Annotated in this window: 117 protein-coding genes (2 of these 117 only partly in view); 79 read left to right on the top strand and 38 right to left on the bottom strand. The window is 57.2% G+C overall.

Features of this window, described 5'->3' with window-relative positions; all coding sequences use genetic code 11:
• The 9 genes from MCG44_RS01220 to MCG44_RS01260 form a co-directional block, all read left to right on the top strand.
• Positions 1-163: the 3' portion of a hypothetical protein gene (locus tag MCG44_RS01220; RefSeq protein WP_186852927.1), read on the top strand. 110 nt of this gene lie to the left of the window's left edge; only the last 163 of its 273 coding nucleotides appear in the window; the start codon falls outside the window, past its left edge; its stop codon occupies positions 161-163.
• A gap of 1 nt (position 164) precedes the next feature.
• On the top strand, positions 165-1,469 hold the full coding sequence (locus MCG44_RS01225) for an amidohydrolase (protein WP_240286389.1): 1,305 nt from the start codon (positions 165-167) through the stop codon (positions 1,467-1,469).
• A 72-nt stretch (positions 1,470-1,541) separates the two neighbouring features.
• Complete coding sequence (locus MCG44_RS01230) at positions 1,542-3,377, top strand: polysaccharide biosynthesis protein (RefSeq protein WP_240286391.1); 1,836 nt, start codon at positions 1,542-1,544, stop codon at positions 3,375-3,377.
• Positions 3,378-3,474: 97 nt separating this feature from the next.
• Complete coding sequence (gene mazG, locus MCG44_RS01235; RefSeq protein WP_240286393.1) at positions 3,475-4,275, top strand: nucleoside triphosphate pyrophosphohydrolase; 801 nt, start codon at positions 3,475-3,477, stop codon at positions 4,273-4,275.
• Between the two features lie 76 nt (positions 4,276-4,351).
• Positions 4,352-4,627, top strand: coding sequence for an HU family DNA-binding protein (locus tag MCG44_RS01240; RefSeq protein WP_147572462.1), 276 nt, complete (start codon positions 4,352-4,354; stop codon positions 4,625-4,627).
• A 64-nt stretch (positions 4,628-4,691) separates the two neighbouring features.
• Positions 4,692-4,934, top strand: coding sequence for an RNA-binding S4 domain-containing protein (locus MCG44_RS01245; protein WP_147572461.1), 243 nt, complete (start codon positions 4,692-4,694; stop codon positions 4,932-4,934).
• Positions 4,935-4,967: 33 nt separating this feature from the next.
• Complete coding sequence (locus MCG44_RS01250) at positions 4,968-6,005, top strand: FAD:protein FMN transferase (RefSeq protein ID WP_240286396.1); 1,038 nt, start codon at positions 4,968-4,970, stop codon at positions 6,003-6,005.
• On the top strand, positions 6,002-6,379 hold the full coding sequence (locus MCG44_RS01255; protein ID WP_240286397.1) for a NusG domain II-containing protein: 378 nt from the start codon (positions 6,002-6,004) through the stop codon (positions 6,377-6,379). Before MCG44_RS01250 ends, MCG44_RS01255 begins: the two co-directional genes overlap by 4 nt.
• Positions 6,360-6,872, top strand: a complete 513-nt coding sequence (locus MCG44_RS01260; protein WP_240286399.1) for a Gx transporter family protein — start codon at positions 6,360-6,362, stop codon at positions 6,870-6,872. The genes MCG44_RS01255 and MCG44_RS01260 overlap by 20 nt, the downstream gene beginning before the upstream one ends.
• Positions 6,873-6,911: 39 nt before the next feature.
• On the opposite strand, the gene MCG44_RS01265 is transcribed toward MCG44_RS01260, so the two are convergent.
• The 16 genes from MCG44_RS01265 to MCG44_RS01340 form a co-directional block, all read right to left on the bottom strand.
• Entirely contained in the window at positions 6,912-8,180 is a 1,269-nt protein-coding gene (locus tag MCG44_RS01265; protein WP_186852922.1) for a TRAP transporter large permease, read from the bottom strand.
• Complete coding sequence (locus tag MCG44_RS01270; protein ID WP_186852921.1) at positions 8,177-8,662, bottom strand: TRAP transporter small permease; 486 nt, start codon at positions 8,660-8,662, stop codon at positions 8,177-8,179. The genes MCG44_RS01265 and MCG44_RS01270 overlap by 4 nt, the downstream gene beginning before the upstream one ends.
• Positions 8,663-8,763: 101 nt before the next feature.
• On the bottom strand, positions 8,764-9,831 hold the full coding sequence (gene dctP / locus MCG44_RS01275; RefSeq protein WP_240286401.1) for a TRAP transporter substrate-binding protein DctP: 1,068 nt from the start codon (positions 9,829-9,831) through the stop codon (positions 8,764-8,766).
• A complete protein-coding gene (locus MCG44_RS01280) occupies positions 9,832-10,524 on the bottom strand; it encodes a DUF2848 family protein (protein WP_240286403.1) in 693 nt (230 codons plus the stop codon). It lies immediately after the preceding gene.
• Between the two features lie 23 nt (positions 10,525-10,547).
• Positions 10,548-11,336 carry a carbon-nitrogen family hydrolase gene (locus MCG44_RS01285; RefSeq protein ID WP_186852918.1) on the bottom strand — a complete coding sequence of 263 codons (789 nt, stop codon included), beginning with the start codon at positions 11,334-11,336 and terminating at the stop codon, positions 10,548-10,550.
• A 245-nt stretch (positions 11,337-11,581) separates the two neighbouring features.
• A complete protein-coding gene (locus MCG44_RS01290) occupies positions 11,582-12,232 on the bottom strand; it encodes a GntR family transcriptional regulator (protein ID WP_240286405.1) in 651 nt (216 codons plus the stop codon).
• A 242-nt stretch (positions 12,233-12,474) separates the two neighbouring features.
• A complete protein-coding gene (locus MCG44_RS01295; RefSeq protein WP_240286406.1) occupies positions 12,475-13,284 on the bottom strand; it encodes a helix-turn-helix domain-containing protein in 810 nt (269 codons plus the stop codon).
• 146 nt (positions 13,285-13,430) lie between these two features.
• Positions 13,431-15,293, bottom strand: coding sequence for a glycoside hydrolase family 13 protein (locus tag MCG44_RS01300; protein ID WP_240286408.1), 1,863 nt, complete (start codon positions 15,291-15,293; stop codon positions 13,431-13,433).
• Positions 15,294-15,405: 112 nt separating this feature from the next.
• A complete protein-coding gene (locus MCG44_RS01305) occupies positions 15,406-16,344 on the bottom strand; it encodes a uridine kinase (RefSeq protein ID WP_147572448.1) in 939 nt (312 codons plus the stop codon).
• A 45-nt stretch (positions 16,345-16,389) separates the two neighbouring features.
• Positions 16,390-17,847, bottom strand: coding sequence for a coproporphyrinogen dehydrogenase HemZ (hemZ, locus tag MCG44_RS01310; protein ID WP_240286409.1), 1,458 nt, complete (start codon positions 17,845-17,847; stop codon positions 16,390-16,392).
• A 12-nt stretch (positions 17,848-17,859) separates the two neighbouring features.
• Complete coding sequence (locus tag MCG44_RS01315; RefSeq protein ID WP_240286411.1) at positions 17,860-18,474, bottom strand: MBL fold metallo-hydrolase; 615 nt, start codon at positions 18,472-18,474, stop codon at positions 17,860-17,862.
• Between the two features lie 125 nt (positions 18,475-18,599).
• Positions 18,600-19,040: a D-aminoacyl-tRNA deacylase gene (gene dtd, locus MCG44_RS01320; RefSeq protein WP_240286413.1), complete on the bottom strand. Its 441-nt coding sequence runs from the start codon at positions 19,038-19,040 to the stop codon at positions 18,600-18,602.
• Positions 19,041-19,067: 27 nt separating this feature from the next.
• A complete protein-coding gene (locus MCG44_RS01325) occupies positions 19,068-19,277 on the bottom strand; it encodes a hypothetical protein (protein ID WP_240286415.1) in 210 nt (69 codons plus the stop codon).
• A 21-nt stretch (positions 19,278-19,298) separates the two neighbouring features.
• Positions 19,299-21,533, bottom strand: a complete 2,235-nt coding sequence (locus MCG44_RS01330) for a RelA/SpoT family protein (RefSeq protein ID WP_147572443.1) — start codon at positions 21,531-21,533, stop codon at positions 19,299-19,301.
• 41 nt (positions 21,534-21,574) lie between these two features.
• On the bottom strand, positions 21,575-23,638 hold the full coding sequence (gene recJ, locus MCG44_RS01335) for a single-stranded-DNA-specific exonuclease RecJ (protein ID WP_186852910.1): 2,064 nt from the start codon (positions 23,636-23,638) through the stop codon (positions 21,575-21,577).
• Between the two features lie 371 nt (positions 23,639-24,009).
• Positions 24,010-24,462 (bottom strand): hypothetical protein, encoded by a 453-nt coding sequence (locus MCG44_RS01340; protein ID WP_186852909.1) that lies wholly within the window; start codon positions 24,460-24,462, stop codon positions 24,010-24,012.
• Between the two features lie 291 nt (positions 24,463-24,753).
• On the opposite strand from MCG44_RS01340, the gene mnmG reads away from it, so the two are divergent.
• The 5 genes from mnmG (at position 24,754) to secG (ending at position 28,690) form a co-directional block, all read left to right on the top strand.
• Positions 24,754-26,631, top strand: a complete 1,878-nt coding sequence (gene mnmG, locus MCG44_RS01345) for a tRNA uridine-5-carboxymethylaminomethyl(34) synthesis enzyme MnmG (protein ID WP_240286417.1) — start codon at positions 24,754-24,756, stop codon at positions 26,629-26,631.
• A 16-nt stretch (positions 26,632-26,647) separates the two neighbouring features.
• Positions 26,648-26,893, top strand: a complete 246-nt coding sequence (locus MCG44_RS01350; protein ID WP_147572439.1) for a hypothetical protein — start codon at positions 26,648-26,650, stop codon at positions 26,891-26,893.
• Positions 26,890-27,786 carry an MBL fold metallo-hydrolase gene (locus tag MCG44_RS01355; RefSeq protein ID WP_240286419.1) on the top strand — a complete coding sequence of 299 codons (897 nt, stop codon included), beginning with the start codon at positions 26,890-26,892 and terminating at the stop codon, positions 27,784-27,786. Before MCG44_RS01350 ends, MCG44_RS01355 begins: the two co-directional genes overlap by 4 nt.
• Before the next feature lie 105 nt (positions 27,787-27,891).
• Entirely contained in the window at positions 27,892-28,269 is a 378-nt protein-coding gene (locus tag MCG44_RS01360) for a RidA family protein (protein ID WP_147572437.1), read from the top strand.
• A 187-nt stretch (positions 28,270-28,456) separates the two neighbouring features.
• On the top strand, positions 28,457-28,690 hold the full coding sequence (gene secG / locus MCG44_RS01365; protein WP_147572436.1) for a preprotein translocase subunit SecG: 234 nt from the start codon (positions 28,457-28,459) through the stop codon (positions 28,688-28,690).
• A 105-nt stretch (positions 28,691-28,795) separates the two neighbouring features.
• On the opposite strand, the gene typA is transcribed toward secG, so the two are convergent.
• Positions 28,796-30,625: a translational GTPase TypA gene (gene typA, locus MCG44_RS01370; RefSeq protein ID WP_147572435.1), complete on the bottom strand. Its 1,830-nt coding sequence runs from the start codon at positions 30,623-30,625 to the stop codon at positions 28,796-28,798.
• Positions 30,626-31,166: 541 nt separating this feature from the next.
• Between typA and MCG44_RS01375 the strand changes: the two genes are divergently transcribed.
• The gene (locus MCG44_RS01375; RefSeq protein ID WP_147572434.1) at positions 31,167-31,457 is read left to right on the top strand and encodes a hypothetical protein; all 291 of its coding nucleotides are present in this window, start codon (positions 31,167-31,169) and stop codon (positions 31,455-31,457) included.
• 314 nt (positions 31,458-31,771) lie between these two features.
• Positions 31,772-33,295, top strand: coding sequence for a peptidoglycan DD-metalloendopeptidase family protein (locus tag MCG44_RS01380; RefSeq protein ID WP_147572433.1), 1,524 nt, complete (start codon positions 31,772-31,774; stop codon positions 33,293-33,295).
• A 43-nt stretch (positions 33,296-33,338) separates the two neighbouring features.
• Here MCG44_RS01380 and rbr read toward each other — a convergent pair whose 3' ends face one another.
• Positions 33,339-33,941 (bottom strand): rubrerythrin, encoded by a 603-nt coding sequence (gene rbr, locus MCG44_RS01385; RefSeq protein WP_240286421.1) that lies wholly within the window; start codon positions 33,939-33,941, stop codon positions 33,339-33,341.
• 189 nt (positions 33,942-34,130) lie between these two features.
• Between rbr and MCG44_RS01390 the strand changes: the two genes are divergently transcribed.
• The 40 genes from MCG44_RS01390 (at position 34,131) to MCG44_RS01585 (ending at position 57,827) form a co-directional block, all read left to right on the top strand.
• The gene (locus MCG44_RS01390; protein WP_240286423.1) at positions 34,131-35,579 is read left to right on the top strand and encodes a nicotinate phosphoribosyltransferase; all 1,449 of its coding nucleotides are present in this window, start codon (positions 34,131-34,133) and stop codon (positions 35,577-35,579) included.
• Between the two features lie 160 nt (positions 35,580-35,739).
• Positions 35,740-36,090, top strand: a complete 351-nt coding sequence (locus tag MCG44_RS01395) for a PadR family transcriptional regulator (RefSeq protein ID WP_240286424.1) — start codon at positions 35,740-35,742, stop codon at positions 36,088-36,090.
• A gap of 11 nt (positions 36,091-36,101) precedes the next feature.
• Entirely contained in the window at positions 36,102-36,767 is a 666-nt protein-coding gene (locus MCG44_RS01400; protein ID WP_240286426.1) for a hypothetical protein, read from the top strand.
• Between the two features lie 4 nt (positions 36,768-36,771).
• Entirely contained in the window at positions 36,772-37,137 is a 366-nt protein-coding gene (locus MCG44_RS01405) for a permease prefix domain 1-containing protein (protein WP_240286428.1), read from the top strand.
• A gap of 14 nt (positions 37,138-37,151) precedes the next feature.
• A complete protein-coding gene (locus MCG44_RS01410) occupies positions 37,152-37,994 on the top strand; it encodes a permease prefix domain 1-containing protein (protein WP_240286430.1) in 843 nt (280 codons plus the stop codon).
• Positions 37,991-38,695 (top strand): hypothetical protein, encoded by a 705-nt coding sequence (locus MCG44_RS01415; protein ID WP_240286432.1) that lies wholly within the window; start codon positions 37,991-37,993, stop codon positions 38,693-38,695. The genes MCG44_RS01410 and MCG44_RS01415 overlap by 4 nt, the downstream gene beginning before the upstream one ends.
• 431 nt (positions 38,696-39,126) lie before the next feature.
• Positions 39,127-39,438 carry a 30S ribosomal protein S10 gene (rpsJ, locus tag MCG44_RS01420; protein WP_147572427.1) on the top strand — a complete coding sequence of 104 codons (312 nt, stop codon included), beginning with the start codon at positions 39,127-39,129 and terminating at the stop codon, positions 39,436-39,438.
• Positions 39,439-39,700: 262 nt separating this feature from the next.
• Positions 39,701-40,429 (top strand): 50S ribosomal protein L3, encoded by a 729-nt coding sequence (gene rplC / locus MCG44_RS01425; protein WP_186852899.1) that lies wholly within the window; start codon positions 39,701-39,703, stop codon positions 40,427-40,429.
• Between the two features lie 19 nt (positions 40,430-40,448).
• Positions 40,449-41,069 (top strand): 50S ribosomal protein L4, encoded by a 621-nt coding sequence (gene rplD, locus MCG44_RS01430; protein WP_186852898.1) that lies wholly within the window; start codon positions 40,449-40,451, stop codon positions 41,067-41,069.
• Entirely contained in the window at positions 41,069-41,368 is a 300-nt protein-coding gene (rplW, locus tag MCG44_RS01435) for a 50S ribosomal protein L23 (protein WP_147572424.1), read from the top strand. The genes rplD and rplW overlap by 1 nt, the downstream gene beginning before the upstream one ends.
• 15 nt (positions 41,369-41,383) lie before the next feature.
• Complete coding sequence (rplB, locus tag MCG44_RS01440) at positions 41,384-42,217, top strand: 50S ribosomal protein L2 (protein ID WP_147572423.1); 834 nt, start codon at positions 41,384-41,386, stop codon at positions 42,215-42,217.
• Positions 42,218-42,231: 14 nt separating this feature from the next.
• Complete coding sequence (rpsS, locus tag MCG44_RS01445; protein WP_147572422.1) at positions 42,232-42,504, top strand: 30S ribosomal protein S19; 273 nt, start codon at positions 42,232-42,234, stop codon at positions 42,502-42,504.
• A gap of 12 nt (positions 42,505-42,516) precedes the next feature.
• Entirely contained in the window at positions 42,517-42,849 is a 333-nt protein-coding gene (gene rplV, locus MCG44_RS01450) for a 50S ribosomal protein L22 (protein ID WP_147572421.1), read from the top strand.
• Between the two features lie 15 nt (positions 42,850-42,864).
• Positions 42,865-43,713, top strand: a complete 849-nt coding sequence (gene rpsC, locus MCG44_RS01455) for a 30S ribosomal protein S3 (RefSeq protein ID WP_147572420.1) — start codon at positions 42,865-42,867, stop codon at positions 43,711-43,713.
• Positions 43,713-44,144 (top strand): 50S ribosomal protein L16, encoded by a 432-nt coding sequence (rplP, locus tag MCG44_RS01460; RefSeq protein ID WP_147572419.1) that lies wholly within the window; start codon positions 43,713-43,715, stop codon positions 44,142-44,144. The genes rpsC and rplP overlap by 1 nt, the downstream gene beginning before the upstream one ends.
• Entirely contained in the window at positions 44,144-44,341 is a 198-nt protein-coding gene (rpmC, locus tag MCG44_RS01465) for a 50S ribosomal protein L29 (protein ID WP_147572418.1), read from the top strand. The genes rplP and rpmC overlap by 1 nt, the downstream gene beginning before the upstream one ends.
• Positions 44,342-44,356: 15 nt before the next feature.
• A complete protein-coding gene (gene rpsQ, locus MCG44_RS01470) occupies positions 44,357-44,617 on the top strand; it encodes a 30S ribosomal protein S17 (protein ID WP_023346506.1) in 261 nt (86 codons plus the stop codon).
• Between the two features lie 12 nt (positions 44,618-44,629).
• A complete protein-coding gene (gene rplN / locus MCG44_RS01475; protein ID WP_147572417.1) occupies positions 44,630-44,998 on the top strand; it encodes a 50S ribosomal protein L14 in 369 nt (122 codons plus the stop codon).
• 15 nt (positions 44,999-45,013) lie between these two features.
• Positions 45,014-45,331, top strand: a complete 318-nt coding sequence (gene rplX / locus MCG44_RS01480) for a 50S ribosomal protein L24 (protein WP_147572416.1) — start codon at positions 45,014-45,016, stop codon at positions 45,329-45,331.
• Between the two features lie 20 nt (positions 45,332-45,351).
• Positions 45,352-45,903: a 50S ribosomal protein L5 gene (rplE, locus tag MCG44_RS01485; protein ID WP_147572415.1), complete on the top strand. Its 552-nt coding sequence runs from the start codon at positions 45,352-45,354 to the stop codon at positions 45,901-45,903.
• A 15-nt stretch (positions 45,904-45,918) separates the two neighbouring features.
• Complete coding sequence (locus MCG44_RS01490; protein ID WP_147572414.1) at positions 45,919-46,104, top strand: type Z 30S ribosomal protein S14; 186 nt, start codon at positions 45,919-45,921, stop codon at positions 46,102-46,104.
• A 704-nt stretch (positions 46,105-46,808) separates the two neighbouring features.
• Positions 46,809-47,207, top strand: coding sequence for a 30S ribosomal protein S8 (rpsH, locus tag MCG44_RS01495; RefSeq protein ID WP_147572413.1), 399 nt, complete (start codon positions 46,809-46,811; stop codon positions 47,205-47,207).
• A gap of 14 nt (positions 47,208-47,221) precedes the next feature.
• A complete protein-coding gene (gene rplF, locus MCG44_RS01500) occupies positions 47,222-47,767 on the top strand; it encodes a 50S ribosomal protein L6 (protein WP_240286434.1) in 546 nt (181 codons plus the stop codon).
• Positions 47,768-47,784: 17 nt separating this feature from the next.
• Complete coding sequence (rplR, locus tag MCG44_RS01505; RefSeq protein WP_147572411.1) at positions 47,785-48,144, top strand: 50S ribosomal protein L18; 360 nt, start codon at positions 47,785-47,787, stop codon at positions 48,142-48,144.
• A gap of 18 nt (positions 48,145-48,162) precedes the next feature.
• Positions 48,163-48,663, top strand: coding sequence for a 30S ribosomal protein S5 (gene rpsE, locus MCG44_RS01510; protein WP_147572410.1), 501 nt, complete (start codon positions 48,163-48,165; stop codon positions 48,661-48,663).
• A gap of 14 nt (positions 48,664-48,677) precedes the next feature.
• A complete protein-coding gene (gene rpmD / locus MCG44_RS01515) occupies positions 48,678-48,860 on the top strand; it encodes a 50S ribosomal protein L30 (protein WP_050623215.1) in 183 nt (60 codons plus the stop codon).
• Between the two features lie 15 nt (positions 48,861-48,875).
• A complete protein-coding gene (rplO, locus tag MCG44_RS01520) occupies positions 48,876-49,316 on the top strand; it encodes a 50S ribosomal protein L15 (RefSeq protein WP_147572409.1) in 441 nt (146 codons plus the stop codon).
• 1 nt (position 49,317) lies between these two features.
• The gene (gene secY / locus MCG44_RS01525; protein WP_147572408.1) at positions 49,318-50,700 is read left to right on the top strand and encodes a preprotein translocase subunit SecY; all 1,383 of its coding nucleotides are present in this window, start codon (positions 49,318-49,320) and stop codon (positions 50,698-50,700) included.
• A 22-nt stretch (positions 50,701-50,722) separates the two neighbouring features.
• The gene (locus MCG44_RS01530; RefSeq protein WP_186852959.1) at positions 50,723-51,355 is read left to right on the top strand and encodes an adenylate kinase; all 633 of its coding nucleotides are present in this window, start codon (positions 50,723-50,725) and stop codon (positions 51,353-51,355) included.
• Between the two features lie 11 nt (positions 51,356-51,366).
• The gene (gene map / locus MCG44_RS01535) at positions 51,367-52,131 is read left to right on the top strand and encodes a type I methionyl aminopeptidase (RefSeq protein ID WP_147572407.1); all 765 of its coding nucleotides are present in this window, start codon (positions 51,367-51,369) and stop codon (positions 52,129-52,131) included.
• The gene (locus tag MCG44_RS01540; protein ID WP_147572406.1) at positions 52,124-52,423 is read left to right on the top strand and encodes a KOW domain-containing RNA-binding protein; all 300 of its coding nucleotides are present in this window, start codon (positions 52,124-52,126) and stop codon (positions 52,421-52,423) included. The genes map and MCG44_RS01540 overlap by 8 nt, the downstream gene beginning before the upstream one ends.
• A complete protein-coding gene (gene infA / locus MCG44_RS01545) occupies positions 52,410-52,628 on the top strand; it encodes a translation initiation factor IF-1 (protein ID WP_020989775.1) in 219 nt (72 codons plus the stop codon). Before MCG44_RS01540 ends, infA begins: the two co-directional genes overlap by 14 nt.
• Positions 52,629-52,875: 247 nt before the next feature.
• Positions 52,876-52,989 carry a 50S ribosomal protein L36 gene (gene rpmJ / locus MCG44_RS01550; protein WP_008982609.1) on the top strand — a complete coding sequence of 38 codons (114 nt, stop codon included), beginning with the start codon at positions 52,876-52,878 and terminating at the stop codon, positions 52,987-52,989.
• Between the two features lie 18 nt (positions 52,990-53,007).
• Entirely contained in the window at positions 53,008-53,376 is a 369-nt protein-coding gene (gene rpsM, locus MCG44_RS01555; protein WP_147572405.1) for a 30S ribosomal protein S13, read from the top strand.
• Positions 53,377-53,390: 14 nt separating this feature from the next.
• Positions 53,391-53,792: a 30S ribosomal protein S11 gene (gene rpsK / locus MCG44_RS01560; RefSeq protein ID WP_147572404.1), complete on the top strand. Its 402-nt coding sequence runs from the start codon at positions 53,391-53,393 to the stop codon at positions 53,790-53,792.
• A gap of 22 nt (positions 53,793-53,814) precedes the next feature.
• On the top strand, positions 53,815-54,417 hold the full coding sequence (gene rpsD, locus MCG44_RS01565; protein WP_147572403.1) for a 30S ribosomal protein S4: 603 nt from the start codon (positions 53,815-53,817) through the stop codon (positions 54,415-54,417).
• Positions 54,418-54,551: 134 nt separating this feature from the next.
• Complete coding sequence (locus MCG44_RS01570; RefSeq protein ID WP_147572402.1) at positions 54,552-55,502, top strand: DNA-directed RNA polymerase subunit alpha; 951 nt, start codon at positions 54,552-54,554, stop codon at positions 55,500-55,502.
• A gap of 189 nt (positions 55,503-55,691) precedes the next feature.
• Positions 55,692-56,036: a 50S ribosomal protein L17 gene (gene rplQ, locus MCG44_RS01575; RefSeq protein WP_147572401.1), complete on the top strand. Its 345-nt coding sequence runs from the start codon at positions 55,692-55,694 to the stop codon at positions 56,034-56,036.
• A 161-nt stretch (positions 56,037-56,197) separates the two neighbouring features.
• The gene (locus MCG44_RS01580) at positions 56,198-57,019 is read left to right on the top strand and encodes an amidohydrolase family protein (RefSeq protein ID WP_240286436.1); all 822 of its coding nucleotides are present in this window, start codon (positions 56,198-56,200) and stop codon (positions 57,017-57,019) included.
• Between the two features lie 301 nt (positions 57,020-57,320).
• Positions 57,321-57,827, top strand: a complete 507-nt coding sequence (locus MCG44_RS01585) for a hypothetical protein (RefSeq protein ID WP_186852896.1) — start codon at positions 57,321-57,323, stop codon at positions 57,825-57,827.
• Positions 57,828-57,908: 81 nt separating this feature from the next.
• On the opposite strand, the gene MCG44_RS01590 is transcribed toward MCG44_RS01585, so the two are convergent.
• On the bottom strand, positions 57,909-60,860 hold the full coding sequence (locus MCG44_RS01590; protein WP_240286438.1) for an S-layer homology domain-containing protein: 2,952 nt from the start codon (positions 60,858-60,860) through the stop codon (positions 57,909-57,911).
• Between the two features lie 427 nt (positions 60,861-61,287).
• Here MCG44_RS01590 and MCG44_RS01595 point away from each other — a divergent pair, with 427 nt between their 5' ends.
• The 4 genes from MCG44_RS01595 to MCG44_RS01610 are packed head-to-tail and all read left to right on the top strand — an operon-like array spanning position 61,288 to position 67,597.
• Positions 61,288-61,914 (top strand): TetR/AcrR family transcriptional regulator, encoded by a 627-nt coding sequence (locus tag MCG44_RS01595; protein ID WP_147572335.1) that lies wholly within the window; start codon positions 61,288-61,290, stop codon positions 61,912-61,914.
• Positions 61,911-63,287, top strand: coding sequence for a TolC family protein (locus tag MCG44_RS01600; RefSeq protein ID WP_240286439.1), 1,377 nt, complete (start codon positions 61,911-61,913; stop codon positions 63,285-63,287). Before MCG44_RS01595 ends, MCG44_RS01600 begins: the two co-directional genes overlap by 4 nt.
• An 11-nt stretch (positions 63,288-63,298) precedes the next feature.
• On the top strand, positions 63,299-64,468 hold the full coding sequence (locus tag MCG44_RS01605; protein ID WP_147572333.1) for an efflux RND transporter periplasmic adaptor subunit: 1,170 nt from the start codon (positions 63,299-63,301) through the stop codon (positions 64,466-64,468).
• 6 nt (positions 64,469-64,474) lie between these two features.
• Positions 64,475-67,597 carry an efflux RND transporter permease subunit gene (locus tag MCG44_RS01610; protein ID WP_186852893.1) on the top strand — a complete coding sequence of 1,041 codons (3,123 nt, stop codon included), beginning with the start codon at positions 64,475-64,477 and terminating at the stop codon, positions 67,595-67,597.
• A gap of 323 nt (positions 67,598-67,920) precedes the next feature.
• On the opposite strand, the gene MCG44_RS01615 is transcribed toward MCG44_RS01610, so the two are convergent.
• Positions 67,921-68,064: a hypothetical protein gene (locus MCG44_RS01615; RefSeq protein WP_240286442.1), complete on the bottom strand. Its 144-nt coding sequence runs from the start codon at positions 68,062-68,064 to the stop codon at positions 67,921-67,923.
• Positions 68,065-68,774: 710 nt separating this feature from the next.
• Positions 68,775-68,924 carry a hypothetical protein gene (locus MCG44_RS01620; RefSeq protein ID WP_240286444.1) on the bottom strand — a complete coding sequence of 50 codons (150 nt, stop codon included), beginning with the start codon at positions 68,922-68,924 and terminating at the stop codon, positions 68,775-68,777.
• A gap of 95 nt (positions 68,925-69,019) precedes the next feature.
• Here MCG44_RS01620 and MCG44_RS01625 point away from each other — a divergent pair, with 95 nt between their 5' ends.
• Complete coding sequence (locus MCG44_RS01625) at positions 69,020-69,220, top strand: hypothetical protein (protein WP_240286446.1); 201 nt, start codon at positions 69,020-69,022, stop codon at positions 69,218-69,220.
• Between the two features lie 163 nt (positions 69,221-69,383).
• Here the strand turns inward: MCG44_RS01625 and MCG44_RS01630 are convergent, their stop codons facing one another.
• On the bottom strand, positions 69,384-69,710 hold the full coding sequence (locus tag MCG44_RS01630; protein ID WP_240286449.1) for a hypothetical protein: 327 nt from the start codon (positions 69,708-69,710) through the stop codon (positions 69,384-69,386).
• 658 nt (positions 69,711-70,368) lie between these two features.
• On the opposite strand from MCG44_RS01630, the gene MCG44_RS01635 reads away from it, so the two are divergent.
• The 6 genes from MCG44_RS01635 (at position 70,369) to MCG44_RS01660 (ending at position 77,523) form a co-directional block, all read left to right on the top strand.
• Complete coding sequence (locus tag MCG44_RS01635; protein WP_240286451.1) at positions 70,369-70,824, top strand: YhcH/YjgK/YiaL family protein; 456 nt, start codon at positions 70,369-70,371, stop codon at positions 70,822-70,824.
• Positions 70,818-71,618, top strand: coding sequence for an IclR family transcriptional regulator (locus tag MCG44_RS01640; protein WP_263858366.1), 801 nt, complete (start codon positions 70,818-70,820; stop codon positions 71,616-71,618). Before MCG44_RS01635 ends, MCG44_RS01640 begins: the two co-directional genes overlap by 7 nt.
• A gap of 771 nt (positions 71,619-72,389) precedes the next feature.
• Positions 72,390-73,424, top strand: coding sequence for a TAXI family TRAP transporter solute-binding subunit (locus tag MCG44_RS01645; protein ID WP_240286455.1), 1,035 nt, complete (start codon positions 72,390-72,392; stop codon positions 73,422-73,424).
• A gap of 74 nt (positions 73,425-73,498) precedes the next feature.
• Entirely contained in the window at positions 73,499-75,430 is a 1,932-nt protein-coding gene (locus tag MCG44_RS01650; RefSeq protein ID WP_240286457.1) for a TRAP transporter permease, read from the top strand.
• The gene (locus tag MCG44_RS01655) at positions 75,420-76,580 is read left to right on the top strand and encodes a mandelate racemase/muconate lactonizing enzyme family protein (RefSeq protein WP_240286460.1); all 1,161 of its coding nucleotides are present in this window, start codon (positions 75,420-75,422) and stop codon (positions 76,578-76,580) included. The genes MCG44_RS01650 and MCG44_RS01655 overlap by 11 nt, the downstream gene beginning before the upstream one ends.
• 10 nt (positions 76,581-76,590) lie before the next feature.
• Positions 76,591-77,523 carry a dihydrodipicolinate synthase family protein gene (locus MCG44_RS01660; protein ID WP_240286462.1) on the top strand — a complete coding sequence of 311 codons (933 nt, stop codon included), beginning with the start codon at positions 76,591-76,593 and terminating at the stop codon, positions 77,521-77,523.
• A gap of 221 nt (positions 77,524-77,744) precedes the next feature.
• On the opposite strand, the gene MCG44_RS15075 is transcribed toward MCG44_RS01660, so the two are convergent.
• A complete protein-coding gene (locus MCG44_RS15075) occupies positions 77,745-77,876 on the bottom strand; it encodes a TnpV protein (protein WP_412531127.1) in 132 nt (43 codons plus the stop codon).
• Positions 77,873-78,070 (bottom strand): TnpV protein, encoded by a 198-nt coding sequence (locus tag MCG44_RS15080; protein WP_412531149.1) that lies wholly within the window; start codon positions 78,068-78,070, stop codon positions 77,873-77,875. Before MCG44_RS15080 ends, MCG44_RS15075 begins: the two co-directional genes overlap by 4 nt.
• A gap of 287 nt (positions 78,071-78,357) precedes the next feature.
• Here MCG44_RS15080 and MCG44_RS01665 point away from each other — a divergent pair, with 287 nt between their 5' ends.
• Positions 78,358-78,915, top strand: coding sequence for a hypothetical protein (locus tag MCG44_RS01665; RefSeq protein WP_186852892.1), 558 nt, complete (start codon positions 78,358-78,360; stop codon positions 78,913-78,915).
• A 91-nt stretch (positions 78,916-79,006) separates the two neighbouring features.
• On the opposite strand, the gene MCG44_RS01670 is transcribed toward MCG44_RS01665, so the two are convergent.
• Positions 79,007-82,198 (bottom strand): S-layer homology domain-containing protein, encoded by a 3,192-nt coding sequence (locus MCG44_RS01670; RefSeq protein WP_186852891.1) that lies wholly within the window; start codon positions 82,196-82,198, stop codon positions 79,007-79,009.
• 454 nt (positions 82,199-82,652) lie between these two features.
• Here MCG44_RS01670 and MCG44_RS01675 point away from each other — a divergent pair, with 454 nt between their 5' ends.
• Positions 82,653-84,248 (top strand): ABC-F family ATP-binding cassette domain-containing protein, encoded by a 1,596-nt coding sequence (locus MCG44_RS01675; protein WP_240286464.1) that lies wholly within the window; start codon positions 82,653-82,655, stop codon positions 84,246-84,248.
• Between the two features lie 59 nt (positions 84,249-84,307).
• On the opposite strand, the gene MCG44_RS01680 is transcribed toward MCG44_RS01675, so the two are convergent.
• Positions 84,308-85,003 carry a YjjG family noncanonical pyrimidine nucleotidase gene (locus MCG44_RS01680; RefSeq protein ID WP_147572377.1) on the bottom strand — a complete coding sequence of 232 codons (696 nt, stop codon included), beginning with the start codon at positions 85,001-85,003 and terminating at the stop codon, positions 84,308-84,310.
• A 348-nt stretch (positions 85,004-85,351) separates the two neighbouring features.
• Between MCG44_RS01680 and MCG44_RS01685 the strand changes: the two genes are divergently transcribed.
• The 5 genes from MCG44_RS01685 to MCG44_RS01705 all read left to right on the top strand — a co-directional run bounded on the left by MCG44_RS01685 (position 85,352) and on the right by MCG44_RS01705 (position 91,523).
• On the top strand, positions 85,352-87,043 hold the full coding sequence (locus tag MCG44_RS01685; protein ID WP_240286466.1) for a Na/Pi cotransporter family protein: 1,692 nt from the start codon (positions 85,352-85,354) through the stop codon (positions 87,041-87,043).
• Between the two features lie 81 nt (positions 87,044-87,124).
• Entirely contained in the window at positions 87,125-88,138 is a 1,014-nt protein-coding gene (locus tag MCG44_RS01690) for an alpha-hydroxy-acid oxidizing protein (RefSeq protein WP_147572379.1), read from the top strand.
• A 108-nt stretch (positions 88,139-88,246) separates the two neighbouring features.
• The gene (locus MCG44_RS01695; protein WP_240286467.1) at positions 88,247-88,753 is read left to right on the top strand and encodes an RNA polymerase sigma factor; all 507 of its coding nucleotides are present in this window, start codon (positions 88,247-88,249) and stop codon (positions 88,751-88,753) included.
• Complete coding sequence (locus MCG44_RS01700) at positions 88,750-90,216, top strand: hypothetical protein (protein ID WP_240286469.1); 1,467 nt, start codon at positions 88,750-88,752, stop codon at positions 90,214-90,216. Before MCG44_RS01695 ends, MCG44_RS01700 begins: the two co-directional genes overlap by 4 nt.
• Before the next feature lie 374 nt (positions 90,217-90,590).
• Positions 90,591-91,523 carry an LCP family protein gene (locus tag MCG44_RS01705; RefSeq protein WP_240286472.1) on the top strand — a complete coding sequence of 311 codons (933 nt, stop codon included), beginning with the start codon at positions 90,591-90,593 and terminating at the stop codon, positions 91,521-91,523.
• A gap of 41 nt (positions 91,524-91,564) precedes the next feature.
• Here the strand turns inward: MCG44_RS01705 and MCG44_RS01710 are convergent, their stop codons facing one another.
• From MCG44_RS01710 to MCG44_RS01740, 7 genes are all read right to left on the bottom strand, one after another.
• Positions 91,565-91,807, bottom strand: a complete 243-nt coding sequence (locus MCG44_RS01710; RefSeq protein WP_186852880.1) for a hypothetical protein — start codon at positions 91,805-91,807, stop codon at positions 91,565-91,567.
• Positions 91,808-91,860: 53 nt separating this feature from the next.
• On the bottom strand, positions 91,861-92,364 hold the full coding sequence (locus MCG44_RS01715) for an NUDIX hydrolase (RefSeq protein WP_240286474.1): 504 nt from the start codon (positions 92,362-92,364) through the stop codon (positions 91,861-91,863).
• 136 nt (positions 92,365-92,500) lie between these two features.
• Complete coding sequence (locus MCG44_RS01720) at positions 92,501-93,745, bottom strand: S1C family serine protease (protein ID WP_147572385.1); 1,245 nt, start codon at positions 93,743-93,745, stop codon at positions 92,501-92,503.
• 30 nt (positions 93,746-93,775) lie between these two features.
• A complete protein-coding gene (locus MCG44_RS01725) occupies positions 93,776-95,203 on the bottom strand; it encodes a sensor histidine kinase (RefSeq protein ID WP_147572386.1) in 1,428 nt (475 codons plus the stop codon).
• Positions 95,204-95,253: 50 nt separating this feature from the next.
• Complete coding sequence (locus MCG44_RS01730; protein ID WP_147572387.1) at positions 95,254-95,946, bottom strand: response regulator transcription factor; 693 nt, start codon at positions 95,944-95,946, stop codon at positions 95,254-95,256.
• Between the two features lie 105 nt (positions 95,947-96,051).
• Entirely contained in the window at positions 96,052-97,227 is a 1,176-nt protein-coding gene (locus MCG44_RS01735) for a cation diffusion facilitator family transporter (protein WP_240286476.1), read from the bottom strand.
• A 459-nt stretch (positions 97,228-97,686) separates the two neighbouring features.
• Entirely contained in the window at positions 97,687-98,601 is a 915-nt protein-coding gene (locus MCG44_RS01740; RefSeq protein WP_240286478.1) for a prephenate dehydrogenase, read from the bottom strand.
• 512 nt (positions 98,602-99,113) lie between these two features.
• Between MCG44_RS01740 and MCG44_RS01745 the strand changes: the two genes are divergently transcribed.
• On the top strand, positions 99,114-99,776 hold the full coding sequence (locus MCG44_RS01745) for a hypothetical protein (RefSeq protein WP_240286480.1): 663 nt from the start codon (positions 99,114-99,116) through the stop codon (positions 99,774-99,776).
• Here MCG44_RS01745 and MCG44_RS01750 read toward each other — a convergent pair whose 3' ends face one another.
• The 5 genes from MCG44_RS01750 to MCG44_RS01770 form a co-directional block, all read right to left on the bottom strand.
• A complete protein-coding gene (locus tag MCG44_RS01750; protein ID WP_240286482.1) occupies positions 99,777-103,157 on the bottom strand; it encodes an S-layer homology domain-containing protein in 3,381 nt (1,126 codons plus the stop codon).
• A 74-nt stretch (positions 103,158-103,231) separates the two neighbouring features.
• Positions 103,232-103,420, bottom strand: coding sequence for a hypothetical protein (locus MCG44_RS01755; protein WP_240286483.1), 189 nt, complete (start codon positions 103,418-103,420; stop codon positions 103,232-103,234).
• A gap of 13 nt (positions 103,421-103,433) precedes the next feature.
• Entirely contained in the window at positions 103,434-104,429 is a 996-nt protein-coding gene (locus MCG44_RS01760; protein ID WP_186852886.1) for a helix-turn-helix transcriptional regulator, read from the bottom strand.
• Between the two features lie 59 nt (positions 104,430-104,488).
• On the bottom strand, positions 104,489-104,821 hold the full coding sequence (locus MCG44_RS01765) for an arsenate reductase family protein (protein WP_240286485.1): 333 nt from the start codon (positions 104,819-104,821) through the stop codon (positions 104,489-104,491).
• Complete coding sequence (locus MCG44_RS01770; protein ID WP_240286487.1) at positions 104,818-105,036, bottom strand: DUF1653 domain-containing protein; 219 nt, start codon at positions 105,034-105,036, stop codon at positions 104,818-104,820. The genes MCG44_RS01765 and MCG44_RS01770 overlap by 4 nt, the downstream gene beginning before the upstream one ends.
• 128 nt (positions 105,037-105,164) lie before the next feature.
• Between MCG44_RS01770 and MCG44_RS01775 the strand changes: the two genes are divergently transcribed.
• From MCG44_RS01775 to MCG44_RS01790, 4 genes are all read left to right on the top strand, one after another.
• Positions 105,165-107,525 (top strand): sugar phosphate nucleotidyltransferase, encoded by a 2,361-nt coding sequence (locus MCG44_RS01775; RefSeq protein WP_240286489.1) that lies wholly within the window; start codon positions 105,165-105,167, stop codon positions 107,523-107,525.
• Positions 107,526-107,865: 340 nt separating this feature from the next.
• Entirely contained in the window at positions 107,866-109,524 is a 1,659-nt protein-coding gene (locus MCG44_RS01780) for a ribonuclease J (RefSeq protein WP_186852889.1), read from the top strand.
• A 187-nt stretch (positions 109,525-109,711) separates the two neighbouring features.
• Positions 109,712-110,422, top strand: coding sequence for a type II toxin-antitoxin system PemK/MazF family toxin (locus MCG44_RS01785; protein ID WP_186852890.1), 711 nt, complete (start codon positions 109,712-109,714; stop codon positions 110,420-110,422).
• Positions 110,423-110,970: 548 nt separating this feature from the next.
• On the top strand, positions 110,971-113,888 hold the 5' portion of the coding sequence (locus MCG44_RS01790; protein WP_240286490.1) for an S-layer homology domain-containing protein. Its footprint extends 55 nt past the window's final position; only the first 2,918 of its 2,973 coding nucleotides appear in the window; it begins with the start codon at positions 110,971-110,973; its stop codon lies off the right edge, out of view.

Here is a 113,888-nt window from a genome sequence, read left to right on the forward strand (position 1 = left end):
CAAGGATCTGACCAGCCCCACTATGTGGGAGGGGCTGTGCGGCGGCAGCAGCCGGGGCCGCACCGGCACCTTCGGTATGAACGACGGGGCCTGGGTGGAATATAAGCTCTATGTCCGCCGGAAGGATCTGGACTGGGCCAGAGCGATACTGAGAGGGATCTGATATGTCACTGTTGTTGGAACATGTCACCGCTGTGACCATGGACTCGGCCCAACCGGTCCTGAAAGACGCATTTGTAGCGGTGGAGGGCACAAAAATCGCCTCGGTGGGCACTGCCCGCCCCCAGGGGGAGTTTGACCGGGTCATTGACGGGACTGGCAAGGTGCTCATGCCCGGCCTGGTCAACGCCCACACTCATGTGGCCATGGCCCTCCTGCGGGGGTACGGAGGCGGACACGACCTGCACCACTGGCTGAACGACTATATCTTCCCGGCCGAGGACAAGCTGGATGCCCGATGCGTTGCCGCGGGCACCGCTCTGGGGCTGGCCGAGATGATTGCTGGCGGCACTACCTGTATCGCGGATATGTATATGTACACCGACGCCATCGCCAAAACTGTGCTGGAGGCGGGCATCTCCGCCAATCTGTCCTGTGGTGGAGTGTATTTTGGAAAACCAGAGGAGTTTGATCCTGCCCGCTGTGAGGACTGCATAAATGAAGAGATCCTGAGGGACTCCTGGCATGGCGCCGGTGAGGGGCAGATCCTAGTGGACGCATCCATTCACGCGGAGTATACCTCCTGTCCCCCACTGTGGGAGTGGACGGCTGACTTTGCCCGGAGGCATGGCTTAGGGATGCAGGTCCACATCTCTGAGACCCAGTCAGAGCATGAGAACTGCTGGAAGAAATATGGGAAAACCCCCGTCGCCCTCCTGGACCAATACGGAGTGTGGGAGCGGGGGGGTATCGCCGCCCACTGTGTCTGGGTGTCTGACCAGGATATGGACATCATGGCCCAGAAACACATCACCGCCGTCCACAACCCGGTCTCCAATTTGAAGCTGGCCTCCGGCGTGGCCCGAGTCCCCCAGATGCTAAAGGCCGGGGTCAACGTGGCCCTGGGGACCGACGGGGTGGCCTCCAACAACAGTCACGACCTGTTTGAGGAGATCAAGCTGGCCGCGATTCTCCACAAGGGAGTCGGCCTGGACCCGGAGGCGGTCACGGCCCAACAGGCCCTGGAGATGGCCACGGTCAATGGGGCCAGGGCCCTGGGCCGGGATACCGGAGTCATCGCCCCCGGCAAGACGGCCGACCTGATCCTGGTGGACTTTTCCGCCCCCAACCTGTTCCCCTGTCACGACGCGGTGGAAAACCTGGCCTTTTCTGCCCGAGGTTCCAACGTGGTCATGAATATGGCCAGGGGGAAGGTCATATATGAGAAGGGGGAATTTTTCACCCTGGACCTGGAGAAGATCCGGGCCGAGGTGGAGGGCTACGCCCTGCCCCGAATCTTTGGCATATGAAGCGATACCCACGGAGAGGTGGGAAAGCGGAGCTCTCTCCCCTCTCTGTGCCCAGCATAAAGGAGGCTGCCTATGTCCCAACGAGATACCGCCCCCCGCCGGATCAGCGGTCAGAAACAAAATACCTTTTTTGGCGGAGCGGCCATCCTGGCTGTGGGCATCCTGGTGGTCAAGCTCATCGGTATGTTCTACAAGATCCCCCTGGTCAATATCATTGGGGAGCAGGGGAACACCGACTTTACCAACGCCTATAATATCTATGCGGTCCTGCTGACCATCTCCACTGCCGGCCTGCCTGTGGCCGTGTCCAAGCTGGTCAGCGAGGCCAGTGCCCTGGGGCGCCACAATCAGATGCGCAAGACCTTTCGGGTATCGATGCTCCTGTTTTTGTCCCTGGGTCTGGTCTCCTTTTTAGTGATGTATTTCAAGGCCGATACGCTGGCCGCCATGATGAACGACACCAAGGCCGCCGCCGGCATCAAGGCGCTGGCTCCCGCCGTAGTGTGCGTGGGCTGTCTGGCCGCCTTCCGGGGGTATTCCCAGGGACACAGCGACATGGCCCCCACCTCCATCTCCCAGATCATTGAGGCCCTTTGCAAGCTGGTCATCGGCCTGTCCCTGGCCTACTGGCTGATTCAGGCGGGGCAGCCCGCCCATGTGGCCGCTGCCGGCGCTATTACCGGCGTGACGGTGGGTACTGTGGTGGCCCTGGCCTATATGCTGTTCAGCTACGGCTTTGGCCGGGCCCGTGAGCCCCGGCTGTCCCGAGATGTGCCAGACGGCGCGGGCAGTATTTTGAAGGATATCCTGCGCATCGCCATTCCAATCACCCTCAGCTCCTCTATGGTGGGCATCGTTACGGTCATCGACTCCTCGCTGGTCCAGGGGCAGCTTCAGCGGGCACTGGTGGAGGACCCCGCCAGTTGGGCGCTGTATGCCGACTTTGTGGACTTTGGCGCCCTGGAGAACGCACTGAACACATGGAAGGAAACTCTGGCTGCTGGGGCCGCCGCTAACATGGCCTCTTTGACCCAGCAGATGGCCCTGGAGGCCCCGCCGGCCGCTGCCCAAGCCCTGAGCGACGCGGTGCAGGATGTGAGCCGGACCCTCTACGGGAATTATGGCGGGGCGCTGAATATCTATAATTTGCCTACTTCCCTTATGGCTGCCATCACTGCCTCGGTCATCCCAGCCGTTTCTGGTGCGCTGGCCCGCCGGGACCGCCGGGGAAGCGCCAAGATCACTGGCTCCGCTCTACGCATCACCGCCCTTTTGGCTTTCCCAATGGGAGTGGGCCTGTTCGTCATGGGCCAGCCTATCATGCGGCTGCTTTTTACCAAGCTCAACCCGGATCTAGCTGGTCCCCTGCTGTCCACTCTGGGCCTGGCTACTGTCTTTGTGTGTATGATGCTGGTGTGCAACTCCATCCTCCAGGCCCATGGGTTTGTCAACCTGCCCGTGTTGGTCATGGTGCTGGGTGGGGTGCTGAAGATCGTGACCAACTATAACCTGGTGGTCCGGCCCGAAGTCGGTATCTTCGGCGCACCGGCGGGTAATATTCTGTGCTTCGGCCTATGCCTGGCGCTGGACTTGCTTATTATTTCCCGGGTCATCCCCAAGAGGCCCCGGTATCTGCCTATTTTTGTTAAACCGCTGGCAGCTTCCGCTTTGATGGGCGGAGCCGCATGGGTAGTCTACCGTGTGCTGGCCCGGTTGCTCAGTGCGGTCCCCGAGGGGGGGACGGAGGCGGTCCTCAGCAGGATGGGCAACGCTGTGGCCACCTTGGCGGCTATCGGAGTGGCTATGGTGGTCTATCTGGTGCTGGTGGTGGCCCTGCGGGCCATCTCACGGGAGGACCTGTCCCTGATGCCCAAGGGGGATAAGCTGGCCCGGTTGCTCCGGCTGTAAGCGCAAATTCCATAATGTGGCATTATTTCAAAGATTTTAGGTATTTTTCCTGAAAAACTTGAAAATATATAAAATGACTTGATAAGGAAGCGAAATTGTGGTAAATTTTCAGTGTATGGACCACTATTCCATGGAGGACCTTCTCCGCATCATGGAGCTGCTCCGCGCTCCGGAGGGGTGCCCCTGGGACAGAGAGCAGACCCACCAGTCCATCCGGCGCAATATGCTGGAGGAGGCCTATGAGGTGGCCGAAGCCATCGATAACCGGGACACAGCCAACCTGAAGGAAGAGCTGGGCGACGTGCTGCTTCAGGTGGTGTTTCATTCCCGCATGGCCCAGGAGGAGGGGCTGTTTACCTTTGACGATGTGGTGGACGGCATCTGCAAGAAGCTGGTATTCCGCCACCCCCATGTCTTTGGCACTGTAGAGGCCGGGGATGCGGACGGCGCTCTTACCGCCTGGGAGAAGCAGAAGCGGGAGGAGAAAGGACAGAAGACCGCCGCTGATTCTCTGGACGGTGTGGCCCGTTCTCTGCCAGCGCTGATGCGGGCGGAGAAAATTCAGGACAAGGCCAAAAAGGCGGGATTCGACTGGCCGGATATCAGTCCGGCGCTGGACAAGCTGTCCGAGGAGCTGGGAGAATTGAAGACGGCCGCGGCCCAGGGCTCCAACGTGGAGGAGGAGCTGGGCGATTTGCTGTTCGCTGCAGTCAAGGTCGGCCGGTTTCTGGGACTGGACAGCGAGCTGGCACTCCACGCGGCCTGTGAAAAATTTATCCGGCGCTTCCGCCGGACAGAAGAGCTGGCCGGGCAGCCGATGACCCAGATGGAGCTATCTGATTTGGAGCGGTTCTGGGCACAGGCAAAGCGGGATAGCGACTCCACTTCGATGACTTAACATCCCCCGGGATTTAAGTATAATCACGGCGGCGGCGCGCTGGCGCTGCCCAAATTCACAGGAGGAGAAAACCACCATGAACAAGACCGAACTTATTGCTGCTGTTGCTGAGAAGGCCGAGCTGTCCAAGAAGGACGCTGAGGCCGCCATTACTGCCACCATCGACGCCATTACTGACTCTTTGAAGAACGGTGAGAAGGTACAGCTGGTCGGCTTTGGATCTTTTGAGGTTAAGGCCCGCGCTGAACGTGTCGGCCGCAACCCTCTGACCAAGGAGACCATTCAGATCCCCGCCTCCAAGACCCCTGTTTTCAAGGCCGGCAAGGCTCTGAAGGATGCTGTGTCCAAGTAAGTTCCGTAAATAGAACGGGGACGCTGTATACAGCGTCCCCGTTTTCCGTAGAGGAGATCATTCTATGCGATTGGACAAATGGTTGAAGGTTTCCCGCCTCATCAAACGCCGCACCGTGGCTAATGAGGCCTGTGACAATGCCCGGGTGGTCGCCAACGGCCGTCCAGTGAAGGCCAGCTATGATGTAAAAGCAGGAGACATCCTGGAGCTCCGCTTTGGAGAGCGCGTTGTCAAGGTAGAGGTGCTGGTGGTGGCCGATAATGTTGGGAAAAGCGACGCGGCGGCTATGTATCGTGAGGTTCTGTAAAGCCTGAGCGGAGAAGGAAAAGGAGGGACCTCTGTGGTCAAAACGCGCATATGGACTGCCGCCCTGGTCCTGGGGCTGTTCCTCTCTCTGCCGGCAGGCTGCCAGGTGGAGGATGTCGGGGAGGAGAGCCGAATCTTTGCCATGGATACGGTCATGACCTTGACCTACTACGGGCAGGACCGAGAGAGCGGACGGGAGGCTCTAGAGGAGGGGGTGGCGGAGGTCTATGAGCTGGAGGACCTGCTGTCCGCCACCGCCCCAGACAGCGAGATATCTGCCCTTAATGAAGCGGGACAGGCGCACCTCTCCCCTGACACGGCCCAACTGCTCTCCGCCGCTCTGGAGCTGTGTGCCCTCACCGGGGGGGCGCTGGATATCACAGCCTACCCCGCGGTGGAGGCATGGGGTTTTACCACTGGGGAGTACCGAGTACCCAATCAGGCGGAGCTGGAGGAGTTGGGTGACCGTATCGACTATACGCGAGTGAGCCTGGACCAGGAGAGCGCCTCCCTGCCCGATGGGATGAAATTGGATCTGGGGGCTGTGGCCAAGGGATACACGGCTGACCGTCTAGCCAAGCTAGCCCAGGAGCGAGACATCACCTCCGCCCTGCTGGACCTGGGCCAGAGCACCATTTTGGCCCTGGGAGCCAAGCCCGATGGTTCTCCCTGGCGCATTGGAATCCAGGATCCCCAGGGAGAGGGCTATCTGGGCGTTCTGGAGCTGGAGGGGCAGGCCATGGGCACCTCCGGCGGCTATCAGCGGTACTTTGAGAGGGATGGAGTGCGTTACTGGCACATTATTGATCCGGCCACCGCTGCTCCAGCCCGAAGCGGCCTGCTCTCGGTCACAGTAGTATCCCCCTCCGGCCTTGCATGTGACGGCCTGTCCACCGCTCTGTTCGTTATGGGACTGGAGCGGGGGACACAATTTTGGCGGGATCACCCCGAACTGGAGTTTGAGGCCCTCTTTATTCTGGAGGACGGCTCTTTGGCCCTTACCTCTGGGCTAAAGGACAGTTTTACTCTGGCGCAGGGCTATGAGGACCGGGAGGTGGAGGTGCTGTCATGAATAAAAATACCAAGATCATCCTGGCCCTGCTTGGGGCAGCGGTAGCTGCCTCTGCCCTGGCGGTGTTCTTGAAGCAGGAACGCCCCGAGGCCCCTGTGGCTGTTATCACCCAGCATGGACAGGTGCTCCAAAAGATAGAGCTGGACAAGGTGTCCGCGCCCTACTCCTTTGTACTGTCTGACGGAGCGGGCGGCACAAATACGGTACAGGTGGAGCGGGGGCGTATCCGGATCAGTCAGGCCAACTGTCCCGACCAGGTTTGTGTGGACCAGGGCGCCATATCCGACGGTACGGTACCCATCGTCTGCCTGCCCCATCAGCTTATCATCGAGATTACAGGAGGGGGTGGCGGCCTTGACGCGGCCACCGGCTAGGGGGGCCCGCAGGCTTACTCTGCTGGCCCTATTTACCGCTATCGCCCTGACGATTTTTATGGTCGAGGCCCAGATCCCCGTGCCGCTTCCGATTCCAGGAGTGAAGCTGGGGCTGGCCAACATTGTCACCGTGTATGTGATGTTTGTCCTGGGGCCCGGTGATGCCCTGCTGGTGCTGTCCGCCAGAGTTTTCCTGGGCGCGGTGTTCTCCGGACAGATGAGTACATTGTTGTACAGCGCCGGAGGCGGACTGCTGTGCTGGCTGGCCCTATGCCTGCTGAGAAGGGTCCTCTCCAGAGACCAGATCTGGCTGTGCAGTCCTGTGGCTGCCATATTTCACAACCTGGGCCAGCTCCTGGTGGCAGCCGGAGTAATGAAGACCTGGGCGGTTTTGGCCTATCTCCCCTATCTGGTCATGGCCGGCGCGGCGGCCGGTCTGTTTACCGGCCTATGTGCCCAGGTGCTCATCCGACATTTGGAGAAAATACATTAAAAAACTCCCGACACAACGTGTCGGGAGTTTTTTATAAGGTTAACCCACTAGATTGGGCAGTAAGGTAACCGTACCAGGGATATAGGTAATGATGATCAGAACAATGAGCAACACACCCAGCATAGGCAGCAGGTCCTTCATCTGCTCCTTCAAGGAGACTCGGCCAATGGATCCAGCCACAAATAGGCACACACCCAGAGGAGGAGTACACATACCGATAGTCAGGTTTACCGCCATAACCAGGCCAAAGTGAATCAGGTCGATACCCATGGACTGAACCAGGGGCAGGAACAGGGGAGTAAAGATGACCAAGGCGCTGGTGGTGTCGATAAAGGTGCCGGCGATGAGCAATACGATGTTGATGACCAGCAGCAGAACATACTTGTTGCTAATGGTAGCGGACAGGAAGGAGCTAACCATCTGAGGTACCTGGGCCACAGTGATGATCCAAGTAAACAGAGATGCGCAGGCCACCACCAGCAACACCTGGCCGGTGGACTTAGCACAGTCAACGAACAGGCCAAAGAGATCCTTCAGCTTCAGCTCACGATAGACGAAGATGCCCAGGATGAGGGCGTAGGCGCAGGCAATGGCGCCGGACTCGGTGGCGGTAAAGACACCGGACAGGATACCGCCAATGATAATAATGGGCATAATCAGAGCCAGAATGGCATCCTTACCGGTGGAAAGAATCTCCTTCATAGAGGCGCGGGTCTCACGGCCGACATAGTGGCGCTTCTTGCCGATGAAATAGCTGAGGATCATCAGTCCAACGCCCATGATGATGCCGGGGATGAAGCCGCCGATAAACAGCTTGCCCACGCTGACGCCAGCCATGGTGCCATAGAGCAGCAAAGGGATAGAGGGGGGGATGATGGGGCCGATGGAGCCGCCGCAGGCAATTAGAGGAGCGGAAAAGGTGTTTTCATAACCCTTTTTCTCCATGATGGGCATCATAATTCCGCCGATTGCCGCGGTAGCCGCAATGGCGGAACCAGTAATGGCGGCGAAGAACATACAGGCTAAAATACTCACCAAGGCCAGGCCGCTGGGCAGGTGGCCAATCAGGGCATCGGCAAAGTCGACAATACGCTTGGAAATGCCGCCCTGTACCATCAGACCGCCAGCCAGGATGAACAGAGGAATAGCGATCAGTGCGGTGCTGTCAGCCCCGGTAAACAGGCGCTGGATGACTACGGTAAGGGGATAACCGCCGGCGACGATGCCACCCAGGGAAACCAGCCCCAGGGAAAAGCAGATAGGAATACCAATGAGGAAGAGAACAAAGAGCAACAGAATATAAATCATTTCTTTTCCTCCTCCTTATTAAAGTTACGGAACTGGCCGATAATATTCTTGATCATGTAGTACAACATCAGCACGGCAGCGCTGGGGATGCTTGCGTAATAAGCGGTCATGGGCAGGGGCAGATAAGAGGTGGTCTGGCGCATACCGCCGATTGCGAACTGATAGCCAATAACAATCAAAAAAACAAAGAAGCCGCACAGAACCAAGTTAATTATTATTTCCACTACCTTCTGGACCTTATTGGGCAGAGAGGTAAGGATTACGTCTACATTCAGATGGTTCTTGTCGCGGACACACCAGGCGGCGCCCCAAAATACTAGATAAGTAAAGGCAAGGCGGAGGATATCCTGGCTCCAGGGTAGGGGGGACTTCAAAACATAGCGGCAGAGGACCTGGGCAAAGGTAACGCCGAAGACGGCGATAGCGCTGACGCCCATGACCAGCCGTGCAAGGAAGTCGACGATTTGGTCAATTACTTTCATATTTTCTCCTTCCCTTAGTACAAAGGAACGTCCGGCGCAGGCAGAGCCTGCGCCGGACATCGTCTTGCAGGCCGATTCCCGAAATAAATCCGGGGAGAGGCTTACTTGTTGGCGTTGAACTCGGCGACCTTGGCCATGACAGCCTCCGTCAGAGAGGGATCGACCAGTTCAGCAACCTCAGGCAGCTTGTACATATCAGCGGTGGCATCCTTGAAGGACTGGATGTCAGGATCCTCGCACACGATGGTGCCGCCGTCCTTAATCTGCTGCAGGTACTCGGCCTCAACAGCGTCAACGGCCGCGCGCTGGGTATCTCTGGCATAGGCAGCAGCCTCGTCCACCCAGGCCTGCTGCTCAGGAGTCATGCCGTTGTACAGATCCAGATTCATAATGATGCTCTCGGCACCATAGGTGTGGCCGTCCATGCACATATACTTCTGGACCTCACCAAAAGCGGAGGTGGCGATAGAGGCAATGGGGTTTTCCTGACCGTCCACGGTGCCCTGCTGCAGAGCGGTGTACAGCTCATTAAAAGCGATGGGGGTGGCGATAAAGCCCAGCGCGTCGGCCAGAGCGAACCAGATGGTGGCCTCCTGAACACGGATGGACTGGCCCTTCAGATCAGCGGCGGACTTGATCTCCTTGCCGTTGGTAGTGAAGTGACGGAAGCCCAGCTCACAGAATGCCAGGTGCTTGATACCCTGCTCCTCGAACAGAGGGGCAAACTCGTCCTGCAGGAAGTTGTCCAGCACATAGTAGGCCTCTTCCTTGGTTTCAAACAGGTAGGGCATAGACAGGACCTGGGTTTCAGGCACCCAGTTGGGCAGAGTGCCGTCAGTGGTCACGACAGTCATCTCCAGAGAACCCATCTGCACGCCCTCAGCGGCCTCACGCTCGCTGCCCAGGGAGGAGTTGGGATACACCTCACCCTTGATCTGGCCGCCGGAGAGTTCCTCGATCTTCTCAGCAAAGGCGCGGGCGGCGATGGTGGACTGGTGATCTTCGTTACCAGTGGTGGCGATCTTCAGGGTGTAGGATTTGCCCTCAGAGTTGGTGTTGGTGGCGCCGCTGGAGGTGTTCCCGGCGGAGCTCCCGCCGTTTGTGCTGCCGCAGGCGGCCAGAGAAAGTGTCATGGCGGCGGCCAGAGCAAAACTCAGAATTCTTTTCATTTATCTTTCCTCCTCAGAAATAGCGATTACGTTGTAGTCAGAAGTAATCTTGCGGTTCAAAACTTCGTCCACCATTTCATAACGGAAATTGGTGCCGAAGGTAAACCCATTCAAAAGGGGCACGGTGCCAGAGAAGATGACCACGTTGTCAATGCCGCCTACACGCTCGTCCAGCTCCTTCAGGATGAGGTCGGGGGGTAGGATGTCGGCCAAAGTACCGTCTTGATAGGCGATCTCTTTGCCATCCACAGTCTGATAGGAGCGCAGCTTAATGCCATCCCAATGGTCCTTCATATCCTCATAGTCCCAGACCTGGACAGCAATGGGCTTGGCACAGGCCTGCTTGGACTTGGGAACGCTGGCGCTCTCCAGGGCACGGTCGGTGTGGTCACTGCCCACGCCAATGTAACGCTTGCCGTCTTTGATGATGATGACGTACTCCACCTCACCACAGGTCTTCTCGCCCACAAAGTGCAGGTCCTTCTCCTGAGTCAGGGTGTAGTTGCCACACTGAAAGATGGTGGGGATGCGCTTGGGGGCGGGAACACCCAACTGCTCCTCCAGCTCCTTGATGTGCTCCATGGTTTTTTCCATGTTGCGTCCGGCATAGCCGATGGCGAAGACACGCTCATAGTTCAGCTCGAGAGCCTCACTGCCATTTGCCTTCTCCAGAGTAAAATTGATTTTGCTCATGTCAATCCTCCGTATCTATGAAGTCAGTTGACTTGATAAAGACCGGGCTGGCGGTCCCTATACACATTGATGCTGCTGCGGATCCCCTTGATGATGTTCAAATCCATGTCGGTGGTCAGAATCATCTCATTGGGGCCGCAGCCGCCGACCAGTTCGCCCCAGGGGTCGTAGACGGCGGAGTAGCCGGCGTTCTTGGTTTCTCCAGCGGTGCCGCAGGAATTGGTGCAGGCTACAAAGCACTGGTTCTCGATGGCCCGTGCCTGGTTCAGCGCCTGCCAATGGAAGCGGCGCAGAGAGGGCCACTGGGCCACGACAAACAATACGTCGATTCCTTGGACGGTAATGGTACGGATTAGCTCCGGGAAGCGGACATCATAGCAGATAATTAAGCCGCAGGGGACGCCATCCAACTCAAACCGGACGGTATGGTCTCCGGACTGAAAGTATTCATGCTCGCCGGAGGGAGAAAACAGGTGCGTCTTATCGTACTCGGCGACGCAGGTTCCCTTGCGGTCAAAGACAAAGGCGGTGTTATAAATCTTGCCATCCCGGACATTCGACACAGAGCCGGCCACGATGTTTACGTTTAGCTCACTAGCCAGACGGGAGAAGGTCTCCTTCACACGGGCGCCGTCCTTGTCGCTGAGTTCTGCCAGGTTCTCCTTGGGGAAGAAACCTACGTTCCAGGTTTCCGGCAGGGTGATCACATCTGGGTGGCTCTGGGCCGCCTGACGGATCAGCTCTTCCGCGTGGGCGAAATTCTCGTCAGGAGAGGCGAACTTCATATCCATCTGGATCAGACTGACTTTCATATCTCATAACTCCTTTTTGAGAAACTTGAGAACAGTAATTTTGAATTTTGTATACCAAATTCAAAATTCCAACATAGATTTTATACGCAGGGCATTATTTTGTCAAGAATTACGCAGCCTTTCTTGCATGATTGTAGATTTTCACGAAAGAATATTTGTTTTTTTGTATAAAACTATCAACATACGAAGTAAAACACACGACAGGGGTTTGACCTGCCGTGTGTCTGCTGCCATATAAAAAAGATTCAGTCTATAGAGGTGTTATGCTGAACATTACAGTGAGTCTGCTCCATGTGGAGTTTCATGGCCCGGACTGCCTGGTCCGCGTTCCGGCAGCGCAGCGCCTCCAAAATTGCGGCATGTTCTCGAATGGTAGATTGGCGCCGAGGCGCGCCGGACAAAGCCTTGGTGGCGGTGACAAAAATCATATCGTTCAAGTTGCCTAACAGGTCGATTAGGGTATTGTTGCCACTAAGCTCATAGATGCTCTGGTGAAAGAGGCGGTCAAGTTGGGCGAAATCCAGATTGTTTGAGGAGTCCATAGCTGCGACCTGCTGCTGATAGGTCTGTTCAATAGCGGCGAAAGTTTCGTCAGTAATATTTTTGGCCGCGTCTTCCACGGCGGATAACTCCAGAGCTGTACGGACTTTCATTAAATCAGCCAGATATTTTCTACCAAAGCTGCGAATGACCGCCCCTTTGTAAGTTTCAATACTCACCCAGCCGTTGTGTTCCAGCATCTGAATCGCTTCACGGACAGGGGTGCGGCTGACCCCCATAGTCTCGGCCAGCTCTCGCTCGTTCAGTTCTTCTCCAGCCCGATACTTCCCGGAAAGGATATCCTCCTTAATGATCTCATATACTTTATATTTGTAAGGGAGTTGCTTTTCAATCAATGTTTTCATCCTCCAGAAGTAACGTCTTCCTCTTGACGGGCAAGGGTCGGTTCCGCATACTCTTGCCGTCACAGTAAAATATTATACTAGATGGAGGACCTTGTCAAGAAACCGATGCTTTCCTCTTTCCATAGGTACTTTTGTAGAGAATTGTAGTCTTTTATAGAAGCTCAGTAGGGCGGCAACGTGTCGTCTGGGCGGAGCACACTGCCGGCCCATCGTTGCCGACCAGGGAGCTGGGGTCATTGGAGCGCTAAGAGTTCCGGCTCCTCTTTGATCTCGGGAGGGTGCTGGCCGAAGGAGCTGCTGCCCGCCTCTATGATCCAGTCAATGCCCCGTCCGGTGGGCTCCAGCCGCAGCAGAGCGTGGGTCCCCTCCAGTTCCCCCTTGGAGTAGGTTAGGGAGATGACGGCGGCTTTATGATAGCGGAAGGGGAGGTCCTCCAGGACCAGAGTGGCCGTTTTGTTGCGGAAGGCGACAGGAAATTCCTCCTGGTGATAAGAGGGGGCAGGGATGACTGTGGTGTTCCCATCCTGGTAGGATGGCTGTTCCGGAAGGACTGTAAAGAGGGATACCTGGGTGTCATAGCCCCTAAGCCCGCCATTCTCCGTCAGGGAGAGCGCCAAGTCATAGGTCATGGTTTCGTAGTCAGGCCGGACGGCATACAACACCTGCTGAACGGGGGCAGACGGGGCTTGAGGTGGGTCCAGGATCATGAGGACCCGGTAGCGATAATAAAAATTGAAGCCCAGAGATACTGCCAAAACCACGGAAAGGAGGGCGCACAGGGCGGCCAGCAGGCGGGACCGCCTGCCATGAGACACCTGTTTTGCTTCCGACACCGGCTGTTCTGGCTCCTCTACCCCCAAAAGCTGGTTCAAAGAAACTCCAAAGAGCCTGGCCATGGCGATGAGTTTGTCCACCTCGGGGACCGCCCCGTCCATCTCCCAGCGGGAGATGGCCTGTCGGGAGACACCCAGCCTCTCCCCCAGGCCCTCTTGGGACAGGCCGTGCTGCTTTCGCAACGCCTGAATACGCTGGCCAAGGGTCATGTTCTCATCTCCCTGTTCAGAATATGGCAGGCTCGCAGGCCCCCACTTTTTTCTGTGAAAAACATAGCATAAAGGGACGAATGGGGTCTACCATCCGTCCCTGACAAGTTGTCAATCTGTGGTTGCCCCCTTGGGCCTCAAGGCTTTCAGCCTTCGTGGACCAGGAAGGCCGCGCCGGACAGAGGGGGGATAGTCAGGGTGGGCCCCTCCTCCCCGGGGTCCACATGGGCCCGGCCCAGCAGGGGCGTCAATTCCCTGGGAAAGCCCAGCTCCATGGCGGCGGGCCCATCCCCGGCGTTGCAGGCACACAGGATGGTCTCCCCTGCCGCCGACCGGGTGAAGGCCAGCAGAGGCCCCTGGCCGGCCACATACCGGATGTTCCCCCGTCGAAGGGCGGGGTGGTCCCGGCGCAGGGCGCCCAGAGCCCGAAACCAGTCCACTAGCTCCCGGTCCTCGCGGCCCCAGGGGTAGGTCTGGCGGTTGAAGGGGTCCTCAAAGCCTTCCATCCCTGCCTCGTCTCCGTAGTACACGGTAGGGGAGCCGGGAAAGCAGAACAGCAGAAGGGCCGCCGCCCGGAGCAGGTCCTTGCCCCGCCGCCTCTGTTTAGGGGACAAACGGAAGTGGGCCCGCCAGTCTCTGGACTGATCCCGGTACTCCCCTCCTGCCCCCAGCAGGGTGAGGATGCGGGGGGTGTCGTGGGTGCCCAGGGAGTTCATGGCGGAGTAGAAGGCGGAGGGGGGATAATTCTCCCGAATGGTCTCCATAGCCGATACGAAGTGCTCTCCCCCGCCGCCGCGGAAAAAGGCAAGGATCGCGTTGCGCAGGGGGTAGTTCATCAGCCCGTCACAGTGGCCGCCCAGAATGTGCTTGCGCCGCACTCCGTAAGCTACTTTGGTGGAGCCGTCCTCCCACACCTCGCCGATGACCAGGGCGTCGGGCTTCTCTGCCCGGGCGGCCTGGTGGATGCCCGCTACGAAGTCGTCGGGCAGCTCGTCGGCCACATCCAGCCGCCAGCCGTCCGCTCCGGCCCGGAGCCACCGGCGGACCACACTGTTCTCCCCGGCGAAGATAAAGTCCCGGTAGGAGGGACAGCTCTCGTTGACGGCGGGCAGGGAGTAAATGCCCCACCAGCTCTCGTACTTCTTGGGCCACTGGATGAAATTGAACCAGGGGCGGTAGGGGGAGTCCCAGCTCTGGCTGGCCCCCACGTCGGGATAGAAGCCGTCCCCGTTGAAGTAGCGGCTGACATAGCCGGTGTGGTTGAACACCCCGTCCAGCATCACCCGCATCCCCCGCCTGTGGGCCTCGTCGCACAGCCGGGAGAAGTCCTGATTGCTGCCCAGCATGGGGTCGATCTTGTCGTAGTCGGCGGTGCCGTAACGATGGTTCTCCGATGCCTCAAAGATGGGGTTAAAATAGAGGGTCTTCACTCCAAGGCCCTTCAGATAGTCCAGCTTTTCCATGACGCCCAGCAGGTCGCCGCCGAAAAAGTCCCGGTTCCGGATCTCTCCCCGCTGGTCAGGCCGCCACTCAGGCAGTTCCTCCCAATCCTGGTGGACCCAGCGTCCTCCTACCATCCCGGCGGGATCGGGGACACGGGAGCGGAGAAAGCGGTCCGGAAAAATCTGATAGGTCATCCCCTCCCCAAACCAGGAGGGGACCTCCTCCGCCTGATAGACGGTGAGTTGATAGGGGCCCAGTTCCTGGCGGCCTCCATCCAGCCGCTCCAGCAGGAAGGAGTACCACACCAGCCCCACATAGTCCCCAGTGTCCAGGCTGCCCTGAAACAGGTCCCGATCCAGCTCCAGACCGCTCCAGAGCATCGGGAGGGACTCGATCTGATCCCCACGACTTTCAAAGCGGGCGGAGAGGATGGCGCGGGAGAAGCCCTCCACCCTTCCAGGGCGGAGGGTGAACCGGACCTGTGTCCCGGAGGGGACCGCCCCGTAGGGCGTCTTGTACCGGGAGTCTCGGGAGTTATAGATAGGCTGGTCGGTCAAGTCGATCACTCCGGAAATAGGATAAAAGCTTTGCTGGAGCCCACTGCGGAAAGAGAAGTCAGGGCCGGGGGCTGGAGACTTTGCCCCTCCCCGCGCAAGACAGCGCCATGGATTTGATAGGTCAGTGATACTGGTAGCTCCCACCGCCGATGAACTCCCGCAGCAGGGAGTCCTTGGGCACCAAGGCCGGGTCAATGGCCTCGAAATGCTGAAAGGCGTCCACCAGCTGGAGCATCTCGTCATGGCGCTCGTTCTCTTGGGGGACAGAGCGGAGGATGGGGATGGCGTAATTTTTCATAACCGGCACTTCATAGGGGAGGGAGGAGTCAAAGATGATATCCGCCCGGCCCTTAAAGGGGGAGATATACAGCTTCTCTCCCCGGCGGACATTGGCCCACATCTCCAGAGTTTCGGCTACCCCGGTGCCCCGGAAGTTGTAGTCCCGGACCGCCCGGCGGGTCAGCCGCATCCAGGTGCCCTTGAAGCGGAGGACGGCCCCCTCGTTCACGTTGGACCGGGCGGAGATATAGAGCTTGGTGGCCTCTGGGTGGCGGCCGGCGATGTCGTCATTCAGGGCGTGGATGCCCTCAAAAATGGCAATCTCGTTCTTCTCCAGCCGAAGGGGGAGGCCCAGGGAGTCGTTGCGCATCTGGCGGGCAAACTCGAACTTGGGAATGAGGATCTCCTCTCCACGGGACAGGGCGGCAAAGTGCTCATCCAGCAGTTCCATGTCCAGGCACAGGGGGGACTCATAGTCGATGTCTCCCTCCGGGGTGCGGGGGGCGGTTTTTTTGTTCATGGTCTTGAAGTAGTTGTCCATGGCCACCGCGTGAGAGTTGACTCCGCGGCGCCGCAGCTCCTCGGCGATCTTCAGGGCAGTGGTGGTCTTGCCGGACCCGGAGGGCCCGGACAAAAGCACGATGGGGCTGTGCTCCAGATTGCCCAGGATCTTGTCTGCCGCCAAGGACACCCGTTGGGCGTAATTTTCGTCGCACTCGGTCAGGAAGGCGGTCACGTCAGTCTGAATGCGCCGGTTGATCTCCTGCAGTTGATAAGCCATTTGGAACTCCTTTCCCTTGGGCAGGCTGCCCAGTGGTATAGATGGTCAGCGGAAAAACGCCAGCATCTCCCTCTGCTGCTCCGCCAACTTTTCCCCGGCGGACAGGTAGTCCTGGGGATACTTCGGGTTGGACAGCCGGAGGAGCCGGCCGCTCTGGGGATCGATGAGCTTGGTAACGCCGCCCGCCCCCAGGGAGATGACAGTGTGGAGCTCCTCCATCATGACGATGTTGTACAAGCTCTCCGTGCCCGGCCTTGCCCAGCCCACATTCTCCAGAGAGCCGGACATGTACTTCTGCCGATAGAGGTAGTAGGGAAGATAGCCGCCGGACAGGGTCGTGCGGGAGTAGTCCAGCATTTGGGCCACCTCCTCCCCGCCGGGAAGGGCGCCTTTCCTCTGGATCAAAGTGGAGCCCTTCTTCAGGGCCAGGGTGTGGACGGTGATATTCTCCGGCCCCATGGCCAGCACCCCATCCAGAGAGCGGCGAAAGCCGCCCAGGGAGTCCAGAGGCAGGCCGGCGATCAGGTCCATGTTGATGCAGTCGAAGCCCACCTTGCGGGCCAGGTCGTAGGCAGTCTGAATATCCCCCGAGGAGTGCTTTCTGCCAATGGCCTCCAGCACATGGTCCTCTAGCGTCTGGGGGTTGATGGAGACGCGGCCGACACCGTGGGCCCGGAGCACCTCCAGCTTTTCCCGGTTGATCGTGTCCGGCCGGCCCGCCTCCACCGTAAGTTCGGTGCATCCCTCCAGAGGGAGGACCTGCTCACAGCGGGTCAGGACCCGGTCCAGCTGCCGGGCGCTTAGGGTAGTCGGGGTGCCGCCCCCCATGTAGAAGGAGCGGATGGTCCTGCCACTCTCCGTCAGTACACGGGCCGTCCCATCGATTTCTTTCAGCAGGGCGTCCACATAGGGCTCCACCAATGTTAATGTCCGGCCCACGTCGGCGGATACAAAGGAGCAGTAGGCGCACCGGGTGGGGCAAAAGGGGATGCCGAGGTACAGGGATACCTCCCCTTCCTTCAGCGACCGCTGGGCGGCGATGCTGGCCTGGGCGCAGTCCACCGCCAGGGCCGCCCGGTCGGGAGAGACATAGTATTCCTCCCTTAGCTCCTGCTTGGCCTGAAGGGGTGTGGCCCCGGACAGCAGGGCGCGGGTGGGCAGCTTCACCGGGCGGACACCAGTGAGCATCCCCCAGGGAGGCGTATGGCCGGTGAGCGCACGGGCGGCCAGAAAAAAGCACTTGCCGATGGCCCGGCGGCGGATGCCCTCCCGCTGGAACTCGTCGCCGACCAGGGGAACATCCAGGGAATAGGGCAGGGACTTGCCGCGGAAGCACAGCTCTACGGTGACATGGCAGCGGTCATCTTCCCGGAGGGTGACAACGGCCCAGCTGTCATCCCCAGGGCCGATGGGCTCATAGACGGGACGCTCGCCGGGAAAGAGATTGAGCATTCCCTGCTCTACAACATACCGCTCATCATGCCCGTTCAGAACCAATTTCATAAGATAGTCTCCTCATTGCCCCATGGCTTCCCGGAGGAAGGGGTTGTACTGCCGCTCCCGCTCCAGCGTGGAGGTCCGGTCATGGCCGGGGCAGACATGGAAGTCCCCTTCCAACTGGCCCAGGCGATTTAGAGAGGACATGATCTCCTCATAGCTGCCCCCCCGCAGGTCGGTGCGGCCGCAGGAGCCGCAGAACAGGGTGTCCCCGGTAAACAGCACATCCCCGACCTGGAGGGTGACGGAGCCCTTGGAGTGGCCTGGGGTGTGGAGGACCTGGATGGTGAGGGAGCCCAGAGTGAGGGTATCCCCCTCGTTGTAGTATTTCAAGTCCGCTACCTGCCCGGCCAGGGGAAAGAGCTGGCTTCCAGCCCCGTTGGCGTCCGCCTGGTGGATATAGACCTCCGCCTGGGGCAGGGCCCGGATCAGGTCGGGAACAGCGGTAGTGTGGTCGTAGTGGCCGTGTGTCAGGAGGATATACTCCACCTGTACCCCGTCCTCTTTTAGAACAGACAGGATGCGGTCCCCCTCGTCGCCGGGGTCGATAACGGCGGCCTTGTTGGTGGTTTCGTCCTCTAAAATATAACAGTTTGTGCCGATGGGACCGACCTGCATGACTTTGACTTTCATGAAAACACCCCTTTAGGCTGAATGTGGAGAGTTAAAAGTAGACAGTGGGGGGTGGCCGAAGGCGAACAGCCCGCCCAGCACGGCCGGATATGGTATCTCCGCGCTTCATACTTTTGGCTTTCCTCTTAGTGGTCTGTATCGTATAAAATGGTGACCGGCCCGTCGTTAACAGAGGCCACCTGCATATCCGCTCCAAATCGGCCGTGGGCCACCTGAAATCCCCTGGCCCGGCACTGGTCGATAAACCGCTCGTACAGTGGGACGGCAAGGTCAGGCTTGGCCGCCCCGCTAAAGCCGGGGCGGCGGCTCTTGGTGTCGGCGTACAGAGTAAATTGGGACACCACCAGCAGAGAGCCGCCAACCTGAGACAGATCCAGATTCATTTTGCCGTTTTCGTCCTCGAAAACCCGCAGGTTGCAGATCTTTTCTGCCAGCTTATCACAGACCGCCGGGGTGTCGCTGGGGCCCACCCCCAGCAGGATCAGGAAGCCCCGGTCAATGGTCCCCTCCACCGCTCCGCCGATGGTGACAGAGGCGGAGGAAACTCTTGTGACGACTGCGCGCATAATTTGACCTCGCTTTCTTAACAATGTTTACAGCAGTGCGAACAGCGAGCTGAACCCGCCCAATATGACAGCAAAGAACAGGGCGGCCCAAAAGGTATACAGGACGGACTTGTGGTCTTGGCCGTCTCCCGCCTCCTGGATAGCCCTAGAGATAGCGGCTACTAGACAAAAAACAAACAAAAAAGCCCATAAGATCCAGGTCCATGCGAAAAAGATTCCCAATACTTTAAACAACATATTGCTTCCTCCCTGTGGATGTCATTTCCCGGAAGATCGGGCCACATAATAGACCCCCTGGATGTTGTTCAGCTTGTTGATGACGGCGCTCAGTTCCGCCTTGTCCTTGACCTCCACCACGATGTTGACCGTGGCGTGTCCGTCCGGCTGGGAGCGGGCGGACAGGGCGGTCACCTTTACCTTGGCGGCGGACAGGGCCATGGCCACATCCAGTGTCAGGCCGTCCCGGTCCTTAGAGGCCAATTCCAACGCTGTTTTATAATTGGGAAGGTCGCTCTCCACCCAGGACACCTTGACCCAGCGGTCCGCTTCCTCTGGCCGGCGCTTGTCGGGGGAGGCGTTGGGACAGTCCGCCCGGTGGACGGACACGCCGTAGCCGCGGGTGATAAAGCCGATGACCGGGTCGCCTGGCACGGGGGTGCAGCACTTGGCAAATTTGACCAGACAGTTGCCCAGTCCCTCCACCACAATACCGGAGTCAGAGTGCTTGGGCTTGACCTGGCCTGCGGCGGGGGCTGCGCCGGTTCCGGGGACGATCACGCTCTCCTCCAGACTCTTGGAGGAGGCCGCCGCCTTCTCCGCCTGGAGCCGGCCCAGCCGAAGCAGCTCGTCCTTCACCCGCGCCACCGCCTTGACCGCAGTGGTGCCGCCATAGCCGATGGAGGCGTACAGCTCGTCCAGAGTGCCAAAGCGCACTTTGTGGAGGATGTGAGGCAGCACCTCCTCCCCAGTGATGGCGGACAGGGGGATCTTTACATGCTTTAGCTCTGCCTCGAAGGCAGCGCGGCCAGTGGCGATATTTTCTTCCCGCCGCTCCTTTTTGAACCACTGGCGGATCTTGTTCCGGGCCTCGTTGGATTTGCAGATTTTCAACCAGTCCCGGCTGGGGCCTTTGGCGGATTTGGAGGTCATGATCTCCACGATGTCGCCGTTTTTCAGAGGCGTTTCATAGGTGACCATCCGGCCGTTGACCCGGGCGCCCACCATGTGGTTGCCCACAGCGGAGTGGATGTTATAGGCGAAGTCAATGGGGGTGGCCCCGTTGGGCAGGTTGATGACATCGCCGTTGGGGGTAAAAACGAACACCTCGTCGGCGAACATATCCACCTTCAGGGTGCGGACGAACTCCTCAGCGTCGGTATCCTGCTGGCTCTCCAGCAGCTTGCGCACCCACTCAAAGTCCTTCTCTGTCCCCAGCTTTTGGTTGGCCATCCCCTGTTTGTACTTCCAGTGGGCGGCGATGCCGTACTCGGCGGTCTGGTGCATCTCCCAGGTGCGGATCTGTACCTCAAAGGGGATGCCCTCCCGGCCGATGACGGTGGTGTGGAGGGACTGGTACATATTGGGCTTGGGGGTGCCGATATAGTCCTTGAACCGCCCCAGCACCGGCTTGAACATATCGTGGATGCAGCCAAGCACATTGTAGCACTCCGGAATGTCGTCCACGATGACCCGGAAGGCGTACAGGTCGAAGATCTCGTCCAAGGTCTTATTCTGGGCGAACATCTTGCGGTAAATGGAGTAGATGTGCTTTACCCGGCCGTAGACGGTGCAGTGGATGCCGTCCTGGGCCAGCCGCTGCTGGATCTTATGCTGGATGGAGGTCATAAACTCCTCATGGGCGGAGGAGCGGCGGGCCAGCTCGTCCTCGATCTCCTTATAGCCAATGGGGTCCAGATAGCGCAGAGAAAGGTCCTCCAGCTCCCACTTCAGCTTCTGCATACCTAAGCGGTGGGCGATGGGAGCATAGATCTCCATGGTTTCCAAGGATTTTTCCCGCTGCTTTTTGGGGGACTGGTACTCCATGGTGCGCATATTGTGCAGCCGGTCACACACCTTGATGAGGATGACTCGGATATCACGGCTCATGGCCATGAGCATCTTGCGCAGATTTTCCATCTGCTCCTCTTCCTTGGTGACGAACTGCATCTTGGTCAGCTTGGTGACGCCCTCCACCAGCTCGGCCACAGAGGCGCCGAATTTTTTGGCGATCTCCTCATGAGTGGAGGCGGTGTCTTCGATGCAGTCGTGGAGCATAGCGGCGATGACGGAGTCCACGTCCAGCCCCAGGTCGGCGACGATCTCCGCCACAGCCAGGGGATGGATGATATAGGGCTCTCCGCTCTTGCGCAGTTGGCCCTTATGGGCAGCGTCGGCATAGGTGAAGGCGTCGAACAGCCGCTTGGTATCCAGATTTGGGGTATAGGAGGCCACCTTGTCCTCAAGGGCCTGATAACGGACCAGAATAGGGTCCATAAGATCACCTCGAAGTAGAGTAAAAGTTTGAGGAGCTCGCCTTATTCACGCAGGACATCCCGCAGCCGCCGCAGCAGCAGAGAGGCGTCCAGATCCACCTTCCCCTCCAGCCGGTTCAGGGTGATCTGAAGGCGGCCGGCGCTGCGGCCCAGCTGGATCAGGCCCCGCTCCTCCAACACCTCCAGACACAGGAGGGTCCGGGCAGGCACCTCGACCTGCCTTCCGGAGCGGGCCACCGCCCGGGAGATCCGGGGCAGGGTGTCCTCCAGTGGACCACTGGGGGAGCAATGCCGGTCCAGCCATTTCCACAGGCAGACAAATTCCTCCCGGCTGGGCAATAAGAACCGGGCCTCCTGGGGAGTCAGGGCCTCGTCCCGGCGATACTTGTCATAGATGGCCTGCTCCAGCTGTGCCCTGGAGGGGGCGGGGCGCAGGTCGATGATTTGGAGCTGCACGGAGCGACAGCCGCGAAACTCGTTGATCTGGGGATAAAAGGCCGCGTCCACCCGGCAGCCGGGGGACAGGCCCAGCTCCCCGCCGTCGGCGGAAAACCAGATGGCGTCCAATAGAATGCCACGGGACTCCAGTTTCAGCTTCAGGTGCCGGCCCCGGCCCACTTGAGCCATAGAGTGAATCTGCACTCCACTGAGGACCAGCACGGGCCGCGGGTTTCCAACCCCACAGGGCTCCAGCCGGTCCAGGGCGGATACCTCCTCCACGGTGAGCAGCTCCGGTGGCACTACCCCATCCGCCTCCAGAACAGAGGGCAGCTCGGTCCCCTGGGCTCGCTCCGCCACCGCCTGTGCTAGAGCCTGCGCCAGGGCGGGGATGCGCTCCTCCCGGACGGTAAAGCCGGCGGCCAGGGCGTGGCCCCCAAAGCTCTCCAGCAGAGGGGCGCACTCCTCCAGGAGTTCAAACAGATTGATTCCGCCCCAGGAGCGGCAGGAGCCCTTGCCCATCCCCTGGTCCAGGCAAATCATAAAGCAGGGTCTAGCATATTTTTCTGCTAGGCGGGAGGCCACGATGCCCACTACCCCTTGGTGCCAGGCCCGGCCAGCCAGCACGAGGGCCTCGGCCTGGGGAGCCTCCCCCAGCCGCTGGACGCACTGCTGGAAGATCTCGCCCTCTACGGTCTGGCGCTCCCGGTTCAGGGCGCACAGCTCCTGAGCCAGCTCCTCCGCCCGCTCCGGGTCCCCGGTCATGAGCAGCTCCAGGGCGGCCTCTGCCCGCCCCATCCGGCCGGAGGCATTGATCCGGGGGGCCAGGGTATAGCCCACCGACACAGAGCTGATGGGGCGGTCCCCCTGTCCGGACAGAGAGATGAGCCGGGCCAGCCCCAGCCGCCGGGAGGGGTTCAACCGGGCCAGGCCGGCGCTGACGATGCGCCGGTTTTCCCCGGTCATAGGCATCACGTCGGCCACGGTGCCGATGGCGGCCAGGTCGCAGGAGGACTCCCACACCTTGCAGGCTCTCTCTGAACCGGCCACGGCCATGGCCAGCTTGAGGGCCACTCCCACGCCGGCCAGCCCCTTGAAGGGATAGGGACAGCCGGGCTGGTGGGGGTCTACCACCGCCACGGCATCAGGCAGAATACCCTTGCAGGTGTGGTGGTCGGTGATCACCACGTCCACACCCAACTGACTGGCGAAGGCCACCTCATCCACGGCGGTGATGCCGCAGTCCACAGTGACGATCAGCGTGACGCCCTGTCGGGCCAGGGAGGCGATGGCCTCCCGGTTCAGGCCATAGCCCTCCTCCAGCCGGCCGGGGATATAGGGCAGCACAGCGCCCCCTTCGCCGGACAGAAATTCGGTGAGCAGACAGGTGGCGGTGATGCCGTCCACATCATAGTCCCCATAGACCGCTATCTGCTCTCCCCGCTCCAGGGCCAGCCGGACCCTTGCCGCCGCCTGATCCATGCCCAGCATCAACAGAGGAGACAGAAGGGACTCCCCTCCGGGGGACAGCAGTTGCTGGGCCTGGTCCCCGCTATGAATGCCCCGGGCAGCCAGGATGGAGGCCAGCAAGGGGGGCAGTCCCGCCCCTTCCAGGGCGGAGCGAAGGGCTGCGTCGGGGGACGCCACTGACCACTGTCTGTATTTCATTGGCATCCACCTCCAGACCATGCAGGATACCGCCAAAGGGCGGATATGGGGAGTATTAACTTATCTATTATATCACAGTGGCGGAGGGACCATCAAGACAAAATCCCGTTCAGCACCTCTTTTTGCCTGTTTTGTCTCAGTTTTTTCCACGTTGCGGGCTCCCTTTTACCTTTTGGACTGATTTAGGCTTACCTAACAATTCATTCGTCAGATGCACAGAAAAAGCTCCGCCATTGAACAGGCGGAGCTTTTCCCTGGTCTGTGTTCGACCTGTATGCCGAGAGCCTTAAAGGACACATACCAACATACTGATAAAATTTAGCATGCGCCCTTTCAGATAAGCCCAGTTCACAAATTAAAATGGGTCCGGCTTACTTCGGCAACTCGCTTTCTTCAACGGAAACTGCTTCAAGGTCGATATCGTTCCAATAAGATCCAATGTCTGCACTTGTAAAGTATTCAAAATTACCTGTTGAGGATTTTAGCTTGCCACTCTTTACTCCATAGCAGACATAGATCAATTCATAGGTTGTTCCGTCGGATAGATTAAATCTGAAACTGGTTATCTTCCCGCCTGTGGTTTCTTCTGTCTCTTTGAGTTTTAAGGTTAAACCCTCGAACCTATCATACAAGTCTTTTATGGTTTCTTCTGCGTCAATAACTTTCTTTTCTGCTGAAACAGGCGCCCCCGCATAGCGATACAGTTCAATGGTTTCAACATCTCCGACCTCAAATGGAAAGTCGATATTGACCGTTTTTTCCTTGCAGCCGACCAGCCCAAGCATTAAAATCAACGCTAAAACTAACGCTATGTATTTTCTCATACAGATTACCTCCTTGTTATAGTTCTATTTGCATAGACAATATCAATAAAAAATCTGAAAAACATCTCGGTTTTTATATAATATACCATTCTCGTGATTCTTTCAATGCTTGAAAATAGGTCGTTTTAGCTAAAGCGACAGAGTTAGGACCCATCAGTCTAAATGTAAAAGGGACGTTGTGGACCACCTCTTGCGGCAGGGGGGAAATCGTGATACAATACCCCCCGAATTAGACGCCTGCCTGGACAGGGTGCCAGACAGGCGCGCGATCATACCAAAGGATAGAGACCTATGACGACTTATAACGCCGGACAATATGATATCGCTATCATTGGGGCGGGCCACGCCGGGATTGAGGCTGCCCTGGCCGCCGCCCGGATGGGCCTGCGGACGCTGTGCTTTACCATCAACCTGGACGCGGTGGGTAATATGCCCTGCAATCCCGCCATCGGGGGGACAGGCAAGGGCCACCTGGTCCGGGAGCTGGACGCCCTGGGGGGAGAGATGGCACGGGCCGCCGACCAGGCCTGCATCCAGTACCGACTGCTCAACCGGAGCAAGGGCCCCGCTGTCTGGTCCTTACGGGCCCAGGCGGACCGCCGGGAGTACCAAAAGGTGATGAAGCACACCTTAGAGAGCCAGGAGAACCTGTGGGTCAAACAGGCAGAGGTGGTTCAGGTGCTGACGGAGGGGGGAGCCGTATCCGGGGTGGTGACCCACACCGGGGCGGTGTACCAGGTCAGAGCCGCGGTCGTCGCCACCGGCACCTATCTGGGGGGGCGGACCATCGTGGGAGAGGTGGTCCGGGACTCCGGGCCCGACGGACTGGCGGCCGCCCTGCCGCTGACTGCCTGCCTAGTAGAATTGGGCCTATCGATCCGTCGATTCAAGACGGGTACGCCCCCACGGGTCAACCGCCGTTCGGTGGATTTTTCGAAAATGGAGATTCAGGAGGGGGACCGGGACGCCCAGCCCTTTTCCTTCTGGACGGACCACCATCTGGAAAACCGGGCTGTATGCTATCTCACCTACACCAATGAGAGAACTCATTCGGTGATCCGGGCCAATCTGGACCGCTCCCCTCTCTATGACGGCACCATTGAGGGCATCGGTCCCCGCTACTGCCCTTCTATTGAAACCAAGGTGGAGCGGTTCCCAGACAAGGAGCGCCACCAACTGTTCATTGAACCCATGGGGCTGGATACCGAGGAGCTGTATATTCAGGGCCTCTCCTCCTCCCTGCCGGAGGAGGTCCAGATTCAGATGCTCCACACGATTCCCGGCCTGGAACAGGCCGAGATGACACGCCCCGCCTATGCCATCGAGTACGACTGCATGGACCCCACCGGCCTGCTCCCTACCTTGGAAACAAAGACGGTGTCCGGCCTATATGGAGCGGGACAGTTTAACGGCTCCTCCGGCTATGAGGAGGCGGCGGTCCAGGGCTTTGTGGCCGGTGTCAATGCCGCCCTGAAGATACTGGGAAGGCCCCCCCTGGTCCTCCGGCGGGACCAGGGATATATCGGCGTCCTCATCGACGACCTGGTGACAAAGGGGACCAACGAGCCGTACCGCATGATGACCTCCCGCACAGAATACCGCCTTCTCCACCGCCAGGACAACGCCGACCGGCGGCTGGCCTCCATCGGGCGGGAATTGGGGCTGCTCTCTGAGACGCAATATGGGCGAGTGCTGGAAAAGGGCCGGGCGGTGGAGCTGGAGGTCCGCCGTCTGGAACACACGGGCACCCCGCCCTCCCCTGAGCTGGACCGGCTGCTGGAGGAGCGGGGCGAGCCCCAGGTGAGGAATGGGGCCAAGCTGGCCGACCTGCTGCGCCGGCCCAGGCTGACCTACGCTGATCTGGCCCCCTTTGACCCGGACCGCCCGGACCTGGCCCCCGCCGTGGCCAGCGAGGCAGAGATCACCATTAAATATGAAGGCTATATCCAGCGGCAGCTGCGCCAGGTGGAGGAGGTCAAGCGGCTGGAGGCCCGGCCTCTGCCTGCGGACCTGGACTACCAGTCCATCCAGGGACTGCGGCTGGAGGCCCGGCAGAAGCTGAATGATATCCGCCCCCAAAACCTGGGCCAAGCCAGCCGGGTGTCCGGGGTATCCCCGGCGGACGTGGCGGTGCTGATGGTATATTTGAAGCAAAATAACAGCATCTGATTTTGGAGGACCATCCATGGATGTTTTTATGCTATGGCACATATACGAGCAAAGAGATGGCACTGGTATTCATAATGAGGAAAAGCTGATTGGCGTTTTTTCCTCGAAGGCCAACGCGCGGGAAGCAATAGAACGCTTAAAAGATAAGGAAGGATTTCGGGATCTCCCCCAATGCTGTTTTGAGATTCATAAGACAGAGATGGACCGGATCAGCTGGGAAGATGGATTTACTACGATCCGTTGGAGGGAAGCTGAACCATGAACCTGACACAAATCAAGGGCAATACCTGGGTGCTGGAGGGACAGGAGTTTATCCCTCTTTATAGGCTGGATGAGCGCCGCTGCGTCCTGCTGGACAACGGTCTGGTCCAGGAGCAGAAGGAGCTGGAGGAGAGCCTGAAGGGGGCCGGACTGGTCCCGGCGGGCATCCTGTGCTCCCACGCCCATATCGACCACTGTGGAAACAGCGCCTATCTCCAGCGGAAATACGGTATACCGGAAGCGCTTACCGCTCCGGAAGCGGGGATGTGCGCCAATCTGCTGACGCTGAAGTGCTATTTTCTCACCCTGCCGCCTGAAACGGTGGCGGAGGAGTCCTCCAATATGATTCATACCCCCGACGTGATTATCCCGCCAGGGGACGGCCCCTTCTCCTTCTGCGGCGCGGAGTTTCACATCGTCCACACCCCAGGCCACTCCGCTGGCCACATCTGTACGGTCACGCCGGACAATGTGTGCTATACAGCTGACGCCCTGTTGAGCTATGAGATGATAGAGGCCAAGCTGCCATACAGCTTGAGCCACCAGGCGGCTATTGGCAGCCGGGAAAAGCTGCGGGGGCTGGGGTGTGACTACTATATTATGGCCCATCGGGGGGTGTGCGGTTCCGGGGAGATCGACACGCTTATTGAGGAGAACCAGAAGCTGGTTCGGCGCCGGGCCCAGGAGATATTCGAGCTGGTGGACCGGCCCATGACGGCCAGTGAGATCGACCAGGCCGCCTGCGCCCGCTATGAGCTGTACACCAGAAAGAACCGGCGGGCCCTGCGCTTTGAGCGGAATATCCGCTTCTTTGTGGAGTATCTGGTGGATACAGGGCAGCTGGAAATGTCATGCCAGAGGGGCGTAGTGCTGTACAGCCGTCCCAAGGCTTGAGCCCCCTTCGGTCTCTGACAGAAAAAGATAGACAGGCGCTTGTGGAACGGAGCAGTTCCTGATATACTGACTCTAGCTTATGCAAATATGAAAGGAGCTTTTGTCATGAAAGAGATCATTTCCACCGAAAAGGCGCCTGCCGCCATCGGACCCTACTCCCAGGCGGTCAAGGCCGGAAACCTGCTGTTCATTTCGGGGCAGATCCCCGTGGACCCCGCTACCGGCGAGGTGGTAGAGGCCACTATCCAGGCCCAGACAGCTCAGTCGCTGACCAATCTGAAGGCCATCCTGGCCCATGCGGGCGGGACGATGGGCCATGTGGTGAAGACCACAGTGTTTCTCAGCGATATGGAAAACTTTGTGGAGATGAACCGGGTATATAAGACCTTTTTTGAGGCCGAATGCCCCGCCCGCTCCGCTGTCCAGGTGGCCCGGCTGCCCAAGGACGTACTGGTGGAGATCGAGGCCATCGCCGTCCTGTAAGAACTATCCTGCGCTTGCGGCCTGGTTTGGATATATAAGCTATGGTGTTTCAGGCGCGCGTCGGAAGAAAATCGCGGAAAAGGCTTGCAATCCGGGAAAAATTGTGGTACACTTTCCTGTACTTCCGGGTTCGCCTGGATAATTTCTGGAATCTGTGCCCCACCGGGCCTTGAAAGGAACGAAAACAATGCTGAATATGATTCTTACTGTCCTCCAGGTCCTGTGTGGTCTGGCTGTTATCGCTGTGGTTATGCTCCAGTCTGGTAAGAGCGCCGGCCTGTCTGGTGCCATCGCCGGTGGCGCGGACACCTTCCTGTCCAAAAATAAGGCCAAGAGCGTGGATGCCAAACTGGCCAAGATGACCAAGTGGGTGGCCATCCTCTGGATCCTGCTGACCTTGTCCCTGAGCATCGTACACTGATCAAAAAGCGCCCCGTCCATCTGGACGGGGCGCTCTTCTTATCTCCAGGATAAAATACACCGTGTTCTGGCCTCCGTCAGAACACGGTGCAGCTTATTTTTGCAGTCAGGACTTCTTTCGGGAAGCCTCCCGCATCCGGTCGCCGTGGTCCAGCAGCCGCTTGCGGAGACGGAGATTCTCCGGGGTACACTCCAACAGCTCGTCGTCAGCCAGGAACTCCAGGCACTGCTCCAGGGACAGGACCTTTGGGGGCACCAGGCGGAGGGCCTCGTCAGAGCCGGAGGCCCGCATATTGGTCAGCTGCTTCTTCTTGCAGACATTGACGGAGATATCCTCCGCCTTGGGGCACTCGCCCACGATCATGCCGCCGTAGACAGGGGTGCCGGGGCCGATAAACAGCTGGCCCCGCTCCTGGGCGTTAAACAGGCCGTAGGTCACCGCCTCGCCAGTCTCGAAGGCCACCAGCGAGCCGGTGGAGCGGCGGCTGATCTCCCCCTTCATGGGGGCGTAGCGGTCAAAGACAGAGGCCATGATGCCCTCTCCCTTGGTATCAGTGAGGAACTCGTTGCGATAGCCGAACAACCCGCGGGAGGGGACCAGAAATTCTACCTTCATCCGGTCGCCCACAGGGGTCATCTCCACCAGATCCCCCTTCCGGGAGCCGATCTTCTCCATCACGGCGCCTACACAGTCAGAGGGGACGTCCACCACCAGCCGCTCAATGGGTTCGCACTTCACTCCGTCGATCTCCTGGTACAACACACGGGGCGGGGAGACCTGGAGCTCATAGCCCTCCCGGCGCATGGTCTCAATGAGGATGGACAGGGACATCTCTCCCCGGCCGGCCACGTTGAAGGAGTCGGTGGAACCCTCCACCTCGCTTACCTTTAAAGATACGTCCTTCATAGTCTCCCGGAACAGGCGCTCCCGGAGTTGCCGGCTGGTGACGAACTTGCCCTCCCGGCCGGCAAAGGGGGAGTCGTTGACGGAGAAAGTCATCTCGATGGTGGGCGCGGAGATCTTGACAAACTCAATGGGTTCCACCTTGTCGGGGGCGCAGATGGTGTCCCCAATGGTGATATCCCCAATGCCGCTCATGGCTACGATGCTGCCCGCCTCCGCCTGCTGGACGGGCACCTTGGACAGGCCGTCAAACTCATACAGGGCGGACACCTTGGCCTTCTTGGGGGCGGCGTCCGGGTCGTGGTAGTTACACACCGCGATCTCCTGGTTTTGGCGGATAGTGCCCCGCTCAATCCGGCCGATGGCGATGCGGCCCACGAACTCGTTATAATCAATGGAGGACACCAGCATCTGGAAGGGGGCCTCCAGGTCCACCTCGGGGGCGGGGATGTAGTCAATGATGGTATCAAACAGGGGCTTCAAGTCGCTGCCCGCCACATCAGGCTGGACGGAGGCAGTGCCTTGCCGGCCGGAGCAGAACAGCATAGGGCTGTCCAACTGCTCGTCGGTGGCGTCCAGGTCCAGCAGCAGCTCCAGCACCTCGTCGATGACCTCGTATACCCGCTGGTCAGGGCGGTCGATCTTGTTGACCACCACGATGACCCGGTGGCCCAGTTCCAGGGCCTTAGACAGCACAAAGCGGGTCTGGGGCATGGGCCCTTCGGCGGCGTCCACCAGCAGGATGACTCCGTTAACCATCTTCAAGATGCGCTCCACCTCGCCGCCAAAGTCGGCGTGGCCCGGCGTGTCTACGATGTTGATTTTTACATCGCCGTACTGGACGGCGGTGTTCTTGGCGGTAATGGTGATGCCCCGCTCCCTCTCCAGGTCGTTGGAGTCCATGACCCGATCCACCACGGCCTGATTTTCCCGGTAGACACCGGACTGCTTCAACAGCTCGTCCACCAGGGTGGTCTTGCCGTGGTCCACGTGGGCGATGATGGCGACATTTCTCAACTTTTCATTTTTCATGCAGTGATTCTCCTTACCTATGGCAAAACCACTCGGAGCCCTATTGCCCATGGGGCGCGCCGAATGGCGTGTATAAAATACTGCGCGGGGCAGGAGCTCGTCGGTGGAGAGACCAGCGCCCGCCCAACATCCATTAATAATTTCTCCGAGACACAGGGTCACAGGAGGGACTTGTTCCATGTGGCAGAGGAAGCTTGAGTTTCAGACGTGGTATTATATCTCCAATCCGAAAAAAAAGCAACGGCTTTCCAAAAAAATCAGACTCTATCTACAATCGTTGGCACCATGTTACAGGTTTTTCGCAAAGAAAGGAAACCTTTTTCGTCAATTTTCGTCTGACTAAATAGAAAGGCCCTACTACTTCCCTGGAAGGGGCACCCAGAAAATCGAAAAAATGTTCGAAAAATGTCTTGACAGACTCGAACATCTGTTGTATTTTTAAAACAGAACATTTGTTCCGTTTTGGAGAGACTGAAAAAAGTCCGTTTTATAGGACGTTTTATTTCTTATAGTAGGTTCAAAGCGTTAGGAGGGATCTTGGATGCAGACGATCTATTATACTACCACCCATTTTGTCCGCCACACAGGAAATGTGGTAGATCTGGAGGAGTACCGCCGGAAGCTAGCCCTGACTAGAGAGGGCAACTTGGCCCCTCTGCCGGAGGAGCGGGAGGAACCGGAAGCGCCCCGCCTGCATCTGGTGGCAGTTCAGGACCGACGTGCCCGGAACTCCAACAGGGCGGCCCGCCGGGCTTGGGCGCTGGATATTTGTGCCAGCATGGGCGTGCTCCTCATGACACTGACGTTTACCCTTCGTGTGCTGGCGGTGTAAGGCCGTTTTGGATGCTTCCCGCTCATTTCTTCCCTCATCCCGGCAAAATCACTGAAATTTTGGCGGAGGCCGCTCCAATTTTGGGCGGCCCCCGCCTTTTTGTGGTAATTTCCGCCGATGGAAAGAAAAAATACAATATTTTATTGCGGATGCCGGGCTATAAAATTCCCCCCGATTGAGGAAAACGAACTCGTCGAGTTTTGGCAAAGGGGTTGACGTGACGGCGGAAACCGTGTATATTCTACTTTGTAACCAAATTGTAACTCTTTTATCCGATCTGTAATTTTTTCGCGTCGTCGATTGCGAGGGATACCATGAGCGAATATCGGGAGCGGTCACGGAGGAGGTCCTCCGGTCCGCGGCCAAATCAAAAGCAGCCAAAGGAAAAGATCAACTGGGCGCAGCTCCGTCTTGGACTGATCCGCCAGTGCAAAGGGACGGGCGAGTGGGCCCGCATCCATTTCCGCCGCTGGGTCCATGTGCTCCACAGCGAATCGGGCGGCCGGTGGACTGTGGGGCCCGCCTCCTTTTTGGGTGTGTCCGCTGCCCTAGGGCTGGCGCTGACCATCACCACTCTCTACTCCTCCAGCTACGCCGTCACCGTAGACGGAGAGAAGGTGGGCGTGGTGGCCGACCAGGATATCGTATCCGCCGCCATTCAGGAGGTGGAGGCGGAGGGATCCTCCCTGCTGGGCTATGACTACCAGGTGGAAGGGGACATCGACTATCAGTTTACCCTGACGCTGAAGACCGAGCTGGACGGAGAAAAGGAGATCGAAAATTACTTTTACGACCAGCTCAACTCGGTCAGCGACCATCTGCGCAAATACCAGGTGTCCGTGGATGGAGAGGTCATCGGCGTGGTCAAGGACGAGGCTGCCCTCAACGAGATGCTGGACCAGATGCAGGACCAGTACGTCACAGAGAATACCGTATCCGCTGACTTCGTGGAGGATGTATCGGTAGACTATATCTACTCCGCCGACAATATGATGACTGTCGAGGAGATGCACCAGGCCCTGACGGCCAATACCACCGGCGAGACCACTTACACCGTGGTCAAGGGGGATACCTATAACGGCATCGCCTACGCCAACGACATGTCCCTCAGTGATCTGATGGCCCTCAATCCCCAGGCGGATATCAACCGGCTGATGATCGGAGACGTGGTCAACGTGAAGGAGGTCATCCCCACCGTATCGGTGGAGACCGTGGAAGAGGTCACCTATCACGAGGCCATCGCCTGCCCCGTGGAGACCCAGGAGGACAGCTCCATGTATAAGGGGGACTCCAAGATCCTCGTTCAGGGCGAGGAGGGCGAGGCGCTGGTAGAGGCCACCGTTACCTATGTGAACGGCGTGGAGAAGGAGCGGGACATCCAGAGCTCCACCACGCTCCGGGAGCCCACCACCACCATTAAAGCGGTGGGGACCAAGGAGAAGCCTAAGACAGCCTCCAAGGGCTATTTCATCTGGCCCATTAAGGGGAAGATCAACTCCTACTTCGGCGGCCGATATATTTTTGGCAGTTACAGTTACCACTCAGGTCTGGATATCAAGGCCAGCTACGGCGCCTCCATCAAGGCAGCGGACGGCGGAACCGTCACCTTCGCGGGCTGGAAGGGTACCTACGGCAATCTGGTCATTATCACCCACGACAACGGGACGCAGACCTATTACGCCCATAACTCCTCCCTTCTGGTCTCCGCTGGGGAGAAGGTGTACCAGGGCCAAGTTATCGCCAAGGCGGGCAGCACTGGCCGGTCCACTGGCAATCACTGCCACTTCGAGGTCCGCGTGAACGGCAGCGCTGTTAACCCCTTGAATTATCTGAAATAAAAAAGGCCGCGGTCTTTATAGACCGCGGCCTCTTTGTGCCTTTTTAGTTCCAGGGGGCCAGCTCCACCCGGACAAAATAGCCCTGGGGATGGCGGCAGACAGGACACTGAGCCGGGGCGGCCGTGGAGGTGACTACCCAGCCACAGTGGAGGCAGGTCCATTGCACTTCCACGTCAGAAAAGAACAACTGGCCTTTCTCCAGCAGGTCAGCGAATTTTCCGAACCGGTCTCCGTGAGTCTGCTCTACCCGCGCGATATTCTCAAATAGCTTACCGACCAGGGGGAAGCCCTCGGACATGGCCACCTGGGCAAAGTGCTGGTAGTCGTGCTCCCACTCCTGATACTCGTTATGCTGGGCCGCCCGCAGATGGGCCAGCAGGTTGTCATACAGGTCCACGGGGTAGGTGCCGTCGATCTGGATGGTCTGGCCGTTAAGCTGGGCCAGTTGGCCATAGAACTGCTTGGCGTGGGTCTTTTCCTGGTCGGCGGTGAACAAAAAGACACCCCGGAGCACCTCCAGCCCCTCCTTGTGGGCAATGCCGGCGGCGATGGTATAACGGTTCCGGGCCTGGCTCTCCCCCGCGAAAGCACGCATCAGGTTCTCCCTGGTCTGGCTGTGGGCAAAGGCCTGCATATTGTCGGACATAAAGCTCCCTCCTCGGTATAAAATATGGATTCCCCCACAGTATGCCCAGGGAGCGGAACCTTTACTCCCGGCAAGAGCGGGATGTCCTGGGCTTTTTTTGGCCTTTTTCTTGCCTTTTCCGTAGAGGGGCATTATAATAGGAGCAATGACGGGGTGTCTTGTCACCCGAAACTAAGGAGGCTTTCTCAAATGAAAGCAAAGACCAACTTGACCATGCTCTGCGACTTCTACGAGCTGACGATGGCCAACGGCTACTTCCAGACCGGGCTGGCCGACCGGATCTGCTATTTTGACGTGTTCTATCGCTCGGTCCCTGACAAGGGCGGTTTTGCCCTGGCCGCCGGACTGGCCCAAGTCGTCGAGTATATCCAGGAGCTGCACTTTGACGAGGAGGACCTGGGCTATCTTCGGAGCAAGGGCTGCTTCAGCGAGGAGTTCCTCGACTTCCTCCGGGACTTCCGGTTTACCGGCGACATCTGGGCCGTGCCGGAGGGCACCCCCGTATTCCCCGGCGAGCCCCTGCTCACTGTTCGGGCGCCCGCTATCCAGGCCCAGTTTATCGAAACCTTCCTGCTGCTCACCCTGAACCACCAATCCCTGATCGCCACCAAATCCAACCGTATCGTTCGGGCGGCGGAGGGCCGGCCTGTGGCGGAATTTGGCTCCCGCCGGGCCCACGGGCCGGACGGCGCCCTGCTGGGCGCCCGTGCCAGTTATATCGCCGGCTGCTCGGCCACGGCCTGCACCATGGCCGACCAGTGGTATGGCTCCCCCGCCACCGGCACCATGGCCCACTCCTGGGTCCAGATGTTCCCCGACGAGTACACCGCGTTTAAGACGTACTGCCAGCTCTACCCCAACAACGCCACCCTGCTGGTGGACACCTATAACGTGCTCAAGTCCGGCGTGCCCAATGCCATCCGGGCCTTTCAGGAGGTCCTGCTGCCCCAGGGGATCACCAAGTGTGGGATCCGGCTGGACTCCGGCGACTTGACTTACCTGTCTCAGAAGGCGCGGGAGATGCTGGACGAGGCGGGGCTGACCGGCTGCAAGATCGTGGCCTCCAATGCCCTGGACGAGTATATCATCCGGGACTTGGTCCGCCAGGGGGCCCGTATTGACTCCTTTGGCGTGGGCGAGCGGCTCATTACCTCCCGCTCCGAGCCTGTCTTTGGCGGGGTGTATAAGCTGGCTGCCATCGAGGACGACCAGGGCAATATCATTCCCAAGATCAAGATCAGCGAGAACGCCGCCAAGATTACCACACCTCATTTTAAGAAAGTATACCGCATTTTCTCCAAGGACACAGGAAAGGCGGAGGCCGACCTGATCTGCCTCCACGACGAGGAGTTTGACTTTGACCAGCCGCTGGAGCTCTTTGACCCGGACGCCACCTGGAAGCGAAAGGTCTTTACCAGCATCGAGGCCCGGGAGCTGCTGGTTCCTGTGTTCCGGGGAGGCGAGCTGGTGTACCAGGTCCCCGACCTGCAGACCAGCCGGGCCTACTGCCAACGACAGGTGGATGCCCTGTGGGACGAGGTCAAGCGGTTCGAGAACCCCCATAACTACTATGTGGACCTGTCTCAGAAGCTGTGGGATATCAAGCAGGGTTTGCTGAACAGCCACGAGATGAAGTAAACAGGATCAAATGAGCCCTCCGGCCAAACGGCCGGAGGGCTGTTTTTCTATGATATTTGTCAAAAGGCACTTGACATACCTCGTTTCTCTAGGTATTATATACCTAGAGAAACGAGGTATTTGGCGTGGAAGATTTCCCAGGAAAGAAAGGATGAACGAAATGAAGTTTGACAAGGGCCTGATGGCGGGGAGCAGTACGCTGCTGGTGCTGTCCCTGCTGGAGAGCGGAGATATGTATGGCTATCAGATGATTGAGGAGCTGGCCCGCCGATCCAACGATGCCTTTCAGATGAAGGAGGGCACTCTCTACCCTATCCTCCATGCCCTGGAGCAGGGCAAGTATCTGACCTCTTACCAACAGGAGGCCCCCACGGGACGGCAGCGGAAGTATTACCGCCTGACCAGGCGGGGACGGGAACTGCTGGCCGACAAAAAGGAGGAGTGGAAGAACTTTCGTCAGGGCGTCAGCGACGTGCTGTCCGGCGGGGCCAACGCCCTGGGGCTGGCGTGAGAGGAACAGCCATGAAGAAAAGCGCCTTTCGGTTGACCCGTGGACAGAGGACTGTGCGAAATGTGGTAATTTTCCTGCTGGCTGTGGCCGTTTGGGTCGCTTTGCCTAAGATACCACTGTGGATTATCGAGGGGCAGATTCGGGCAGAGGCCCGGCGGGCTGGAGTGGAGCGGATCGAGGTGCTGTGGGCGGGAGCCATAGCCTGTGAGTCTGGCGACGGCGGCCATTTTCCCCTCTATGAATACAGCCTGCCAATGGTGCTGGCTCGGGGCGGAGGCCGGCTGTGGAGGGGTTATCTGACTACCTATGAAGGGGACACCCATTTCGGCGGGGTCAGTAGTTGTCCGGAGCCCCAGGGACCGGCCCTGGTTTACCTGGCAGAGCCGGGAAATGGTGGGATCATTCCGGAAAATCCCCTCATCGGGGCGTGGATGGCGGCGGTGGATCTGCCTGAGGAGGCGGCTGCCGTCAAGTCCATTCTGGATTTCCGGGGAGGCGGCCTTTCCTATGGCACCAGCGACCGGGAATCCGACGACCGGGTGATTCTGACCACCATTCCCCGTCAGGTGACGGAGGTCAACGGAGGTTCCGATTTTCCCTATATCCTGGAGCTGTTGGACAGCGAGGGCGCTGTGTTGGAGCAAGTCCGGGGCAGTCTGACCGACCAATGGAGGTGAGGGAGTGGAGCGGGGAAACGTGCCGATAGACCGGTGGCTCGATCAAGCGGTGTCCGGCATCCGCTTTGGACCGGACCGGGCGGCAGTCCGGGCGGAGTTGGAGGCCCACATGGAGGACAAGGCGGCGGACCTTCAGCGGATTTTTCCGGATATCTCCCGCGAGGAGGCGGAGGAACGGACCCTGTCAGAGATGGGAGATCCGGCGGAGATCGGGAAGAAGCTGGCCAGGATCCACAAGCCCTGGCTGGGCTGGCTGTGGCAGTTCTCCAGGTTTCTGGCCCTGGCCGCGCTGCTCCTGCTGGCAGTGGAGGCGGCTATTGTGCTGCCCGTGGCCTGGGACCTGCTGTGGGCTTGGGCGCGGAGAGGATAAGGCGAGGGAGCGCGATGGAAAGAAAAAATGAGGCCGCCGTCAGTTGGCTGGACACGGCGGTGGGCGGCATCCGTTTTGGACCGGACCGGGCGGCGGTGCGGGAAGAGCTGGAGGCCCACATGGAGGACAAGGCGGCGGACCTTCAGCGGATTTTCCCGGGTATCTCCCGCGAGGAGGCGGAGGAACGGGCCCTGTCAGAGATGGGAGATCCGGCGGAGATCGGGAAGGAGCTGGCCAGGGTCCATAAGCCCTGGCTGGGCTGGCTGTGGCGGGCTTCCGGGGTGCTGCTGGCCCTGGCCCTCATCGCCTTTCTGGGGCTAAATTTCGCCCTGGGGGACGATGCCTTTCTGGGGGACGACTCAGATGCGGAGTTTTGGGACTTTGATGCCATGCCCTTTGACCGGGGGCGGATGGACTGGTATGAAACCACCTATCTGCCCGGCGAGGATCCCGGCCAGCTCCTTACCTTCTCCCCCGGCTTGGAGCAGGAGGCGGCGGGGCAGAGGATCTCGGCCCTGCGGGGCGCGCTCTGGGAGGAGGAGGGGACACAGGTACTCTACCTCTATCTCCGGGTGGACACCTGGAAATTCTGGGCGCTGGGAATCCTGAAGGAGGAGTGGATGACGGTCACTGACGACCGGGGGAATAGATACGGCCTGGGACTGGATGCTCCCCGGAATCCAAGTGGCGGGCTGCTCAGTTCCCTGTCCGGCGGGGCGGGCAAGGGCCCCTTCCACCGGGGATATACCCTGCGTGTCTGGGGAATAGACCCACAGGCGGAAACCATTTATCTGAGCTACGGCCCCGGAGATCCGGTATTTACCTTTACCTTGGACATTGAGGAGGGGGCGGCATGAGGAAAAAGTGGAGGGAACTCTGGTCCCGCCGTCCCCGGCTGGGGCGCGGGGGGAGGACAGTCCGGAATCTCCTTTTGACGGCGGCTCTGGCCCTGATGATCTGGGGACAGTACGGCTGTCCCCTGCCTACGGCGGAGATGGAATTTCGGCGGCTGGAGCGGCAGTATCTGCTGCCACGGAGCGAGATTGTGTATCAGACGGGCTTCTGGAACATCGGGGATGTTGAAGAGATTAAAAGCCGGGATGGAACTTACCTCAGTGTGTTCCAGCCGTTTGTGGCGGGAACGATAAAGGATCAGGTATACGCCGCCACGCTGTATGCGCCTGGGAAGCACATAATGAATGTCGTCCCTCTGGGCAAGGGACCGACCCCAATCCCGATTAACAGCGTGATCGCCTGGGTCCCGGAGCCCGGAAAGGTATGGATGAGCGGATGCAATCTCCTGTTTTATCAGATCCCCGGAGAAACCACCCGGACGGAGCTGGATGTAGACACGGTGCTTTTGGGAGGCGAGAGATTCGCCCGTTATGCCCAGGAAGGCATCTGTCTGGAGGAGGGGCTGTGGCTGTTTTCCATGAAGTCCCCGGAGGGGGCATATTCCCAAGACTGGTATGCGGGGGCATCTTATGCCCTGCGGCTGTACGGCGAGGGTGGGGAACTTCTGCTGGAGCGGGAAGGCGTCCTGCCGGAGCCGATGTAAAGGAGAGGGGCCGAAGCGCCCCTCTCTCCTTTTGGCGTTGCGTGACAGATGGAAGAAAGATACAAGATATAGTGCATGAAAAGACCGGAAAAGGGGCCGGAAGAAAACGACAAAAAATTTTTAAAAAATGCTTGACACACACGGCGGTGTTGTTGTATGATAACCAAGCGCCTGCTAGGGCGCAGTCTGCGATGATGCGGGAGATTGCTCAGAAATGAGGTAACTTCCGCGGAGTATGTCCGATAATCGGGCGGCTGAGAGCTTCGTGCCACGGCGTATATCGTCTGGCGGGAAGGAACCGGCCTGTCATCATGCCGGTTTTTTTGTGGCCGGGAGTGATACGCACGAAAGCGTGGTAACACGAAAGGGCTCTCACCGTACGAAGGCTGGACAAAGTCAACTTTCGTATGTATTTAAGGAGGAAACCCAAAATGGCTCAGAAAGAAATGATCCGCATCCGTCTGAAGGCCTACGATCATCAGCTGATCGATCAGTCCGCTGAGAAGATCGTGGAAACCGCCAAGCGTACCGGCGCCGCCGTTTCCGGCCCCATTCCCCTGCCTACCAAGAAAGAGGTCGTTACCATCCTGCGGGCTGTACACAAGTATAAGGACAGCCGCGAGCAGTTTGAGCGCCGCACCCACAAGCGCCTGATCGACGTGATCAAGCCCTCCCAGAAGACTGTCGAGGCCCTGATGAGCCTGGAGCTGCCCGCTGGTGTGGAGATTGAAATTAAGCTGTAATTAAGGCTTGGTCTCAAAAATGTGCGGCGCAGCCGCGCGACCAAACCGAAGCCCGGCGATAGCGGGTTCGGTTTGGAGAGGAAAAGCAAGGAAGCGAACGAGGTTTTCGCCGCAGGCGGAAACGGAGTTTAGCGAACTTTGCTTTGACGATGTGTACCCGCTGCCTGTCGCCTATTGAGACAGGCGGGTCAAGTTGGAAAACCAATAGGAGCCCAATGCCCCAAGTTTTTCAACCAATAACCTTTATAGGAGGAAATCCAACATGGAGAAAGCGATCATCGGCAAAAAGATCGGCATGACCCAGATCTTCGATGAGGCTGGCAAGGTGATTCCCGTCACCCTGATCCAGGCCGGCCCCTGCACTGTGGTGCAGAAGAAGACCGCCGAGAAGGATGGCTATGAGGCCATTCAGCTGGGTTATCAGACCGTTCCTGAGCGCAAGCTCACCAAGCCCGAGCTGGGCCACCAGAAGAAGGCCGGACTGGAGGAGCTGAAGAAGGTCCTCAAGGAGTTTGCCCTCAACGACTGCTCCAAGTTCGAGGTGGGCGATCAGCTGACCGCCAACATCTTTGCCGCCGGCGACTTTGTTGACGTCACCGGCATCAGCAAGGGCCACGGCTTCCAGGGCGTTGTCAAGCGCCACGGCGCCGCCATCAAGCGCATGACCCACGGCGGCGGCCCTGTCCACCGTCACCAGGGCTCTCTGGGCGCCGGCACCACCCCCGGCCACATCTATAAGGGCCGCGACGGCGCCGGACAGATGGGCAACGTACAGGTCACCGTCCAGAATCTGGATGTGGTCCAGGTGGACGAGGAGCTGGGCCTCATTGCCGTGCGCGGAGCCATCCCCGGCCCCAAGGGCGGCGTGGTCTTTGTGAAGAGCACCGTCAAGACCAACGTGGAGAAGAAGGCCGCCGAGATCGGCCGCGTCAACCCGCAGAAGGCTTCCGCCCGTGTCAACCCGCAGAAGGCTTCCGCCCGCAACAAGTAAGGAAAGGAGAGATTGAGTCATGCCTAAAGCTAACGTGTTCAACATGGCCGGTCAGCAGGTCGGCGAGATCGAGCTCTCCGAGGCCGTGTTCGGGATCGAGCCCAACCAGGCTGTGGTCCACGAGGTGGTCAAGAACCACCTGGCTAACTGCCGTCAGGGCACCCAGAGCGCTTTGACCCGCGCCGAGGTTTCCGGCGGCGGCAAGAAGCCCTGGCGTCAGAAGGGCACCGGTCACGCCCGTCAGGGTTCCACCCGGGCTCCCCAGTGGACCCACGGCGGCATCGTGTTTGCCCCCAAGCCCCGGGATTACAGCTATACTCTGAATAAGAAGGTCAAGCGCCTGGCCCTTAAGTCCGCTCTGTCCGCCAAGGCTGCCCAGGGCGCCGTTCTGGTAGTAGACGGTCTGAAGCTGGAGGAGATCAAGACCAAGGCCATGAAGGAGATGCTCAACAGCATCGGCGCTTCCAAGTCCGTGGTCATCACCCCTGAGGTGGATCAGATCGTGGTCAAGTCCGCCCGGAACATCCCCGGCGTGGTCACCACCACCGCCAAGATCCTCAGCGTCTATGACATCGTAAACGCCAAGCAGCTGGTCATTGACAAGGCTGCCCTGGCTATCATCGAGGAGGTGTATGCGTAATGGCTACCACTGCTTATGACATCATCAAGCGCCCCATCATCACCGAGCAGTCCATGGAGCAGACTGAGATGAAGCGCTACACCTTCGAGGTCGCCAAGACCGCCAACAAGATCGAGATCGCCAAGGCGATTGAGGAGATCTTCGGCGTCAAGGTCGCCAAGGTCAACACCCTGAACATGCAGGGTAAGGAGAAGCGGATGGGGATGCGCCCCGCCGGCCGCCGGCCCAGCTGGAAGAAGGCCATGGTCACCCTGACCGCCGACTCCAAGTCCATCGAGTTCTTCGAGGGTATGGTGTAAGGAGGATATTGACAAATGGCTATTAAGACTTTTAAGCCCACAACCCCCTCCCGCCGTCACATGACTGTGTCCGCCTTCGAGGGGATCGATAAGAAGGCCAAGCCCGAGCGCGCTCTGACCGAAGTGCTGAAGAAGCACGCCGGCCGCAACAGCTACGGCCGCATCACCGTCCGTCATCACGGCGGCGGAAACAAGCAGAAGTATCGTGTGATCGATTTTAAGCGGGATAAAGAGGGCAAGGCAACTGTGGTCAATCTGCAGTATGACCCCAACCGCTCCGCTAACATCGCCCTAATCGAGTATGAGGACGGCGAACGCCGCTATATCCTGGCCCCCAACGGCCTGAAGGCCGGCCACATCATCATGACCGGCCCCGACGCCGACATCCTGCCCGGCAACTGTCTGCCCATCGCCAACATCCCTGTGGGCGAGGAGATCCACAACATCGAGCTGTACCCCGGCAAGGGCGCCCAGCTGGTCCGCGCCGCCGGCGTGGCCGCCCAGCTGATGGCCAAGGAGAACGGCATGGCTCAGATCCGCCTGCCCTCCGGCGAGGTGCGTTATGTCCGCGAGAACTGCAAGGCCACCATCGGCCAGGTGGGCAACACCGACTGGGCCAACATCCAAATCGGTAAGGCCGGCCGCAAGCGCCACATGGGTTGGCGGCCCACCGTCCGCGGCTCTGTTATGAACCCCAATGACCACCCCCACGGCGGTGGTGAGGGCAAGAGCCCCGTCGGCCGTCCCGGCCCTGTCACCCCCTGGGGCAAGCCCGCCCTGGGCTACAAGACCCGCAAGACGAAGAACCGCACTGATAAGTTCATCGTCAAGCGCCGCAATGCCAAGTAAGGAGGCTGTGAAAGATGAGCAGAAGCATTAAGAAAGGCCCCTTTTGCGCCCCCGAGCTGCTGAAGCGGGTCGATGAGATGAATGAAAAGAACGAAAAGAAGGTCCTGAAGACCTGGAGCCGCGCCTCCACCATCTTCCCCTCTTTCGTTGGACACACCTTTGCTGTACACGACGGCCGCAAGCACGTGCCCGTCTATGTCACCGAGGACATGGTCGGCCACAAGCTGGGCGAGTTTGTGCCCACCCGCACCTTCAAGGGCCACGCGGGCAGCAAGACCGGTAAGTAAGGAGGAGAGAGCATGGAAGCGAAAGCAAATCTGAAATATCTGCGGATCTCTCCCCGTAAGGTGAAGATCGTCCTGGACCTGATCCGGGGCAAGGATGTGGGTACCGCCACCGCCATCCTGCTGCAGACCCCCAAGGCCGCCTCTGAGCCTGTGCTCAAGCTGCTGAAGAGCGCCGCCGCCAACGCGGAGAACAACCACCAGATGGACCCTGAGAAGCTGTATGTGTCCGCCTGCTACGCCAACCCCGGCCCCATTATCAAGCGCATCATGCCCAGGGCTCAGGGCCGCGCGTACCGGATCAACAAGCGCACTTCTCACGTCACCATTGTTGTGAGCGAGCGCTAAGGGAGGAGGAACAATATGGGACAGAAAGTTAATCCCCACGGACTGCGCGTGGGTGTCATTAAGGATTGGGACTCCCGCTGGTATGCCCGCAACGAGAAGGTGGGCGACCTGCTGGTGGAGGACAAGAAGATCCGTGACTACCTGAAGAAGACCCTCTACGGCGCCGGTATCCCCAAGATCGAGATCGAGCGGGACAACGCCAAGACCCGCATTTACCTGCACTGTGCCCGCCCCGGCGTGGTCATCGGCAAGGGCGGCGAGGACATCAAGAAGATCGAGGCCCAGCTGGTCAAGATGACCGGCAAGCCTGTGGATCTGAAGATCGTAGAGGTTCGTGATGCCGATACCAATGCCCAGCTGGTGGCTGAGAACATCGCCCAGCAGCTGGAGAAGCGGATCGGCTTCCGCCGGGCGATGAAGAACGCTATGGGCCGCGCCATGCGCGCCGGTGCCAAGGGCATCAAGACCTCCTGCTCCGGCCGTCTGGGCGGCGCTGAGATCGCCCGCACCGAGCACTATCACGACGGCACCATTCCCCTGCAGACCCTCCGGGCCGACATCGACTACGGCTTTGCTGAGGCTGCCACTACCTACGGCCGCATCGGCGTGAAGGTGTGGATCTACAAGGGCGAGGTGCTCACTCAGGCCCTGCGTACCACCCCCCGCACTCTGGATACCAGCAAGCCCTACCAGGAGCGCCGTGACCGTCCCCGCCGTGACCGCCGGGATGGTGACCGCCGTCAGGGCGGCTTCAACCGTGACCGCCAGGGCGGGTTCAATCGTGACCGCCAGAACGGCGGATTCAACCGTGGCCCCCGCCCCGCCGGTCAGGCCAACACTCCTAAGGAAGGAGGCGCTCAGTAATGCTGCTCCCTAAGCGCGTAAAGTACCGCCGCGTCCACCGCGGACGCATGAAGGGCAAGGCCATGCGCGGCAACACCATCGCCTACGGTGAGTTTGGCCTGCAGGCTATTGAGCCCGCGTGGATCACCAGCAATCAGATCGAGGCTGCCCGTATTGCCATGACCCGTTATACCAAGCGTGGTGGTAAGGTCTGGATCAAGATCTTCCCCGACAAGCCCGTGACTGAGAAGCCCGCCGAGACCCGCATGGGCTCCGGTAAGGGCTCCCCTGAGTACTGGGTGGCCGTGGTCAAACCCGGCCGTGTGATGTTCGAGATCGCCGGCGTTTCTGAGGAAACTGCCCGTGAGGCCCTGCGCCTGGCCAGCCACAAGCTGCCTGTCAAGTGCAAAATCGTCAAGCGTGAAGAGACCGAGAAGGGTGGTGAAGCGTAATGAAGGCCAATGAAGTCCGTAAGATGTCTGCAGCGGAGCTTGAGAACAAGCTGAAGGATCTGAAGAAAGATCTGTTCAACCTGCGCCTCCAGCACGCCACCAACCAGCTCGATAATCCGATCCGGATCGCTGAGGTCAAGAAGGATATCGCCCGGGTCAAGACCATCATTCGCGAGCAGCAGCTCGCCGGCCGCTAAGAGGAGGAATAGAAGATGGAAAACAGAACTTCTTCTCGTAAGACCAGAGTCGGCCTGGTGGTTTCGGACAAGATGGATAAGACCGTTGTGGTCGCCATCGCCGACCGCGTGGCCCATCCTCTGTATAAGAAGATCGTGAAGAGAACCTATAAGCTGAAGGCCCATGATGAGAACAACCAGTGTGGCGTGGGTGACCGCGTCAAGGTCATGGAGACCCGCCCCTTGTCCAAGGACAAGCGCTGGCGCGTGGTTGAGATCATCGAGAAAGCGAAGTAAGGAGGTGTCGGTATGATTCAGGAAGAAAGCTATCTGAAGGTGGCCGATAATACCGGCGCCAAGGAGATCAAGACCATCCGGGTGCTGGGCGGCTCCAAGCGCAAGTTCGGCAACATCGGTGATGTGGTGGTCGCCTCCGTCCGCAAGGCCGCTCCCGGCGGCACTGTTAAGAAGGGCGAAGTGGTCAAGGCCGTCATCGTCCGTTCCGCCAAGGGCGTCCGCCGCGCCGACGGCTCCTATGTCCGTTTCGACGACAACGCCGCCGTCCTCATCAAGGACGATAAGAATCCCCGCGGCACCCGTATCTTTGGCCCAGTGGCCCGTGAGCTGCGCGACAAGGACTATATGAAGATCTTGTCCCTGGCTCCCGAAGTGCTGTAAGGGAGGGCAATGAAGATGAATAAGATGAGCATCAAGAAGGACGACCTGGTTGTCGTCCTGTCCGGCAAGGACAAGGGCAAGCAGGGCAAGGTCCTGGAGGTCATGCCCAAGGACGGCAAGGTCATTGTTGAGAAGATCAACATGGTCTCTCGCCACACCAAGCCCCGCAAGCAGGGCGATCAGGGCGGTATCCTGCAGAAAGAGGCTCCCCTCTACGCCTGCAAGGTGCAGCGTGTCTGCCCCAAGTGCAACAAGCCCACCCGTCCGGCCCACAAGCTGCTGGCTGACGGCAAGAAGGTCCGCGTCTGCAAGAAGTGCGGCGCCGAGATTTAAGAGAGGAGGAACGATTCGAAATGGCTAATACCCCTAACCTGAAGAAGCTGTACCAGGACGAGGTCGCTCCTGCTCTGATGCAGAAGTTCGGCTATAAGTCCGTGATGCAGATCCCCCGCCTGGAGAAGATCGTGGTCAACGTTGGCTGCAGCGAGGCCCGTGAGAACGCCAAGGTGCTGGATGCCGTGGTCAATGACCTGACCACCATCACCGGCCAGAAGGCCGTTATCACCAAGGCCAAGAAGTCTGTGGCCAACTTCAAGCTCCGTGAAGGTATGCCCATTGGAGCGAAAGTTACCCTGCGGGGCAACAAGATGTGGGAGTTCCTGGACCGCCTGTTCAATGTGGCCCTGCCCCGTGTTCGTGACTTCCGCGGCATCTCCGCCGACGCCTTCGACGGCCGCGGCAACTACGCCCTGGGCGTGAAGGAGCAGCTGATCTTCCCCGAGATTGAGTACGACAAGATCGACAAGATCCGCGGCATGGACATCGTGGTGTGTACCACCGCTAAGACCGATGAGGAGGCCCGTGAGCTGCTGAAGCTGGTGGGCGCTCCCTTTGCCGGCCGCTAAGGAGGAGGAAGAGTTATGGCTAAGAAATCTATGATCCTGAAGCAGCAGCGTGCGCCCAAGTTCTCTAGTCGGCAGTACAACCGCTGCAAGCTGTGCGGTCGTCCCCACGCCTATCTCCGGGACTACGGCATCTGCCGTATCTGCTTCCGTGAGCTGGCCTATAAGGGCGAAATCCCCGGCGTGAAGAAGGCATCCTGGTAATCTTTCTGTTATGCTTTGGTTGGGGCGGCCTGCCGTACAATAAGTGCGGCGGCGGCCCCCATCACCGAACAAAATCGTTGCCAGGAAGAAGGCGCCTTTTTTCAAGGCGCTCCGCCCTCCCTCTTAGGAGAAGCGCGACAAAATCTGCGGTTTTTACAGTCCGGAACGTGGGAAATTTCCCCGTTCCGGCGTAAATCTCTCCACCTGCCCGTGTGTGCGAGGCAAAAAAACCTTGCTATATCAGGCTGTATGGAGTATAATAAATTGTTGTCGCCCCTTGGAAATGACACAATAAACTCCCAACGTAGTCGGGAGTGCGCACCCGGAACCGCCAGTCAGAAAAAGATTGGCGGCTGCGGGGATTTGTCCTGTCCCCTATCAAAGACCGGAGACCGGCGCCGAAAGCGCTCCGTCCGGAAGTGGGACAGGGTATCCAGGTCGATCCCACCTCAGGTGGTATTGATAACTGCGCCTGCCCCAACCAGGCGCAAAGACGGTCAACAGGTCGGGAACCACCTAATTCTCGATACCTTGCCGTCTGTACCGGGAAGTGCTGCGTCGCTTTGGAAAGCGCGGTGAGACCAAAGAGAGGGACACAAATCAGAAGGGTCTGCTCAGACGATTGTGTTCTGATATGGAGGAAAGCTGTGTGCTCCCAGGGTAACAATGCACGACAAGGTAAACTTATATAGGAGGTAAACTTCATGCACATCACCGATCCCATTGCGGATATGCTGACCCGCATCCGCAACGCGAACAACGCCAAGCATGACACCGTGGACGTCCCCGCGTCCAACATGAAGAAGGCCATCGCGCAGATCCTGCTGGATGAGGGCTATATCAAGAACTTCCAGCTGATCGACGACGGCACTCAGGGCGTAATCCGCGTCACTCTGAAGTACAATGCCGGCAAGGAAAAGGTCATCTCCGGTCTGCGCCGGGTGTCCAAGCCCGGTCTGCGCGTCTATGCCGGCGCCGATGAGCTGCCCCGTGTTCTGCACGGCCTGGGCATCGCCATCGTATCCACGTCCAAGGGCGTCATGACCGATAAGGCCGCTCGTGCGGCCCATGTCGGCGGCGAAGTCCTGGCATTCGTCTGGTAAGGAGGGTCATAGGAATGTCTAGAATTGGTAGAGCTCCTATCGCCATTCCCGCCGGAGTGGAGATCAAGGTAGAGGACAACAACGTTGTCACTGTCAAGGGTCCCAAGGGCACCCTGACCCAGCAGTTTAACCCCAACATGGCTATCGCCATGGAAGAGGGCGCACTGCACGTCACCCGTCCCAATGACGCCAAGGAAAACCGTGCCCTGCACGGCCTGACCCGCACCCTCATCCACAACATGGTGGTGGGCGTCACCGAGGGCTACAAGAAGGAGCTGGACGTCAATGGCGTCGGCTATCGTGTGGCCAAGGAGGGCAACAAGCTGGTCATGAACCTGGGCTACTCCCACCAGGTGGTCGTGGAGGAGGTCCCCGGCATTGAGATCGAGGTCCCCGGCCCCAACAAGATCATTATCCACGGCTGCGACAAGCAGCAGGTGGGCCAGTTTGCCGCCGAAGTGAGAGAGAAGCGTCCCCCTGAGCCTTACAAGGGCAAGGGCATCAAGTATACAGACGAGGTCATCCGCCGCAAGGCTGGTAAGACCGGCGCCAAGAAGTAAGAAGGAGGTGTGCCACTATGATCAACAGACCCGATACTCGTTCTCAGCGTATCAAGCGCCACAAGCGCGTGCGTGCTAAAATCTCCGGCACGCCCGAGCGTCCCCGGCTGAACGTATTTCGCAGCGAAACCAATATCTACGCCCAGATTATTGACGATGTGAGCGGAAAGACCCTGGTTTCTGCGTCTTCCCTGGAGAAGGACTTTGCCTGCGAGGGCACCAAGACCGACGCCGCCAAGCAGGTGGGCGTCACTGTGGCTGAACGTGCCAAGGCCAAGGGCATCGAGAACGTGGTCTTTGACCGCGGCGGCTATGTCTATCACGGCCGCGTGAAGGCTCTGGCCGAGGGCGCCCGTGAGGGCGGCTTGCAGTTCTAAGGGAGGAGGAAACGATAAATGGCTAGATTTGAGAGAGAACCCAGCGAGTTCGTGGAGAAGCTCGTTTCCCTGAACCGCGTGTCCAAGACCGTCAAGGGCGGTCGTGTCATGAAGTTCGCCGCCCTGATGGTGGTGGGCGATGAGAAGGGCCGCGTAGGCTTCGGCACCGGTAAGGCTGCCGAGGTCCCTGAGGCCATCCGCAAGGGCATCGAGGATGCCAAGAAGCACATGGTCAACGTGTCCCTGTCCGGCACTACTATCCCCCACGAGGTGATTGGTGAGTTCGGCGCCGGCCGCGTGCTGATGAAGCCCGCTGCCCCCGGTACCGGCGTTATCGCCGGCGGCCCGGTCCGTGCCGTTATGGAGGCTGTCGGAATTAAGGATATCCGTACTAAGTGCCTGCGCTCCAACAACCCGCAGAATGTGGTCTCCGCGACCTTCGAGGGCCTCAAGTCCCTGAAGAGCCCCGAGGAAGTGGCCCGTATCCGCGGCAAGAGCGTGGAAGAGATCGTGGGTTAAGGAGGGCGTTCACCATGGCTAATCTGAACATCAAGCTGGTCAAGAGCCTGAACGGCCGCATCGCCAAGCATCAGGCGACCGCCGAGGCCCTGGGCCTCCGTAAGATCGGCGATACCACCGTGCAGCCCGACAACGCGGCTACCCGCGGCAAGATCGCCCACATCGGGTACCTGCTCCAGGTCACCGAGGAAAACTAAAAGGAGGCGCGACACATGAATCTGCATGAACTTTCCCCCGCCGCCGGCTCCAACACCAAGGCCTACCGCAAGGGCCGGGGCGCCGGCTCCGGCAATGGTAAGACCGGCGGCCGCGGCCAGAAGGGCCAGTGGGCCCGCTCCGGCGGCGGCGTCCGCGTGGGATTTGAGGGTGGCCAGATGCCTCTGAGCCGCCGTATCCCCAAGCGCGGTTTTAACAACATCTTTGCGAAACCCCTGGAGGCCATCAATGTCTCTGCCCTCGATAAGTTTGAGGACGGAGCTGTGGTCGATGCCAAGGCTCTGCTGGAGAAGGGTATCCTCTCCAAGTGCGAGTACGGCGTCAAGATCCTGGGCAACGGCCAGATTTCTAAGAAGCTGACCGTCCAGGCTTCCGCCTTCTCCGCCTCCGCTAAGGAAAAGATCGAAGCTGCGGGTGGTAAGGCGGAGGTGATCTGACATGATCCAGACGATCCGTAACGCATGGTCCGTCCCTGAGCTGCGGAAGAAGATCCTGTTCACCATCTTTGCCCTGCTTATCTTCCGTCTGGGTTCGGCTATCCCTGTTCCCTATATCAATTCCGAGCAGCTGGGATTCTATCTGGAGGCTCAGAGCGGTACGATTCTGGGCCTGATGAACGCCATGAGCGGCTCCGCCTTCTCTATGGCGACGGTCTTTGCCCTGTCCATCCAGCCCTATATCAACAGCTCCATTATCATCCAGCTGCTGACGGTGGCCATTCCCGCTTTGGAGCGGTTGGCTAAGGAGGGCGGCGAGGAGGGCCGGAAGAAGATCGCCTCTATCACCCGTTATACCACCGTGGCCATCGCCCTGTTGCAAGGTTTTGGTTATTACTCCCTGATCAACAGCTATGGTCTGGTCCAGGGCGGCAGCCTGAACGCTTTCTGGGTTGGAGCGGTCATCGTCCTCTCCTTTACCGCCGGCTCCGCCTTCCTGATGTGGCTGGGTGAGCAGATCACTGAGTTCGGCATTGGAAATGGTATCTCCATCATCCTGTTCGCCGGCATCGTGTCCCGCTTCCCCACCATGGTGACTGACAGCATAAAGGGTGTAACCATCTGGAACAGCGTCCAGGACGGCACTATGACCATGGATACGCTGACCGCGGCCGGCATGACCACTCAGCAGGCTGAGGCCCAGCTGAAACTGGCCCTGGCGCCTTGGATGATCCCGGTCATCGTTATCGGCCTGCTGGCTCTGGTGGTGTTCATCGTGTTCATCTCCAACGCCGAGCGCCGCCTGCCTGTCCAGTATGCCAAGCGGGTAGTTGGCCGGAAGATGTATGGCGGCCAGTCCACCCATATCCCCATGAAGGTGAATATGTCCGGCGTCATGCCTATCATCTTTGCCCAGTCCATCGCCTCCCTGCCCGCCACCATCGGCGCCTTTACCGGGGCTACCGTGGAGAGCACTGGCTTTGGCGGAGCCATGATGCGGCTGTTTGACACCAGCAAACCCTTCTACTCCGTGCTGTATTTCTTCCTGATCGTTGGCTTCAGCTACTTCTACGCCAGCATGACCTTCAACCCCATTGAGGTGTCCAATAACCTGAAGAAGAACGGAGGCTTCATCCCCGGCATCCGGCCCGGTAAGCCAACTGCCGACTTCATCACCCGGGTGTTGTCCAAGATCACTATGTTTGGCGCTCTGTATCTGTCTGTCATTGCCATCGCCCCCATTATCACTGGAAATATCGTGGGCTATAGTTCTCTGGCGATCGGCGGCACCTCAGTCATCATCGTGGTGGGCGTGGCCCTGGAGACCGTCAAGCAGCTGGAAGCCCAGATGCTGATGCGGCATTACAAGGGTTTCCTTGAATAAGCGGGAGGTTGGAGATATGGGAATGAAGCTGATCCTGCTGGGCGCTCCGGGCGCCGGCAAAGGAACTCAGGCTGAGATCCTCAGCGCCAAGCTGGGAATCCCGACCATCTCCACCGGCAATATTCTGCGTGCCGCCATCAAGGAAGGCACATCCATCGGCTTAGAGGCCAAGTCCTATATGGATGCGGGCAAGCTGGTCCCCGATTCCGTTATCATCGGCATCGTTGCCCAGCGGTTGGAGCAGCCTGACTGCTCCGGGGGCTTCATCCTGGACGGAGTGCCCCGCACCATTGGCCAGGCCCAGGCTTTGGCCCAGGCAGGCGTGACCTTTGACCATGTGGTGTCCATCGAGATCTCCGATGGGGAGATCGAAGAACGCATGACCGGCCGCCGGGTCTGCCAGAACTGCGGCGCGCCCTACCATGTGAAGGCCAAGCCCCCTAAAGTGGAAGGTGTGTGCGACACCTGTGGCGGACCCCTGGTACAGCGGGAGGACGACAAGCCGGAGACTGTGCGCCACCGGCTGGAGGTCTACCACGCTGAGACCGAGCCCCTGAAGGGCTACTATGAGGAGAAGGGTATCCTGACCCCCGTAGATAATCAGTCTACCATTGAGGATACCACCAAAGCGATCATGGAGGCCCTGAGTATCTGATGGGTTTGGAAATGATTTCACTAAAATCTCCCCGAGAGATCGAGGCCATGCGCCGGGCTGGGCGCCTTACCGCCCAGGCCCGGGCTCTGGCTGGCTCTATGATCAGACCCGGAGTCACGACCCATGAGATCGATACAGCGGTCCGCCGCTTTATCGAGAGCCATGGGGCCAAGCCCTCCTTCCTGGGATACGGCGGTTTTCCCGGCTCCGCTTGTATCTCGGTGAACGAGGAGGTTATCCACGGCATCCCTGGGCCCCGAAAGCTGAAGGAGGGCGACATCGTCAGCGTAGATGTGGGCGCCTTTATCGGCGGCTTCCATGGTGACTGCGCCGCCACCTACCCATGCGGGCAGGTGAGCGACGAGGCCAAGCGCCTGATTCAGGTCACCCAGCAGAGCTTCTGGGAGGGCATGAAATTTGCCCGCCAGGGTTGCCGGGTCTCTGACATCGGCCACGCGGTCCAGGTGTATGTAGAGGCCAACGGCTTTTCCGTCGTCCGGGATTTTGTGGGACATGGCGTGGGCGCCAGACTCCATGAGCCCCCGGAGGTACGCAACTTCGGACCTGCCGGCCACGGTCCCCGGCTTCAGCCTGGCATGACCCTGGCGGTAGAGCCTATGGTATGCGCCGGAGACTGGCGGGTGAAGGTGCTGTCAGACAAATGGACCACCGTCTCTCTGGATGGGTCCCTGACAGCCCACTATGAGAACAGTATCCTGATCACAGAAGAGGGCCCTGAGATCCTGACCGTCACAGAGGATGGAGCTTATGTATGATTATACGGGCTGGATCGTAGAGGCCGCCGCTGGCCGGGACAAGGGCGGAGTGTTCTGTGTGGTGGGAGTGGACCAGGAGCGGTCCATGTTGCTGCTGGCCGATGGAAAGCGCCGTAAGGTCGCCAATCCCAAGGTCAAAAAGCTGGGCCATGTGCTCCCTCTCACTGATATGGAGCATCCATTTGACCACCCGACCATCCAAGGGCTGAAACGCGGGACACCGCTGTCCGACAGAGCATTGAGAAGGGCGCTGGCCGCCTTCAAGGAGGGAAACACGCTTGGCGAAAGATGATATGATCGAGCTGGAGGGAGTCGTTACCGAATCCCTGCCCAATACCACCTTCCATGTGGATATTGGAAACGGACACATCATCCTGGCACATATTTCGGGCAAGCTGCGCATGAATTTCATCCGTATCCTGCCCGGCGATAAGGTGACGGTCCAGATGTCGCCTTACGACCTCACCCGAGGCCGTATTACCTGGAGATCTAAGTAACTATCAACGACCGAATCGTCCGGCTTTCTCCGGAAGCCTTGCCTTCCGGGGTCCGCCCAGACTCCCGTCCCCCCGCGGGGACAAGCGGCCGCAAGGCCGCTCCCAAATGCGAGCCCAGCGAAGCGGGTCGCATTTGGAGAGGAGAAACAGCGGAGTGACTGAGCCCTCACACACGTGTGGGGGCGAAGGATACGGAGCTTGTTTCGACGAGGAGGGGCCATCAAGGCATTCATAGGAGGTTTTAACAATGAAAGTCAGACCGTCCGTGAAGCCCATGTGCGAGAAGTGCAAAGTCATTAAGCGCAAGGGCAAAGTCATGGTTATTTGCGAAAACCCCAAGCATAAGCAAAGACAAGGTTAATTGGAGGTGCTGTAAAAAATGGCTCGTATTGCCGGTATTGACCTGCCGAGAGAGAAAAGAATCGAGATCGGCCTCACTTATATCTACGGCATTGGGCGCACCAGCGCCAACAAGATCCTGGCCCAGGCCGGGATTAACCCCGATACCCGTGTGAAGGACCTCACCGAGGAGGATGAGGCCAAGCTGCGCGAGGTTATCGGTCATGAGTATACGGTCGAGGGCGACCTGCGCCGCAACGTGGCGATGGACATTAAGCGGCTGACTGAAATCGGCTGCTACCGGGGCATCCGCCACCGCAAGGGGCTGCCTGTCCGCGGCCAGCGTTCCAAGACCAACGCCCGTACCCGTAAGGGTCCCAAGCGTACCGTAGCCAATAAGAAGAAGTAAGGGAGGGATATACAATGGCTGCTAATACCAAGGGTAAGAAAGTGGTGCGTAAGCGCCGCGAACGCAAGATCGTGGAGAAGGGCCAGGTGCATATCCGCTCCTCCTTCAACAATACCATGGTCACCGTCACTGACGCGCAGGGCAACGCCCTGTCCTGGGCCTCCTCCGGCGGTCTGGGTTTCCGTGGATCCCGTAAGTCCACCCCCTTCGCCGCTCAGACTGCCGCCGAAACGGCTGCAAAGGCTGCGATGGAATACGGCCTGAAATCCGTCGAGGTCTTCGTGAAGGGCCCCGGCGCCGGCCGTGAGGCCGCTATCCGCGCGCTGCAGGCCGTGGGCCTGGAGGTCACCATGATCAAGGATGTGACCCCGGTTCCCCATAACGGCTGCCGCCCGCCCAAACGCCGCCGCGTCTGATCAGAGAAGGAGGTTATGACACATGGCTAGAAATATGCAGCCCATCGCTAAACGGTGCAAGGCTCTGAACCTGTCCCCTGCCGCTATGGGCTATGCCAAAAAGACTACCAATCGCAATCCCGGCGGGAATATGCGGAAGAAGAAGTCCGAGTATGCCCTGCAGCTGACCGAGAAGCAGAAGGTCAAGTTTGTCTACGGCATTATGGAAAAACAGTTCCATATGTACTATGAGAAGGCCTCTCGTATGCAGGGTAAGACCGGTGAGAACCTGCTGACCCTCATTGAGCGCCGTCTGGACAACGTGGTGTACCGTCTTGGCTTTGCTAAGACCCGCCGCGAGGCCCGCCAGCTGACTACCCATGGCCACTTCACTGTCAACGGCCAGCGGGTGGACATCCCCTCCTACCTGGTGAAGGTGGGCGACGTGATCGAGGTTCGGGAGAAGAGCCGCTCCTCCGTCAAGTTTAAGGGCCTGCTGGGTGAGGATGCCCCTATGGTCACTCTGCCCAAGTGGCTGACCCGTGACAAGAATACCCTCCAGGGTACTGTCGCTGCCATGCCCGCCCGGGACGACATCGACTTCCCCGTGGAAGAACACCTCATCGTCGAGCTGTATTCTAAGTAATCTATTTTTGCGGGTCTCTCCAGACGAGCTGGAGAGACCTGGCAAAAGACCAGACTTAGACAACCCTCAGATATTGGTGAGCTGAATCAGGCGGTGGCAAGTACACCGCCGAGAAAAGGAGGGTATCCTAGCATATGGTAGAAATCGAAAAGCCCCGCATCGAATGTGTGGAGAATCCCGGCGACGCCTCCTACGGCAAGTACGTTGTGGAACCCCTTGAGCGGGGTTATGGCACCACCTTGGGCAACTCCCTGCGTCGGATCCTGCTGTCCTCTCTGCCTGGTACCGCGGTGACCTCCATCAAGATCGCCGGTGTCCAGCACGAGTTTACCACTATCCCCGGCATCAAGGAGGACGTGACCGAGATCGTCCTGAACGTGAAGGGGATCATCGCCAAGCTGTACTGCGAGGGAGTGAAAACCGTCCACATCGAGGCCGCCGGGGAGTGCAAGGTCACTGCCGGTGACATCAAAGCGGACGCTGATGTGGAGATCCTGAATCCTGATCTCCATATCGCAACCCTGGGACCTGACGCCACCCTGTCGATGGAACTGACCCTGGCCCACGGCCGTGGCTATGTTTCCGCCGACAAGAACAAGCCGGCCCAGTCCATTATCGGGACCATCCCCGTAGACTCCATCTATACCCCCGTCCGTAAGGTCAATTACACCGTGGAGAACACCCGTGTGGGCGATGCCACGGACTATGACAAGCTGACGCTGGAGGTGTGGACCAACGGCACCATCGATGCTCGGGACGCTGTTTCCCTGGGGGCGCGCATCCTGTGCGACCACTTCACGCTGTTCACCGACCTGTCCGAGACCATGGGTAACAAGTCTACGGTGGTGGAGAAGGCGGAGACCCAGCGGGATAAGGTGATGGAGATGACCATCGATGACATGGATCTGTCTGTCCGCTCCTATAACTGCTTGAAGCGGGCCAACATCAATACGGTGGAGGACCTGATCTCCAAGACAGAGGAAGAGATGATGAAGGTTCGGAACCTGGGCCGTAAGTCCCTGGAAGAGGTTATTAACAAGCTGGCGATGATGGGCCTGTCCTTGGCCAGCGAGGAAAATAACTAAGAAGCGCCGAATCATCAGACAAAAGAAGGGGTATCGTACTTCGCGATACTTCAAAGGACAGCCCGGAAGTAAGTAACGTTCCTGTCCGGGTGCGGGGTTCCTGTCCCCTCAGCGGGGTGTCCCGGCCCTAGTGGCCGAATGAACGAATTTATGGAGATCTCGCCACGCGAGGTCGGAGGAGTGTTTCTCATGTCTCAGAAGAACCGCAAGCTGGGCCGCACCAGCGATCAGCGCCGCGCTATGCTGCGCGCCATGGTCACCTACCTGCTGGAGAACGGCCAGATCAAGACCACTGTCACCCGTGCCAAGGAAGTGGCTCCCGTGGCCGAGAAGATGATCACCCTGGCCAAGGACAACACCCTGGCCTCCTACCGCCAGGCCCTGTCCTACATCACGAAGGAGGATGTGGCCAACAAGCTGTTTAAGGAGATCGGCCCCAAGTATGCCGAGCGTAACGGCGGTTACACCCGTGTCGTCCGCATCGGCCCCCGCCGCGGCGACGCCGCCGAGATGGCGATCATCCAGCTGGTGTGATAGACATTTGCAAGCCCCCTGGCATATGCCAGGGGGCTTTTGCGTCGACGGCGGCGGAAAACCAGGCGGGCGCCTCCGGCGGGGAAAAGCAGCCCGCCCCCTTTTTTTGACCCGCGCTATCTGCTATAATAGAAAAAAACGTGCCAAAGGAGCGCCTTCCTATGAAAATCATTGATGCCCACCTCCATCTCTTTCCACCCGATGAGCGAACTAACGCCATGGCCCAGGGAGTGGGACATATCAACTCGGTGGACCACCTGCGGGATGTCTATGGGGAACTGGAGATGGTACATGGAGTGGTCATGGGCAACCGGAGCTTGGACCCGGTCTACCATGCCTATCCGGCTGATCTGTTCCACTACTGTATCGGGCTGGACAGCTCCCTGCTGGAGGGTGGAAAGCGGCTCATCCCGGATCTGGCTGACCGTGTGGAGGAGAACTTGAAGCGGGATAACTGCTGCGGGGTGAAGCTCTATCCGGGCTATAATAAGGTCTGGCTCACCGACCCTGTCTATGAGCCTGTCTACGCCCTGGCGGCCCGCTATGACAAGCCTGTGGCCGTCCATATGGGGCTGACCTCGTTTTCCCGGGCTCATCTGAAATACTGCCACCCCCTCGCCCTGGATGAAGCCGCCGCCGACCATCCAAAGACCCGGTTTGTCATGTGCCACTTTGGGAACCCTTTTTTAGAGGCGGCCGCGGCGGTGGTGGAGAAGAACCGGAACGTATCCGCGGACCTGTCCGGTCTGTTGGAGGGGCGGGTGGATCTGGAGAGCTATTTCCGGGAGCAGGCAGGCTATGTATCCCTTCTCCGGACCTGGCTCACCGCTATCCTCCAGTGGGATGATATTATGTATGGTACGGATTGGCCTATCGTCAATTTGGAGGAGTATATTCGCTTCATTCAGGGGATTGTACCAGAGGAGCATTGGGAAAAGGTGTTTTTCCACAACGCAAACCGGATCTATGGACTTGGTCTGTGACTAGGTATAAGAAAGGGCGGGCCCCCTGCCAGGGGGGTCCGCCCTCTTTTGAAGATAATAATCCTGTAATTTCCAAAAAATGTATGAAACCGTCCCACTCCGGGGCGGTTTTTTGTGTTAGATAGAAGGGGTCACGCTGCGGCTCCGGCCCGGCTGACCGGCAGAGGGGCGCATGCAGGGCGTGACAACTAGGCGTGCCGTATTTTACAGGCCCCTTCAGACAATCATGTCAAAGTGTATAAAAAAGGCGTACCCCGCAAAAGCCACACCCTTAACCTTACTCATTAAAGGAGGAACCATCATGTCAACCAACAAGACCCAACACTACCAGCTTAACCAATGGGAGGCGGAGGATAAGGTGCTCCGCACAGAGTTCAATGAGGACAATCAGAAGATAGACCAGGCGCTCCAGGAAAAGGCGGACCAGGAGGCGCTGACCGCCCTTCAAAGCCTAGTGTCTCAAAAGGCGGACAGCACCGACCTGGAGGAGATGCGGAGCAATTTAGTACAGATCGCGGCGGGGGCTTATACGGGGGACGGAGCGGCCAGCCGGCTGATCTCCCTTCCATTCTCACCTAAGGCGGTCTATCTGTGTGACAAGCAGGGCAGGACCTACGCCAGCGGCGCCAATCTGGCTGCTTACTATTACGGAGGACTGGCGGTAACTGGGAATCCGGCAACCGCTGGAGAGACCGCTTTGGTCACCTTGGAGGCGGGGGGCTTCCGGGTGGTACACAAAAGTTCGAACGGCGATTATTATGCCTCGAATGAAAAGAATACTGTATTTCACTATTTGGCCTTGGGATAAGAGGAAAAGCACCCCCGGAAATACCGGGGGTGCTTTCAGTTTAGGTGTCCAATCGCTCTAGAGTTCTAAAGAATAGAATTCTTAGGCCTCAGGAACGGTCATGGAGCCGGTGAAGAACTCGATATCACCGATGGTCTTGTTGCTCAGAGTCAGGGTGACACGGATCTTATCGCCGGAGGACAGCAGGTCGCTGCTGAATTTGATGCCGTCGTTATCAGCGACAACAGACTTCTCAGCGGTGAAGTCCTCTTCCACAGTCTCCAGCTCATCCCAGCCCTTGTTGTAGAGCTCGATCTTGGCGGACAGGGTGACATCGCCCAGATTCTCGTAGTTCTCGTCGCCCTTCTGGACCTTGACATTCTTCAGAGTGAACTCGCCATTCTTATCAACGGTGAGCTCAATCTTCTTGCCAGAGAGAGAAACGACCTTGTAATCGCCGTTGTTGTTGTCATCCTCAATCACGGTGTCCTCGTCGGGCACGATGACCAGAACGACCTCGGCCATAGGAGTATCGTCGCCGTCATCCTCAACGGTGACCACGAACACGCCGGTACGGCCTTCCGCGTCGGTCTCGATGTCGCTGACACCGCCCACATAGACGGAGTCCACGTCGGTGTTGTCCTTCTTCAGCTCCACGACCACGAAGGTGGTGTCGTTGTTATAGCTGAAGTCAGACTGGCTGCCAGCGGTCAGGTTGCCATCGCCGTCATTCAGGGACAGGATGTCCTTCTTGGCGTAGGTGGCATAGGACTCAAAGGCCTTCAGAGCGCCGCTCTCGTAGTTGCCCTTCTTGTCGGCAGTGGCGTCCACAACCAGCTTTACCTCGGTGGCGTGATCGTCGTTGTCACGCTTGGTGACCTGGTACAGGCCCTTGGTGACAATGTCGTCCTTAGCGGAGCTGCTGGAAACAATGAAGCCGCCCTCGACCTTCTCGCCGTTGATGTAGGCGCTGTTGTACTGGTACAGCTTGTCGCCGTTGTCGTTGACGACCTCAGGATCGGTGCCGCTGATGAAGACGAAGTCGTCGTCCTCGGCGGAGGAGCCGCTGGAGCTGGACATGAACAGGATGGTGATCACGCCGTCATCCTTCACAGCGGCGCCCACGATGTCCTCCTGGCTGGAGACGTTCTTATAGCCAGTCCACACCTTGTCATCGTCGGTATTGATGAACACGGTGTCGCTGTCAGCGGTGCCGATGCGGCTGCCGCCCTGATACACGGAGGCGTTGTCGCGCTCCACCTTGCCCTTGCCATTGGTGGCATCAAACAGGATCTGCTCGAAGTTAGCATAAGAGGCGGATTCCAGGTCGTACTCGCTGCCGCTCTGGTTCCACTTGTAGATGTGGCCTTCAGTGGGGACGCGCTTGTCACCGGTGCTCTTCCAGTAGGCATCCACACCGTCGATTTCGTCGATGTCGATCTTCTCCTCAGTGCCGTCAGCGAAGACGACCTTGGCGGACACGTCGCCATAGGCGGAGTCAACGCCAGTGACGAACAGGTAGTCGTCCACGGAGTCCTCAGCGCCCTCGATGGCCACGGCGTTGCCGTAGGTATCCAGGTACAGAACGACCTCGTTGTCAACGTCAGGGTTGGTGAAGTTGTCACCGTCGTCCAGGTTGACCAGGCCCTTAGCGGAATTGATCACGGTGGTGCAGTAAGCGCGGTTGTAGTTGTAGGTGGTGCCGTCCAGCTTCACATAGTCGTTGTCCTTGACGGAGCTGACGGTGCCCTCAACGATCTCGGCCTTGGCCATGGACTGAATCTCAGTTCCGCCGATGGTCAGGACCACGATGTCCTCCTTGGAGAACTTCTGATCGGTGTCAAACTCGTTCTCGGCCTTGGAGGGCTTATCGCTCTTGTAGGAAATGGTCACGGTGTAGTCGTCGCCATTGTCCTCCACCTTGGTGACCTCAGCCACGAAGGTGTCGATGATGGTCACAACGACATCTTCCTCAGTGGAGTCCACATACAGCTCGGTCAGCACGCCGTTGCCAGTCTCCTGCCAACGCTCGCTGCTGGTCTTGCCATAGTCCAGAACGTCCTTGCCGTTTACGCGCTCCATGTCCTCAACGACCTCGCCGTTGCGGTACACAGTCCACTTGTAGTTGTCATAGGCGGCGGAACCAGCGGCAGTGTACAGGTCCTTCTCGCTGACCTTGCCAGTCCAGGTCTGGTCGGCAGAGTCGGAGTAGGTGCCGATGGTAGAGCTCTTGTAGCTCCAGGTGGTGGCGGGGCGGCCGAAATCGTCGGTCTCGTCCTTGCACTCCAGGTCGCCGTCATACAGGTCCTCGCCCAGCTCCTTGGTGTAGCCGGAAACATTGGACATGCTCAGGCCGGTGCGGTCGTCAATGGCCTTGTACATCTTGTCATTGCTGACCAGCTGATAGTACTTGACGCTGCCGCCGCTGACGGACACGCCGTTGCCATTGACATTGATGGTGTCGTTGTCAGCCTCAACCTGATAGGACTTCAGGGTGTTCAGAGCCAGCTGGGCAACATCGTTGCGGGTCATGGGGGCCACAGCGGTGGCGTTCACGTCCTTGTACAGGTCGATCTTGTTGGCCTCGCGGATGGTGGCCATCTGCCAGTCCTCGCCGAAATCGGACTGATACTGGAAGTAGCCCAGGGCCTTCATCATCATCAGAGCGGCCTGGGCGGCGGTGACGGAGTCGCTGCCGCCAAAGGTCTTGGCGTCGTAGCCGGAAATGATGCCGTGGGTGTAGCAGGCGGCCACATAGGGTTCAGCCCAGGAAGGCACGTCGGTAAAGGGAGCGGTGCCAGCGTAGTTGGACACCTTGTAGTCCAGCATGTTGGACATGATGACGGCCATCTCGTTGCGGGTGACGTTGGCGTCGGGGTTGAACTTGCCGTTCTCGTCGCCGGTCATGACACCGACTTTCTGGAGAACTTCGATGGCTTCCACGTTGTTTTCGGAAGACACATCGACGTAGCTCGCGCCGGAACCGACTACCATCAGGCCCATGACCATGACGGAAGCCAGAGCCAGGCTAAGAGCCCGCTTCAGGTTTCTCATTCGGGATTCCTCCTTAAATTTTTTCGGGGTGATTTCTTGAAAATCCCCCGCGTTTTTGAGGTTTTGAGGACTTTTAGGGACACTTAGCCCTGTATAACGCCCCTTGCACAGCAAAAAAGGTGAGGAAAACCCGCTAAGAGCAAATAAAAAAGGGCGCTTTTCCAAAGAAAAAGTACCCTTGGTAGACATCTGGTAGACACCCAGAAAATGGAAAAGCGGGAAAGCCCTGTTTCCCAGCGCTTTCCCGCTTTTTTTGGTAGACATTTGGTAGACATAGAAGAGAAAAATAATTTGGGATGTCTACCAAATAGGGCCTCAAAAAATTCACAAAATCGTAACAGGTCTTTGAGTTGACACAGGGGGAGATGGTGTGTATAATATGCGACAGGCTGTCATAAGCGACAGGTCGTCATAAGGGAGGACGCATATGCCAACCAGTACATTTTTTCGCCTGCCGGAAGAAAAACGGCTGCGGCTGATGGACGCCTGCTGGGAGGAATGTACCCGGGTCAGATTCACTGATGTATCTATCAACCGTATCATTGCGGCTGCCCACATTCCAAGGGGTAGCTTCTACCAATACTTTACCGATAAGGAGGACATGATCCGTTACTTACTAAAAGGTGTACGGGAATATTTTATCCAAAGCCTGCGGGATATTTTGCACACCCATGAAGGTGATTTATTATCCCTTCCTCTTGGGGCGTTTGACCGTTTAGTTCAACAAAGAGGAGTCGCTGACCCAGTGCTGGCACGTTTTATTCAGGTCCTGCGCCTCAATCCGGGGATAGAGACCCAGAGCTTTTTGACAGAACGACCAGGATTGATGCCAGAACCTTTATGGGATGAGACGGATATGACCGGGCTGCGGCAACAGAATAGAGAGTATGCGGAACATATCTTTTTCCTGGGCATGGCTATTTTAGGCGGTGCTGTCGTGGAAACTCTACAGGAATATAGTCAGCGGGAGATACAACGTGATATCCTGCAAGCAAGAATCGATTTGCTGCGCTATGGCTGCGCAGCCCGGACACATGAGGAGGAAACCACATGAAACATAGGACCATCGCGCTGCTGCTGGCGGCGGCGCTGGGGCTGTCCCTGATTGGCGGGGCGGCTCTGGCTGTGGAGGACGACGCCGTGTCCTCCGGGAGCACCGCTGCCCAGACTGACGGGGCCCCAACCTCTGGAGAACCGGATGTTTCCCCGGAAAATACGGAAGGCGCCGAGGAGATGGAGAGCGCCGTCTATGGAGCGGACGCTGGGGAAGCGGAGGAGGAACAGGAGGAACAGCCGCCCGCGGAGGAATACATACCTGATCCGGTGGGCTCTATCAGTTTTACCAACTTGGAGCACCGCCTGCGGGAGAACAATCTGAATCTGTTAGCCTTGGAGGAGAGTATCCAGGCCATCGAGGCCATAGATTATGAAAAAATGACCGACGATATCCGCAAGCAGATTAACCAGATTGCCCAGGCCCAGTGGGGAATGATTGTCACAGGAGGTGCTGTGGGCTCTATCGCCGCCTCCTCTATGGATGCCGCCTACGATTCCCTGCGGGATACCTTTGACGATTTGAAAGATGGAAAGATCCAGGAGGACAACGCCGCTGTCATCCGCCAGTTGGAAAACGCCCAGGAGCAGATTATGATGGCAGCTGAATCCCTATATGTGGCTTTGGTGGATTTGGAGTTGAATGACAGCGCCCTGGACCGCCAGCTGACTGCCCTGGACCGCACTATCCAGGAAATGGAGCTGCGCTATGAGCTGGGCCATATTTCTTCCCAGACACTGCGTCAGACACAGGCCAGCCGCACGGCCCTGGTCAGCGGTCAGCAAACACTGGAGATGAATATCTCCAACTACAAGGCACAGCTTGAGATGCTGATCGGAGCGGAGCAGACCGGGAACATCCAGCTTCAGGGGCTGCCCCAGGTCACCAGCCAACAGCTGGAGGAAATGGACCTGGAGGCGGATTTGGTTGCCGCCAAGGAGGTCAGCTACGATCTGTTTGCCGCCCAGCGCACCTTGGAAGACGCCCAAGAGGACTTTAAGGACGCTGGAAAGGATTACAATTACAACGAGAAAAAGTATCAGTATGTTTCCGCCCAGCACACCTGGGAATCTGCCCAATATACTTATCAGGCGACATTACAGAGCTTTGAAAACAGCTTCCGCTCCCTGTACCTCCAAGTGAAGGACTATAAGCAGGTGCTGGACGCCGCCAGGACCGCCTTGGCGGTGGAGCAGGACAATTACTCCGTGGCCCAACTGAAGCATAGCCAGGGCAGCTTGTCCGACAACGGGCTGTTGGAGGCGGAGGACAAGGTGAAGAGCGCCCAGGAAACGGTGGAGGGCGCTGAGGTCGACCTGTTTACCGCTTATAACAATTACCGCTGGGCCGTGGACTACGGCATTTTGAATTGAAGGAGAGCACCATGAAGCACACTCGTACGATTTCCACTGTCCTGGCGGCCGCCATGATCTTGTCCCTTGCCGCCTGCCAGTCTGGGGAGGAGGACAGCTCCCAGACAGATGTCCCCGCCGGCGTGGCGGTTCAGGTGGAGGAGGTATCCCGCCAGACCATCTCCACAGAGAACAAGGTGTCTGGCAAGGTGGTCGCTGACGGACAAGAGTCCATTTTTGTGGCTGTCAATGCCCAGTGTACCGCTGTCTATGTGGAGGCGGGTGATACCGTATCTGCCGGGGAGAAAATCTGCACACTGGATATGGCGAGCACCCTCTCCTCTTACAACGCCGCCAATATTAGTTACAGTTCCGCTGTTCAAAGCTACCAGGATCAGAAGGCAGTCTTTGACAGCCAGATCGCCTTATATGAGAAAAACCTCAGCGACCTGAAGGCGCTGAAGGAGATTGGGGCGGCTTCTCAGCTGGAGATCGATCAGGCTGAACTCCAGCTGGAGAGCGCCGTTGCAACCCGCAACTCCACGCTCTCCCAGTTAGAGGCTGGGATGCAGAGCTATAAATCTAATGTGGAGCAGCTGGCCACTGTTTTAGAGAATGTAGACAGTGGTGGAAATGTGATTTCCCCCGTTGCCGGGACTGTGGTTACTTTAAATGCCACAGAGGGTGGCTATGTATCTGCCTCTATGCCGGTAGCCGTGGTGGAGGGAGTGGACACCATGAAGGTCCAGGTGTCTGTGTCGGAGGCTCTGGTACCCAAGCTTGGCCAGGGAGATGAAGCCGACGTGACCATCAGTTCCCTAGGCGTATCCACGGTGGGGACCATCCGGGGCATCGAAAAGGCGGCCAATGCGCAGACCAAGCTATATACCGTCACTGTAGCCTTGGACGAGGACATCGAGGGCCTGCTGTCTGGTATGTTCGCCGATGTGACCTTCCACACGGACACCTCTGCGGACGCTGTGGTAGTTCCCACTGAGGCCATCCTGACCAGCGGTTCGACCCAATATGCCTTTGTAGTGGAGGATGGCGTGGCCAAGTACACCGAGGTGACGATTGGGCTGACCGGAAACGGTGTAACCGAGGTGACCTCTGGCCTGAGCGAAGGGCAGCAGCTCGTAACTGTGGGCCAGTCCTATCTGGCTGACGGCACTGCGGTGCGGATCGTATCCGGGGAGGATTGAGCCCTGATGAATACTGCAAAAGCCTGTATCCGCCATAAAGTAGCGACATTGTTGGCAGTCATCATGGTGGTCATCTTCGGTGTCCTTTTCAGCGCCCGCCTGCAAATGGCTCTGATGCCTAATATGGAAATGCCCATGGCTGTGGTGATGACTACCTATGTGGGTGCCAACCCCAGCGACATTGAGGATCTGGTGACCGCTCCATTGGAATCCGCTATTATGTCGGTTTCCGGTGTGGATGAGATCCAATCCACTTCGTCAGAGAGCGTCAGCACCATTCAAATTACTTACGAGGAAGGAACCGACCTAGACATTGCGGCTACCAAGCTGCGGGAGAAATTTGACATGGTTTCCCTGCCGGAGGACGCCGCAGACCCCATGATCATCAACATCAACGCCAGTGAACTGATGCCCACAGCTATGATTGCCCTGATGGGCGAGGACCTGTCCCAGCTCCAGACTCTGGCGGAGGATGAGATTGCTCCCGCCCTGGAGCGCATCGACGGAGTGGCACAGGTATCCGTCGGCGGCGGAAACGCGCAACAGATCGCCGTGGAGATTGACCCGGCCAAGGCGGCGGGCTTTGGCCTGTCTAACAGCTATATCAGTCAGTTCTTGGCAGGACAGAACCTGCTGTACCCCGGCGGCGATTTACAGAGCGGCTCGAAGAAGCTGACGGTGTCCACCGACGCCAAATACACCTCACTGGAGGATGTTGCCAACACCCTGATTACGCTGCCGGCCGGCGGGACAGTCCGTCTGTCCGAGGTGGCCGATGTCAGGATGGAGGCGGAGGACCTGGACGCGGTCGCTAAAGTAGGGGGAACCTCCTGCGTTATTCTTCAGGTATCCAAGCAGGCGGGAGGAAATGAAATGGCCGTGGCGCGGGCTGTGGAAACACGGCTCCAGGAGCTGGCGGCGGAGAACCCAAATATTCGTTACTCTGTCCCCTATATCGCCAGTGATTACATTGACCAGTCGGTGAACTCTGCCTTCAGCAACATCTGGCAGGGCGTCCTGCTGGCCGCTGTCGTGGTGCTGCTGTTCCTGCGCCGGGGAGGCTCTACCCTAACTATTTGTATCTCCATGCCCGTGTGCATCCTGTCTGTGTTCGTTCTGATGAGCGTGCTGGACCTGACCTTAAACATGATGAGTCTGGGCGGCATCGCCATGGGCGTAGGTATGATTGTGGACAACTCCATCGTCGTACTGGAAAACATCAACCGTTTTTCTGACGAAGGACACGATCGGTTGAGTGCCTGTGTCGATGGAACCCAGGAGGTCACCTCCTCTGTGGTAGCCTCCACCCTCACCACTCTGGCCGTGTTCGTCCCCTTGGGGCTGGTGGAAGGTATGGCGGGGGATATGTTCCGCGACTTCTGTCTGACCATTGCGTCGCTGATCGCGGCTTCTTTGATTATCTCTCTCACACTGGTGCCCCTTCTGTGCTACTTTACCCTGGATGAGGAGAAGGTCCGCCGCCGCAGGGAGAAGCAGGCCGCCCGGGCCCTGAAGAGGAGCGGTGGGGCTACCTTCTCCACCCGCCTGTTCCAGCGGATCTATCACGGCTATATGGGCCTTCTGGGCTATTTTGTCCGCCATCTGAAGATGGGGATGCTGGCCTCCCTTGGTCTGGTGGCAATATTTGTTCTCACCCTGGCCAACACCAAGATGGTCATGATCCCGGAAATGGATCAGAACAGCGTTTCCATCAGTATTGGAATGCCTATCGGCTCCTCTGTGGAGGAGGCCACCGCTATCTCCGATCGTGTCGCCGCCATTGTGGAGCGGGAGGTCCCGGAGATGGAAGATATGTATTACATCGCCCAGGGAGGCGGCTCCTCCATGATGTCCTCCGGAAACTCTGTGACCATGGGTGTCAACCTTGTGGGAAAGAGTGAGCGGGAGCGCAGCGCCTTTGATATTGAGGACGATCTGCGTCTGGCCCTGCAGGATATCGCGGGCTGCGAGATCACGGTCAGCGCCTCCAGCTCCATGACTATGATGAGCGGCAACGATATCAACGTAGAGGTCTCTGGCGATGACTATGATACGCTGGAGATGATCGCGAACGATCTGAAGGACCAAATTGCCGCCCTGCCTGACGCCGTGGATGTGGAGAGTTCTCTGTCCGAGGCTGTGGATCAGGTCAAGGTATCCATTCGGAGGGAGGCGGCCGCCCAATATGGCCTGACCGCCGCGTCTATTGGCTCCGCGGTCCGGTCGGAGCTGACCGGCGTCACCGCCACAACAGTTACCATTGACAACAAGGAGTATGATGTAGTGGTCAAGGGCGACGGGGCCGCCTCCGCCAGTCTGGATGCCCTGAAGTCCATGCCGGTTCCTTCCAGCTACGGGGGGACCATCCCCCTGTCCTCGGTAGCGGAGGTGACTGTGGAGCAGGCGCCCCAGAGCATCACACGCAGCAACCAGACCAGACAGGTCACCATCACCGGTGATACCATCAGCGGCGATACGACAGCGATGACCGCCGCCATCAATGAGATCCTGGACGGGTATGCCATGCCCCAGGGCTATGAGGCCCAGACCGCCGGCTCCTATGAGGATATGATGGAAAGCTTTGCTGACTTGGGCTTTGCTCTGGTGGTTGCGTTGCTGCTGGTCTACTTTGTGCTGGCGGTCCAGTTCGAGTCCTTTGCCATGCCGGTCATGGTCATGCTGATCCTCCCGGTGGCCTTTACTGGCGCTCTGTTCGCCCTGCCCCTCACTGGGCGGGACCTGTCCATCCTGGCGCTGGTGTCTATTATTATGCTGGCCGGTACGGTGGTCAACTCCTCTATCATCCTCGTGGAGTACATCAAGATCCGCCGCTCCAAGGGAGAAAGCCGGGAGGAGGCCATCCTCCACGCCTGCCCTCTGCGCGTCCGGCCCATTCTGATGACCACCCTGACTACGGTGATTGCCATGATCCCCATGGCCCTTGGTATTGGGGAGACCAACGAGATGATGACCGATATGGGCGTCACGATGATCTCAGGCATGGTCATATCTACGGTGATAACCCTGGTATTTACTCCAGTGTATTACTCAGTCATCGACGACTTGAGCCATACTTTCCGCCGGAAAAAGAAGGAGGCCGAACCCCCTGTCCCCGCTGAAGTGGGTTGAACCGGCCTAATAAAAAAGCTTCCTTGTCCCTATGCAACTCCTGTAAGGAAGTTGCAGCGATGGTGGCTCAGACAATGAATGAAATAAGTTTTAAATGGTGGCGTAGCCTTGTGCTGCGCCGCCTTCTTCTGTTCCTCAGGACGGTGTCAAAGTATAGCTTTTCCATGACCTCCGGCACCGGCATATACCAGAATTAAATGTTGTAGTAGTAGATATCTGTCTTCGGGTTCCGTCTGCCCATCAACCTTGCCAGCCTGGGATATCACAGTCCTGTCGATAAACTTATGGACGATTTCTAGTGCCAGTTCCATCAGCCGGATGGCCTACTTGGTCTGCTCAATGAACCGCTGTAAATCCATGCCCTTGCCTTGGCTGGCGGTCAGGTTGTTCTTCATCTCCGGAATGTTGGCCTTTAGTTGCCGCTGTTCATTCTCCAGTGAGAGGGGCAGGGTGACAAACCGATACATCTGCTCCTGGCAAATCCCTTTTCATAGACTTGGATGTACCACAATAGCCTTTTCACTTCCTACAGCACCAATGTTTCCGCTATGCATTTCCCAATATAGTATGCAACACATACATCGGGGGTCTTCTTGCAGTAGCTGGAGCAGAAAAAACGTCTGATCCAGATTGTAATGTCATTTAACTTAACCGTTTTCCAATGAAATGGTGAAAAAAGCAGCAACCTATTTAAGATAGATTATTTGAAAAACGATTTAAAATACGAAAGTTAAGAACATGGATATTCAATCCGGTTTTTACCCTAATGACCTTGATTCCCGCTTGTGGTTGTTAGTAGTGCTGTACCCAGCTTACTGCCACAGTCAGTGCAGTACAAGAGGCCAGAAACATACTTACAATACCTGGCTCGGTAGAGGGTCTTCACAAGGGGGAAGGTTCCCTGGTCAATGGTAGAGGGGTAGGCATCAGAAAAGGCCATTCCATTCCTTATGCGGCCTGTCCAGTTGTTTCTTCAGCTTGAACGACTTGTGGAAAAAACGAAAATTCACCGTGCATCCTACATACTCCTGCTTGTCCAGAATGTCTACCACTGTGCGGGAACACCAGTTATGGGGACTGCCAGGGACCTGATTTCCCAGTTGTCACCTTTGGCATGAAAATACTCACTGGGAGTAGATATATTCTCGGCCCTTAGCATTTTAGAGCCGTATCAACCCTATCCACTGACGGATAACTGGAAGATACACCGTACCACCTGGGTATCGTCCTCGTTGATCTTCCACCTGTGGTTATCCTCCGCCAACTTCTTGTAGCCGAAGGGATCGTTTGTAGTAAGCGGAATCCTGGCGTTGTCACGGCGTTGCATGACCCTGCGCACCTTGGTGCCAGTGTTTTTCACATGCCACTGATTGAAGATTTCCTGTATAGGACTGATGTCGCTGATGACTTTTCCGTACCCCCATGTTGTTTATCACGAAGGATGTGACGCACATTCAGTTGGACAAAATCTTTCTCCAGCAGTTGTCCAACCACAAGCCAGTTCCGGCCCAGCCGGGAATGTTCTTTGACAACGAGGGTGCAATCAGCATTTGCCCTGCCATCGCCATAATCTTTATGGACCCAGCCCAGGTGAACGTCATCTGGGAGTACCTATCATCATAGAAAAAACGGGTGTTTGTCAAATGGTGTACCTTGACGCACTTCGCTAAAACTATCCGCTGGTTCTCAATACTCCCGGAGATACCATTCCGCTCATCATCGTGAGACAATCTCACATAGAGGGCGGTTATCCACTGTTCTGTTGGTTATTACTGCTTGTTACGATTCACAACCGAAATTGATATAAATTGCAGGCGTCTATACAATACCACACCTGACGCAAATTTAGTGCTTTAAAGCAAGACTTTTGCTCTGTATATACAGTTGACTTTTTCATCTGTGGTTTCTGTGGCCCTCTTTCTGAAACAGGCGCTGATAGTATAGACTTTCCCGCCGATTTCCCGCTCAAAGTTGATAGGGTGAGGTACTGGTGTTCTCTAAGCTGGTCCAACCATTCCTCATAGGACAGCCCAGAGAGGAGCACCACCGTCCTGCCGATTTGCTCCATCACTTCATCAAAAATTTTCCTCTCCCGTTTGGTCAACTCAATCATATAGGGTATAGCTATACTCATCCATTCTAAAAAGTTAATAATGTCTTCGGAGTCATGGAGGCGGCAAGCCCCTGTTAAACTGAATTGTGGCCCCACAATTCGTTGCTTGCTAAGACTTATGCTGCTCCTTGTGGCCGTAGGCGGCGGAATTTCAAAGGTTTTCTTTTACCCCAGGGTGCGATAGGTCGGATCCTCTTTTCAGCCGTTCGAAAAATAGAACAAAAAGAAGCCGGCTACATATTTAGCCAGAACAGTAGAGTAATAATTGTCCCTCTGAACTTCACCTGACTTGTGTATGTGACATCCTGTGCGGCATTCTGATGCGCCGATTTATGTACTTACAACAAAATATAGACAGAGTTGAATTTTCATCAAAACAGATTGAATACATGATGGATCTTCGCGGGCTGTGCTGAAACTTTTACGAAAATTATGGTATATTGAAAAAATACTATTGAAGGGCAACCACCATGTCAGATACACGGAAACGCACCGCCGATGAGAAGAACGTCGGCTGGCAGAGAGGTGGCGCAATTGATAAGTCATCAAATTTTGTATCACACATTCATAATATGAATATTTTTTATAAAACTACTTGAAATATAACAGAGAATATGGTTTACTCATGGTATCAGTTATTAAACATGGAGGTGTATCAATGTTTGTTGGTGAAATGAACAGTAAAGAGTTGTATCTAAATGCGCATCCGAAAATGAAACAGGCTTTTGATTTTCTGGAGAGATGTTTCCAGAAACCTATAGCGCCGGGACGGTATGAAATTGATGGAGAGGATGTATACGCCATTGTATTCCAATATGTTCCCCAGGAAAAAGAAACACCCCGGTATGAAACCCACAATGCCTACATCGACATCCAGTGCATGGCCGCCGGAAGCGAATTCCAGTGGTATCTGCCCCGCGCAGATCTTCCCGCTGATGTGCCATATCAACCAGAGAAGGATATTACGTTTTACCCCTTTACTGGTGACGGCAGTCGACTGCACCTGAAAGCCGGAGACTTTGCCGTGTACTTTCCTCAGGACGCCCATCTGCCCGGTATGGCAGACGGAACAACCGATGCATGCATCAGAATCGTGGTGAAAATCAAATGTTGACTGATCCTACTACCCCCCTTGTCAAAGATAAGACTGGCCTGACGTTGAGTCTTTGCAAAGCGTTTGATATCTTAAATTGCTTTACACCTGAAACACCAATGCTCCGCATTACGGACATCACAAAGCGAGTGGGCATGACGCAGAGCAGCGTTTCCCGCCTGGTAAATACCATGGTAGCTTATGGCTTTATCGAGAAAAATGAAGAGTCCAGCTGCTACCAGCTAGGCAAGCGAATTATTACCCTTTCCAGTGTGGCATTGAACCATAGTGAGATTCGGCGCCAGGCTCTGCCGGAGCTCTTCCGTCTGGAACAGGAATTTAAAGTCGGCGCAAACCTAGCTGTTCTCGAAAATGGGGAGATGTACTATCTGGCCCATGTAGACAGCCGTTCTTCTCCCCGGATGTATACCATGGTCGGCTATTCCAGTCCTCTTCACTGTACTGCCATCGGCAAAGTCCTGTTGGCAGCCATGTCAGATGCGGAAATCCAAACCATCCTCCGAGAGAAGGGGATGAAATCCTACACATACAATACTATCACTTCTATCGATTCCATAATGGAACAGATCGACCGCATCCGTAGGACCGGATACAGCACAGAATACGCGGAGCACGCCTTTGGCAGTGCTTGTATCGCAGCTCCTATCCGCGGCCGATCAGGTGCTGTAATCGCCGGTCTGAGTGTATCCGGAAAGTTCTGCAACCTCGACATGAACGAACACGAGGAGGAAGTTGCCAAAATCGTGATAGATTCCGCCGCTCTGATCTCTAATAAGCTCGGTTATCTAAGCTGACATATCATCTTCAATACCGGGACGGAAACGTTCCGGTATTGTTTTTATAGCATTAAAAATAGATATTAAATTTTTAATATGGATTATATATTTAAATATTTTATATACCAGGAGGGGACGACTATAGCAGTATCCGCAGCGGCAAATATCTACATGCCCCGGTGTCTATGAATAATTGGATGTAGAATGAAAACAGCTGGCTGCAAATAAAGTTTATCTCATGGGTGTTAGCGCGCAATTGAAAAAGTTCTGCCCCGTATAGAACCTTTTTGGTCGAGATGATGTAGCCCTAATGGCATCATAGAGTCTGTTTTCTGCCGGAATACCCTATCGTCTTTCCGGATGTTTAGCACAACTTCCTCCACGGGGAGATTGTCCCCGTCGGCATTGTACTGCGGGAATAGTAGAATCGCGCCTCAGAGGATGAGATCAGCCAATACATCCGCATGGCAAAGGACGTAGGTGTACCTGTATCTCTCTAGGATCTGGGCCTTGCTGGTGATTCGGGAGACCTAGATAAACTGCATACCCAACTAATAAGGAAGTCAACAACTTCTATCTGGTGGAAAAAATACGGTTGCGTGAAACCTTAGATCGTATTGTATAGAACCGAAACTGTGGCGGACTGCACAAAAGTCTTTGCGATTAAATGTCAATATCTACGAAAAATAAGTCATTTTGATCTAAATTACAAATTAATATTGCAAATTACGAAATAATATATTATAATTTGGATGTCCAATGAGAGGACAGAATTTGAGGAGGTACTGTATGAAAAAGTTTTTTGTGTGTATGCTTTCCCTCTGCATGATGCTGACTGTACTTTCCAGCTGCGGTGCCAAGGATGAGCCATCTTCCACTTCCGCTGAACCCCCCACTCAAACCGGTCTGCCGGAATCCTATGATCTGATTATGTCCATGGGATCCGAGACTTCTTCCACCTATGCTATGGGCATTCAGATTGGCGAGTACATCAACACCCTTGCTCCCGACATTACCTGCACAGTAAAGGCCGGTGCCGGTGCTTCCAATCTGGCGTTGCTCAACAGCAATCAGGCTGTCATCGGTCACTCCAACAGTGATGTTGCCCACCAAGCCATCGTGGGCGGCGGCGATTTCGCTGATCCTCTGACCAATTTTTACGGCGTGGCCTCTGTCATGCAGTCTGTACTCCACGTTGCAGTCCCCGCTGACTGCCCGGTCAACACCTTTAAGGAGTTGGTAGATACCAAGTACCCCATCAAGTTGTCTGTCGGTGTGCAGGGTAGTTCTATAGAGCTCCTCATGCGCAATATCTTCGCCTACTATGGCGTGACTTATGAAGATATCGCCTCTTGGGGCGGCAAGATTGAGTATCTGAATATTGGTGATGCGTCCACCCTCTTCACCGATGGTCAGCTGGACGGTGTTGCCGTCATCGCCGGCATGCCTTATGCGACCTGCTCCGAGATTGCCGCTTCCGAGGACATTAAGTTCCTAGCGCTGGACGCAGATATCATAGAAGCGTTCAGTTCTGAGGGTTACATTGCTCAGGTCATCCCTGCCAACACCTATACCGGCCAGACCGAAGATGTCCCCTCCCTTGCGGCGATGGTGACCGTATTTGCCAGCGAAGAGGCCGATGAGGAAGTAATTTATGAGATCTGCAAGTTCCTCAACTCTGATGAGGGCATTGCCACCTTGGGCAACCTGAATTCTGGCTTTGCCGATTACATGACCGGCCCTGAGAGTGGCATCGCCGGCATCGAGGTCGAGCTGCATCCCGGCGCCGCCCGCTACTATGAAGAAGTAGGCGTTAGTAAGTAACCATCTCTGTATAATCGAAATCAATGGGCTGTATACAAGGCTATGCAGCCCATTGATTTTAGGAGGTATTACATATGTCGAACAAAAAACTGCTTGACTCCAAGCAATCTTGGATGGACTGGGTGGGCAAACTCATTTTTATTATCGGATTGGCCGCTTCCTGCTTCCATGTGTATGTGTCTGCTACCGGTATTCTAGAAGCATACAAAATGCGCACCACCCATCTTATGTTCCTGCTCCCTCTGACATTCCTTATTTATCCCATGCGCAAAAAGGGCCGCTTTTCCCAAATTACAGTCATTGATTTTGTTTGGTTTTTAGCCACTCTGGCCAGCATGGTCTATTTAAGCCAAATTGCCTATCCGCGGTTGCTGATGCGGATTCCCTTTGTCTCTCCCGCTACCACGTTGGATTATGTCGTGGCTATTTTCCTGGTTATCGCCGTACTGGAGGCCACCCGTCGAGTAGCAGGTATGGGCATGGTAATTGTATGTCTGGTAGCGCTGTCTTATGCCTTCTTCGGCCCCTATCTCAGCGGTAAGTTACGGCACACCGGCACTACCGTAGCACGTATGGCAGAACAGATGTGTCTGGGCACCAACGGCATCTTCGGATCCACTGTAGCCGCTTCCGCAACGTACATCTTTATGTTCACCCTGTTCGGAGAATTCTTGGAATACTCCGGAGCCGGCCAGTTCTTTATCGACATCGCCTACGCTGTTACCGGCAAAGCCCGGGGCGGCCCAGCCAAGATGGCCGTCGTTGCCAGCGGTCTCATGGGTATGATCTCTGGTAGTTCCACGGCAAACGTAGTCTCTACCGGGACCTATACTATTCCTCTGATGAAAAAGACTGGCTACCGCCCGGCTTTTGCAGGCGGCGTAGAGGCTGCCGCCTCTACTGGCGGCCAGATCATGCCTCCTGTTATGGGAGCAGCGTCTTTTCTGCTTGCTGAATATGTTGGCATCTCCTACATCAGTCTCTGTGCCATCGCAGCCATCCCCGCCATTCTCTACTTCATTGCTATCTTCGTGGCTGTTCACTTTGAAGCCGTTCGGGTAGGCCTGAAGGGTCTGGAACCTGACGAAGACTCCAAGTCCTGGAAATGGCTTCTTATCCACCAAGGCTATTTAGCCGCCCCCATTTTCGTAATCCTCATCACAATGCTCATGGGTTATTCTGCCTATAAAGCCGCCCTGTACTCCATTCTCTCTATCCTGATCATCCTAGTTGTCGAAAAACGGGGCCGAATTGATATCAAAGGGATCATTAACACCTTGGCTCGCGGAGGCCGGTCTGCCGTGATGATTGCTGTGACCTGTGCAGCTGCCGGTATTGTGATTGGTGTCTCCAATGAAACCGGCATTGGTGTAAAGTTTGCCAGTATCATCATCAATTTCGGAAAAAATAATCTCTTGTTGATCCTGCCGATGGTCATGATCGCCTCCATTATCTTGGGCATGGGCCTCCCTACCAGCGCTTGCTACATCATGGTAGCGGCTATCGCCGTACCCGCATTGATCAAAATGGGCTGTAGCACCATGGCCAGCCATTTATTTGCTTTGTATTTTGGTGTTTTTTCCGGCATCACGCCACCTGTGGCCATTTCCGCTTATGCAGCCGCTGGCATCGCCAAGGCGTCGCCTATGAAAACAGGCTGGCTCTCCGTTGGTATCGCTCTCCCTGCATTTATTATTCCCTACGTTGCCATCTTCAATCCTGCATTGATTTTGGAAGGCACGATTCTGGAGACCATTTGGGTCATTTTCTTGTGCCTGGTGGCCATCGTTGGCATGGCTGGCGGTGTCATTGGTTGTGTCTTTATGCCATTCCAATTCTGGCAGCGCATCGTGCTGGTAGCTGCCTCTATCATCTTTGTGGTCGTCCCAGATTTGCCTGTTACCCTTACCTGTCTGACGGTTACTGTGGCGCTTCTGGCCCTGAATAAAATTCGGTCTAAAAACTGGAAGGCCCCCGAAAATGGAGTGATTGTAAATGGTGATTGAAAAAATCGAAGTATTCCCTTTGAAGATCAAAAAAGAACACGTTTATCTGGGTAACAGCTCCGGGCTTGATTCTCCCTATGACTATTATCTCCGCCCTGAGTACCGGTGTCCTTACTCCAAAAATATGGAGACCGTCTATGTGAAGCTCACAACGGATACCGGCATTTCTGGCTGGGGCGAAGCCCTGGCACCGGTGCTACCCGATGTAACAGGTAAGATCGTGGGATCTCTATTTACTCCGGTCCTGCTGGGAGCCGATCCTCTTAACATCAGAGTCCTGTGGAATGAGCTGTACGATTTGATGCGGGATCGCGGTTATTACTCCGGCTTCATGGTTGATGCCATTACCGCAGTTGACTGTGCTCTGTGGGACATTGTCGGCAAGGTCACGCAGATGCCTGTCTATCAGCTTTTGGGCGGTGCCTACCGGATGAGCATTCCTGCTTATATCTCCGGACTTCCTGTGGAAGGGCTGGAAGAAAAGGTCAAATTGGCCCAAAGCTGGAAGGATCAGGGTTTCCAGGCCATCAAGCTGCATATTGGCTATGGCATGGAGGAAGATATCCGTATCATGACCGCTCTTCGAAAGGCGTTGGGCGCAGACTACAAATTGATGATTGATGCCCACTGGAACTACACTGTTGCCCAAGCGGTAAAACTGGCACGGAAACTGGAAGACTTGGATGTCGAATTTCTGGAGTGCCCACTCAATCCTGAGGATCTCAATGGATATGCGGAGCTTTCCGCAGCAGTGGATATCCCCGTTGCCTTGGGTGAGTCTGATCGGACTCACTGGCAGTACAAGGATATCTTGGACAAAAAGAGCTGTGATATTTTGCAGCCCGATGTAGGCCGATGTGGCATCACCGAGCTCATGCGCATTGCAGAACTAGCAGAACTCTATGGGCGGCCTGTAGCACCTCATCTCAGCGTTGGCCAAGCTGGCTGTATTGCAGCCACACTGCACTGTGACGCTGCAATGTATAACTTCTATGGCATGCAGGAATACCAGCCTAGCATCGTGCCCGTGGCCAACGAATTCCTAGTACGGCCTATTGTCTGTGAAAATGGCCATTTACGGCTGCCCGATGGTCCTGGCTTGGGCATCGAGTTCGATGAGGACAAAATAAAATACTATTCTATGAATTGAGGGACTTCTGATGAGTAAGATGGAAACACGGTTGAGCGGGATCTGCCCGATTCTGCCTACACCGTTCGACGAGAATAATCATGTGGATGTTGAAAGTCTAAGGCAAGTAGTCCGCTTTCTTTTAGAGTCCGGTGTCACCGGTATCGCACTCTTCGGCAACGCTAGTGAAGCTTTTGCCCTGACTCAGGAAGAAAAAGATTTCATTGCTAAAGTCGTGGCAGAGGAAAATGCTGGTCGGGTGCCCTTGATCTTTGGCGCCGGAGGCACCAGTACTGAGACTGCTATCAGCAGCTGCCATTGGGCCGAGGCATCTGGAGCCGATGTGCTGATGATTATGCCTCCTTATATGATCAAACCTGATGCCACTCGGGTCTATGAATACTATGCCGGCATCGCCAAAAATGTCTCCACACCTATTATGATCCAGGACGCTCCCGGTGCCTGCGGTGTCAATATCAGCGTGGATACCATCATTAAGTTGGCTACTGAATATGAGCATATCCAATATGTCAAAGCCGAAGCTCCCCCTACATTCCAAAAAGCCAAGCAACTGGTCGATGCGGCCAATGGAAAGTTTACCGTTTTCGGCGGCCTCAATGCAGCTTTCTTTTACGAAGAGCTGTGTGCTGGTGTTGTAGGCACTATGCCGGCAGGCGAGTTCCCCGATGTATTGGTAAAAGTATATGACCTCTTTAATGCCGGAAAAAAAGCAGAGGCAAAAGCAGTATTCTCCCATTATTTGCCCTACATCCGGTTAGGTAACATTCCCGGCGGCATTGCTATGGCCGTCCACAAAGAGGTACTCAAAATGGGCGGTATTTTCAAGACCTCCTTTGTCCGTGGCCCCTATGTTCCCGCCAACGATTTCCTCCGTAAGTTGATCTTTGACTGCGTAGACGGCTTGGACCTGAAGGTACTGCACTGGTCGGAGACGCATCAATGATACTACTGTTCCTATGTTTACATGCTTCGAATGTTTTCATGGCATAAATGTGTGCAGTATGCAGGCCTACAGCTTTGATGTCAAAATCGTTATTAAGGCGAGCTACACGTCGGAACTAATACGGATGTATTAAAAGTTAATCAGTTAATGATAGCTACATAAATGGCATTATTAATTTTATACACAAAGGGACACAGGCTTACTTGTGTCCCTTTGTGGCTCTATTGATAGAACTTACCATTTATAATTTCCGTCACCCGATCACGGATGCTACTCATCCATTTGACCCATTCCATTCGGTGCTCCGCTTTGGGTTGGTCTGTAATACCCTTGCGCTTTGCTATCCGTTTCAACAGACGGGCAAACTATCTTTCACCTGCCGGTCTATTTCAGTCAAATTGTAGTGAAGCTTGCCGCCCAACAACGAAGCCGTGTAGATGGCGTTGCGGTGCTTCCAAATATACTGCAAGCTCTGCGGCCACCACACGCCGAGCGGATTGACTTCGGGAATGGTAGGATTGAAAAGATAGTAGTCCCCTGCTCGCAGTAGGTTCCACCTATTTGCTCAAGGACCATTTTTCCATAATGGAGGCATTCATAGTGTTGAATTTTCCTACAATTCAGTTACCTCTGGCTATCTACAAAGGCCAGAAGAGGTAACATAAGGAAGTTACTCCCCGGACAGGGAGATTTTTGGGGAAAGTAATAAAGTTCGCTTATAATTTCCAAAAAATGTATGAAACCGTCCTACTCCAGGGCGGTTTTTTGTGTTAGATAGAGGGAAAGACCCGGCGCCCCAACAAAAGATTTCAAACGCAGAAAGGACGATGGAATATGGCAAGCAGTTACACGGAATATTTCCAGCTCAATCAATGGGCGGCGGAGGCGGAGGGAAAAGCGGACCGGGCCCAGCTGACCGAGCTGTCTGCCAGAGTAGAGCGCGCGGAGCAGGCGGCGGAGGAAAACAGGACGGCGCTGGAGGCGGCCGAACAGGCATGGAGGGATCAGAATGCGCTCCACCTACTGAAGACGGCCACGCTGTCCACCGGCGGGGACAATTTTCAATTTTCCCTGATCGGGGTGGACTGGTCCCTCTGGCGGCTGGTCCATCTGGTGATCGAGCCGAAGGTCAGGGATCAGCAGGGGGTCTCCCTCTATCTGGACGGGGGGAAGCAGCTGCTGTCGCTGGTCGGTTACGGAAAGACCCACATCGTCCTGTACCCCTGGCACAGCGGCGACTGGCCCTTCCAGGGGTGGGCCGTGTCCGGCGGCTGGAGCCATTTTGAAGATCCCCACTATTTCAGCAGCGTCACGGGGCTGACCCTGATCAAAAGCTTCCCGGATTATCCCCTTCTGGCCGGGTTCAAGATCACCATGTACGGGGAGAAATAAAACGGGGAAAGGAGCAGCCCCGCTCCAGAAGGAGCGGGGCTGTTTGAAACATTTACCTCAATGCGATCATTCCCGTTTCCGGGTAATAATCTTACTTGAACTGAATGGTCACATTGGCGGTAACATTGTCCACGGAGAGGCTATTAAAGTTGGTAAAGGTAGCACCGGCGGAGTTGTCACTGTCAAATTCCACGGTCTTGCCCATCTCAGCCTCATAGGTTACCTTAAAGCTGCTGCCAGCGGCAACACTCTTGAAGGTCTCGGTAGCACCCTTGGCAACTACCTTGGTTTCATCACCGATGGTGACCTGAATGGCGGAAGTAGAAGAAGTATTCTTAACGGAAACGGTCTTCATATCCGCAGACTTCACAGCCACATATACAGGATTGGCATTGCCGTTAGCATTGCTAGCAGTAATGCGGGTCACGATAACCTCGTTGGCAGCACCACCAATCGTGTAAGTGGGAGTGTTGGGGTATTCGGCGACAAAATCGCCACCCTTATAGTCGCCGTCTACATCATAGGCAGAGGTAGTAGCATTGGCGATGGTTGCGTTGACTGTGACGCTGGTGCCAGTACCGAGGACAGTAGCGTGAGCCACGGCGTCAGCGATGGTGGCATAGCCAGTTACGGCATTACCGTTCACAGTAACATTGCTGATGGAAGGAACAGAGGTGGGACGCCCAGTAGCGGCGGTCACAGTGACATACAGCTCTTCCAGCTCGGAGCCGTTCTTCTCAGTGGCCTTCAGCTCGTAGTTGTAAGTCACATTGTAGTCCTTGACCCGGTCGCTCAGCTCCTTGGCGGTGACGATCTGGGCCTCGTAATCGGCGCTCTTGTCCTTGTTCATCGCGTTGGCGGACTTCAGGACCACCAGAGTGATCTTGCAGTTGTCAGCCAGGGTGTAGCCCTTGGAGCCAACAGTCAGGGTGCCGGCGCTGTAAGACAGGCCATTGCTCACACCGTCAGCGGCGATGAACTTCTCGCCAGCGCCAGTGGGCATGGGCAGAATGGTAGTGATCTCGTCGTCGCTGTTGGTGCGGGCCTTGTAATAAGCGGAGTAGAGAGTGCTGGTGCCCAGAACCTGGCTGTCAGCCTTGACGATCTCTTCCTTGCCGTCCACCAGTACCTTGTAGGTGTAGTAGATCTCGTTGTCGGTGGTCTTGTGCTGGCCGTCGTACTTCACGAAGTAGACCATCGTGGAGTCCTCGCCGCCGGAGATGGAGGAGGAACCAGTGACATTGATGAACACATAGGCAGCGTAGCTGTTGCTGGTCTTGTAAACGGCGTTCACAGTAGCAGCACCAGCAGCCTTGCCGCCGGCAGCAGCCTTCAGAACGACATCGGGCAGGTTCTTGACGCCGGTGTAGTAGGTGACCTCGTCGCCGTCGTCCACCACGATGATGGTGTCGTTGTTGGCCTTGATGGCAGCGCCGTTCAGACCAGTGGCGGAAGCACCGTTAGCCAGGAAGTTGACCTCGTTGTTATAGGCAACATCGGTCTGGCCGGGATGAGCGTAGCCAATCTTGGAGGTGCTGTACTTAGCCTCGATGGCGTACAGGCTGTACTCATCGTTGCTGTTCTTGCTGTAGGTGTACCAGCCGGCCTTGGCAGTCTTGTCGCCTCCGGGGATCATATTGGCCTTGTTGGAGTCGCCCATCAGGTCCTTGATGGTGATATCGTCGGTGGTGCCGTCGGTGAAGTAGGCGTGGCCCACGACCTTGCCGTTGGACAGGCCGGAGGGCTGAGCGAACTCAGAAACGAACACATAGTTGGAGGACACAACGGCCTCGTCCACAGCGATGACATAGCCATAGGCGTCCAGAACCACAGCGGCGGTCTGGCCCACGGTGTACTGGGTGTTCTGCTCGCCGGTCTTGGCGGTGGTCAGGGAGTACTTATAGGTGGTGCCGTCGATGATGACGGAATCCTGGATCTTATAGCCGTCCACAGAGCCGGTCAGGACCTCAGCCTTGGCCACGGTCTGAACATCGTAGGTGCCGTTAGCCTGCTTGGCGGCGGTGATCAGCAGATAGTCGTCGGCCTTGACATCCTTGACATCAAAGTCGTCCTGCTCCAGAGTGCGGTTGTCCAGAGTGATCTCGGTGTCGCCGGCGGAAACCACATCCACAGACTCCTTGCTGGTGTTATAGTCGGTGGAAGCCTGGAACACATAGGTGTTGATGGACACGATGGTGACCTTCTTGGCGCTGGTGTCCACATAGACCTCGGTCAGCATACCGTTGCCGGAGCCGTTGACCTTGGTGGTGTTGTTCTTGTCAACGAAGTTGCCGATATTGGCAGTGACCTGGCCGCCCTCGCCGTCGATGTAGTTGTACAGAGCGTAGGTGCCGTCCTCCAGGTCGTCAGCAGTGCTCTTGCCCACCACGGAGTAGATGTTGGCGGCGGTGACCTTCTTGGTGTAGACGGCGTCGGCCTTGTCGGTGAAGGTGCCGATGGTGTCGTTGACATACTTCCACTCGGTAGCGGGACGCTGGAAGTCGTCAGCGGCCTCGTCGTTCATCTGCAGGTCGCCGGAGTACAGATCCTCACCCAGCTGGACGGAGAAGCGGGCGGCGTTGCCGTCGGCCTTCTCGTTGGTGATCTTGCCGTACTTCTTGTCGGTGCTGGTCCGGGCGTCATAGACAGCCTTGGTGACCCAATTGCCCTTGCCGTCGGTGGTCACATCGTGGTCAACGATCTCGACCATCTCGGCCTTCAGGGCGTTCAGCACCAGCTGAGCCACCTCGTTGCGGGTCAGAGCGTCCCGTGCGGCGGTGTCAACACCGTCGAACAGGTCAATCTTGGAGCCCTGAGCGACAGTGGCGACCAGCCAATCCTGGCCGAAGTCACCGGCCTCCTGGAAATAGCCCAGAGCCTTCAGCAGCATCAGAGCGGCCTGGCCAGTAGTGACGGAGTCGCTGCCGCCGAAGGTCTTGGCATCGTAGCCGGCGATGATGCCGTTGGTGTAACAGGCAGCCACATAGGGCTCGGCCCAGGAGGGCACGTCGCTGAAGGGCGCAGTGCCCTTGTAGCTGGACACGGTGTAGTCCAGCAGGTTGGACATGACCACGGCCATCTCATTACGGGTGACGTTGGCGTCGGGGTTGAAGTTGCCGTTCTCGTCGCCGGTCATAACACCGACGGCCTGGAGAACTTCGATGGCTTCCTGATTCTGCTCGGAAGACACATCGACGTAGCTCGCGCCGGTGCCGACTACCATCAGGCCCATGACCATGACGGAAGCCAGAGCCAGGCTAAGAGCCCGTTTCAGGTTTCTCATTCGGGATTCCTCCTTAAATTTTTTCGGGGACTTTTCTGACAAAATCCCCATTTTTTCGAGGCTTTGAGGACTTTTTATGGCATCAGCCCTGTATAACGCCCCTTGCACAGCAAAAAAGGTGAGGAAAACCCGCTAAGAGCAAATAAAAAAGGGTGCTTTTTCAAAGAAAAAGTGCCCTTGGTAGACATCTGGTAGACACCCAGAAAATGGAAAAGCGGGAAAGCCCTGTTTCCCAGCACTTTCCCGCTTTTTTTGGTAGACATTTGGTAGACCAATGAGAAAAAAGTGTGCGTCGGCGGCAAAAGAGCATTTTAGGCCTTTTCGGTCAGGTATCACAGTTGTCCCCACAATCAGCCTACGATTTCGATCAAAAAGGTGCTATCTTTTTTGGAGCGCATATGTTAAGATGATATACGGATAATTTTGACGATTTGGAAAAGGAGCAGAAGACGACATGATCACTGTCACCGATTTAAGCCTGAATTACAGCGGCACCCCGCTGTTTTCTCACGTGGACTTGCAATTCCTCCGGGGCAACTGTTATGGCATCATCGGGGCCAACGGCGCTGGCAAGTCTACCTTTCTCAAGATTCTGTCCGGTGAACTGGACTCCACATCCGGAGAAGTAAATATCCTGCCCAATATCCGTATGTCTGTCCTCAAGCAGGACCAGAATGCTTATGACGCCTACAACGTAATGGACACCGTAATCATGGGCAACCAGCGACTGTACGACATCGGCAAGGAGAAGGAGGCCCTCTACGCCAAAGAGGAGATGACCGACGAGGACGGTATGCTGGCCTGCCAGTTGGAGGAGGAGTACGCCGAGCTGGGGGGCTGGGAGGCGGAATCAGACGCCAGCCGCATCCTCCAGGGGCTGGGTATCGGTACGGAGCTGCACTACAACGACATGGCCACTCTGGACCCCCGGCTGAAGGTGAAGGTGCTGCTGGCCCAGGCCCTGTTTGGTAATCCCGATCTGCTGATGATGGACGAGCCCACCAACAACCTGGACATTGACGCGGTCAACTGGTTGGAAGACTTCCTGCTGGACTTTGAAGGCACGGTTATTGTGGTATCCCATGACCGCCATTTCCTGAACACTGTATGTACCCACATCGTGGACATCGACTATAACAAGATTAAGATGTATGTGGGCAACTACGACTTCTGGTATGAGTCCTCCCAGCTGGTGCAGCAGCTGATTAAGAATCAAAACAAGCGCAACGAGGAGAAGATCAAGGAGCTGCAGGACTTCATCTCCCGCTTCTCCGCCAACAAGTCCAAAAGCAAGCAGGCCACCGCACGACGGAAGCTGCTGGATAAGCTGACGGTGGAGGAGATGCCTGCCTCTTCCCGCCGTTATCCCTGGGTGGCCTTCTCTCCCGACCGAGAGGTGGGCAAGGATATCCTCTTTGTCACCGACGTATCCAAGACCATTGACGGGGGAAAGGTGCTGGACAAGGTGTCCTTCATCGTAGGCCACGGGGACAAGATCGCCTTTGTGGGCGACAACGAGAACGCCCACACCGCCCTGTTCAAGATCCTGGCCGGAGAAATGGAGCCAGACGAGGGCACTGTGAAGTGGGGACAGACCGCCACTTTCTCCTACTTCCCCAAGGATAACACCCCCTACTTCCAGGACAACGACGACAACCTGGTCCAGTGGCTGCGCCAGTTCTCCCCCGATCCCCAGGAGCAGTACCTCCGGGGCTTCCTGGGCCGGATGCTCTTCTCCGGGGACGAGGTATACAAGCCGGTGAAGGTCCTCTCCGGCGGTGAGAAGGTGCGCTGTATGCTGTCCCGGATGATGCTCTCTGGGGCCAACGTCCTCCTGCTGGACCAGCCCACCAACCACCTGGACCTGGAGTCCATCGCCGCCCTGAACAAGGGACTGGAGGCCGTGAAATGCAACGTGCTTGTAGCCTCCCACGACCACCAGCTCATCCAAACGGTATGTAACCGAGTCTTTGACTTCACTGCCGATGGAAAGCTCATCGACCGGAAGACCACCTATGACGAGTATCTGGAGAGCCAGAAGGCCGAGTAAGATTTTTCGCAACAGCCAGAGAGAAGAACCGCTCATGGGAGTCCATGAGCGGCTCTTTTTTACAGGGACAACGTCAGAATCTCTCTCACCTGGTTCAAGTCCTGGATGTGGTAGTGGACCGTGAGTCCCTGGGGCAGAGGGCGGTCCTCTGGGTCGTACCAGCAGCACAGAATACCGGCGTTATTGCCCCCCTGAATATCGCTGGTCAGAGAATCCCCCACGATCAGGACCTCCTCTGGGGCGATGGGGCCGACATGGTTAAATACCGCCCGGAAAAAATCTGGGCTGGGCTTTTCGGCCCCTACCTGCTCAGAGATGAACACCCCGTCAAACAGCCGGATGAGCCCTGACTTGTCCAGCTTCCGCTGCTGGGCGACGGCAGTGCCATTGGTAACGGCATACTGCCTGACCTGGCCCTTCAGGTCCCTGACCAGCTCATAGCCGTGATCCCGAAAGACCACGGTTTCTCCCAGCTGAATCTGATAGGCGTGGTTAAACCCCTCGATATCGGAGAACTCGATGCCCTCTGACTGGAAAAACTCCTGGAAGCGGCCGGACAGTACCTGGGGCTTGGTCAACTCTCCCCGCTCCAGGGCATTCCAATATTTCTGGTTGATAGACGAGTATCGGGCCAGCATATCGTCAGGGCATTCCCCCAGGCCGAAGCGGATAAAGCAGGCCCGGATCGCCGCCTTCTCTGCCAAGCCGAAATCCAGCAGTGTGCCGTCGATATCCCATAAAATGACTTGGATCATCCTGAGATCCCCCTCCATTTGGATATATGGTATGGATACCATGATATCGGTCCCGCAAAAAAAGTCAAGAAAATTCTTGCCTATGGCATACTCAAAAAGGATGCGTCTCTTTTTCGTAAAGAAATGTTAAACCTGTGTTAAATCTGTTGACGGTTGACACGGGGGATTTTATAATAAATACTGCCAAAAATTGAAAGACTAAGAGGAAATCGTCATGATGCAGCCAGCCGACTGGTACCAGATCAGCGGAGGAAGAGGATATGAGGCATGACCTGCTCCTGAACATTCAGGCGCGGGCTGTGTCTTTTTTCTTGCCGGGAAGGGCTGCGAGAGAAAGGGAAGAAAGAGATGGGCATTTCAGAAATATTGGGGCTGCTGGGCGGCTTGGCATTGTTTTTGCATGGGATGCAGATGATGAGTTCCGGCCTGGAGGCTGCCGCCGGCGCACGGATGAAGAGTATTCTGGAGCGGCTTACCGCCAACCGCTTTTTGGGCGTGCTGGTGGGTGCGGCCATCACCGCTGTCATCCAGTCCTCCTCCGCTACCACAGTGATGGTGGTAGGCTTTGTAAACGCCGGGATGATGACTCTGGGCCAGGCGGTCTGGATCATCATGGGCGCCAACATTGGTACCACGGTTACCGGCCTGCTCATTGCCCTGGATGTGGGTGAGCTGGCCCCTATGTTTGCCTTTGTGGGCGTGGTGCTGATGGTCTTTATCAAGGAGCCGAAGCTCCAGCACATCGGCCAGATCCTGGCCGGGTTGGGCGTGTTGTTTATCGGAATGGGCATGATGAGCTCCTCCATGTCTCCATTGCGGGATTCCGAACCCTTTATCCGTATCATGTCCACCTTCTCTAATCCTCTGTTGGGAATCCTGGCCGGCGCGGCCTTTACTGCCGTCATCCAGTCCTCCTCCGCCTCGGTGGGTATCCTCCAGGCTCTGGCCAGCAGCGGCGTGATCAGCTATGCCAGCTCAGTTTTTGTCCTGTTCGGTCAGAACATCGGCACCTGTATCACCGCCGTGCTGGCAGCCATCGGTACCAACCGGAATGCCAAGCGGGCTACTCTTATCCACTTGATGTTCAACCTGATTGGCACCGCGATCTTTACCACTCTGTTTGTTCTCTTTCCTATCGCTGCCGTGGTAGAAGGCACCTTAGTTCTTCCGGGTGAGGTGGGCAGGACCTTGTCCCATCTGATCCCCACTGACCCCATGGCTCAGATCGCCATGACCCATACTGTCTTTAACATCACGACTACCCTGGTCCTGCTTCCTCTGGGCAATTATCTGGCCAAGCTGGCTATCCGCATCCTACCCGACCAGGCTGTGGAGACCGAAGGCCAGGAGAGCATGACCCTGGCCTATCTCACCCCCATCCAAGCCGGAGGCAAAGAGGGCGGCCTGGGTGTATCTGCCATTGTCATCGATCAACTGCGCAACGAGCTCAACCGGATGCTGTCCATGGCACGGGACAACGTGGCGGACAGCTTCCGGGCCGTACTGGCCCGGGATCAGGAGCAGCTGGTCCAGGTGGAGCAGCGGGAGGAGTATATCGACTTTTTGAACCGGGAGATCTCCCGCTATGTGTCTCACCTGATTTCTATTGAAACCAACGAGCAAGGCTCCGCTGTGGTCAGCAGCTTCTTCACCATCTCTGGCAACATCGAGCGTATTGGCGACCACGCGGACAATCTGGCTGGCTATACCCGGATGCTGGTGGGCAAAAATATCTCCTTCTCCGAAACAGCCCAGAGTGAGATCAGTGCTATGCGTGACATCTCTCTGGAGGCCATCTCCGCCCTGCTCCACTACCAGGCCGGTCAGCCCCAGTGGCTGTCCGAGGTGGCCCAGATGGAGCAGAAGATCGATGATATGACCGACAGCTTCCGCCGCGGTCAGCTGCAGCGAATGAAGGAGGGCACCTGCAACCAGGAGGCATGCATCCTCTACTCCGAGCTGCTCACCGACTTTGAACGCATTGGCGACCATGTGCTCAACATCGCAGAGGAGCTGACCAAGGCCCAGACCGGCCTGTAATTACGGACCCCTTCCACTTTTTCTTGACGAATGACCGGGAGAACGGTATGATTGGGAGAGAAAAGTGAGGAGGGGTTTTTTATGACCTATCAAGAGATACTGGAGGCAGCCCGCACCTGCAGCGGCCCATACTGTAAAGCCTGCCCCGTATGCAATGGCCGGGCCTGTAAGAATACCATGCCGGGCCCCGGAGCAAAGGGCAGCGGCACTGTGGCCATCCGAAACTACGAGGCATGGCAGGACATCTGTCTGAATATGGATACCATCACAGTCAACCAGCCGGTAGACACTAGCTATACCTTTTTCGGCCAGAGGTATGAGCTGCCTGTCTTTGCCGGCCCAGTGGGCGCGGTCAAGCTCCACTACGGGGACAAGCTCACCGACTTGGCCTACAACGACATCCTGGTCCCCGGCTGTGCCCAGGCGGGGATCGCCGCCTTTACCGGAGATGGGGCAGACCCGGAGGTCTTTGCCGGGGCCGCCAAGGCCATTGGACAGAACGGCGGGAAAGGGATCCCCACTGTCAAGCCCTGGGACCGGGATACCATTTTTGCCAAGCTGGATGACGCCAAGGCCTCCGGCGCCAAAGTATTTGCCATGGACATCGACGCTGCGGGACTGCCCTTCCTGAAGGGGTTGACCCCGCCGGCGGGCTCCAAGACGGTGGCAGAGCTTCGAGAGATCATCGACTATGCGGGCGTGCCCTTTCTCATCAAGGGTGTCATGACCGTCAAGGGAGCCAGAAAAGCCCTGGAGGCGGGCGCCGCTGGTATTGTGGTGTCCAACCATGGAGGACGTGTGCTGGATGGAGTTCCCGCCACCGCGGCCGTCCTGCCTGCCATTGCGGATGCGGTAAAAGGCCAGATGACAGTCCTGGTGGACGGCGGCATCCGCACTGGCGTGGATGTGTGCAAGGCGCTGGCCCTGGGGGCTGACGCGGTCATTCTGGCCCGGCCCTATGTCACCGCGGTCTACGGCGGTGGGATTGAGGGCGTCAAGGCGCTGACGCGGAAGCTGAAGGGAGAGCTGGAGGACACCATGGCCATGTGCGGTGTCCACTCCCTGGCTGAGATCAGCCGGGATATTATCTTTTAAAAACAGTGTGGGAGCCGCCCGATGGGCGGCTCTTTTTTCAAATATTTTTACCGCCGTGCAGCAAAATGCCCTGTTAAAACGTCTAAATTTACGAAAGGAGGTGGCCCTATGCCCCATATATCCAACCGGCCGGTGGATTGGGAAGCCCTAGTCACAGACAACGAAAACCGCCTGTACCGGGCAGCGCTGGCCATTCTGGGTGATTCTCAGGAGGCGGAGGACGCGGTGCAGGATGCCTTTCTGGTATTTTTGGAAAAAGCCCCGGCGGACCTGGATCGTCCGGACGCCTGGCTGATGCGGGTGCTGGTCAACGGCTGTAAGAGCCGCCTTAGACTCGCTTGGCGGCGGGTGGGCCCCCTGCCGGACACGCTGCCCGCCCCCGCCCTGGAGGAGAGGGCAGAGCTGGAGGAGCTGTTTTCTCTCCCCCCGGAGGACCGAACGGTCATCCATCTTTTCTACTATGCGGGATACTCCACTCGGGAGATTGCCCATATGACCAGACAGCGGCCGGGCACAGTCCGCTCCCGTCTGACCAGAGCCAGACAGAGGCTGAAGAAGCTGCTGGAGTCAGAAGAGGACTGCAAAGGCGGACAACGAAAGGGAGAATTTGAATGAAATATTACAAATCGTATCTTGAACGGCAGGAAATTTCCCAGGAAACCCATAAACGGCTCCTGGCCCTGGGAGAAAATAGTCTGTCAACAGGCCGGGCAGCCCCCAGTCGGACAAGGTGGGGACACAGGTGGGGGGCGTTGGCGGCCTGCTGTGCCTTGGCCCTGGGACTGGGCGTGTGGCATTTGGCCCAACCAGCCCCGCCAGGGGGACAGACGGCTGCCGACGCCATCTATCCAGGGATCAAAGACACCTACGGCCCTGGGGAGGAACCCCCGTCTGGGTTCACTGTGGCAGAGGGGCCTGACGGAGAAAAAATGATGCTGCCATGTATTCCCTATGTGAACTACCAGAGGGTGGACGGAGAATTGGCGGCGGACGCCGCCCCGGCCCGGTATCTGATAGAGGGTTCTTTCTCCCAGGAACTGACAAAAGAGCAGATCCAAAGGACCTTTTGGGGGCCGGAGGGCAAGCCGGAAGTAGAAAACCCAAAAAACGATTCAGGAGACCTGCCCTGGATGCTGTTTTGGCAGGGCTACACACTCACTGGCTCGGCCCTGTACGACAGGAGCGGGAGCCTGCTGTGGCTGAATATTTGGGGGGAAAATGAGGAGACGGACAGTTCTTTTACCTTGACCTTGCGGCCGGGGGAGCTGCCCCTCCAGTGCGGTCTTTACTCCGATGTAGAGAGTACCGATGTGATGGGGACCCCGGTCACCGGCTGGAGCCGAGAAGAAGGCGGCCTTTATACCTGCTGCAGCGAGTTCATGGCCGGAGAGGTGGGCGTCCGGTTTGAAAATTCAGGTGGAATTTTTGGTTCGGAATATGGAGAGAGCGCCTCGCTGGTCCAGGGAGGCGCACAGATGTTCAATGCCCTGCTGGTGCGGCAGGCCCTGTCCCAGGACGGCGGCCTGTACCTGGACCACCTGCTGAAGGCGGAGGAGGTGCCGGAGTGGCGGGCGGCGGAATTTTCCTCCCTGGAGGATGCCCGGCAGGAGGTGGATTTCGTCTCCTATCTTCCTGCGGAAGATCTCTCCGGCTATGACGAGTTCTACAGCAGGATGACCTACCAGGAGGGCAGCGAGCACACACTGTACCTGCGTTGGAGCTGGGGATATGACGATGTGACTATCCGGGTGGAGCTGCCCGAGGGAGATTCGGAGTGGGGAAATCTGGTGGATACGGCCCGGCCAGAAACCTACGATGTGCGCCTGTACTCCATCCCCTGGGCGGACAGTGTGCCGGAAGAATACTACGACGCCTTCCATTCCCCAGTGTTCCGGGCAGTGGACATGAGCCGGGAGATAGTGGAAGCCAGGGCCTATACCCTGGCTGACCAGGGGGATCCCGACGGCCCCCGTGTGAGCTTTTCCGTCCTCCATGATGACGGAGCCCTGGTGACCTACTCCTGCAAGGGGCTTTCCATAGACCAGGTATGGGCGCTGGTGGAGGAAACATTGGTGTGAACTCCGGGTCGATTCAGTAGGCGGATGCCTGCCTGTATGCCCCGACCGCGCTCTGTCAAAGTTTTGGGGCGGGGCTGGAAAAATTTAATTTTTTATGAATACACCTCTTTCCCCCTTGTCGAAGGCAGACGAAACCGCTATACTGAAAGGGTATTCGCACGGGAAGGGGGAGGATCGCCCTGGAAGAAAAATATGTCAGCGTATCCCGCCAGGGTGGTGCTCGCCGGACAGCACCCAGGCGGGAGCCGGCCCGTCCCCAGCGCCGGGGAGGGCCGCCCAGGAAAGGCAGCGGGCACAAATCCTTATTCTGGGGATTTTATAAATTCCTGGTTTTTCTCTCCGCTGTAATCGTAGCCGTCTATGTGGGCTGGACAATGACCATCAAGCCGCCCCCAATCCAGACCCCTGATCCGACCCCCGTGATCAACGGGGGGCAGGAGGATGGGAGCGGAGATACCGATATTAGCACGCCTCAGGGGCCCCAGCGCCGGGAGCTGGTGTATAATTTCGTCCTACTGGGCAAAGACGTGGACAGTGGCAACACGGACAGCATCATCGTGGTCAGCTTTGACATTCCAAATCGGAAAGTGGGAATGATCTCCATCCCGCGGGACACGGCGGTGGAGCGGACCTGGCGCAAAAATCCCAAAATTAACGGGGCTTTCTACGGGGCAGGGCCGGACGTATTGAAGGAAGAGATCGAGCACACCTTTGGCATCCCCATTGACTACTACGTTCTGGTGGACTTGGAGGGCTTTATAGCCCTGGTGGATGAGCTGGGCGGCGTAGAACTGGATATCCCCTTAGATATGAACTACGATGACCCATACCAGAATCTGCATATTCATTTTACCAAGGGGGTCCACAAGGTGGACGGGCAGGGCGCCATGGAGGCGGTCCGCTACCGCCACGACAATGAGGACAGTCCCAATTATAGGGCTAACCAGTGGTACAGTGATGTACAGCGGGGGGAGATGCAGCGGCAGCTGCTGACCCAACTGGCCAAGAAGGTGGTGTCCTGGAACTCAGTCACAAGGGTAACAGAATTTATCAAGATTTTCCAGACCTATGTTAAAACGGACCTGGAACTGGAGGAAATGATCTACTTTGCTACCCAGGCCCTCCAGGTAGATCTCTCCACTGGGATCCGCCAGGACACGCTAAAGGGGGACGGCACCAAGACCTATAAGGGCTTTTCATACTGCTTCCTCTACCAGGCGGAGGATATCCTGCCAACGCTCAATGAGCTGGTCAATCCCTACGACACCCCTCTGACCGAGGCGGATCTCCACCTGCCCCAGTCATAAGAGATAAAAAGAGAGCGGATACAGAAGTATCCGCTCTCTTTTTACGGCTCAGTCCCCAGGGTCTGAATCAGCAGATTGCGTAGGGAGATGGCGCTCTGCCGGTTCATTACGATGGAGGCCACATAGTCAGCGGCGGGCGTGGAGATATTCTCCATCCCTTTTGGTGTGACGGTCATGGCGGTCTCCATATATTTATAGGCGATATCCAAGGTGACCTCCAGGACCTCTCCGTCCTTGTCCGACACCTTGCGGATACCAAAGGTATTGGCGTATTCAGGCTTCATGCTCAACCCTCCTTTCTGTCTTGGAAACAAGGACTCGTGCAGGGCACGCACCCTCATTCTGAGTAGCTAAGTTCCCCACCCATAGGCCCTCCCTTCAGATGCCGGCCATTCAGAACGGCCTCCACCAGCTTGTCCCCCACATAGCTCAACTTCAGGGAAAAGAAGGGGGCGTCCTGGTCTAAAAGGTCGAGAAAGATGTGGTCCCCATCCCAAAGGGGGAGCTCCTTTAGCCTGGCTTTGGGGACCCACTCTAGATCCCCCTCGTCGCACTCCTTCAGCTCACCTGTCCAGCTGTGGACAGTAAACAGGTGCATATACTCAGTGGGCCAGCGGTCGGAGAGGAATGTGACGAGTCCGCGGTAGCGGTAGCCTGTCGCGGTAAGGCCGGTCTCCTCCCGTATCTCCCGCAAGGCACAGTCCTCCGGGCTCTCCTTGTCCTCGAACTTGCCTCCTACACCGATCCACTTGTCCTGATTCAGATCGTTTTCCTTTTTGACCCGGTGGAGCATGAGGTATTCCTCGCCCCGCTGGAGATAGCACAGGGTGGTATTGATCATACGATCCCTCTTTTCTCTCAAAGTATACCATGATGTCCGGTCTAGGGCAACCAAAAACTAAGAACATGAGAAGGCCGGCCCTCACCAGGGAGGTATTCTCCCGTGTAAGCGCCGGCTGGACAACCCCGCTGAAGGGTCATCTGTTGTCTTCCTGCGGGTCTACCAGAGCCACATCTACTGTGTAGCTCTGTCCATCCCGGAGATAGGTCAGGGATACCGTATCGCCCAGCCCCAGGGACTGCTTCAGCCGGGTCAGATCCTGGGTGCTGGTGATGGTCTGGCCGTTGGCGGCCAATAGGATATCGCCGGGGCGGATGCCCTTGGCGTAGGCGTCGCTGGATGGGGTCACATCCATGATCTCCAGGCCCCCGCCCTCTGCGGGAAAGGTGTACACAGTAAAGCCGAAGACTCCGGTGTGGATGACCTGTCCGTCGATTAGCCGGTCCACCACATATTTCACCCGCGTGGTGGGGATAGCGAAGCCCAGTGCCTCGGCAGAGCCGTCCTCCGTGACGATCTTAATGGTGGTCACCCCCACCACCTGGCCATATTGGTTGATAAGGGCGCCGCCGGAGTTGCCAAAGTTGATAGCCGCGCTGGTCTGGATCAACACCATGGTTGTGCCATCTACCTCTACCTCCCGGTCCAGGGCGGAGATGATGCCGTCCGTAATGGTGGAGCGGTAGCCCAGCGGGTCCCCGATGGCGGCGACCGGATCGCCGATGCGCAGCGCGGCGGAGTCCCCAAACTCCGCCGGAGTCAGTCCGGAGGCATCCACCTTCAACACCGCTAAGTCCTCATCCGCGTCGAATCCTACCAGGCTGGCCTGTAAAACGCTGTTGTTCGACAGGGCGACCCGGACCTCGTCAGCGCCAGCTACTACATGGGCATTGGTGATGATATAGCCGTCTTCCGTCATGATGATGCCTGTACCTGTTCCATATTCCGACTGGCTCTGGGACTCGATGGACACGATGGAGGGGGCGTTCTTCTCATAGATCTGGGTATAGGTCAGCGCCGGTCCGGCAGCTGCCTGGAGCGGAAGGGTCACCCCGGTCCCCGTGGGCGCCTGCCGGATGTTCGGCGGGTCAGTGCTGTATTCCTCCTGCTGGGCCCACCAGTCCTCCCCTGGGCTTGCGGGCAGATAACCCGGCCCGCTCAAAGAGAAGGACAGGTGGCGCCCCAGCACAACAGTAAGCAGACACAGGGCAAGGACCAAAATGGCCAGCCCAGTGATCCAAGGCCACTTTCTCCTCCTCTTTCTGGGGCGCAGGACGGGAATCCCCGCTGCTGGGACAGGGATGTAGGGCAGGTTGGGCACCGGCTGGCTGGGCTGTTCCCAGGGGCCGCCCTGCCAGAGACCGTCATGTTTGTTGTCCATAAACTCCCTCCAAACCGGGATGTCCGAATGTCAGGCCAACGTCAGGGTAAAGGTAAACTGAGTGACGCCGTCCTCGCTGGTCGCTGTGATAGTCTCCTTTAGGTTGCCCAAAATCGTCTTGACGATATACAACCCCAGCCCCACACCCTCCCGGTCCATGGAGCGGGAGTAGTCTGCCTTGTGGAATCGCTCAAAGAGGAGGGGCAGTTCATCCTTGGGGATCGTAGAGCCCAGATTCCGGATGGTGGTGTAAGCCTTCCCATCCTTCTTTGTGATCTGGACAGTGATAGCAGTACCGGCGGCGGCAAACTTCGCCGCGTTGTCCAAAAGATTATAGCAGACCTGGGTGATGGAATCCGGGTCCCCCCAGACCATTAGCTTCTCGTCGGGCATCTGGACGTCTACATCCAAATTCCGGCCGGTGATCTTGCTCTCCAGGCTAATGATAACCTGGGACACCACCTCGGTGAGGTCGAACTGCTCCTGGGCGGTGACGGTGTTCTCTGTCAGGGCGTTGAGCCGAGCCAGATCCAGCATCCGCCGGACTAACCGGGACAATCGCCTGGTTTCAGATACCACGATTTGTAGAGATTCCTTCTCCCGTTCGGGCGGGATGGTCCCGTCCAGGATTCCCTCGGCAAAGCCGGAGATGGTGGTCATGGGGGTCTTCAGTTCGTGGGATACATTGGCAATAAATTCTGATCGCTGGCTCTCGACCTTGGCCAGGGAGTTGGCCATGGTATTGAACGCCTCAGCCAGGGTGCTGATCTCATCACACCGCCCCTCATAGCTGGTGACCCGGACATCAAACTCTCCACGGCCAAATTTTCGGGCTGCCTCGGCCATCTCGTTTAGAGGCCGGGCCTGGTGGGCGGAAAAGAGGGAGCTGGCGACGAAGGCAATCAGCAGCACCACCACAGCGGTAAAAAAGAAAATGGTGGCGGTGGCCGACCACATCTCCGCCAGGCTGGAGGCGTCGGCAGACACCAGCACCAGCCCCTGGGTGACTGACAGGTTATTCAAGCTGACGGTAATAGGCAGGCTGGCCAGATAGCGCCGCTCCGGGAAGATTCCGCCCAGACTGGTCATACCGGCATAAGAGCCCCGTTCCAGCACCTGGGACACCACTGACTCAGGGACTTTGCTGTTTTCATACGCATAAAAATTGACGCCGTCCGTAGCATAGATGATCTCGCCATCCGGGGCGGCTACAATCACATAAGAATCTGAGATCAGGGCGATGGAGGCGACATAGTTCTGGAACGGCTCACTGCGAAGCTGCTGATAAAAGGAGGAGGCAAACATAGCGATATAGCCGGCATTGCGTTCCATCGCGTCCCGTTTCTCTGAAATGATATAGCGGTAAGAGAGCATCATAAAGGCGGTGGACAGAAGAGTAAAGGACAGCGCGACGATCCCCACCATCATAGCTAGCTGACGTTTATATAACGAACGCAAAGGCTTCACCTCCTTAGGCAGTTTGTCATATCCATCCGATGTCAGCGGGTTCAGGCATTTCCGCCCACCTCAAATTTATAACCCACACCCCAAACAGTCTTCAGCCGCCACTGGTCACTGACATTCTCCAGCTTTTCCCGAAGCCGCTTGATATGGACGTCCACAGTCCGGCTGTCACCGAAATAATCGAAGCCCCATACCTCATCCAGAAGCTGGTTTCGGGTAAATACCCGGTTGGGAGCAGAGGCCAGATGGAACAACAGCTCCAATTCCTTGGGGGGCGTATCCACCCGCTGGCCGTCTACCAACAGCTCATAGGAGTCCAGGTTGATGACCAGCTTATCGAAGGTCAGCTTTTTGCTGGTCTGCTCTTCCTCCCCCATGGTACGGCGCAGAACGGCATGAATACGGGCCAGCACCTCTTTCATCTCGAAGGGTTTGACAATGTAGTCATCGGCGCCCTGCTCCAGACCTGTGACCTTGTCCTCCGTTTCGCCCTTTGCGGTGAGCATAATAACAGGGGTCTTATCCCCCTCCCGAATCTTCTTCAGCACAGACCAGCCGTCCATAATGGGGAGCATAATATCCAGAAGCACTAGATCGGGCTGAAAGGAGCGAAACAGCTCTACACCCTTACCGCCATCCTGGGCTACCTGGGTTTCGAACCCCTCTTTCTCCAGATAGAGGTGGAGCAGCTCGGCGATGTTGCCATCATCCTCCACGATCAAAACCTTCTTTGGCATAGCCGTACCCTCTTTTCTCAATGTAATTTGTGTATGGGATACCTTTATTATAGCGCGAAACCCCAGTGTTAGGTGAATAATTTGTAAATTGCTCCCACATTTCCCCTACCCCTGGTCACCGGAGGCCACATAGGAGTGGTCCACCTGGATGACGGGGAAGTAATGGCCGGACAGCCCCTTAATTCCCTCGGTGAGCTGTTCCCGCACCTGGGTATCCTTCAGCCGGAACCCATATGGCACCATGACGTCAAAAATTAGGTTAGTGTGAATTGGGCCAGGGGTAATGCGGAAATCATGGATGGTGAGCACGGGGTCGATCTTCCGGGCGATGGCGGCCACCTGCTCTCGAAGGGCGGAGGTGCTGTCGTCACACACTACCGGGTCCATATGGATGGAGGTGTCAATGTGGTGCTTCTCCTTCAGTTCCCGCTCGATATGGTCGATAATGTCATGGAGCTCCAAAAAATCTCCGTCCGCTGGGACCTCGGCGTGGAAGGACATCATGGCTCGACCGGGGCCATAATCGTGGTAGACCAGGTCGTGGATGCCCAGAATGTGGTCGTGGCCCAGCACGATGCGGTCGATGTCCGCGGCGAGCTCCGGGTCCATGGGCCGCCCCAGCAAAGGGTCCAGGGTGTCCCTGGCGGCCTCCCACCCTGTCTTGAGAATAAAGGCGGCCACCAGCAGGCCGGCCAATCCGTCCACCTGAAGCCCCCAAAAATAATCGGCAAGGGTGGAGAGAAGGACTACGCCGGTGGACAGGCAGTCGGACAGGGAGTCTGCGGCGGTGGCCTCCATGGCGGCGGAGTCAATGGCCCGGCCCAGGCCGCGGTTGAACCAGTACATCCAAAATTTCACCAGGATGGCCGCCGCTAGAATGACCAGAGCCACTGGCGAAAATTGAGTTTCAGACTGGCCGAACAGGGACTCCAGGGCAGACCGGCCCACCTCCACCCCCATGAGCAGAATAGCCATCGCCACGATCAGTCCGGCAATATATTCCACGCGCCCGTGGCCGAAGGGGTGGTCCTCGTCCGCCTCCTGGCCAGCGAGCCGAAAGCCGATGAGGGTGACCACCGAGGTCGCGGCGTCAGATAAGTTATTTACCGCGTCAGCCACCATGGCCACAGAGGAGGTGAGCGTGCCGGCGATCACCTTACCCAGAAACAGCAGCACATTGAGAAAGATGCCTGCGGCGCCGGAGATGGTGCCGCAGCGAAGCCTGGTGGCAGGAGCCTGGGGCGCGCCGCCCCCCAGACAGGCACGGATCAAAAAGTTCATAGCTGACAGATGCCTCCCGAACCGGCCAAGGATGACCGGATTGATCTGTATCATTTTATTATCCCACGGCAACTGGCCTCCGTCAAGAAAAAGGCGGGGCCGGGCAGGTAAATTTTTCCGGCCGCTTAGAAGGCCGGAGAGAAGTATTTACAAACTGTTCATACCAGGGTCATTGTTTTGCCTTAATTCTATTCTATGATAAAACCGTTCCAAGGGAACAAAATGCATCTTCCATTTCTCCCTCTCCTTTACAACACACAGATGGAGACCTCCGGCATGCCGGAGGTCTTCGTCGTTTATAGGACTGACAGTGTTTACAAAAAATTCATGGGGAGGACATAGTATTGCCTTAATTCTATTTTATGATAAATCCGTACTCAAGATATCTTCCTTTTTCTCCTCCCTTTTACAACACACAGACAAAGGCCCCTGACCTTCCTGGTCAGGGGCCTTTGTCGTTCAGGATTCCGATGTCGTGGCCCCATCTCTGGAACCCTCCCAGCGGTCCCGGCCCACAGCGCCGCTGCTGGCCTCCATCCGGTTCATTTTCCGCTTCCGTGCGGAGGAGCGGGCCAGCTTCTCGCTCAACCCCTCCAGGTCCCCGGACTGGATAGCCTGACGGTACTGTCGGATGTTCTCCTCCAACTGCTCCAGGGCCCGGCCCAAGGCCTCAGCGTTCATGGAGAAGAGCTGGGTCCACAGGGGCACATCCAGAGCGGCCACCCGGGTGCAGCCCCGGAAAGAGTCCCCCTCAAAGCCCTGATAGTCGAATAGGCTAGGGTCGTCGCACACGGAAACGGCGATAACGTGCATCATCTGGCTGGTGTAGGCGATGATGGCGTCGTGCCGCTCCGCCGTGGTCTGGACCACATCCGCGCAGCCGATGTACCGAGCCAGCCGCTCCATAAGAGCCAGATGCTCCGGGCTGGATTGGTTATTCGGGGTTAGGATATAGTGGGCCCCGTGGAACATATTGGCCAGGGCGTGCTGAATGCCGGAGAACTCCGTACCCGCCATGGGATGCCCTCCCACAAAGGAAACAGTGTCAGGCAGTACCCCGGCCCCCTTCAAAATGGCCCCCTTTACCCCGCACACATCGGTCACCATGGAGCCAGGCCTGAAATGGTCCCGGTGCTCGGTCATAAATTCTACGATGCCCTGGGGATGGAGGCATAAAAATACCAGGTCGCCCTCCGCCAGCACCCGGACTGGGTCCGCCTCGGCCCGGTCCACGATATCCTGTTCCATGGCGTAGCGAAGGGTGGGCTGGCTCACGTCCACGCCGATGATCTCATAGTCCTCAAAGCCCCGGAGGGCCTTGGCAAGGGAACCGCCGATCAGGCCCAGCCCCACAATGACCAGACGCTTTTTCATGATATAACCTCGTTTCTACACCGTGTCCGGCGAATAACGGAACTGTATCACATTTGCCCGCCGAAATCAAGATGGTATCCAAGGCAGAAGGGCACTGTAATTTCCAAAAAATTTAGGAAACCGTCCCATTTCAGGGCGGTTTTTTGTGTTGGATAGAGAGGGCTTGGGCGGCAACCCGGCGCGCCGTCTAAGCCTCCCCCTGTGGAGGGAGGTGCGAGGTGGAAGGAGCTTCCGCCACCACCGGGGGACGCACTACCGAGGGCCTTTGGGGAAAATCTGGTGCCCGAAATCAGGCAGGCCGCTGGGCCCTGGCCGTCCAAAATTTATGGCCCCTCCTTCGTTCCAACCGTGCCTGGCCATCCGAATACCGACAGCCGCCGGATGACGGGCGGGACATGGGAAAGGGGCGTTGTGCATCCCTGCACTGCTCTCCCGGCCCTGTCGTAAGGGCAGCTTTTCCCAGTGGTGCGCCGCCCAAACTCTTAGAATAATAATTAAAGGAGGAAGCTATCATGTCGACCAACAAAACCACCAATTACCAGATCAACCAATGGGAAACGGAGGACAGGGTGCTCCGGGGCAAGGCGGACACAGCCACGACGGATTCGCTGGCGGCCCGCCTGACCGATGTAGAGGGGAAACTTTTTTACACAAAATTGTTGGATTATATCTCTAGCAAGTCAGGCAGCCAAATCGATCTGGATGTCAGTGATCTTGACCTGACGAAGTATGACAGCTTGGAGATCCGGCTGGACCCGGTCCTCGGGGCCAGTTATACCATTGGATTTTACCTCCGGCTATTGGTATGGCCAAAACGAGGCGGGACGGCTGGTGTCCATCACACTGAGCGATGCCCCCCAAGAGCTGATCGAGTCCTGCTTTTATATCCATTTGAGACAGTGCCTGTGCGGCTCATTGGACTATACTTATGTCCGGCCACCAAGGCTACCCCACCCCCCAGTTCAGCCGACAGCACCGAAACATATATGTCAGGCTGGAACTCTCCGCCGCCCAAGTCACCTCCCAAACATTGTGGGGCAAGGAAATATCACCACCATCCCCTCCGGCACCAGAGTGCGGGTCTACAGGTGGAAAAAATGAGAAGCAAGGCCCCGCTCCTAAAGGAGCGGGGCCTTTTTTTGGATCATGCTAAAACAGTTGCCGGCGTAAGATGATCACACTTGGTCAGTGACCGTTACAGTCACGTCACCAGTGATATCACTGATCTCATAAGTTCCGTCGCCGTTATCCCAAATGTTGGCGCCGCTAGCGGCAACAGTCTTAGTGGCGTTACCGGAAACCTTCAAAGTCAGGACATAGCTGTTGCCGGACACGGCATTGTCGATCACGTCTTCTTGTCCGCTGCTCTTGGCGACCGTCTTGCTGACATCGTCAATTGTGACACGGACATCGGCACTAGAGTTGTTATCAACGGTAATCTTGTAGAGGTTCTCGGCCTTGATCGCAACAAACACGGACTTCTCTGTGCCATCTGTCGCTTTGGCAGTGATCTTCACTACGTCATACTTGCCAGCGGTTGCAGTGACCGTGAAGGTAGCATTGGTATTATCTTCAGTCTCAGCAGCCTCATAATCCTGCATCACGGAGTAGGCAGCAACGTCATCAGCGTCGTCAACAGTGGCGGAGAAGGTGACAGAGTCACCAGCCTTCTTTACGACGGCGTTCTCCATGGCCTCTGCGGCTGTCGCATAGGTCTGAACAGACACACCATTCAGCTTCACATTGGTGATTTCAGCGGTATCGTCAGGAGTGGTGTTGGTCATGCTGGTAACATAGACCATGATGACCTCCTCGTTGTCCACATAGACCACGCCGTAAACATCGCTGTTATCCTTGTCGATGGCGGTCTTCAACTGGGAGACCGTGGTGATCTCGGAGCTGTAAGCGCTGGCATCGCGGGCGGACTTGCTACGGTCATCGGCAATGATGACGTTCTCAGCGAAGTTGACATCGTTCAGGGTAACCGTATCAGTATAGGTGCCGTCGTTGGCGTCGCCGCTGGCGCTGAGGGCGTTGTTGAAGATGCCTTTCAGCAGGGCGCCGGTGCCGAAGGAGTCGCCGCTGAAGGAATCACCGCCGACCCAGCCGGTCTCATCGTCATAGGTCCAGGAATCGCTGGAGGAGTTCCCGTTGCTCAGAGCGGTATCGTTGTTGGCCGCGGTCAGCTCGTACACACCGTCGTCATTGATCTCCCAGGTGTAGAAGCCAACGGCCTTGGCGGAACCCTTCACCATGACAGTCTCCACATTGCCGGAGCCATCCATGAAGTACAGCTCGGTCATGTAGGCGGTCTGGTTCTTGTCGTCGCCGTCGGTATAGGAGGTGCGGTTGCTGGAGCGCTCGTGGACAAAGACCACGTCGTCGCTGCTGGCGTTGGCAAAATCAGCGGTGTTGACCAGGACCACATAGGAGGCAACATAGTTGTTGCTGGACTTGGTGGCCACGGCCAGGGCCTTCAGAGTGCCGGCAGCTCGGTCCACGGAAGTGCCGCCGGTGATGAAGTCCACGTCGATCTCACTGCCGGGCTTCTCAATCTTCAGGTAGTTGGTGTTGTCGTTCAGATAGACCTTATCGGAGCCAATGGTCATGTTGCCATCGTCCCGGGCTAGGTCGTCACCCAGGACACCAGCGGCCTTGGCGATATTGGAGCCGGTCACTCTGCCGGAGCCGTCAAACACATAGTAGGTGCTGTCGTTGGAGGTGTTGTAGATTTCAGCGTTGTAACCGTTGCCGTCCTTCTCGAAGGTGTACAGGCCGGCATACTTTGTGTTCAGCACAGAGTTGCCGCCAGAGACATATCCAGAGTCGGTGGTCCAGCTACTGTCGTTGAAGGCAGTTTCATTCTCGGTAGAATCGTTCAGCTTGAACTCAGTGATGGTGCCGTCATACAGGGAGACGGCCTGGGCATAGAAGTCAGTGTACCGGCTGGTGTCCTTTGCAATACCGGTGACGTAGTACACGTCCTCGATCTTGGCGGCGCCGCTCTCGTCCACGCCGACTACATAGCCGTTCTTGTCCAGGTAGACGGTGTACTCGCTGTCATTCAGATCCAGGGTCAGGGAGCCCATGGCCACATTGGTGCTGTTGCTGGTATCCACCAGGGCGTGCAGGGGGTAGTCAGCGCCGTCGATGGTGACCTTGGCCTTGGAGCCGCTGTTGTAGTTGGAGATGGTGCCAGAGACGCTCTCCGCCACGGCGGAGTCCAGAATGGTCTCAGCATCGTTCACGGCCACGGCCAGAACAGTGCCCTCGGTGTAGGTGTCGGCGTTGAAGCCGGTCAGCTCCTTGGTGGAGTCGCCGTCATACACGTCATAGTAGGTGCCGCCGATGCCAGACTCGCTCAGGGTCTCCAGAGTGATGGCATAAGTAGCGCCCTTGTTGGTGTAGGTGCTGGACAGGCTGTCCTCGACCTCCTTGATGGAAGCTAGGGAGTAGCGGATGATGGCGATGGTCTCAACCTTCTTGTCATCATTCTCGAACAGCTCCACCTGGTCGCCAGCCTTCAGGGTCACACTGGACAGATCAGCGTAGTCGCCATTCTCAAACTCCGCGTCGCCGTTGATGTACAGATTCAGATCGCCGTCGTCGGCCAGATCCTTGCGGTTATAATCAAAATAGTCGCTGTCGGTGACCAGAATCGCCTGGGCGCTCAGGGTCTTGTTGATGACCATGGAGTCGTCAGCGTTGTCGGCATAAGTGCCGATCTCATCGCCCTCATAGCTCCAGGTGGTGCCGGGACGGCCGAAATCGTCTGCGTCGGCATCCTTCTCCAGGTCGCCGTCATACAGGTCCTCGCCTAACTGGATGACATACTTGCCATCGTTGCGGTCGCGGCTCTCGTTGTCGATCTTGCCGTACTTGTTGTTGGTGCTGGTACGGTCCTCATAGGTGGCCTTTCCGGTGGTGATCTCATAGCCGTCGCCCTTGATGGTGGTGCCGCCGTTGCCGGTGTATTGCACCATATTGGCCTCGAGGGCGTTCAGGACCATCTGAGCCACATCGTTGCGGGTCAGAGCCTGGGTGGCGCCGGTGTCCACGTCGTCAAACAGGCCGATCTGGCTGCCCTGACGGGTGGTCTCCACCAGCCAGTCGTCGCCAAAGTCGGACTGATACTGGAAGTAGCCCAGGGCCTTCATCAGCATCAGAGCGGCCTGGCCGGTAGTGACGGAGTCGTTGCCGCCGAAGGTCTTGGCGTCGTAGCCGGCGATGATGCCGTTGGTGTAACAGGCGGCCACATAGGGCTCGGCCCAGGAGGGCACGTCGCTGAAGGGCGCAGTGCCCTTGTAGCTGGACACGGTGTAGTCCAGCAGGTTGGACATGACCACGGCCATCTCATTACGGGTGACGTTGGCGTCGGGGTTGAAGTTGCCGTTCTCGTCGCCGGTCATAACACCAACGGCCTGGAGAACTTCGATGGCTTCCTGATTCTGCTCGGAAGACACATCGACGTAGCTCGCGCCGGTGCCGACTACCATCAGGCCCATGACCATGACGGAAGCCAGAGCCAGGCTAAGAGCCCGTTTCAGGTTTCTCATTCGGGATTCCTCCTTAAATTTTTTCGGGGACTTTTCTGACAAAATCCCCATTTTTTCGAGGCTTTGAGGACTTTTTATGGCATCAGCCCTGTATAACGCCCCTTGCACAGCAAAAAAGGTGAGGAAAACCCGCTAAGAGCAAATAAAAAAGGGCGCTTTTCCAAAGAAAAAGTGCCCTTGGTAGACATCTGGTAGACACCCAGAAAATGGAAAAGCGGGAAAGCCCTGTTTCCCAGCGCTTTCCCGCTTTTTTTGGTAGACATTTGGTAGACAAGATTACAAACTTACATCTTGATATGCCGCTTGAATAGAGACGAGCCGCTGGCGGTATAAATCCACAGCCTCCTGCGGGGCCACCAGCTCGATACCGTCTAAGGCAAAAAGCCAGCCTAAAAACTGGGGGCTCATGACTAGAGAGAGGGTGACCCGAAAGTGGGACTCCCCGTCAGGGACCAGAATGATGTCCTGGCCGAAGCGATCCCAGACCACACCGGCCATAGATTGGCGGCCCCGAAGGGTAACTGTCATCTCTTTGCCGGAATACATGGCAAAGTGCTTCTGGCCGTAGGAGGCTACCTGAAAGTTGGGATACTGCTCCTGGCCGGAGCGAGGAAGATTGGTGACTACGATATCTGCCATCTTGTCCACCCGGTAGTGGCGCATTTCCTGATTGACATGATCAAAGGCTACCAGGTAGTAGTTCTCGTTGTCCCAGATCAGGCCATAAGGGGAGACAGTATACCGCTTGCCGTCCCGGCGAAAGACCTTCTGGCGAGAAATGTCGTAGTCGAAATATTTGAAGGTGATGGCCTTCTGCGCGGACAGCGCCCCATGGAGCCTGTCTACATTATAATAGATGCTCTCGTTCATCACCTTGATCCGCCCGCTGACATAGACCTGGCGTTGGAGCTGCCGGGCCTGGTGGATGCTAGCCAGCCCCTCTAGCTTGCGAATCAGGGCGTCGCTCTTTTTCTGGGTGATAAAACGGGAGGACTGTACTGCGTCCATGAGCAGCTTCAGCTCTGGCAGCTCAAACTCTCGGGAACCGATGAACCAGCCTGGTGAACGGCCCTTGCGGCTCTGAACATCCAGGCCGAACAAGGAGAGTGTCTCAAGGTCGTCATAGATACTCTTTCGCTCCGCTTTGATGTCCCGCTTGGCCAGCTCCTGAATCATCTCAGGAACGGTGATGGGGTGATCCTCGTCCGTCTGCTCCAGCAGGATCTTGGACAGATAGAGCAGCTTGGATTTTTGATTGGCGCTTTTTGCCACAGGGCATCTCTCCTTTCTCGACTCAAGGATAGCAGAGCCTATGTCCGATAAATAGGACTTTATTGCCAGTGGGCCCAGACGTCGGGACAGTAGCCCACGGTGGCCTGCCTGCCATTCCTGACGATTGGGGTGCGGAGCAAAGTCGGGTCCTGGTAGAGCTTCTCCAGTTTAGCTTGGTCGGAGGCCAGATAGGACAGCAGCGCCGCGTCCGGGTGTCCCGTGTCTACCATGACGGCTAGTCCCACGGCGTTTTTCACGCTGGTCAGCTCCCCCAGGCTCATGCCATACTTTTTTACGTCCACAGCCTGAAATTTGATGCGCCGTTCCTTAAACCAGCGCTCCGCCTTTTTGGTGTCGAAGCACTTGCTTTTTCCAAAAATCTGAATATTCATCCTATATCCTCCACAAAGACGAAACGAGGGCCGGAATATCCGTCCCGCGTTATCCACTCGCTCCACATAACGGCCGGCCGGACCCACAGTCCGCCCTCCCCGTATAAGGCCCGGTAGACCACCATGGCCTCCCCGGTCTCCGAGTGCGTGGCGGAACCGAGCACTTGGTATTCATTTCCTTTAAAATGGCGGTAGCGCCCCGGCTTGATGTCCATATCCAGTCCCTCCTGTTTTTCAAAGTATATCACATTCAATTGTGCTGGACAAGCGGCCGGCTGGCATGAAAGGCAACCGGCCGGACCATACTAACCGTTACTAACAAAGGAAAGGACGGTAGCGGTCCATGAAAGCAGTTATTATGGCCGGCGGGGAAGGCACCCGGTTGCGGCCCCTATCCCTTGGTGTCCCAAAGCCCATGACTCCCCTGTTCGGGCGGCCGGTAATGGAGCACATTATCACCCTGTTAAAGCGCCACCACATCACCGATATCTGTGTCACTCTGTGCTACAAACCCCAGTCAGTGATGGACTACTTTGGCAGTGGGGAACAGCTGGGCGTCCAGCTGACCTATTTTGTAGAGGAGGAGCCTCTGGGGACCGCCGGAAGTGTTAGAAACTGCCTGTCCCACCTGGGGCGGGAGGACTTCCTGGTCATCAGCGGGGACTGTGTCTGCGACCTGGACCTGACTGAAGCCATCCAGGCGCATCAGGAGCGGGAGAGTTGCGCTACTCTGGTGCTCTACGCCCACCCCAAGCCTCTGGAGTACGGTCTGGTCCTCACCGACGAGCAGGGGCGTGTACAGCGGTTTGTGGAAAAACCCTCCTGGGGCCAGGTGGTCACTAACATGGTAAATACGGGCATCTATATCCTATCCCCACGGGCTATGGAGCTGGTGCCCCAGCAGGGCCCCTTTGACTTTGGCAAGGACCTGTTCCCTACCCTGCTGGAACAGAGGATGCCTCTGTACGGCTGTCCCCTGGAGGGCTACTGGTGCGATATGGGGGACTGCGGAGCCTACCTTAAGTGTGTTCAGGACACCCTGGATGGACGGGTAACAATGGACCTGAATATTCCCCAGCGGAGCGACGGGATCTGGTCCGCCCAATCTCTTCCCCAAGGGATCACGCTGACGCCTCCCTGCTGGATCGACCGGGATGTGGAACTGGAACCAGGCGCCATTGTAGGCCCCTATGCGGTAATCAGCAGAGAGTGCCGGGTGGGAGAACGGGCGGTGGTCCAGCGGTCCGTCCTGCTGGAAGGAACCGCCGTAGACTCTAGGGCCTCACTGGACGGCGCCATTTTATGCCCCGGCTCTGCCGCTCAGAAGAAGTCTATTTTGAAGGATGGAGCTGTGCTGGGGGACAACGCCCTGGCGGAGGAGGGGGCCATCCTGTTGGAGCGGGTGCGTCTGTGGCCTGGGCAGACAGCCCCCGCTGGCTGTCGGCTGGCCCGATCTATCACCAGCGGCAGCCAGAAGGGAGTGCACCGCTTCGGGGATGGCGGGGTGATCCGGGGCGTGCTGGGCGAGGATCTGGGGCCAGACGCCCTGCTGGGGATCGGCAGCGTCCTGGGTGTGGAGGGCCAGGTTGGACTAGGATGTTCCAATACTCCCGGAGCCAGAATGCTGGCCCGGGCGGCCGCGGCGGGAGCCGCGGCCGCAGGTGGTCAGGTGCTGACCTATGGCCTGGACAGCCCCGTCCAGGGAGCCTGGGTGTCCGCCAGCCGTATGCTGCCCATCTCCCTCTTTATAGAGGAAGGGGAGGAGCGCGTCTTTCTCCATTTCTTTGACTGCCAGGGCCTGCCTCTGGAGCGGGCCAGGGAGCGGAAGCTGGAGCACGCCCTTCTCCAGGGGGAGTTCCGGCGGGTCCGAGCCCGGCAGGTGGGGCAGATGGAGCGTCTGGAACTGACGCGGAGGCAGTGGGCCGACCAAGTGGCTGCCGCCGCCTCACTGGGTCACCCCGCCCTCCGCCGGGTGACGGTGGCGGTGGAGGGAAATGGTCCGGATGACCGGGCCATACGGGCGGTCCTCCTGTCCCTGGGCTGCCAGGTGGAGGACCGCTGGCGGCCGGGCATCCCGGCCTTCCGGGCCAGCCACGGCGGCTTCTGTCTTACCGCCCAGGATGAGCGGGGCGCCATCCTGGATTCCAGCCAGCTGCTGGCCCTGGTGGCCCTCATCGAGATGGAGAACGGTTCTGGCAGACTGGCCGTCCCCTCCGGGGCCAGCGCCGCGGTGGACTTGGTAGCCGCCGGTTATGACGGGACCGTCCTGCGGCTGGACCGGGACGGAAAGCCAGCCAGGGACCTGTATGCCGCTCAACCTTGGTTTTGGTCGGCGCCCAGCGCCGCAGCCCGGATCTGCGCTCGGATGGGCGTATCGGGCCAAAAGCTGGACGCGCTGATCTCCAAGACCCCCCGCTTCTCCTCCTGGCGGCGGGAGGTCCCCCTCTCCTCAGACCGGGGGCGGGTCATGGAGGCTATGGTTCGGGAGCAGGGCCGGACCTGCGGGGGCGAGGGCCTACGTGTCCACACCGGGGGTGGCTGGGTCTATCTGGTCCCCCTGGCCCGCCGGTCCGCCCTTCGAGTGGTGGGCGAGGGCCCCGACCTGGAGATCGCCGCCGAGCTGTGCGATTTCTACGCCGGGCGGGCGGCCCAGCTGGACCGGGCCATTTCTGAACAATGTGCCCAAGAAAGGGATAAAAAGTAGTTCTTTTGTTCTCTTGAAAGCAATAGTATACTTTTAGGAAAAAGTGTGGTATACTATCTGTGCCAGTAATTGGCTTTGTTTTTGATTTATGCGCGTATGGGCCCCAGGCCCGCGCGTTTAAATATATCCTGTGCGCCCAAACCGTGAGTAACAGGCGGGGCCGGCCCACAGGGGACCAAGGCGAGATCCACTAGACAGGCGAAGGGACCATTTTCCCCTCCGGCGAGGCAGGGCCGGAGGGGGCAGTCCTTCCGTCCAGTAGCTGTGCCGTGGGGCACGGCTGGTTTTTGTGGGTCCTTTCGCCGCTACATCCAAATTAAAACGACGATAAGGAGTATTTATGGCTGAAAAATTGAAAATCATTCCTCTTGGCGGCCTCAACGAGATCGGCAAGAACCTCACGGTTTACGAGTACGGCGGCGACATCGTGGTGGTGGACTGCGGCATGGGCTTTCCCGACGACGATATGTACGGCATCGACGTAGTCATCCCCGATGTCAGCTATCTCATTAAGAACCAGCAGAAGATTCGGGGCATCTTTATCACCCACGGACATGAGGACCACATTGGCGCCCTGCCCTATGTCCTCCGCTCCATCAACGCCCCTATCTACGCCACCCGGATGTCCGCGGGCCTCATTAAGCTGAAGCTGGAGGAGCACCGTCTGCTGGATAAGACCAAGCTCATCACCTGCGAGGCGGGGGATGTGGTCAAGGCGGGGAAATTCAGCGTGGAATTTATCCACGTCAACCACTCTATTGCCGACGCGGTGGCCTTTGCCATCAAGTGCCCTGTGGGAACCTGTGTCCACACCGGCGACTTTAAGATCGACACCACCCCCATCCAGGGGGGGATGATGGACCTGGCCCGCCTGGGCGAGCTGGGCAAGGAGGGCGTGCTGGCCCTTCTGGCAGACTCCACCAATGTGGAGCGCCCCGGCTATACCCGCAGCGAGCGCAGCGTGGGCGCCTCCTTTGACGCCCTGTTCCGGGGGTGTGAGGAGCGCATCATCATCACCACCTTTGCCTCCAACGTGGACCGCATTCAGCAGATCATCGACGTGGCGGCCCGGTACGGCCGGAAGGTGGCGGTCACCGGCCGGTCCATGGAGAACGTGATGAAGGTGTCCTCCGAGCTGGGCTATATGAACATCCCAGACGGAGTGCTCATGGACCTGAACCACATCAAGTCACTGCCCAAGGACCGGGTGTGCATCATCACCACCGGCAGCCAGGGCGAGACCATGTCCGCCCTCACCCGCATGGCCTTCAACACCCACCGCCAGGTGGACCTGCTCCCCGGAGACCGGGTCATTATCTCCGCCTCCGCCATTCCAGGCAACGAGAACGCCATCGGCAACGTGGTCAACGAGCTGTACCGCAAGGGCGTGGAGGTGATGAACGAGCGGGAGATGACCCTCCATGTATCCGGCCACGCCTGTCAGGAGGAGCTGAAAATTGTCCACGCCCTGGTCAAGCCCAGGTTTTTCATCCCCGTCCACGGGGAGCAGCGGATGCTCCAGATCCACGCCAAGCTGGCCCAGCAGATGGGCATGACCCCCAACCAGGTCATCATCGGCGACATCGGCCGGGTTATCGAGCTGACCCATTCCTCCGCCAAGCTGGCGGGTACCGTCACCGCCGGGCAGGTCTTTGTGGATGGCTACGGCGTGGGCGACGTGGGCAGCGTGGTCCTTCGGGACCGGCGGCACTTGGCCCAGGACGGCATGATCGTGGTGGTCCTGTCCATGTCCGGCGAGGACGGCGCTCTGGTGTCCGGCCCGGATATCATCACACGGGGCTTCGTCTATGTGAAGGAGTCCGAGGGGCTGATGGAGGAGCTGCGCCAGGTGGCCCTGGAGGCCATCCAGTCCGTGGACGGCCGCTATGCCACCGACTGGTCCGCCATCAAGGGGGCCATCAAGGGCGACCTGTCCAACTACCTCTATAAAAAGACCAAGCGGTCCCCCATGATCCTGCCTGTCATCATGGAGGTCTGACGGACCATATAAAAATGAACAGCGCCCCCTTCCACATAGAAGGGGGCGCTGTTCTACGTCATATAGCGTTGACTTTTGGGGAAAAGGATGGTACATTTGTGAAAATGAGAACATTTACGGGGTGTGCAGCATGAAAAAGGAATATTCCATACTAAAAAAAGAGGCACTGACAGCGCTTTCCTCTTATATGGATTCCTTAGGAGAAAACCAGGGGAGCAAGCTGGCCTACTGGATCTCCGATTATGTGCGTTTTCTGAAACGGGAACCCGGATTTGACCCCAAAAAATTAATCCGCTATAAGCGTGGCGCCATTGTAAAGGTCCATTTGGGGTACCGGGTAGGCAGTGAAGAGGGTGGACTGCACTATGCGGTGGTAATGGACGTGGACAACAAGCTGTCCAATCCGGTGGCTACCGTGATCCCCTTAACATCCATAAAGCCCGATACGGATCTGGATCATCTCCATTCCTCCAAAGTCTTTTTGGGTGACGAGATTTTTGTCAAGCTGCTGGAGGAGTTGAAAGAGTACCAAAAGCAGACACTCTGCCTCCAGGAGGATATCCTCACCCAGCAGAAGGCGCTGCTGGCCCAGAAGGTTGACCAAAAGGACGAAAATTATGAAATGCTGTCGGCCAAACGCCGGCTTCAGCTGGAGAGCATCAACATTCAGATAGAATCGATGAAGGAGCGAGCAGCGCGCTGCAAAAAAATGCTCCAGGAAGTGCAGAAGATGAAGCAGGGCAGCATCGCTCTTGTAGGGCAGATCACCACTGTCAGTAAGCTGCGAATCTACGATCCTCTTTATCCTTCTGATGTATTGAGCAACATCCGCCTCTCTTCCGATTCTCTGGAAAAGCTGGACACGAAACTCAAAGCATTATATACCTATCAGAAGTGACATACCAAATATGGTAAAGTGTACGCAACTGTGCATTTTCCTTGACTTTATACATATATTATGATAGGATGATGATGTCAACAGGGCCGTTTACCGGCACTGGAAAAGACATTGCCGCTTGCCGGCACTTGAAAAATCATCCGAAGGGGTCACTCACATCTGTGGGTGACCCCTTCACCTTTTTCCCTGGGTGTACGGTCCTGTGCCACACGCCGGGGGGCTGTTATTATAATGTAAGGGGACCGTGATCTCATGTCCTGGAGATGTGTGGTAGCACGGGGAACAGCAGCCCCAAGCAGCGGGTTCCCCGCCCCAGGCAGAGATCCCCTGAAAAGCCGCTGATTTCCTCTGCTGTAACAATCCGGACGCAATATTACGGTTCTGTTACACTTGTATCAAACCCGTTGACTTCAAATTTGACTTCTGCTAAGATAATCACGAGGCAAGGGGAGTTATACAGGGCTAATGCCCTAAAAAGTCCTCAAAGCCTCGAAAAAATGGGGATTTTGTCAGAAAAGTCCCCGAAAAAATTTAAGGAGGAATCCCGAATGAGAAACCTGAAACGGGCTCTTAGCCTGGCTCTGGCTTCCGTCATGGTCATGGGCCTGATGGTAGTCGGCACCGGCGCGAGCTACGCCGATGTGTCTTCCGAGCAGAATCAGGAAGCCATCGAAGTTCTCCAGGAAGTCGGCATCATGACCGGCGACGAGAACGGCAACTTCAACCCCAACGCTAAGGTCACCCGCAACGAGATGGCCGTGGTCATGTCCAACCTGCTGGACTACCGCGTAGCCAACTACAAGGGCACCAGCCCCTTCACTGATGTGCCCTCCTGGGCTGAACCCTATGTGGCCGCCTGCTACACCAACGGCATCATCGCCGGCTACGACGCCAAGACCTTCGGCGGCAGCGACTCCGTCACTACCTCCCAGGCCGCTCTGATGCTGATGAAGGCCCTGGGCTACTTCCAGTATCAGTCCGACTTCGAGGACGACTGGCAGTTCGCCACCATCAAGCAGGCTGGCAAGATCGAGCTGTTTGAAGATGTGGACTCCGGCGTTACCGAGGCCATGACCCGCAACGACCTGGCTCAACTGGTTCTGAACGCTCTGGAGTCCGGCATGGTCGAGGCTGACGACGACACCATCAAGGTCAACGCCGACGGTGTGATCGTAGAGGCCGGCAAGGTCACCTACAACTATGTCACCAGCGACAAGGCTTATGCCCGCGCCATCAGCGATCTGCAGCCCACCTCCTCCACCAGCTCTACTAAGGGCTCCATCGTGGAACTGGGCGAGAAGCTGTACAACGGCGACCTGAAAAAGGACGAGGGCAGCGACGATTTCAACCGTCCCGCCAACGTCTGGACCTATAAGTCCAGCGAGATCGGCAAGTATGCCGACTCCGCCGAGCAGACCTGGACTGTCAAGGTCACCGAGAAGGCTCTGTACCAGGCTGTCGGCTCCGCCGCTTTTGATAACTACGACTGGGCCATCTACCAGAACGGCGGCCTGGTTGCCGAGGACACCAACGCCGCCCCTCACGCTGCCCGCGACCTGGCTATCGCTCACAGCAAGACCAGCAGCGAGCGCGTGCTGACCGCTGACAAGGGCGTCCTGACTGAGGTCTTCGTGGACTCCGACAAGGAGACCGTCGTTCTGACCCTGATCGACACCGGCGTAGCCAAGGTCACCAAGGTCACCGGCGACGAGGGCGACTACGAGGTCACCGTGTCTTTTAAGACCAAGGTAAACAATGGCGCTGGTTCTGCTTACACCCCCGACAACAAGTTCACCACCGATCAGAAGTTTGAGAAGGACGACATCGTCATCTACACCGCTTCTGTTTCCTCCGGCGAGATCGAGTCCCTGGCTGTAGCCGAAACTGTAGCCGGCAAGGTCACTGCTGTGAAGAACGCCGACTACGCCACTCTGGACGGCACCAAGTACAGCTACAACTACGCTTACACCAAGGCTGTCGCCGCCAACGGTATCGGCACCGGCCTGTACAACCTGGAGGACAGCGTCGCCGACGCCAACCCCGTCATCGACAAGGAAGCCACCCTGTACCTGGATGCTTACGGCTACGCCGTAGCCTTCGAGGGTGATACCGCTACTGCCGAGGATTACCTGTTCGTGAAGGAAGTGGGCACTGTCTTCAACAGCGAGCCCTCTGCCAAGGTCGTCTTCTATGACGGCACCGAGGACACCATCACCGTGGACCAGATCATCGACGGCGGCAAGTCCTATGACGCCGTTAAGGATGGCGGCAACGATACTACCACCAAGACCGTTGCTGAGAAGACCATCTACAAGTTCACCAAGGGCTCCAGCAGCTATGACCTGGAGGTCGTCGCCGAGAAGGCCGGCACCAGCGCCACTGTGAAGAAGGATGTTCCCTCCATCTCCGCCACCGGCACTGCGAATGGGCAGGCTACCAACAACAATACCGTGTTCGTAGACGTGGAGAATAACAACTCCTGGGTCGGCTACAAGAACGTATCCAGCAAGACCGGCGCTGATGTAAAGCTGGTTCTGAACAGCGACAACGTGGCTGAGGTCGTCTTCATCTATGGTAACTTCACCAGCGATGCCGACGCCGAGGACTACATCATCCTAAAGGGCACCGGCTATCAGGCTGAGAAGGACAAGAACAACAAGACCGTCTATCGCTTCATCGACGCCTATGACGCCAACGGCGAGAAGGTCGAAGACCTCTATACCGCCAGCGAGACTCTGGCTAAGAATGCCAAGAAGGCTATGTACCTGATCGACAAGCGCGATGGCGATGACTATGTCCAGACCTGGACCGCCAAGTTCGATCTGAAGAGCAATGCCGGTAAGGCCGCTGCCAACTGGGCTACCGCCGCCAAGGACGGCGTGCTGACCCTGAACACTGGTATCACCTTCGGCGGCAACGCCAAAAAGACCTTTGCCTATGACGACAACACCGTCTTCGTGGTGGTGGAGCTGAAGGCCAATGGCGATGTGGACCTGCTGCGTACCGGCGATATCTCTGATATCGAGGCCGATACCACTCGCGCCGCTGACACCACCGGCGTGTATGTCATGACCGTGGACAACGAGTATGACCAGGCTCCTCTGGCCGAGACTGTCCTGGTTGTCGTGCCCGACGACAAGGGCATCACTGAGGGCGGCAAGGACCCCGTGGTGACCACCGATGGTTCTGTGACCGTCGGGCTGACGAACTCCGGCAGTCTGGCTATGACCATCACCGCTCCTACCATTGATGGCAAGGACATCTCTGGTTGGGAAGCCAAGAATGTCACTGTGAAGACCACTCTGACTGTTGACGGGAAAGACTTTACCAAGACTGTCAGCAGCGCTAAGGATGAGAAGGTTTCTCTTGGTACTACTCTGAGTTCCCTCGACGACAGCGCACTGCCCAATGTGGCTATCTCCGGCAGCCATACTTATCAGGCTACTGTCGTTGTCACCTTCCAGGG

This window comes from Lawsonibacter sp. OA9 (assembly GCF_022440585.1).

Coding starts and splice junctions, on each gene's coding strand:
- MCG44_RS01640 (WP_263858366.1), top strand. CDS start 70,818: ATGTTGACTGATCCTACTACCCCCCTTGTCAAAGATAAGACTGGCCTG.
- MCG44_RS01720 (WP_147572385.1), bottom strand. CDS start 93,745: ATGGACAACAAACATGACGGTCTCTGGCAGGGCGGCCCCTGGGAACAG.
- MCG44_RS01285 (WP_186852918.1), bottom strand. CDS start 11,336: ATGAAAGTCAGTCTGATCCAGATGGATATGAAGTTCGCCTCTCCTGAC.
- MCG44_RS01580 (WP_240286436.1), top strand. CDS start 56,198: ATGAAAATCATTGATGCCCACCTCCATCTCTTTCCACCCGATGAGCGA.
- MCG44_RS01615 (WP_240286442.1), bottom strand. CDS start 68,064: ATGTATCGGTTTGTCACCCTGCCCCTCTCACTGGAGAATGAACAGCGG.
- MCG44_RS01355 (WP_240286419.1), top strand. CDS start 26,890: ATGAACCTGACACAAATCAAGGGCAATACCTGGGTGCTGGAGGGACAG.
- rplC (WP_186852899.1), top strand. CDS start 39,701: ATGGAGAAAGCGATCATCGGCAAAAAGATCGGCATGACCCAGATCTTC.
- MCG44_RS01530 (WP_186852959.1), top strand. CDS start 50,723: ATGAAGCTGATCCTGCTGGGCGCTCCGGGCGCCGGCAAAGGAACTCAG.
- MCG44_RS01350 (WP_147572439.1), top strand. CDS start 26,648: ATGGATGTTTTTATGCTATGGCACATATACGAGCAAAGAGATGGCACT.
- rplP (WP_147572419.1), top strand. CDS start 43,713: ATGCTGCTCCCTAAGCGCGTAAAGTACCGCCGCGTCCACCGCGGACGC.
- mnmG (WP_240286417.1), top strand. CDS start 24,754: ATGACGACTTATAACGCCGGACAATATGATATCGCTATCATTGGGGCG.
- MCG44_RS01665 (WP_186852892.1), top strand. CDS start 78,358: ATGGCAAGCAGTTACACGGAATATTTCCAGCTCAATCAATGGGCGGCG.
- rplR (WP_147572411.1), top strand. CDS start 47,785: ATGATCAACAGACCCGATACTCGTTCTCAGCGTATCAAGCGCCACAAG.
- recJ (WP_186852910.1), bottom strand. CDS start 23,638: ATGAAATACAGACAGTGGTCAGTGGCGTCCCCCGACGCAGCCCTTCGC.
- MCG44_RS01390 (WP_240286423.1), top strand. CDS start 34,131: ATGAAAGCAAAGACCAACTTGACCATGCTCTGCGACTTCTACGAGCTG.
- MCG44_RS01635 (WP_240286451.1), top strand. CDS start 70,369: ATGTTTGTTGGTGAAATGAACAGTAAAGAGTTGTATCTAAATGCGCAT.
- MCG44_RS01735 (WP_240286476.1), bottom strand. CDS start 97,227: ATGAACTTTTTGATCCGTGCCTGTCTGGGGGGCGGCGCGCCCCAGGCT.
- MCG44_RS01730 (WP_147572387.1), bottom strand. CDS start 95,946: ATGCCAAAGAAGGTTTTGATCGTGGAGGATGATGGCAACATCGCCGAG.
- MCG44_RS01295 (WP_240286406.1), bottom strand. CDS start 13,284: ATGACCCTTGGCCAGCGTATTCAGGCGTTGCGAAAGCAGCACGGCCTG.
- hemZ (WP_240286409.1), bottom strand. CDS start 17,847: ATGAAATTGGTTCTGAACGGGCATGATGAGCGGTATGTTGTAGAGCAG.
- MCG44_RS01750 (WP_240286482.1), bottom strand. CDS start 103,157: ATGAGAAACCTGAAACGGGCTCTTAGCCTGGCTCTGGCTTCCGTCATG.
- MCG44_RS01225 (WP_240286389.1), top strand. CDS start 165: ATGTCACTGTTGTTGGAACATGTCACCGCTGTGACCATGGACTCGGCC.
- MCG44_RS01620 (WP_240286444.1), bottom strand. CDS start 68,924: ATGCAACGCCGTGACAACGCCAGGATTCCGCTTACTACAAACGATCCC.
- MCG44_RS01745 (WP_240286480.1), top strand. CDS start 99,114: ATGTCGACCAACAAAACCACCAATTACCAGATCAACCAATGGGAAACG.
- MCG44_RS01270 (WP_186852921.1), bottom strand. CDS start 8,662: ATGAAAGTAATTGACCAAATCGTCGACTTCCTTGCACGGCTGGTCATG.
- MCG44_RS01755 (WP_240286483.1), bottom strand. CDS start 103,420: ATGTCTACCAAAAAAAGCGGGAAAGCGCTGGGAAACAGGGCTTTCCCG.
- MCG44_RS01765 (WP_240286485.1), bottom strand. CDS start 104,821: ATGAATATTCAGATTTTTGGAAAAAGCAAGTGCTTCGACACCAAAAAG.
- rplO (WP_147572409.1), top strand. CDS start 48,876: ATGAATCTGCATGAACTTTCCCCCGCCGCCGGCTCCAACACCAAGGCC.
- secG (WP_147572436.1), top strand. CDS start 28,457: ATGCTGAATATGATTCTTACTGTCCTCCAGGTCCTGTGTGGTCTGGCT.
- rplE (WP_147572415.1), top strand. CDS start 45,352: ATGGCTAATACCCCTAACCTGAAGAAGCTGTACCAGGACGAGGTCGCT.
- MCG44_RS01415 (WP_240286432.1), top strand. CDS start 37,991: ATGAGGAAAAAGTGGAGGGAACTCTGGTCCCGCCGTCCCCGGCTGGGG.
- MCG44_RS01650 (WP_240286457.1), top strand. CDS start 73,499: ATGTCGAACAAAAAACTGCTTGACTCCAAGCAATCTTGGATGGACTGG.
- MCG44_RS01645 (WP_240286455.1), top strand. CDS start 72,390: ATGAAAAAGTTTTTTGTGTGTATGCTTTCCCTCTGCATGATGCTGACT.
- MCG44_RS01490 (WP_147572414.1), top strand. CDS start 45,919: ATGGCTAAGAAATCTATGATCCTGAAGCAGCAGCGTGCGCCCAAGTTC.
- rpsD (WP_147572403.1), top strand. CDS start 53,815: ATGGCTAGAAATATGCAGCCCATCGCTAAACGGTGCAAGGCTCTGAAC.
- MCG44_RS01255 (WP_240286397.1), top strand. CDS start 6,002: ATGAATAAAAATACCAAGATCATCCTGGCCCTGCTTGGGGCAGCGGTA.
- MCG44_RS01600 (WP_240286439.1), top strand. CDS start 61,911: ATGAAACATAGGACCATCGCGCTGCTGCTGGCGGCGGCGCTGGGGCTG.
- MCG44_RS01400 (WP_240286426.1), top strand. CDS start 36,102: ATGAAGAAAAGCGCCTTTCGGTTGACCCGTGGACAGAGGACTGTGCGA.
- rplW (WP_147572424.1), top strand. CDS start 41,069: ATGGCTACCACTGCTTATGACATCATCAAGCGCCCCATCATCACCGAG.
- rpsH (WP_147572413.1), top strand. CDS start 46,809: ATGCACATCACCGATCCCATTGCGGATATGCTGACCCGCATCCGCAAC.
- MCG44_RS01595 (WP_147572335.1), top strand. CDS start 61,288: ATGCCAACCAGTACATTTTTTCGCCTGCCGGAAGAAAAACGGCTGCGG.
- MCG44_RS01625 (WP_240286446.1), top strand. CDS start 69,020: ATGTTGTTTATCACGAAGGATGTGACGCACATTCAGTTGGACAAAATC.
- rplF (WP_240286434.1), top strand. CDS start 47,222: ATGTCTAGAATTGGTAGAGCTCCTATCGCCATTCCCGCCGGAGTGGAG.
- MCG44_RS01775 (WP_240286489.1), top strand. CDS start 105,165: ATGAAAGCAGTTATTATGGCCGGCGGGGAAGGCACCCGGTTGCGGCCC.
- rpsJ (WP_147572427.1), top strand. CDS start 39,127: ATGGCTCAGAAAGAAATGATCCGCATCCGTCTGAAGGCCTACGATCAT.
- MCG44_RS01605 (WP_147572333.1), top strand. CDS start 63,299: ATGAAGCACACTCGTACGATTTCCACTGTCCTGGCGGCCGCCATGATC.
- MCG44_RS01375 (WP_147572434.1), top strand. CDS start 31,167: ATGCAGACGATCTATTATACTACCACCCATTTTGTCCGCCACACAGGA.
- MCG44_RS01780 (WP_186852889.1), top strand. CDS start 107,866: ATGGCTGAAAAATTGAAAATCATTCCTCTTGGCGGCCTCAACGAGATC.
- MCG44_RS01305 (WP_147572448.1), bottom strand. CDS start 16,344: ATGGCTTATCAACTGCAGGAGATCAACCGGCGCATTCAGACTGACGTG.
- MCG44_RS01700 (WP_240286469.1), top strand. CDS start 88,750: ATGAAATATTACAAATCGTATCTTGAACGGCAGGAAATTTCCCAGGAA.
- MCG44_RS01280 (WP_240286403.1), bottom strand. CDS start 10,524: ATGAGCAAAATCAATTTTACTCTGGAGAAGGCAAATGGCAGTGAGGCT.
- MCG44_RS01770 (WP_240286487.1), bottom strand. CDS start 105,036: ATGGACATCAAGCCGGGGCGCTACCGCCATTTTAAAGGAAATGAATAC.
- MCG44_RS01705 (WP_240286472.1), top strand. CDS start 90,591: ATGACCATCAAGCCGCCCCCAATCCAGACCCCTGATCCGACCCCCGTG.
- MCG44_RS01690 (WP_147572379.1), top strand. CDS start 87,125: ATGACCTATCAAGAGATACTGGAGGCAGCCCGCACCTGCAGCGGCCCA.
- MCG44_RS01740 (WP_240286478.1), bottom strand. CDS start 98,601: ATGAAAAAGCGTCTGGTCATTGTGGGGCTGGGCCTGATCGGCGGTTCC.
- MCG44_RS01395 (WP_240286424.1), top strand. CDS start 35,740: ATGAAGTTTGACAAGGGCCTGATGGCGGGGAGCAGTACGCTGCTGGTG.
- MCG44_RS01685 (WP_240286466.1), top strand. CDS start 85,352: ATGGGCATTTCAGAAATATTGGGGCTGCTGGGCGGCTTGGCATTGTTT.
- MCG44_RS01630 (WP_240286449.1), bottom strand. CDS start 69,710: ATGATTGAGTTGACCAAACGGGAGAGGAAAATTTTTGATGAAGTGATG.
- rpsQ (WP_023346506.1), top strand. CDS start 44,357: ATGGAAAACAGAACTTCTTCTCGTAAGACCAGAGTCGGCCTGGTGGTT.
- MCG44_RS01330 (WP_147572443.1), bottom strand. CDS start 21,533: ATGGACCCTATTCTGGTCCGTTATCAGGCCCTTGAGGACAAGGTGGCC.
- dctP (WP_240286401.1), bottom strand. CDS start 9,831: ATGAAAAGAATTCTGAGTTTTGCTCTGGCCGCCGCCATGACACTTTCT.
- dtd (WP_240286413.1), bottom strand. CDS start 19,040: ATGCGCGCAGTCGTCACAAGAGTTTCCTCCGCCTCTGTCACCATCGGC.
- MCG44_RS01360 (WP_147572437.1), top strand. CDS start 27,892: ATGAAAGAGATCATTTCCACCGAAAAGGCGCCTGCCGCCATCGGACCC.
- MCG44_RS01245 (WP_147572461.1), top strand. CDS start 4,692: ATGCGATTGGACAAATGGTTGAAGGTTTCCCGCCTCATCAAACGCCGC.
- rplX (WP_147572416.1), top strand. CDS start 45,014: ATGAATAAGATGAGCATCAAGAAGGACGACCTGGTTGTCGTCCTGTCC.
- MCG44_RS01695 (WP_240286467.1), top strand. CDS start 88,247: ATGCCCCATATATCCAACCGGCCGGTGGATTGGGAAGCCCTAGTCACA.
- MCG44_RS01680 (WP_147572377.1), bottom strand. CDS start 85,003: ATGATCCAAGTCATTTTATGGGATATCGACGGCACACTGCTGGATTTC.
- MCG44_RS01785 (WP_186852890.1), top strand. CDS start 109,712: ATGGATTCCTTAGGAGAAAACCAGGGGAGCAAGCTGGCCTACTGGATC.
- rpmJ (WP_008982609.1), top strand. CDS start 52,876: ATGAAAGTCAGACCGTCCGTGAAGCCCATGTGCGAGAAGTGCAAAGTC.
- rplV (WP_147572421.1), top strand. CDS start 42,517: ATGGAAGCGAAAGCAAATCTGAAATATCTGCGGATCTCTCCCCGTAAG.
- MCG44_RS01670 (WP_186852891.1), bottom strand. CDS start 82,198: ATGAGAAACCTGAAACGGGCTCTTAGCCTGGCTCTGGCTTCCGTCATG.
- rpsK (WP_147572404.1), top strand. CDS start 53,391: ATGGCTGCTAATACCAAGGGTAAGAAAGTGGTGCGTAAGCGCCGCGAA.
- rpmD (WP_050623215.1), top strand. CDS start 48,678: ATGGCTAATCTGAACATCAAGCTGGTCAAGAGCCTGAACGGCCGCATC.
- rpmC (WP_147572418.1), top strand. CDS start 44,144: ATGAAGGCCAATGAAGTCCGTAAGATGTCTGCAGCGGAGCTTGAGAAC.
- MCG44_RS01230 (WP_240286391.1), top strand. CDS start 1,542: ATGTCCCAACGAGATACCGCCCCCCGCCGGATCAGCGGTCAGAAACAA.
- map (WP_147572407.1), top strand. CDS start 51,367: ATGATTTCACTAAAATCTCCCCGAGAGATCGAGGCCATGCGCCGGGCT.
- rpsE (WP_147572410.1), top strand. CDS start 48,163: ATGGCTAGATTTGAGAGAGAACCCAGCGAGTTCGTGGAGAAGCTCGTT.
- rpsM (WP_147572405.1), top strand. CDS start 53,008: ATGGCTCGTATTGCCGGTATTGACCTGCCGAGAGAGAAAAGAATCGAG.
- MCG44_RS01240 (WP_147572462.1), top strand. CDS start 4,352: ATGAACAAGACCGAACTTATTGCTGCTGTTGCTGAGAAGGCCGAGCTG.
- rpsC (WP_147572420.1), top strand. CDS start 42,865: ATGGGACAGAAAGTTAATCCCCACGGACTGCGCGTGGGTGTCATTAAG.
- MCG44_RS01340 (WP_186852909.1), bottom strand. CDS start 24,462: ATGAGAAAATACATAGCGTTAGTTTTAGCGTTGATTTTAATGCTTGGG.
- MCG44_RS01675 (WP_240286464.1), top strand. CDS start 82,653: ATGATCACTGTCACCGATTTAAGCCTGAATTACAGCGGCACCCCGCTG.
- MCG44_RS01715 (WP_240286474.1), bottom strand. CDS start 92,364: ATGATCAATACCACCCTGTGCTATCTCCAGCGGGGCGAGGAATACCTC.
- rplB (WP_147572423.1), top strand. CDS start 41,384: ATGGCTATTAAGACTTTTAAGCCCACAACCCCCTCCCGCCGTCACATG.
- MCG44_RS01590 (WP_240286438.1), bottom strand. CDS start 60,860: ATGAGAAACCTGAAGCGGGCTCTTAGCCTGGCTCTGGCTTCCGTCATG.
- rplN (WP_147572417.1), top strand. CDS start 44,630: ATGATTCAGGAAGAAAGCTATCTGAAGGTGGCCGATAATACCGGCGCC.
- MCG44_RS01325 (WP_240286415.1), bottom strand. CDS start 19,277: ATGTTGTTTAAAGTATTGGGAATCTTTTTCGCATGGACCTGGATCTTA.
- MCG44_RS01540 (WP_147572406.1), top strand. CDS start 52,124: ATGTATGATTATACGGGCTGGATCGTAGAGGCCGCCGCTGGCCGGGAC.
- MCG44_RS01710 (WP_186852880.1), bottom strand. CDS start 91,807: ATGAAGCCTGAATACGCCAATACCTTTGGTATCCGCAAGGTGTCGGAC.
- rplQ (WP_147572401.1), top strand. CDS start 55,692: ATGTCTCAGAAGAACCGCAAGCTGGGCCGCACCAGCGATCAGCGCCGC.
- typA (WP_147572435.1), bottom strand. CDS start 30,625: ATGAAAAATGAAAAGTTGAGAAATGTCGCCATCATCGCCCACGTGGAC.
- secY (WP_147572408.1), top strand. CDS start 49,318: ATGATCCAGACGATCCGTAACGCATGGTCCGTCCCTGAGCTGCGGAAG.
- MCG44_RS01410 (WP_240286430.1), top strand. CDS start 37,152: ATGGAAAGAAAAAATGAGGCCGCCGTCAGTTGGCTGGACACGGCGGTG.
- MCG44_RS01315 (WP_240286411.1), bottom strand. CDS start 18,474: ATGAAAGTCAAAGTCATGCAGGTCGGTCCCATCGGCACAAACTGTTAT.
- MCG44_RS01610 (WP_186852893.1), top strand. CDS start 64,475: ATGAATACTGCAAAAGCCTGTATCCGCCATAAAGTAGCGACATTGTTG.
- rplD (WP_186852898.1), top strand. CDS start 40,449: ATGCCTAAAGCTAACGTGTTCAACATGGCCGGTCAGCAGGTCGGCGAG.
- rpsS (WP_147572422.1), top strand. CDS start 42,232: ATGAGCAGAAGCATTAAGAAAGGCCCCTTTTGCGCCCCCGAGCTGCTG.
- MCG44_RS01570 (WP_147572402.1), top strand. CDS start 54,552: ATGGTAGAAATCGAAAAGCCCCGCATCGAATGTGTGGAGAATCCCGGC.
- MCG44_RS01655 (WP_240286460.1), top strand. CDS start 75,420: ATGGTGATTGAAAAAATCGAAGTATTCCCTTTGAAGATCAAAAAAGAA.
- MCG44_RS01585 (WP_186852896.1), top strand. CDS start 57,321: ATGTCAACCAACAAGACCCAACACTACCAGCTTAACCAATGGGAGGCG.
- MCG44_RS01380 (WP_147572433.1), top strand. CDS start 31,772: ATGAGCGAATATCGGGAGCGGTCACGGAGGAGGTCCTCCGGTCCGCGG.
- rbr (WP_240286421.1), bottom strand. CDS start 33,941: ATGTCCGACAATATGCAGGCCTTTGCCCACAGCCAGACCAGGGAGAAC.
- MCG44_RS01265 (WP_186852922.1), bottom strand. CDS start 8,180: ATGATTTATATTCTGTTGCTCTTTGTTCTCTTCCTCATTGGTATTCCT.
- MCG44_RS01660 (WP_240286462.1), top strand. CDS start 76,591: ATGAGTAAGATGGAAACACGGTTGAGCGGGATCTGCCCGATTCTGCCT.